Annotated in this window: 91 protein-coding genes, 1 tRNA gene and 8 pseudogenes (1 of these 100 only partly in view); 34 read left to right on the plus strand and 66 right to left on the minus strand. The window is 69.9% G+C overall.

All coding sequences use genetic code 11. The features are described from left to right. The 3 genes and pseudogenes from OG381_RS02165 to OG381_RS02175 form a co-directional block, all read left to right on the plus strand. On the plus strand, positions 1-446 hold the 3' portion of the coding sequence (locus tag OG381_RS02165) for a hypothetical protein (protein ID WP_327714355.1). Its footprint begins 226 nt before the window's first position; the window shows 446 of its 672 coding nt (coding positions 227-672); its start codon lies beyond the left edge, outside the window; the stop codon is at positions 444-446. After that, the gene (locus tag OG381_RS02170; RefSeq protein WP_327714356.1) at positions 406-1,299 is read left to right on the plus strand and encodes a universal stress protein; all 894 of its coding nucleotides are present in this window, start codon (positions 406-408) and stop codon (positions 1,297-1,299) included. The genes OG381_RS02165 and OG381_RS02170 overlap by 41 nt, the downstream gene beginning before the upstream one ends. 113 nt (positions 1,300-1,412) lie before the next feature. Next, a pseudogene (locus tag OG381_RS02175) lies at positions 1,413-1,475 on the plus strand (2-oxoacid:acceptor oxidoreductase family protein); the annotation flags it as partial. A gap of 947 nt (positions 1,476-2,422) precedes the next feature. Here OG381_RS02175 and gap read toward each other — a convergent pair. From gap to OG381_RS02210, 7 genes are all read right to left on the minus strand, one after another. Further along, positions 2,423-3,451 carry a type I glyceraldehyde-3-phosphate dehydrogenase gene (gene gap / locus OG381_RS02180; protein ID WP_327714357.1) on the minus strand — a complete coding sequence of 343 codons (1,029 nt, stop codon included), beginning with the start codon at positions 3,449-3,451 and terminating at the stop codon, positions 2,423-2,425. 297 nt (positions 3,452-3,748) lie between these two features. Continuing rightward, positions 3,749-4,372, minus strand: coding sequence for a hypothetical protein (locus tag OG381_RS02185; protein ID WP_327714358.1), 624 nt, complete (start codon positions 4,370-4,372; stop codon positions 3,749-3,751). Between the two features lie 140 nt (positions 4,373-4,512). Beyond that, positions 4,513-6,900 (minus strand): phosphoketolase family protein, encoded by a 2,388-nt coding sequence (locus OG381_RS02190; RefSeq protein WP_327714359.1) that lies wholly within the window; start codon positions 6,898-6,900, stop codon positions 4,513-4,515. 128 nt (positions 6,901-7,028) lie between these two features. Then, positions 7,029-7,844 (minus strand): universal stress protein, encoded by an 816-nt coding sequence (locus OG381_RS02195; RefSeq protein WP_327714360.1) that lies wholly within the window; start codon positions 7,842-7,844, stop codon positions 7,029-7,031. Positions 7,845-7,918: 74 nt separating this feature from the next. Further along, entirely contained in the window at positions 7,919-8,356 is a 438-nt protein-coding gene (locus OG381_RS02200; protein ID WP_327714361.1) for a pyridoxamine 5'-phosphate oxidase family protein, read from the minus strand. Positions 8,357-8,518: 162 nt separating this feature from the next. Further along, positions 8,519-9,199 (minus strand): helix-turn-helix domain-containing protein, encoded by a 681-nt coding sequence (locus OG381_RS02205; RefSeq protein WP_327714362.1) that lies wholly within the window; start codon positions 9,197-9,199, stop codon positions 8,519-8,521. Positions 9,200-9,219: 20 nt separating this feature from the next. Continuing rightward, positions 9,220-10,290, minus strand: a complete 1,071-nt coding sequence (locus tag OG381_RS02210) for a zinc-dependent alcohol dehydrogenase family protein (protein WP_327714363.1) — start codon at positions 10,288-10,290, stop codon at positions 9,220-9,222. Positions 10,291-10,551: 261 nt separating this feature from the next. Here OG381_RS02210 and OG381_RS02215 point away from each other — a divergent pair, with 261 nt between their 5' ends. Both OG381_RS02215 and OG381_RS49560 read left to right on the plus strand, forming a co-directional pair. Then, a complete protein-coding gene (locus tag OG381_RS02215; RefSeq protein WP_443062077.1) occupies positions 10,552-10,785 on the plus strand; it encodes a hypothetical protein in 234 nt (77 codons plus the stop codon). After that, positions 10,755-11,036 carry a hypothetical protein gene (locus OG381_RS49560; protein ID WP_443062021.1) on the plus strand — a complete coding sequence of 94 codons (282 nt, stop codon included), beginning with the start codon at positions 10,755-10,757 and terminating at the stop codon, positions 11,034-11,036. Before OG381_RS02215 ends, OG381_RS49560 begins: the two co-directional genes overlap by 31 nt. On the opposite strand, the gene OG381_RS02220 is transcribed toward OG381_RS49560, so the two are convergent. Next, a complete protein-coding gene (locus OG381_RS02220) occupies positions 10,961-11,962 on the minus strand; it encodes an Acg family FMN-binding oxidoreductase (protein ID WP_327714364.1) in 1,002 nt (333 codons plus the stop codon). The two genes, OG381_RS49560 and OG381_RS02220, sit on opposite strands and share 76 nt — an antisense overlap. Before the next feature lie 303 nt (positions 11,963-12,265). On the opposite strand from OG381_RS02220, the gene OG381_RS02225 reads away from it, so the two are divergent. Both OG381_RS02225 and OG381_RS02230 read left to right on the plus strand, forming a co-directional pair. Next, entirely contained in the window at positions 12,266-12,835 is a 570-nt protein-coding gene (locus tag OG381_RS02225; RefSeq protein WP_327714365.1) for an Rv1733c family protein, read from the plus strand. A gap of 857 nt (positions 12,836-13,692) precedes the next feature. Further along, positions 13,693-15,375: a cellulose-binding protein gene (locus OG381_RS02230; protein ID WP_327714366.1), complete on the plus strand. Its 1,683-nt coding sequence runs from the start codon at positions 13,693-13,695 to the stop codon at positions 15,373-15,375. A gap of 228 nt (positions 15,376-15,603) precedes the next feature. Here the strand turns inward: OG381_RS02230 and OG381_RS02235 are convergent, their stop codons facing one another. From OG381_RS02235 to OG381_RS02275, 8 genes and pseudogenes are all read right to left on the minus strand, one after another. Continuing rightward, complete coding sequence (locus OG381_RS02235; RefSeq protein WP_327722361.1) at positions 15,604-16,116, minus strand: RICIN domain-containing protein; 513 nt, start codon at positions 16,114-16,116, stop codon at positions 15,604-15,606. Beyond that, a pseudogene (locus OG381_RS02240) lies at positions 16,093-17,694 on the minus strand (glycoside hydrolase family 43 protein); the annotation flags it as partial. The pseudogene OG381_RS02240 and the gene OG381_RS02235, both read right to left, overlap by 24 nt. Positions 17,695-17,945: 251 nt before the next feature. Further along, complete coding sequence (locus OG381_RS02250) at positions 17,946-19,052, minus strand: ricin-type beta-trefoil lectin domain protein (protein ID WP_327714367.1); 1,107 nt, start codon at positions 19,050-19,052, stop codon at positions 17,946-17,948. A gap of 277 nt (positions 19,053-19,329) precedes the next feature. Further along, positions 19,330-20,769: a non-reducing end alpha-L-arabinofuranosidase family hydrolase gene (locus OG381_RS02255; protein WP_327714368.1), complete on the minus strand. Its 1,440-nt coding sequence runs from the start codon at positions 20,767-20,769 to the stop codon at positions 19,330-19,332. Positions 20,770-21,238: 469 nt separating this feature from the next. Next, entirely contained in the window at positions 21,239-21,931 is a 693-nt protein-coding gene (locus OG381_RS02260) for a hypothetical protein (RefSeq protein ID WP_327714369.1), read from the minus strand. Between the two features lie 161 nt (positions 21,932-22,092). Then, entirely contained in the window at positions 22,093-22,476 is a 384-nt protein-coding gene (locus OG381_RS02265) for a RidA family protein (protein ID WP_327714370.1), read from the minus strand. Positions 22,477-22,506: 30 nt separating this feature from the next. Further along, positions 22,507-23,997: a carboxylesterase/lipase family protein gene (locus OG381_RS02270; protein WP_327714371.1), complete on the minus strand. Its 1,491-nt coding sequence runs from the start codon at positions 23,995-23,997 to the stop codon at positions 22,507-22,509. Between the two features lie 23 nt (positions 23,998-24,020). Then, positions 24,021-24,935 carry an MBL fold metallo-hydrolase gene (locus OG381_RS02275; RefSeq protein WP_327714372.1) on the minus strand — a complete coding sequence of 305 codons (915 nt, stop codon included), beginning with the start codon at positions 24,933-24,935 and terminating at the stop codon, positions 24,021-24,023. 179 nt (positions 24,936-25,114) lie between these two features. Between OG381_RS02275 and OG381_RS02280 the strand changes: the two genes are divergently transcribed. Beyond that, the gene (locus OG381_RS02280) at positions 25,115-27,904 is read left to right on the plus strand and encodes a helix-turn-helix transcriptional regulator (RefSeq protein ID WP_327714373.1); all 2,790 of its coding nucleotides are present in this window, start codon (positions 25,115-25,117) and stop codon (positions 27,902-27,904) included. A gap of 249 nt (positions 27,905-28,153) precedes the next feature. Then, the gene (locus OG381_RS02285) at positions 28,154-29,890 is read left to right on the plus strand and encodes an FUSC family protein (RefSeq protein ID WP_327714374.1); all 1,737 of its coding nucleotides are present in this window, start codon (positions 28,154-28,156) and stop codon (positions 29,888-29,890) included. Here the strand turns inward: OG381_RS02285 and OG381_RS02290 are convergent. The 5 genes from OG381_RS02290 to OG381_RS02310 all read right to left on the minus strand — a co-directional run bounded on the left by OG381_RS02290 (position 29,887) and on the right by OG381_RS02310 (position 34,299). Further along, on the minus strand, positions 29,887-30,936 hold the full coding sequence (locus OG381_RS02290; RefSeq protein ID WP_327714375.1) for a hypothetical protein: 1,050 nt from the start codon (positions 30,934-30,936) through the stop codon (positions 29,887-29,889). The genes OG381_RS02285 and OG381_RS02290 overlap by 4 nt on opposite strands. 37 nt (positions 30,937-30,973) lie before the next feature. Further along, a complete protein-coding gene (locus tag OG381_RS02295; RefSeq protein WP_327714376.1) occupies positions 30,974-31,330 on the minus strand; it encodes a hypothetical protein in 357 nt (118 codons plus the stop codon). Between the two features lie 55 nt (positions 31,331-31,385). Then, a complete protein-coding gene (locus tag OG381_RS02300; protein ID WP_327714377.1) occupies positions 31,386-33,020 on the minus strand; it encodes a hypothetical protein in 1,635 nt (544 codons plus the stop codon). A gap of 201 nt (positions 33,021-33,221) precedes the next feature. Next, entirely contained in the window at positions 33,222-33,596 is a 375-nt protein-coding gene (locus OG381_RS02305) for a hypothetical protein (RefSeq protein WP_327714378.1), read from the minus strand. A gap of 304 nt (positions 33,597-33,900) precedes the next feature. Further along, positions 33,901-34,299 carry a DUF4440 domain-containing protein gene (locus OG381_RS02310; protein ID WP_327714379.1) on the minus strand — a complete coding sequence of 133 codons (399 nt, stop codon included), beginning with the start codon at positions 34,297-34,299 and terminating at the stop codon, positions 33,901-33,903. Positions 34,300-34,987: 688 nt separating this feature from the next. Between OG381_RS02310 and OG381_RS02315 the strand changes: the two genes are divergently transcribed. Both OG381_RS02315 and OG381_RS02320 read left to right on the plus strand, forming a co-directional pair. After that, the gene (locus OG381_RS02315) at positions 34,988-36,196 is read left to right on the plus strand and encodes an RNA-guided endonuclease InsQ/TnpB family protein (protein WP_327714380.1); all 1,209 of its coding nucleotides are present in this window, start codon (positions 34,988-34,990) and stop codon (positions 36,194-36,196) included. 715 nt (positions 36,197-36,911) lie between these two features. Next, the gene (locus tag OG381_RS02320; protein ID WP_327714381.1) at positions 36,912-37,673 is read left to right on the plus strand and encodes an isocitrate lyase/PEP mutase family protein; all 762 of its coding nucleotides are present in this window, start codon (positions 36,912-36,914) and stop codon (positions 37,671-37,673) included. Positions 37,674-38,095: 422 nt separating this feature from the next. Here OG381_RS02320 and OG381_RS02325 read toward each other — a convergent pair whose 3' ends face one another. The 4 genes from OG381_RS02325 to OG381_RS02340 all read right to left on the minus strand — a co-directional run bounded on the left by OG381_RS02325 (position 38,096) and on the right by OG381_RS02340 (position 40,309). Continuing rightward, positions 38,096-38,530, minus strand: a complete 435-nt coding sequence (locus OG381_RS02325; protein WP_327714382.1) for a pentapeptide repeat-containing protein — start codon at positions 38,528-38,530, stop codon at positions 38,096-38,098. 62 nt (positions 38,531-38,592) lie between these two features. Next, positions 38,593-38,802, minus strand: a complete 210-nt coding sequence (locus tag OG381_RS02330) for a hypothetical protein (protein WP_327714383.1) — start codon at positions 38,800-38,802, stop codon at positions 38,593-38,595. Positions 38,803-38,978: 176 nt separating this feature from the next. Next, the gene (locus OG381_RS02335) at positions 38,979-39,521 is read right to left on the minus strand and encodes an MOSC domain-containing protein (RefSeq protein WP_327714384.1); all 543 of its coding nucleotides are present in this window, start codon (positions 39,519-39,521) and stop codon (positions 38,979-38,981) included. Between the two features lie 155 nt (positions 39,522-39,676). Then, the gene (locus OG381_RS02340) at positions 39,677-40,309 is read right to left on the minus strand and encodes a TetR/AcrR family transcriptional regulator (protein WP_327714385.1); all 633 of its coding nucleotides are present in this window, start codon (positions 40,307-40,309) and stop codon (positions 39,677-39,679) included. 50 nt (positions 40,310-40,359) lie between these two features. On the opposite strand from OG381_RS02340, the gene OG381_RS02345 reads away from it, so the two are divergent. Next, positions 40,360-41,124, plus strand: coding sequence for an SDR family oxidoreductase (locus tag OG381_RS02345; RefSeq protein WP_327714386.1), 765 nt, complete (start codon positions 40,360-40,362; stop codon positions 41,122-41,124). Between the two features lie 233 nt (positions 41,125-41,357). Here OG381_RS02345 and OG381_RS02350 read toward each other — a convergent pair whose 3' ends face one another. Further along, positions 41,358-42,527, minus strand: a complete 1,170-nt coding sequence (locus tag OG381_RS02350) for an RNA-guided endonuclease InsQ/TnpB family protein (protein ID WP_327722362.1) — start codon at positions 42,525-42,527, stop codon at positions 41,358-41,360. Between the two features lie 11 nt (positions 42,528-42,538). Between OG381_RS02350 and tnpA the strand changes: the two genes are divergently transcribed. From tnpA to OG381_RS49565, 3 genes and pseudogenes are all read left to right on the plus strand, one after another. Continuing rightward, positions 42,539-42,967, plus strand: a complete 429-nt coding sequence (tnpA, locus tag OG381_RS02355) for an IS200/IS605 family transposase (protein WP_327714387.1) — start codon at positions 42,539-42,541, stop codon at positions 42,965-42,967. A 175-nt stretch (positions 42,968-43,142) separates the two neighbouring features. Next, a complete protein-coding gene (locus OG381_RS02360) occupies positions 43,143-43,814 on the plus strand; it encodes a HalD/BesD family halogenase (protein ID WP_327714388.1) in 672 nt (223 codons plus the stop codon). Between the two features lie 186 nt (positions 43,815-44,000). Continuing rightward, a pseudogene (locus OG381_RS49565) lies at positions 44,001-44,204 on the plus strand (class II fructose-bisphosphate aldolase); the annotation flags it as partial. Between the two features lie 51 nt (positions 44,205-44,255). Here OG381_RS49565 and OG381_RS49570 read toward each other — a convergent pair. Further along, positions 44,256-44,465: pseudogene (locus OG381_RS49570) on the minus strand (IS481 family transposase); the annotation flags it as partial. A 96-nt stretch (positions 44,466-44,561) separates the two neighbouring features. On the opposite strand from OG381_RS49570, the gene OG381_RS49575 reads away from it, so the two are divergent. Together OG381_RS49575 and OG381_RS49580 are read left to right on the plus strand one after the other, a co-directional pair. After that, the gene (locus OG381_RS49575; protein WP_443061858.1) at positions 44,562-45,002 is read left to right on the plus strand and encodes a hydrolase; all 441 of its coding nucleotides are present in this window, start codon (positions 44,562-44,564) and stop codon (positions 45,000-45,002) included. A 94-nt stretch (positions 45,003-45,096) separates the two neighbouring features. Further along, a pseudogene (locus OG381_RS49580) lies at positions 45,097-45,209 on the plus strand (IS5/IS1182 family transposase); the annotation flags it as partial. 153 nt (positions 45,210-45,362) lie between these two features. Here the strand turns inward: OG381_RS49580 and OG381_RS02370 are convergent. Next, entirely contained in the window at positions 45,363-46,265 is a 903-nt protein-coding gene (locus OG381_RS02370; RefSeq protein WP_327714389.1) for a LysR family transcriptional regulator, read from the minus strand. 188 nt (positions 46,266-46,453) lie between these two features. Here OG381_RS02370 and OG381_RS02375 point away from each other — a divergent pair, with 188 nt between their 5' ends. Then, complete coding sequence (locus tag OG381_RS02375) at positions 46,454-46,759, plus strand: DUF1330 domain-containing protein (RefSeq protein ID WP_327714390.1); 306 nt, start codon at positions 46,454-46,456, stop codon at positions 46,757-46,759. Between the two features lie 772 nt (positions 46,760-47,531). Here the strand turns inward: OG381_RS02375 and OG381_RS02380 are convergent. Then, complete coding sequence (locus OG381_RS02380; protein WP_327714391.1) at positions 47,532-47,762, minus strand: hypothetical protein; 231 nt, start codon at positions 47,760-47,762, stop codon at positions 47,532-47,534. A 235-nt stretch (positions 47,763-47,997) separates the two neighbouring features. Between OG381_RS02380 and OG381_RS02385 the strand changes: the two genes are divergently transcribed. The 4 genes from OG381_RS02385 to OG381_RS02400 all read left to right on the plus strand — a co-directional run bounded on the left by OG381_RS02385 (position 47,998) and on the right by OG381_RS02400 (position 51,517). Next, positions 47,998-48,585, plus strand: a complete 588-nt coding sequence (locus tag OG381_RS02385; RefSeq protein WP_327714392.1) for an SMI1/KNR4 family protein — start codon at positions 47,998-48,000, stop codon at positions 48,583-48,585. Between the two features lie 533 nt (positions 48,586-49,118). Continuing rightward, positions 49,119-49,874 (plus strand): ZIP family metal transporter, encoded by a 756-nt coding sequence (locus OG381_RS02390; RefSeq protein WP_327714393.1) that lies wholly within the window; start codon positions 49,119-49,121, stop codon positions 49,872-49,874. 375 nt (positions 49,875-50,249) lie between these two features. After that, entirely contained in the window at positions 50,250-50,693 is a 444-nt protein-coding gene (locus tag OG381_RS02395; RefSeq protein ID WP_327714394.1) for a hypothetical protein, read from the plus strand. Between the two features lie 284 nt (positions 50,694-50,977). After that, a complete protein-coding gene (locus OG381_RS02400; protein ID WP_327714395.1) occupies positions 50,978-51,517 on the plus strand; it encodes a GNAT family N-acetyltransferase in 540 nt (179 codons plus the stop codon). A gap of 80 nt (positions 51,518-51,597) precedes the next feature. Here OG381_RS02400 and OG381_RS02405 read toward each other — a convergent pair. The 4 genes and pseudogenes from OG381_RS02405 to OG381_RS02420 all read right to left on the minus strand — a co-directional run. Next, positions 51,598-52,020, minus strand: a pseudogene (locus tag OG381_RS02405) (class I SAM-dependent methyltransferase); the annotation flags it as partial. 18 nt (positions 52,021-52,038) lie between these two features. Next, entirely contained in the window at positions 52,039-53,247 is a 1,209-nt protein-coding gene (locus OG381_RS02410) for an RNA-guided endonuclease InsQ/TnpB family protein (RefSeq protein ID WP_327714396.1), read from the minus strand. Positions 53,248-53,260: 13 nt separating this feature from the next. Then, the gene (locus OG381_RS02415) at positions 53,261-53,770 is read right to left on the minus strand and encodes a class I SAM-dependent methyltransferase (RefSeq protein WP_443061859.1); all 510 of its coding nucleotides are present in this window, start codon (positions 53,768-53,770) and stop codon (positions 53,261-53,263) included. Between the two features lie 248 nt (positions 53,771-54,018). Next, positions 54,019-54,570, minus strand: coding sequence for a hypothetical protein (locus OG381_RS02420; protein WP_327714397.1), 552 nt, complete (start codon positions 54,568-54,570; stop codon positions 54,019-54,021). A 109-nt stretch (positions 54,571-54,679) separates the two neighbouring features. Between OG381_RS02420 and OG381_RS02425 the strand changes: the two genes are divergently transcribed. Next, positions 54,680-55,864, plus strand: a complete 1,185-nt coding sequence (locus OG381_RS02425; RefSeq protein ID WP_327714398.1) for an IS701 family transposase — start codon at positions 54,680-54,682, stop codon at positions 55,862-55,864. 224 nt (positions 55,865-56,088) lie between these two features. On the opposite strand, the gene OG381_RS02430 is transcribed toward OG381_RS02425, so the two are convergent. Beyond that, positions 56,089-56,409 (minus strand): hypothetical protein, encoded by a 321-nt coding sequence (locus OG381_RS02430; RefSeq protein ID WP_327714399.1) that lies wholly within the window; start codon positions 56,407-56,409, stop codon positions 56,089-56,091. Positions 56,410-56,558: 149 nt separating this feature from the next. On the opposite strand from OG381_RS02430, the gene OG381_RS02435 reads away from it, so the two are divergent. After that, positions 56,559-57,086, plus strand: a complete 528-nt coding sequence (locus OG381_RS02435) for a S1 RNA-binding domain-containing protein (protein WP_327714400.1) — start codon at positions 56,559-56,561, stop codon at positions 57,084-57,086. Positions 57,087-57,154: 68 nt separating this feature from the next. Here the strand turns inward: OG381_RS02435 and OG381_RS49585 are convergent. Then, positions 57,155-57,259, minus strand: a pseudogene (locus OG381_RS49585) (ATP-binding protein); the annotation flags it as partial. Between the two features lie 79 nt (positions 57,260-57,338). Between OG381_RS49585 and OG381_RS02445 the strand changes: the two are divergent. Further along, positions 57,339-57,509 (plus strand): hypothetical protein, encoded by a 171-nt coding sequence (locus tag OG381_RS02445; RefSeq protein WP_327714401.1) that lies wholly within the window; start codon positions 57,339-57,341, stop codon positions 57,507-57,509. A 300-nt stretch (positions 57,510-57,809) separates the two neighbouring features. Continuing rightward, entirely contained in the window at positions 57,810-58,013 is a 204-nt protein-coding gene (locus tag OG381_RS02450; RefSeq protein WP_327714402.1) for a DUF397 domain-containing protein, read from the plus strand. A 76-nt stretch (positions 58,014-58,089) separates the two neighbouring features. Here the strand turns inward: OG381_RS02450 and OG381_RS02455 are convergent, their stop codons facing one another. Together OG381_RS02455 and OG381_RS02460 are read right to left on the minus strand one after the other, a co-directional pair. Continuing rightward, a complete protein-coding gene (locus tag OG381_RS02455; RefSeq protein ID WP_327714403.1) occupies positions 58,090-58,314 on the minus strand; it encodes a hypothetical protein in 225 nt (74 codons plus the stop codon). A 550-nt stretch (positions 58,315-58,864) separates the two neighbouring features. Further along, positions 58,865-59,809: a helix-turn-helix domain-containing protein gene (locus OG381_RS02460; protein ID WP_327714404.1), complete on the minus strand. Its 945-nt coding sequence runs from the start codon at positions 59,807-59,809 to the stop codon at positions 58,865-58,867. Positions 59,810-60,506: 697 nt separating this feature from the next. Between OG381_RS02460 and OG381_RS02465 the strand changes: the two are divergent. Continuing rightward, positions 60,507-60,980 (plus strand): annotated as a pseudogene (locus OG381_RS02465) (transposase); the annotation flags it as partial. Positions 60,981-61,484: 504 nt separating this feature from the next. After that, positions 61,485-62,468 carry a helix-turn-helix transcriptional regulator gene (locus OG381_RS02470; RefSeq protein WP_443062022.1) on the plus strand — a complete coding sequence of 328 codons (984 nt, stop codon included), beginning with the start codon at positions 61,485-61,487 and terminating at the stop codon, positions 62,466-62,468. A 50-nt stretch (positions 62,469-62,518) separates the two neighbouring features. On the opposite strand, the gene OG381_RS02475 is transcribed toward OG381_RS02470, so the two are convergent. Both OG381_RS02475 and OG381_RS02480 read right to left on the minus strand, forming a co-directional pair. Continuing rightward, positions 62,519-62,779, minus strand: a complete 261-nt coding sequence (locus tag OG381_RS02475; RefSeq protein ID WP_327714406.1) for a hypothetical protein — start codon at positions 62,777-62,779, stop codon at positions 62,519-62,521. After that, positions 62,773-64,023, minus strand: coding sequence for an amidohydrolase (locus OG381_RS02480; RefSeq protein ID WP_327714407.1), 1,251 nt, complete (start codon positions 64,021-64,023; stop codon positions 62,773-62,775). Before OG381_RS02480 ends, OG381_RS02475 begins: the two co-directional genes overlap by 7 nt. Before the next feature lie 210 nt (positions 64,024-64,233). Here OG381_RS02480 and OG381_RS02485 point away from each other — a divergent pair, with 210 nt between their 5' ends. After that, positions 64,234-64,410, plus strand: coding sequence for a thiazolylpeptide-type bacteriocin (locus OG381_RS02485; protein ID WP_327714408.1), 177 nt, complete (start codon positions 64,234-64,236; stop codon positions 64,408-64,410). A 182-nt stretch (positions 64,411-64,592) separates the two neighbouring features. Here OG381_RS02485 and OG381_RS02490 read toward each other — a convergent pair whose 3' ends face one another. The 15 genes from OG381_RS02490 to OG381_RS02560 all read right to left on the minus strand — a co-directional run bounded on the left by OG381_RS02490 (position 64,593) and on the right by OG381_RS02560 (position 86,256). Next, entirely contained in the window at positions 64,593-66,728 is a 2,136-nt protein-coding gene (locus OG381_RS02490) for a TOMM precursor leader peptide-binding protein (protein WP_443061860.1), read from the minus strand. Next, the gene (locus tag OG381_RS02495; RefSeq protein ID WP_327714409.1) at positions 66,725-67,480 is read right to left on the minus strand and encodes an ABC transporter permease; all 756 of its coding nucleotides are present in this window, start codon (positions 67,478-67,480) and stop codon (positions 66,725-66,727) included. Before OG381_RS02495 ends, OG381_RS02490 begins: the two co-directional genes overlap by 4 nt. 41 nt (positions 67,481-67,521) lie before the next feature. Then, positions 67,522-68,451, minus strand: coding sequence for an ABC transporter ATP-binding protein (locus OG381_RS02500; protein ID WP_327714410.1), 930 nt, complete (start codon positions 68,449-68,451; stop codon positions 67,522-67,524). 55 nt (positions 68,452-68,506) lie between these two features. Then, positions 68,507-69,643, minus strand: coding sequence for a M50 family metallopeptidase (locus OG381_RS02505; protein ID WP_327714411.1), 1,137 nt, complete (start codon positions 69,641-69,643; stop codon positions 68,507-68,509). Next, a complete protein-coding gene (locus tag OG381_RS02510) occupies positions 69,640-70,689 on the minus strand; it encodes a lantibiotic dehydratase C-terminal domain-containing protein (RefSeq protein WP_327714412.1) in 1,050 nt (349 codons plus the stop codon). The genes OG381_RS02505 and OG381_RS02510 overlap by 4 nt, the downstream gene beginning before the upstream one ends. Continuing rightward, positions 70,686-73,400 carry a lantibiotic dehydratase gene (locus OG381_RS02515; protein WP_327714413.1) on the minus strand — a complete coding sequence of 905 codons (2,715 nt, stop codon included), beginning with the start codon at positions 73,398-73,400 and terminating at the stop codon, positions 70,686-70,688. Before OG381_RS02515 ends, OG381_RS02510 begins: the two co-directional genes overlap by 4 nt. A gap of 42 nt (positions 73,401-73,442) precedes the next feature. Beyond that, a complete protein-coding gene (locus tag OG381_RS02520; RefSeq protein ID WP_327714414.1) occupies positions 73,443-75,023 on the minus strand; it encodes a SagB family peptide dehydrogenase in 1,581 nt (526 codons plus the stop codon). A 78-nt stretch (positions 75,024-75,101) separates the two neighbouring features. Next, complete coding sequence (locus OG381_RS02525) at positions 75,102-77,069, minus strand: TOMM precursor leader peptide-binding protein (RefSeq protein ID WP_327714415.1); 1,968 nt, start codon at positions 77,067-77,069, stop codon at positions 75,102-75,104. Further along, positions 77,059-79,278, minus strand: coding sequence for a TOMM precursor leader peptide-binding protein (locus OG381_RS02530; RefSeq protein WP_327714416.1), 2,220 nt, complete (start codon positions 79,276-79,278; stop codon positions 77,059-77,061). The genes OG381_RS02525 and OG381_RS02530 overlap by 11 nt, the downstream gene beginning before the upstream one ends. Positions 79,279-79,284: 6 nt before the next feature. Then, positions 79,285-81,096 (minus strand): BTAD domain-containing putative transcriptional regulator, encoded by a 1,812-nt coding sequence (locus OG381_RS02535; RefSeq protein WP_327714417.1) that lies wholly within the window; start codon positions 81,094-81,096, stop codon positions 79,285-79,287. A 9-nt stretch (positions 81,097-81,105) separates the two neighbouring features. Next, complete coding sequence (locus tag OG381_RS02540; protein ID WP_327714418.1) at positions 81,106-81,273, minus strand: hypothetical protein; 168 nt, start codon at positions 81,271-81,273, stop codon at positions 81,106-81,108. Between the two features lie 497 nt (positions 81,274-81,770). Continuing rightward, positions 81,771-83,471, minus strand: coding sequence for an alpha-amylase family protein (locus OG381_RS02545; RefSeq protein WP_327714419.1), 1,701 nt, complete (start codon positions 83,469-83,471; stop codon positions 81,771-81,773). Continuing rightward, the gene (locus OG381_RS02550) at positions 83,462-84,466 is read right to left on the minus strand and encodes a TIGR03885 family FMN-dependent LLM class oxidoreductase (RefSeq protein ID WP_327714420.1); all 1,005 of its coding nucleotides are present in this window, start codon (positions 84,464-84,466) and stop codon (positions 83,462-83,464) included. Before OG381_RS02550 ends, OG381_RS02545 begins: the two co-directional genes overlap by 10 nt. A 304-nt stretch (positions 84,467-84,770) precedes the next feature. Further along, the gene (locus OG381_RS02555; RefSeq protein ID WP_327714421.1) at positions 84,771-85,064 is read right to left on the minus strand and encodes a hypothetical protein; all 294 of its coding nucleotides are present in this window, start codon (positions 85,062-85,064) and stop codon (positions 84,771-84,773) included. 223 nt (positions 85,065-85,287) lie between these two features. Continuing rightward, complete coding sequence (locus OG381_RS02560) at positions 85,288-86,256, minus strand: LysR family transcriptional regulator (RefSeq protein WP_327714422.1); 969 nt, start codon at positions 86,254-86,256, stop codon at positions 85,288-85,290. Positions 86,257-86,358: 102 nt separating this feature from the next. Here OG381_RS02560 and OG381_RS02565 point away from each other — a divergent pair, with 102 nt between their 5' ends. The 4 genes from OG381_RS02565 to OG381_RS02580 all read left to right on the plus strand — a co-directional run bounded on the left by OG381_RS02565 (position 86,359) and on the right by OG381_RS02580 (position 90,016). Then, entirely contained in the window at positions 86,359-87,288 is a 930-nt protein-coding gene (locus OG381_RS02565) for a serine hydrolase (protein WP_327714423.1), read from the plus strand. Between the two features lie 119 nt (positions 87,289-87,407). Continuing rightward, the gene (locus OG381_RS02570) at positions 87,408-88,394 is read left to right on the plus strand and encodes an MBL fold metallo-hydrolase (RefSeq protein ID WP_327714424.1); all 987 of its coding nucleotides are present in this window, start codon (positions 87,408-87,410) and stop codon (positions 88,392-88,394) included. A gap of 136 nt (positions 88,395-88,530) precedes the next feature. Then, positions 88,531-89,502 carry an MBL fold metallo-hydrolase gene (locus OG381_RS02575; RefSeq protein WP_327714425.1) on the plus strand — a complete coding sequence of 324 codons (972 nt, stop codon included), beginning with the start codon at positions 88,531-88,533 and terminating at the stop codon, positions 89,500-89,502. Between the two features lie 55 nt (positions 89,503-89,557). Continuing rightward, positions 89,558-90,016, plus strand: coding sequence for a hypothetical protein (locus OG381_RS02580; protein WP_327714426.1), 459 nt, complete (start codon positions 89,558-89,560; stop codon positions 90,014-90,016). A 198-nt stretch (positions 90,017-90,214) separates the two neighbouring features. Here the strand turns inward: OG381_RS02580 and OG381_RS02585 are convergent, their stop codons facing one another. From OG381_RS02585 to OG381_RS02605, 5 genes are all read right to left on the minus strand, one after another. Further along, positions 90,215-90,952: a hypothetical protein gene (locus OG381_RS02585; protein ID WP_327714427.1), complete on the minus strand. Its 738-nt coding sequence runs from the start codon at positions 90,950-90,952 to the stop codon at positions 90,215-90,217. Between the two features lie 22 nt (positions 90,953-90,974). Then, a complete protein-coding gene (locus tag OG381_RS02590) occupies positions 90,975-91,490 on the minus strand; it encodes a DinB family protein (protein WP_327714428.1) in 516 nt (171 codons plus the stop codon). 580 nt (positions 91,491-92,070) lie between these two features. Continuing rightward, on the minus strand, positions 92,071-92,313 hold the full coding sequence (locus tag OG381_RS02595) for a hypothetical protein (protein WP_327714429.1): 243 nt from the start codon (positions 92,311-92,313) through the stop codon (positions 92,071-92,073). Positions 92,314-92,389: 76 nt separating this feature from the next. Beyond that, positions 92,390-92,463: transfer RNA gene (locus tag OG381_RS02600), tRNA-Met, on the minus strand. 188 nt (positions 92,464-92,651) lie between these two features. Beyond that, positions 92,652-93,098 carry a DUF1772 domain-containing protein gene (locus OG381_RS02605; protein ID WP_327714430.1) on the minus strand — a complete coding sequence of 149 codons (447 nt, stop codon included), beginning with the start codon at positions 93,096-93,098 and terminating at the stop codon, positions 92,652-92,654. Between the two features lie 91 nt (positions 93,099-93,189). On the opposite strand from OG381_RS02605, the gene OG381_RS02610 reads away from it, so the two are divergent. Then, entirely contained in the window at positions 93,190-93,768 is a 579-nt protein-coding gene (locus tag OG381_RS02610; RefSeq protein ID WP_327714431.1) for a TetR/AcrR family transcriptional regulator, read from the plus strand. 264 nt (positions 93,769-94,032) lie between these two features. On the opposite strand, the gene OG381_RS02615 is transcribed toward OG381_RS02610, so the two are convergent. From OG381_RS02615 to OG381_RS02645, 7 genes are all read right to left on the minus strand, one after another. Further along, positions 94,033-95,793: a S8 family peptidase gene (locus OG381_RS02615; protein WP_327722365.1), complete on the minus strand. Its 1,761-nt coding sequence runs from the start codon at positions 95,791-95,793 to the stop codon at positions 94,033-94,035. Between the two features lie 209 nt (positions 95,794-96,002). After that, the gene (locus OG381_RS02620; protein WP_327714432.1) at positions 96,003-96,749 is read right to left on the minus strand and encodes a phosphotransferase family protein; all 747 of its coding nucleotides are present in this window, start codon (positions 96,747-96,749) and stop codon (positions 96,003-96,005) included. Positions 96,750-96,950: 201 nt separating this feature from the next. After that, positions 96,951-110,294 (minus strand): WXG100-like domain-containing protein, encoded by a 13,344-nt coding sequence (locus tag OG381_RS02625; RefSeq protein ID WP_327714433.1) that lies wholly within the window; start codon positions 110,292-110,294, stop codon positions 96,951-96,953. Positions 110,295-110,375: 81 nt separating this feature from the next. Further along, entirely contained in the window at positions 110,376-110,750 is a 375-nt protein-coding gene (locus OG381_RS02630) for a hypothetical protein (protein ID WP_327714434.1), read from the minus strand. Continuing rightward, entirely contained in the window at positions 110,750-111,205 is a 456-nt protein-coding gene (locus OG381_RS02635) for a YbaB/EbfC family nucleoid-associated protein (RefSeq protein WP_327714435.1), read from the minus strand. Before OG381_RS02635 ends, OG381_RS02630 begins: the two co-directional genes overlap by 1 nt. 182 nt (positions 111,206-111,387) lie before the next feature. Continuing rightward, positions 111,388-114,696, minus strand: a complete 3,309-nt coding sequence (locus tag OG381_RS02640; protein ID WP_327714436.1) for an AAWKG family protein — start codon at positions 114,694-114,696, stop codon at positions 111,388-111,390. A 24-nt stretch (positions 114,697-114,720) separates the two neighbouring features. Beyond that, positions 114,721-115,188 (minus strand): type VII secretion system-associated protein, encoded by a 468-nt coding sequence (locus tag OG381_RS02645; RefSeq protein WP_327714437.1) that lies wholly within the window; start codon positions 115,186-115,188, stop codon positions 114,721-114,723. Positions 115,189-115,343: the final 155 nt, after the last annotated feature.

The raw sequence follows: 115,343 nt of genomic DNA on the forward strand, positions 1-115,343 counted from the left end.
GGGGTCTGGAAGCCACCGCCGTCATGGGCCGGTTGTGCTCGGCCGCGCACGCGCCGACCAAGACCGGTATGCGGCCCCGTCGGCTGATGCAGCCCTGGGCGGGCTGTGTCACCGATCCGGACGTCCCCGACCAACTCGTCACCTGCTGCTGTCTGTCCATCGTCCCTGACACCGGCAACCTGGCCGACAGCGGAGGCGTACGTCCCGCCGACGACGCCAAGACGACCTGGTTCACGCTGATCCGACGGACCGCGTCGTCTTGTCGCGCACCCACGCAGAAGAGGGTCGTTCGGCCCCGGCCCGAGGCCGCTTCGGCCTCTGCCGGTGACGGTACCCCGAGAGGATTCTGGTACCGAAGGGACCCGTACAGAAGCGTGCGGGCACCGATCCGGGGAGGTGACGGCCGTGCTGCGCCCCGTTGTCGTAGGGCTGGACGGTTCGCGTGAGAGTCTCGCCGCCGCAGACTGGGCGGCGCGAGAGGCGTTGAGGCGCGGCCTGCCGCTGCGTCTGGTGCACGCGTGGGTGGGCGGTACGTCGCCCGACGAGTCGGAGCTGCCCGAACTGGAGGCGCCGCGCTACTGGGCGCGACGGATCCTGCGCGGCGCCATGGACCGGCTCAACGAAAGCTATCCGCAGGTCTATCTGAGCGCGGACCAGATTTCCCGGCCCGCGGCCGACGCCCTGGTCGCAGCGGGGGACGAGTCCGAGCTGCTGGTCCTGGGCAGCCGTGCGTTCAGCGGATTCGGCGGGTTCATGGCCGGCTCGGTCGCCCTGTCGACGGTGGCCCATGCGACACGCCCCGTCGTGCTCGTACGGGCGCACCAGACACTCGAGGACGAGCACGTGCCCGACGCCGAGGGCCACGCCTCGGCGCGCACGCCGTACCGCGGGGTCGTGATCGGGGTGGACCCGGCGTCTCCGTGCGAGGAGTTGCTGGCCTTCGCCTTCGAGAGCGCACGCCTGCGCTCGGCTCCGCTGACGGTGGTCTACGCCTGGCGCCTGCCCTACGTGCCCACGGCGCTGGAGGCCAAGGCGCGCAGGGACGTACGCCGGGCCGCCGAGCGCACGCTCGGCGCGCTGCTCGGGCCGTGGCGGGAGAAATACCCCGCGGTCGAGGTCCGAGAAGTGGTCGAGGAGGGGCGTCCGGCTCAGCAGCTGTTGGAGGCCACGCAGGACGCCGGACTGCTGGTCGTCGGCCGCAAGCTCCGCCCGGCGAGGATCGGCATGCACACCGGACCGATCGCCCACGCGGTGATGCACCACGTCCACTGCCCGGTCGCCATCATCCCGCACGAGTGATCCACGCGGTACCACGGGACAAAGACTCGTTCGGGAGGAGGGTGCCGTGGTTCCAGGTACGCATCCACGGCCGCGGCGGCCAGCGCGCCGTCACGGCCGCCGAACTGTTGTCGGTGGCAGCCTTTCTGGAGGGCCGCCACGCGCAGGCGTTTCCGAGTTGCGGCTCGGAGCGGACCGGGGCGCCGGTCATGGCGTTCTGCCGGATCGACGAGCGGCCGATCCGCGGTCTCCTCGAGCACGAGGCCTGCCATCGCGGCCGCCAAGCCCGTGAAGGTGTTCAGCAAGGCGGCCACCGGCGTGTCGGCGCCGCCGATCGGCAGCACCATCGTCACGCCCAACAGCAGCGCCACGGCTGATCACCGCGGGCAGGCTCCAGCGCGTCGTGCCCGGGGGCCCGTGGTGTTGCTGGGGACGCGGTCACTGGATGTGGTGCTGCCGGGAGCCTTCATCGCCGGCACGATTTGGCTGGTGCTGGCGCCCGACTCCCGTACGGTTCTGTACGGCTCTCCGCGGATGTCCGTGCGGCCCTCGGCGCGCAGAGATGCCGCCCGAGGAAACCGACGAGCAGGACAGCAGTGGGCACCGGCCGGCCGACGTGGCACAGGGCGAGTGCGGTGGCGGGCGACCGTGAGAACCGGCCCGGTGAACGTCTGCAGCCCCAAGTCGTCGGCCCGCATGGGAAGTTGGTCAAAGTCGTCCCGCCGGGTCGAAGCCCCTCGAAGACATTCACCTGGTGCAGCAGCGTCGCGTCCCGGATCATCAAGGCATCGGGCCGTATGACGGGCTCGGGCACGCTTGGGGGCGGCGCGGCTTCGTGTCACAACCGTTCATGCGGGGCGGGCCCGTCCATGGCGCCTCCCATGTGCCTGCCTCCTGTCGGATCGCCCTGGCCCGGCCCGCGCGTCAAGACGCGCAAGGCCGGGCCCTGGGAGTGCGCCGGACGTGGTGAACGTGCCGTGTGAGCCGAGTGGCCGTTCGGCCCCTCCCGCCAGGCCGGCACCCGCCTCGGCAGAGCGGCGCGACCGCCTCCCGGGCTGCTCAACTTCATTGCTCCGCGGAGCAGTTCGGACCGCTGCGTCATGGGCCTTGCCCGGCTGCCGCAGTCGAGGATCGCCGTCGCCCGTCAGAGCTGCGTCAGCCGGGCGGCGACGTACTCGGTGAGGTCGAGCAGGCGGTTGGTGTAGCCCCACTCGTTGTCGTACCAGCCGAAGACCTTGACCAGGTTGCCGTGCACCTGGGTCAGCGGGGCGTCCAGGACGCAGGAGGCGGGGTCGCCGATGATGTCGCGGGAGACGATCGGGGCGTCGGAGACGCGCAGGATGCCCTTCAGCGGACCGTCGGCGGCCTCGCGGAACGCGGCGTTGACCTCGTCCGCGGTCACGGCCCGATTCAGTACCAGGGTGAGGTCGGTCAGCGAGCCGTCCTCGACGGGCACACGGACCGCGATGCCGTCCAGCGTGCCGGCCAGCTCCGGCAGGACCAGACCGACGGCACGGGCCGCGCCGGTGCTGGTGGGGATGATGTTGACGGCGGCGGTGCGGCCGCGGCGCGGGTCCTTGTGCGGCCCGTCCAGGACCACCTGGTCGTTGGTGTAGCCGTGGATGGTGGTCATCAGACCCTTGTCGATACCGAAGGCCTCGTCGAGAACCTTCACCATCGGCGCCACACAGTTGGTCGTGCAGGAGGCGTTGGAGACCACGTGGTGGCTCTGCGGGTCGTACGTCTCCTCGTTGACACCCATCACGACCGTGGCATCGACGTCCTTGCCCGGCACGGACAGCAGCACCTTGCGCGCTCCCGCCTTCAGGTGCGCCCCTGCCTGCTCCCGGGTCCGGAACAGGCCGGTGGACTCGATGACGACGTCCACACCGAGCTCGCCCCAGGCCAGCGCGGCCGGGTCGCGCTCGGCGGTCACCGCGATGCGGTGACCGTCCACCGTGAGGGAGCTCTCGTCGTGCTCGACGGTGCGGCCGATGCGGCCGTACGTCGAGTCGTAGGTCAGCAGATGCGCCAGCGCCGCCGGCGAGGTGATGTCGTTGACCGCCACGACCTCCACCGGTGTCCCGGCGGAGGCCTCTGCGCGCTCCAGCACGAGCCGCAGGTAATTGCGTCCGATGCGGCCGAATCCGTTGATCCCCACGCGCACACTCATGTCCGTCGCCCTCCCGATCGATCCGTGTCCGGTTACGCTCCCAGCCTGCTGGCCGGTCACGGGGTGCGGCATGGGCCGCACGGGGGCCGGTTCAGGGACGTTCGGCCCACCCGGCGAGCCGGGTCGGCACACAGTTGGACCCGGATCGGGTTGCCGGGACCGGGCTCCGACCGCGACCCGACCCGTTCCCGGGAACGGCCCGAAGGCCAAGGCCCTTCGGCGCTGACGCCGTCGCACGCGAAAGCGGGGCACCACCGCGTCACCGCGGTGGTGCCCCGCACCCGGAGGGTGTACCGGTCAGATCAGCCAGCGGTTGCGGCTCACTACGGGCAGCCGCGCCCAGGCCTTGCCCAGTCCCCAGGTGGCGCCGGCGCCCGCGGCCGCGAGGGCGATCAGGACGACGGCGTAGACGAGGTGGTAGTCGGCGAACGGGTTGGTCGACATGCTCAGCGACCCGTCGGACAGGTGCTTGGCCGGCGGCCACTCGGCGATCCACATCAGCGCCATCATGAGCGTGCCCGCCACGGCGGCCAGCCGCAGGCCGATGCCCAGCATCAGCGCCACACCGACACCGAGGAGGCCGAGCATGAACAGCCAGTCCGCCCAGGCTGCCCCGGCCCAGTCGTGGAACGTCGACTCCATCGGACCGGCCGCGACCCCGCTGAGGAAGCCCTTGGTCGGCGATCCGCCGTCGATCCAGCCCTTGCCGGAACCGGTCGCGTAACCGAACCCGAACGTCTTGTCCAGGAAGGCCCACAGGAAGACGAACCCGGTCAGCAGCCGCAGCCCGGCGAAGACGTACGCACGGGTGGCGGTCGTCGCGGCGGTCGTGGTGTCGGCCGTCGCCGCAGCGGTCCCGGTCCTGTGCCGGGACGGGAGGTGGAATCCCAGGTGCCGGTGCGAGTGGTCTTGAACTGCCATGGTGCTCATCCCTTCCAGAGGATCACGCGCGGGTTCACGATGTCTGTCGTCGCGTCATCAATGTCCCGCTTCCACGCCCCGGACCGGAGGGGCTGCGAGCCCCTGACCGTGGGGCCGACCGGCCCTGCTTGACGGCCCGTTCAGCCGTTCCAGGTCCAGTCCGCCACCTCTGGCAGATCCGTACCGTGCTCGCGGATCCAGGCGTGGTGGCGCAGCCGGGCATCCTCCATCGACTGGCGTACGGCAGCGGCGCGCACGGCGAGTCCGGGAACGCGGTCGATGACGTCCATGACCAGGCGATAGCGGTCGAGGTCGTTGCGGACGACCATGTCGAACGGGGTGGTCGTGGTGCCGATCTCCTTGTAGCCGCGCACGTGCAGGTTCTTGTGGCCGGTGCGGCGGTAGGCCAGGCGGTGGATCAGCCACGGGTAGCCGTGGTAGGCGAAGATCACCGGCTTGTCAGGCGTGAACAGGCCGTCGTACTCGAAGTCGCTCATCCCGTGCGGGTGTTCCTCGCTCGGGAAGAGCCGGGCGATGTCGACCACGTTGACGACGCGTACCGCCAGCTGCGGCAGGTGGAGGCGGAGCAACTGGGCGGCCGCCAGTACCTCCTGGGTCGGAACGTCACCCGCACAGGCCAGTACGACATCCGGATCCCGGGTGCCGTCCTCGGTGCCGGCCCAGTCCCAGATCCCGGCGCCGCGGGCGCAGTGGACCTTGGCCTGTTCCATCGACAGCCAGTCGTAGCTGGGCTGTTTGCCGGCGACGATCACGTTGACGTAGTCGCGGCTGCGCAGCGCGTGATCCGCCACCGACAGCAGAGTGTTGGCGTCCGGCGGGAAGTAGACGCGCACCACTTCGGGACTCTTGTTGAGGATGTGGTCGACGAAGCCAGGGTCCTGATGGGAGAAGCCGTTGTGGTCCTGGCGCCAGACGTGCGAGGTCAGCAGGTAGTTGAGGGAGGCGATAGGGGCGCGCCAGGGCAGCTTGCGTGTCACGCGCAGCCACTTGATGTGCTGGTTGACCATCGAGTCGACGATGTGGACGAACGCCTCGTAGCAGGAGAACAGTCCGTGCCGGCCCGTGAGGAGGTAGCCCTCCAGCCAGCCCTGGCAGGTGTGTTCGGAGAGGATCTCCATCACCCGGCCGTGGCGTTCCAGGTGCTCGTCGACCGGGAGCAGTTGGGCCTGCCAGGCCTTGCCGCTGGCGTCGAAAACGGCCTGGAGGCGATTGGAGGCGGTCTCGTCGGGGCCGACGATCCGGAAGTCCCGCCGGTGGCTGGTGTGGCGCATGACGTGTTCCAGCAGATCGCCGAGGACGCGGGTCGGTTCATGCAGGGTCGCGCCGGGCTTGTCGACGGGGACGGCGAACCGCTCCAGCGGCGGCAGCGGCAGCTCACGCAGCAGCAGCCCGCCGTTGGCGTGCGGGGTGGCGCCCAGGCGTCGGGCTCCTTCGGGGATGCAGGCCAGCACCTGCTCGCGGGGGCGGCCGTGCTCGTCGAAGAGTTCCTCCGGTTTGTACGAGTGCAGCCACTGCTCCAGCTGGCGCAGGTGCTCCGGGTTGTCGCGGACCGCGGACAGCGGGACCTGGTGGGAGCGCCAGGTGCCCTCCACGGGCAGGCCGTCGACCTCGGCCGGGCCGGTCCAGCCCTTCGGCGTGCGCAACACGATCACCGGCCAGTGAGGGCGTTCGCTGACGCCGCCCTCACGGGCGGAGCTCTGGATGGCCGCGATCCGTTCCAGGGCATCGTCCATCGCGGCGGCCATCGCCCGGTGCACGGTCATCGGGTCGTCGCCGGTGACATGGATCGGGGAATGGCCGTATCCCCGCAGCAGCGCGTCGAGTTCGGACTCGGGGAGCCGGGCCAGCACCGCCGGATTGGCGATCTTGTATCCGTTCAGGTGGAGGATCGGCAGGACGGCACCGTCGTGCACCGGATCGAGGAACTTGTTCGAGTGCCAGGAAGCGGCCAGCGGACCGGTCTCCGCCTCGCCGTCGCCGATCACACAGGCGACGAGCAGGTCCGGGTTGTCGAGCGCGGCGCCATAGGCGTGGGACAGCGAGTAGCCGAGCTCACCGCCCTCGTGGATCGAGCCCGGCGTCTCCGGGGCGACATGGCTCGGCACACCACCGGGGAACGAGAACTGCTTGAACAGACGGGCCATGCCCTGCGCGTCCCGCGAGACGTCCGGGTAGGTCTCGCTGTACGAGCCCTCCAGCCAGGAGTTGGCGAGCACGGCGGGGCCCCCGTGGCCCGGGCCCCAGATGCACAAGGCATCCTGGCCACGGGCCTTGACGACTCGGTTGAGGTGGGTGTGCACGAGATTCAGACCGGGTGAGGTGCCCCAGTGGCCCAGTAGCCGCGGCTTGATGTGCTCCGGGCGCAGCGGCTCGGTCAGCAGCGGATTCGCCATCAGGTAGATCTGGCCGACCGCCAGGTAGTTCGCGGCACGCCAGTGGGCGTCCAGCGCCTTGAGTTCCTCGTCCGTGAGCTCGGCGGTGGACGCCTGCGGTGTGTCGACAGACATGTCGGGTCCTTTCCGGGGCGGGATTCGGGGTCGAGGGCGCATGCCGGGATGCGTCTGTTCACCCTGCGCCCGCCCGCCGGGTACCCGACAGGGCCGACCGGGCCATCCCCTGGGTCCCGGTCGGACGGTCAGCCGTTCGGCACCAGCAGGACCGGGCAGTGGGAACGGTGCAACAGGGCGTGGGGAACCGGGCCCAGGCTCGGGCGCGACCGGCCGGCGTGGTCGTGGACACCGATCACGACGGGGCCGGCCTCACGGGTGGCCTCCGGCAGCGCGTACGCCGCGCCGCTGCGGACCGTGCGGGCCTCGACCTCGACCTCCGGGTACCGCTCGTGCAGCAGAGCCATGCTGAAGCGCGGTATGGCCCTCTCTGCGGTGTCGACCTGGGCCAGTTCGCGCCGGCCGAGGCTGGTCGCGGGCACCAGCGAGGGCAGTTCGGGTGTGACGCGCCGGTGGATCCAGGTGTGCAGGACGCGCAGTCGGGCACCGCGCCGCTCGGCCTCCTGGAAGGCGTGGGCCGCGGCGACCTCGTCGGCGTCGCCCGACAACCCCAGCAGCACGTCCCGGCCGCCGTCACACGGGTGATCGCCGCGGACGACCAGCAGCGGGCTGCGGGTGTGCGCCGCGAGGTGCAGGCTCACCGAGCCCAGGAGCAGCCCGGTGAACCCGCCGAGCCCGCGGTTGCCGACCACGGTGAGTATCGCGCCCTCGCTCTCCCGCACCAGCGCCTCCACCGCACCGGCCTCCGACACCGCGGTCACGACCGGCAGCCCCGGATGGCGGGCACGGATCCGGGCGGCGGCCGCGGCCAGGACCGGTCCGGCCTCGTCACGGTCGGGCACGGCGAAGACGATGCGCAGCGTGGCCCCGCGGGACAGGGCCTCGTCCGCAGCGCGGTCCAGCGCGCGCACGGCGATCAGTGAGCCGTCCACTCCGACGACCACGTGCTGGGTGTCATGTCGCTGCTCCGCTCTGATCTTCGAAAAGTGCTGTTCATATGTGATGCCGCCGTCGCCGATCAGGCCGGCAGATCCGCGCCGTACAGCGTGCGTCCGCCAACCAGTTCGCGCCCGGTGACCAGTTCGGGTTCGATGCGTACGAAGACCTCCCTGGGCGAGGGCGCCCAGGAGCGCGGCCCCACCCGGCGCAGCCGTTCGTGCTCCGCCGGATCGGTCACCACGGTGGCCCGGCCGGTGACGACCACGCTCCAGCCGGACTGCGCGTCGGCGTCGACCTCGTCCGCCTCGAAGGCGACGACCACGCCGTCGATCGCGCGGACCAGCTCTGATGCCGCCGACGTCCGCAGCACCACAGCGCCGTCGTCGAGGCCGAAGTTGACCGGAAGGACAGCGGGCAGGGCCTCGCGGGTGTGCACGATGCGGCCGATCCGCGGCCTCGCCAACAGGCTCAGGCACTCGTGCCGGTCGAGTTCGCGGAACCCGTCGTTGGGGTACATGGCCACCGCCTTTCACCAAGTGCACCTATACGCGTCCCATCCTCGACGGGGCAGCTGCCCCCACAGAGGGGCCATCGGGCCCTGCCCTCCCGGAGAGCAGCCCCGGAAGCGCGTACCGCCATGGCCCGACCGGGCCTCCGTGCGGCCGTTCGGTCCGCGGTGCTACGTGATCGCGCGGCCCGAGATACCGACGACGTCGACCCACACCCACACATCGCGGCGGCCACCCGCCCAGGGCTCGCTGTGCGCCTGGTTCGCGAGGCGGCGCAGGGTCTCCGGACGGGTCACGCCCCGGGCGCGACCGCGCACCAGGACGCTCCAGCCGCGGCCGAACGTCTCGTCGATGTGGTCGACCTCGAAGGCGACCTGCTCGCCCACGACGTGTGCGGGTGCGGAGTCGGCGGCGGTCCGGAACGTGATCGCTCCGTCGACGACGGTGTAGTTGACGGGCAGGATCATCGGCCCCTCCGCGGTGGCCGACGCCACCCGGCCCACACCGTGCGTGCCCAGCCGGCTCCAGCACTGCTCGGTGTCGAGCTCGGTCAGCTCGGGATTGCCGGCAGCCCGCCCACGGCCGGGCGGGCTGATCGTGTCGCCGCCGGTGAGCGCCGTGACAGTAGTCTCCAGAGCGCCGGCGAGCTGGAGCAGAACGTTCCGGCCCGGGGCGGCGGCGGGAGATTTCTCCACGTACTTCAGGTAGTTGACGGACATACCCGCCCGGTCGGCCGTCTCCCGCAGGGTCAGGCCGAGTTCCGTACGGCGCTGTACGAGGCGGCGCCCGAAATCAGTGCGCGCGGGTCCCGTCGGCGGGTGCGCCGTGGGCACTGATGGGTGCTCGTCCACGGTCCCTCGCCTCCTCGCTGTCAGGCCGCCGGGACGGCCAGGGCGTCGTGCCGCTGCCCGCCGAGCACCACCTTCAGGGCGCCGGTGTCCGCGGCGCGGGCGAAGACGTCGTAGGCCTCCGCCATGTGTTCCAGCGGGAAGGTGTGGGTGACCAGCGACGAGGTGGGCAGCCGGCCGGCGGCCAGCATGCGCAGCAGGGTCGGTGTGGAGGAGGTGTCGACCAGTCCGGTGGTGATCGTCACGTTCTTGATCCACAGGTCTTCGAGGTGCAGGGTCGCCGGTTTGCCGTGGACGCCGACGTTGGCGACGTGGCCGCCGGGGCGCACCATGCGGGTGCACATCTCGAAGGTCTCCGGCACACCGACGGCCTCGATGACCACGTCGGCGCCGAGCCCGTCGGTGAGATCGGCGATCAGTTGCTCGGGGGCTTCTCCGGCACGGGCCACGGCGTCGGCGCCGAGGCGCCGGGCAGCGTCGAGCCGGGAGTCGGCCAGATCCACCGCGACGATGCGCTCGGGTGAGTACAGCCGGGCCGTGGCGATCGCGGCGAGTCCGACGGGACCCGCCCCGACGATGGCGACCGTGTCGCCGGGCCGGACGCGCCCGTTGAGGACACCCACCTCGTAGGCGGTCGGGAAGATGTCCGCCAGCAGCACGGCGTCCTCGCTGCCGACCGCGGCGGGCAGCGGGTGCACGGAGAGGTCGGCGTACGGCACCCGCACGTACTCGGCCTGCGTGCCGTCGATCAGGTGGCCGAGGATCCAGCCTCCGCCGCCCTGGCACTGGCCGTAGGTGGCCTCCCGGCAGAACCGGCAGCGGCCGCAGGCAGTGATGCAGGAGACCAGCACCCGGTCGCCCGGACGCACGGTGCGCACGTCACTGCCGGTCTCGACGACCTCACCGACCGCTTCATGCCCCAGCACCGTGCCGGGACGCACCTCGGGCACATCGCCCTTGAGGATGTGCAGGTCCGTACCGCAGATGGTGACCGCGTCCACGCGCACGATCGCGTCTGTGGGGTCCTTGTTTCCGGGGTCGGGGACCTCCTCCCAGGCGGACTGTCCCGGGCCGTGGAAGACGAAACCCTTCATGGCCGTTCCTCCCTGTGCTCTGGCGGTTGCGCGGCGTGCCGCCCTGCGGACGGCCCAGCCGCGACGGGGGTGCGGTGTCGTTCTAGCCCCTCGGCTCCAGCGTGACCCACTCAGTCGGGCTCCGCTTGGGCCATCTGTCCCCATCTGCCGCCCCGACGGGACCCTTCGGCCCTGGTGGAGCCCGCCACGGCACCCGACGACCCCGTACTGACGGGCCAACCGGCCCTACCGCGCGGCCCGACGTCCGGCTTCGCTGTATCCATGGCCGAGAACCAGAGCAGGCACACGCCCCGTCCCCCGGAGCGCGCCATCAGCGGTACGACCGTGGTGGAACTGCAGGGCGAGATCGACATCCTCGCGGCACCGCCGCTCTCGGTCCGCCTCGACACCCTCACCGCCGGCCCGTGCCCGATCTGCTGCTGGACCTGCGTCCGGTGTCCTTCATCGACTGCACCGGGCTGCGTGTGCTGTGCCGGGTACGGAACCGGGTACTGACGCGGCACGGCCGTCTCCGGCTGGTCTCCGACAGCCACCGCTTCGCGCGGATCCTCCGGAGCACGTTCCTGACCAACGTCTTCGAGATCCATTCCGACCTGCCCCCGGATCTGGTCGGTCTCCCCGTCGAGCACGTCACCGCCGCCATGTTTCCGTCACCGTCCGAGGGAACGGGTCATTCGTCGGGCTCCGTCATGTCGAGCACCGCGTGCGGAGCGCGCCGCGGCGTGGCCGCGCCCTCCGGGCCGTAGCCGAGGCGGATCAGCATCTGTGCGTACCCGGTGCCATCGGCATCGGGGCTCAGGGCCTGCCGCAGGTCGGGCCACTCCATCGGCTGGTGCACCAGAGAGGTGCGCAGGCCGTGTGCCGTGGCCACCAGCAGGACGTGTTCCAGCGCCTGACCGGCGCGCAGCCAGTCGGCACGGCGGTCGTGCGCAGTGGTCAACAGACCGATAGCGGGGTTGGTCTCGAAGTCCTGGGCGGGCAACCGCTCGGGATGCCGTTGCGCGGTGAAGTCCCGCATGGGCAGCCGTTCACGCGCGTCCTGCGGACCGAGGACATCCTGCGGGAGACCGATGTCAGCGTGAGCGTCCAGGTCCTTGTGCACCCAGCGACGGCTTTCCGTACCGCGGTCGGCGTCGACACGGTTGCGCTGCTCGGCTTCCGTGGCCACGCGGAGCGTGCGGGCTGTCTCCTCCGCCGTGGGAAAGGCGAGGGAAGCTCCCTCCATGTGGGCCGACTCGGCGAGTTCGACGCGCGCGTTCTGCGGCAGCGGCCGTCCGGAGAAGGGGAAGCGGCTGCTGTGCCTGCGCCAGATCATCGGATAGAGGTCCCCACGGTGCCCCGGTGGATGTGAGCTGCGGGATCCCGTGAGCCGGACGATGGCCAGCAGGTTCGTGTCCTCGGGGCGCGGCAGCAGTCGCACGACCGGTGACCAGCCGAAGTGGGACACCGCGACACGGAGATTGAAGACGGACGCGCCTACCGACAGGTGCAGGGCGCGGGCAAACGGATCCGCGTGGCGCAGGCTCCGCTCCGGTGCGGCGCGCACCTCGAAGGCGACGGCCTCGGGGTCCAGTCGGTAGCGCCACGGCTGGGTGTTGAAGAACGAGGGCGCGGCCACGGCTGCCGAAATGCAGGCTTCCAGGGTCGCGGCGTCGAGGGGCGCGGTGCGCATGGTGCCCTCCTCCCGTACGGACTTCGGGCAAGTGCCGATGTCCTTCAAGGGTGGGAGCGGGGGGCGGGCCGAGTCAGGGGCCGATGGTCCTGTGTGGGTGGCCGGACAGGCCACGGTCGGCCAACGCGACCCGTGCGGTGCGTCGTCATGCTCCTACGCCCCCGGCTCCACGGGGGTTGAACGGCCCCTCCCTTAATGGACTTGCCCCCGATCGGCCCCACGAGACACCCTGATCGGCCCATGGCGAGGTGTGCTCCCGCCTGTCATCTTCCTCGCAGTGACCACGACGAGGGAGGCAGACCGATGCGTACCGGAAGGCGTACGAAGAGGTGGTTCTGGAGGTGGCGGAGCAACCCGTTGCGCCGACGCATCGATGTACTCGAGGCATGGCTCGTCCTGGCAGTCTGCGCACTGGTCGCGGTGGGCGGCACGCTGGCGGGTGCGGTGGCTGCGCTGGCGGCCGACCGCGTCTTCGCGCGGCAGCGGGCCGAGCGGACCGCCGTAGACGCTGTCCTCCTCACGAACACCCCTGCGGCCGCATCGAACAGCTACCGCACCAGGGCGGAGGTTCGCTGGACCGGTTACGACGGTTCCGTCCACACCGGCACGACGCTGGTGGGCAGCGGGAAGAACGCCGGGGCCCGCGTCACGATCTGGACCAATGCTCAGGGCTCCCTGGTCACCGCGCCTCCGAGCCGGGAAACCGCCGCCGTCGAAGCGGGCCTCCTGGGTACCGGGGCCGCTCTCGCCGTAACCGGCCTGGTGGTCGGCGCCTGGGGCGTGACACGGTGGTGCCTCGACCGGCGGCGCATCGGCGAGTGGGGCAGCGAGTGGGACCTGGTCGGTCCGCAGTGGGGGCACAAGACGAGCTGACGCATCGGCAGACCGTCCTCGAAGGGGGGTCCGCCAGCTGAGTTGCGGCCTGGATGGACACTTACTCGGCGAACTCCGGCCCGGCTCGACACCGATGACCCGGCCGTCGAGGTTGCCTCGTACGGCGATCGCCAGGGGCGGGCGAGGAAAACCGGCCCGGCCGAACATCTGGCGTTTGAGCATCTTGCTCCGGTTGACGTGTCCTTCGACGACCCAGGAGTTCCAGGGCAGGGTGAGACGGGCAATGACTGCATCGCGGTCACGATCGATGCCCGCGGCAAGCGTATGGAGGCCGGGGAGGTCGTCTCGCCGGACGGCATCGAGCCACTGCGGCAGCCGTTCGCCCTGACCCTCGGTGAGCAATTGGCCGAAGGAGCGGACGTGGCCGGCGAGTGCGTTCAGTTCCGGGCAGTGGACCAGAACGGCCTTGAGTCGGAGGCGCTCCGTCTCGGTGAGAACCTCCGGCCGCCGGAGGATTCTTCCTGTGCGGCTTCAGCCGCTCGGCCACCGCGGGGCGGTGTGCGGCCGGAAGCCTGTGATGGTTCGCGCCGTCGAGGTGGAAAGGGTGCCCGGGCGTGTCACCGGGGCACGGGATCACCGGGTCCGGTGAGACCGTGTGACCGCGTCTCGGCAAAAAAGGCTAATTGAATCGGCAACCTTTCCGCTCTGGGTGGCCACTTAGGCGTGTACCGACGAGGGCGAGCCGTGGTCAGCGGTGCTACGCCCTCTGTGTCACCACCCGATCGGAGCATTACGTGTCATCAGAAGACCCGAGATCCGCCGAGCAGCCGATGCCTCGGGGGCGCACGCCCCGCCGCAGCCGGATGCGCCTCCGCTTTGTCGCGGGAGCGGTGGCGGTGCTCGCCACCTCGGCCGGTGTCGGCGCCCTGGCGCCCAGCGCGGGCGCCGCGGCGACCGTCGGCATCAGCGTGGATGCCGGTACCTCCTTGGGCACGGTGCCCAGCAGTGGTGCCGGCCTCAACGTGGGCGTCGGCGACGACCGCATGGGGGACGCCAAGGTGACATCGCTGATGAAGGGCGCGGGAGTTCGGCAGCTTCGCTATCCCGGCGGCTCCGGCGCGGACGACTTCCACTGGAAGACCCACACCATGGGCAACGGCGGCTGGATCGTACCCAACACCGACTTCGACAGCTTCATGGCCACCGCGAAGAAGGTCGGCGCCCAGCCGATCCTGACCGCGAACTACGGTTCCGGCACCCCCCAGGAGGCCGCCGACTGGGTCAAGTACGCCAACGTCGAAAAGGGTTACGGCGTGAAGTACTGGGAGATCGGCAACGAGGTCTACGGCAACGGGCACTACGGCAACGGCAAGGGCTGGGAAACCGACACGCACGCCGACAAGAGCCCGAAGGAGTACGGGAAGAACCTGGTCGCCTACGCGAAGGCGATGAAGGCCGTGGACCCGAAGGTGAAGATCGGAGCGGTGCTCACCACCCCGGGCTACTGGCCGGATGCGGAGAAGGCTCCCGGTGACACCGCCGACTGGAACAACACGGTTCTCTCCATCGCGGGACGCTCGATCGACTTCGTCATCGTCCACTGGTATCCGGGCGGCAAAACCACGGCCGACCTGCTGAAGACCCCCTCCCGGATCACCGGTGTAAGGTCCTCGCTGCGCTCGCTGATCGCCAAGTACGCGGGCTCGCGCGCTGCTTCGGTGGAGATCGCGGTCACCGAGACCGACGCCACATTCTCACCCGCCCTGACCAGCCAGGCCGCAGCCCTGTTCGCGCCGGACACCTACATGACCTGGTTCGAGCAAGGCGCCACCCACGTGGACTGGTGGAACCTGCACAACGGCACGGACCAGGCACCCACCACCGTCAACGGCCAGACCGACTACCAGGACGGGGGCATTCTCTCCGCCGGAACCTGCGCCGGGGGGAAGTGCCAACCGCCGCGCGACACGCCCTTCCCCACCTACTGGGGCATCCGCTCACTGACCGCACTGGCGAAGCCTGGCGACACCATGGTCAAGTCGTCCTCGCGCAACTCGTCGGTCGCCGTGCACGCGGTGCGGAGCAGCAAGGGCGGTCTGAACGTCATGCTGATCAACAAGAGCCCGAAGAACGCGGCGCAGGTGTCGCTCTCGTACGCCGGATTCACCCCGGCCGCAGGGACGGTCACCACCGTTTCGTATGCCAAGGGAGACACCGCCCTGACGACGGCGAAGCGGGGCACGGCAGGCGCACAGAAGCTGCCGCCGTACTCGATCACGACTCTTCAGCTGAAGCCCGCGTCGGGGACCACCAGCGCTGACAACCCGACGCCCGCCCCCACACCGACCGCCGTCACGCCGGTTGCCTCCGCCCCCGGCACGACCGGCACCCGTGCGCAGGGGGGGATCGGCGCACTCGTCAGCCAGGCGACCCCGAGCAGCACATCCGGCGACCTGGCTTCCACCGGGGCGAGCAACGCTGTTGTCACGTACAGCGCCCTCGGTGGCCTGCTGGTCATTGCCGCCGGCGGCGTGCTGGTACTTCGCGGACGTCGCCGCAGGGGTCTGCACGGGAGGTGAGAACGCGTGAGTGACTGACGGCCCGGCAGCAACGCCACCCACCCGTGGCGTGCGCGCCGGGCCGTCGGCGTCGGCGTCGGCGTCGGCGTCGGCGTCGGCGTCGGCGTCGGCGTCGGCGTCGGCGTCGGCGTCGGCGAACTTCAACCACGAATCTCCAGGTCACAGCCAACATCGGACCTCGCTGTCGGCTGTGCAACCCCGGGCGCGCGCAGAGACCGGATACCGGTGTCAGCAGGAGCTCAAGCCCGTGAAGCCGACGCGGACAAGCTTCCACTGCTGGTTCACGCCGCCCCAGTCCGAGTACTGGACGATGCCGGTCCCGTCTGCGGAGGAGAAGCCCGGTACCTCGACGGCCTTCCCGCTGTTGCGGTTGATCAACCGGAAGTATCCGTCCGGTGAGTCCGCCAACCGGAACTGCTGATTCAAGCCATCGTGGTCGCTCCACTGGTGGATGGCCGCGTTGTCGGCCGTCGACCAGCTGGAGACGTCCAGCACCTTGCCGGAGTGCCTCGCCTTCAACCGGTAGAAGCCGCCACCGGAGTCCACGAACTGGAACTGCTGGTTGGTCCCGTCGATCCGAGCCCATTGATTGACCGCGGCGCCGTCCTCGGAGCTCACGCCCGCCACGTCCAGTGCCTTGCCGCTGTTGCGGTTGACTATGACGTACCAGGCGTTCGTGTCCACAGTGCCCGGTTGCGCCGCCGGCCCGCACGCGCGCACGTCGAAGCGTTCCACCCGCACTTTGCCGCCGAGGGCCCTGGTGGCGTGGTTGAAGACGGCGAAGCGGTAGCCCATGAAGAAGTGAGGTCTGTCGTTCATGGTGAAGGCCGGGCCGAGCCGGGTGAAGGTGGTGCCGTCGGTGCTGTAGGAGAACGTCGCCTGGCGGCCGGGCCCCGGGCTGATGTCGGCGGCGGCACGCAGCCAGACGCGGCTGCCGGACGCGGGGAGGTCGGCGCGGGCCTGCTCGGTGCCGGTGCTGCTGGTGTTCCAGCTGGCGTCCATGGCCAGGCCGTCGAACATCACCAGCCTGCTGACGCCGTTCTGCCGCGTGACGCCGATCCAGGCGGAGGAGTCGCGCAGCATCGCCAGCCCGGCCCGGTCGCCGTCCGCCATGCCGGAGTAGTCGAGTACCACGGTCGCGGTGGAGGCGGGGCCCTGGATGCGGCGGGTGAGGGTGTTGCGGGCGCTGTAGAGGTCGTCGGTGACGGTGGCGGTCCTGAGGGTGAGCCCGTTGTCGACGGTGAACGCCGTGGTGTCGGGGTTGTGGTTCCACTCCCAGTGCGGCGCCAGCGCCGTCCCCTCGAAGGTGTCGGCGCCGGTCATCGGCGGGAGCGGGTGCGGGGTGACCGGGTAGGGGTAGGTCTCGCCCCACGCGCCGTCGACGGTCTGGAGCTCGGGCCAGCCGGCGGCGTTCCAGGTGACCGGGGCCAGGGCGGGGACGCGGCCGCCGGGATAGGCGTCGATGAAGCCCATGTAGTACCAGTCGCCGTTCGGGGTGTCGACCAGCGAGCCCTGGTGCGGTATGCCGCCGCCGGGGATCGGGCCGGGCAGGTCCAGCAGCACCTCCCGCATCTCGTACGGGCCGAAGGGGCCTGAGGTGGACTTCCAGATGTACTGGCCGTTGGGCGGGCGGGTGACGAAGATGTAGTAGTTCCCGTTGATCTTGTAGAAGCGGGAGCCCTCCATCAGGTGTAACGCGTCGGGCTTGGTGAGCACGTGCTCGGACCTGACCTCGGTGCGCATGTCCGGGGAGAGCTGCGCGACATGGATCTCGTTGGCGCCGTACGCCACATACGGGGTGCCGTCGTCGTCGAAGAGCAGCCCCGCGTCGTAGTAAATGCTGCCGATCTCGGCGTGCCGGGTCCAGGGGCCCGCCGCGTTGGTGGCCTTGTATACGTACGACCGCTGCCAGCCGATCTGGCCCACCCAGTAGAAGGTCTTGTCGCTGGGGCGGTAGCGCATCGAGGACGCATAGATGCCCTGGACGTACGCCTGTCCGCCCTTGAGGTCGTACGCGTCGCCGAAGTCGAGGACCGGCACCGAGTGGCCGATGAACTCCCAGTTGACCAGGTCGTAGGAGCGCAGGACGGGCGCGCCCGGCGAGAAGTGCATGGTCGACCCGGTGTAGTAGTACGTATCGCCGACGCGGATGACCTCGAGATCGGCGAAGTCCTGCCAGATCACCGGGTTGGTGAACCGCTCCTGCTGGGCCGTCGTGGCCGCCGCCGCGCGCATCGCCGGCAGCGCGGCGCCCGCGACCAGACCGGCGGTGACAGCCATGACTCTCCGGCGGCTGTGGGGGTGTTGGAGCCAGGACATGAGAGATCAGCTTCCTCACGGGTAAGGGGACCGAGAGACCGAAGTTCGAAATGTCGGACGTCAATCTCGGATGGCGTCGAGGACCTGGTAGAGAGTGAGCCCGCTGTATCGGCCTTTGAGGCCGGGCGCTGCTCAGTCGGGAACGCGTGGGCGGCGGAGGGCAGGGGGCCGTGGTGATGCCGGCCGGTGCAGGAGGGGCCCTCGAATCCCAGGACTGGGACGGGGAGGGGCTCCGGTCCCAAGAGCGGGGGTCATCCGGCGGTGAGAGTGGTCCATTTCTGGTTGGAGCCGCCGTGGCAGTCCCACAGGTGGAGTTGTGTGCCGTCGGTCGTGGAGTAGCCCGGAATGTCGAGGCAGCGGCCGGAGGCGGGGTTGCGGTAGCCGCCGTTGTAGGGCTGCCAGATCTGGTTGGTGCCGCCGTGGCAGGCCCAGAGCTGCACCTTGGTGCCGTTGGCCGTGCCGAAGCCGGCGGCGTCGAGGCATTTGCCCATAGAGCGCAGGGTGCCGTCGGTGTAGGCGGACCAGTACTGGTTGATGCTGTCGCCGCAGCTCCAGATCTGGACGGCGGTCCCGTCGGCGGTGCCGAAGCCGCTGACATCCAGGCACTTGCCGCCCAAGTCGGACTGCACGCGCGCGGGAGCGGGGGCGGGGTTCCTCAGCCACCCGGCGCTGTCGGCGGACTGGATGCCTCTGTGGAAGGCGTCTGCCATCTTCTGGTAGCCCGAGTCGTTGGGATGCAGGGCGTCGGCCAGGTCGGCCGTGGTCAGGCTGCTCATGTCCACGTATGCGACGTGCTTGCCCGCGGCCTGTGCCTCGCTCACGATCTGGGGGATGGCCTGGTTGTACGCGGTGCGGTACTGCTCCTCCGAGCCGCTGGTGGACACGACCAGGGAGGCCACGAGGACGGTGGCGTCGGGGACGTCGGCGGTGATCTGGTTGACCAGCGACTTCAGCCGGTCGGCGGCGGTGGAGACCTGATAGCTGCCGGCCAGGTCGTTGGTGCCGATCATCAGCGTCACGACGTTGGGCCGGTAGCGGGTCAGCGAGGCGTCGGCGAGTTCGGCGATCTGGTGGATCCTGTATCCCTGGTGACCTTGGTTGTCGGGGTCGGACATCGAACCGCCCCGCAACGTGCCGACGAAGTCCAGCGGATGGCCTTCCGCCGCGAGCATGTCCCACAACGGACCCCGATAGCCGTTGCCCGTGCTGCTTCCCACGCCCCAGGTTATGGAGTCGCCGAGCGGCATGACCCGCAAGGGCGTGTTCGAGGCGGCGGAGGCAGGTGCCACACCTGCTGCCGTCATCCCGAGCGCGGCCATGACCAGCGTGATGAGGGGCAGGATCCAAGGCCTTCTCATGCAGTACGTCCTGTTCTGCGAGTGAGTGCTGAATCTGGCGGGGGCTGTTTGCCGTCCGTGTCGGCAACTCGGCTGCTGTGTCGTCCCGTTGGCATCGGCGGATGACGTACTGGTGGAACGGCGTGGTGAGGAACCGTGGGCGTTGTCACGTTGTCGGGTGGGTAGGGCCTGACGGTGTGTCGAGGCATGGTTCAGTCGGGCTCCGGGCCCGGTTCGGCGTGCGTCGTTGCCCGCGAACGTCAGGAACACCGGAGCCGGACCTGTGTCATGCCACCGGCTAGCGCTGCAGTGTCAGCACGCCCGGCCGGTAGGGCAGGAGGCCGTAGTCCCCGCCGTCGGTGCTGGGGTCGCGCCCCTGGTAGAGGAACTGCAGATTGCAGGGGTCGATGGTCTTGGTCTGGTCGGGGTTGGTGCGAACCAGATCGCCGTGGCTGATGTCGTTGGTCCAGGTCGCGCCGCTGTTGGCCTTGCCGGCGAAGGGGCTGGTCACGGTGTCGGCCCCGGCCTGCGGTGTCCACGTGCCGTCGAGGCTGGTGGCCGTGAACGCGCGGAAGTAGCGTCCGTATCCTGTGTAGTTCTGGGCCTCGACGATCATGAGGTACTGGTTCTGACCCTGGACCTTGTAGACCTCCGGCGCCTCGAACAGGTTGAGCGCAGTGTCGCTCATGATCTTCGTGGCCGAACCGAACGCGCCCGGGAAGTTGCCGATGGGCATGCTGGACCGGTAGATGTCACCCTCGTCGTTGGCGAAGAACATGTACATGTTCGCGTCGTCGCCGATAAGGGTCACGTCAAGAGGGCCGCCCTTCGGGAGGGTGCCCGTGAACAGCTCCTGCTGCGCGGACCAGCCGTTAGGGTTGGTGGGGTCGCTCGAGGTGCGGTAGCCGAAGCTGTACGGCCAAGCCCCGTTGTAGGCAAGCACCCAGATGTTCTTCGGGGCGAAGTAGAACAGCGTCGGCGCGATGCCGTCGAAGGGGATCGTGTTCTGGGTGGCGGTGGCCATGTCGGACCAGTTCGTGAAGGGGCTGAAGGTCGCCAGCCCCCAGCGCCCGTCGTTACCGGCGAGGGTGTTGTGCGTCGTGGCATAGACGACGTGCTTGCCGTTGTACTTCACGGTGGTGAAGTCCTTGAGCGAGGCCCACCCCGCCTTCGGCTCCGCCAGCGGGCCCGTCGAAGTCCACCGGTAGGTGGACGGAAGAGCACACGCGTTGCTCGCTCCGGACAGGCCGGTCCATTTCTGGTTGGCGCCGCCGTGGCACGACCAGAGCTGCACCCCTGTTCCGTTGGCCTTGCCCCAGCCCGCGGCCTCCAGGCACAGCCCGGAGCGCACGCCGGTGATGGTGCCGTCGGGGTTCACCCGCCACTGCTGGTTGTCACTGCCGTTGCACGTCCAGATCTGTACCGGGGTCCCGGAGGTGGTGGCGCCGCCCCGGGCATCCAGGCACTTGTTGCCGTACACGGTCAGCTGGGCGCTGTCCGTCAAGGTCCACTGCTGGTTGATGCCGCCGTGGCAGTCCCAGATCTGCACGTTCGCACCGTCGGCCTGGCTGAAGCCCTCCACGTCCAGACACTTGCCGGAATCAACACCGCGCACGTCGCTGGTGGTGGCCGCCTGAGCCGGCCCGGCGACAAGCAGCGCCGCCAGCGCGGCCAGAGCCGCAGCCACGGCGGCGAGCACCACCGACGGACGTCTGCGGCGGGAACTACGTGTGCGCATAAGGACCTCGTCATCCCTGAGCAAGCGACTCCGGGCCGACCTCTCGAAGGCTGCCCGGATGCCGGTGTGGCGGAACTCCGACTGTTCGCAATACCGAACAGTGGTCGATGTGTCGATCGAGAGAATGCTAGACATCCCATCAATGACGTCAATACTTCTCGCAGAATCCGCAACCAGAAACGGTCGCAGGCTCAAACCAGGCGGCTTCAAGTTCCTTGCCTGCACGGGCCTTTGACTGAGAGCCAGGCAGAGGTGCGGGCGCGGGCTTGGAACAGGCACCGTTGCAGTACTGGTTGCCGCCACTCCCGAAAAGGTTGCCGCGGTCCAAGTTATGGAAGAGCTCAACTTGGCGAGCTCACCTGATCACCGCGTTCCTCGCGCACCACACGGACACCGAGGACAGCATCTCCCCCGAGAGCCGCCGGCAAGCGCTGATGGCCGGTATGCAAGTCCACGTGCCGGCTGGTGGTCACAGGCCACATCTCCCGGCGGCAAGTGCCGTGATCGCGCACTCGGCGGCGTGCCGTGCCGCGAGCACGGAGGGGAAGGGCCCACAGCCGTGGGAGGCAACGTCGGTCGGCCCGCTCGCGATCCGCCACTGCCAGACGGTGCGTGCAGCAGGGAGCGCGGGGTGGCACCAGACGGGCTCGGCGGCCGAGGACGCGTTCTGCACCGTCTGGATCAACAGGCCGTATGCCATCCCGTCGATCACCGCGGTGGCGTGCCTCTCGCTGGTGTCGTCGGCGGTCCAGTTCAGGGGTGTCGGGGTCGACTCCGACACTTCCAGAAGGGCATCCGCGAGGTCGGCCAGGCTCCGGTACAGCGCGGCGCGTACCGCATCGGTGTGGTGTCGGCCCCAGTGGTACGAGGGCCGTTCGGCGATCTCCTGCGCGAGAGTGTGCGCGGCGAGTTCGTCCAGAAGGTCTCTGTTCCCGAGGCGTCCCTGCGCCAGGGTGGCGGCAGCGCCCCAGGTGAGATCGTCCCGGGTCAGGGCGGTGCCGCGGGCCAGCTCCCACAGGTCGGATGATCCGAGGTCGTCGACCGTGCGGCGGATGCAGAGTGCGGCCGCATCCGCCTGGGGCGGGACTTGGACGTTCAAGAGGCCCGCGTGCACGTCCGTGGCCGCGCTCAGATCGCCTGGCTGCAGCGCGCCCAGCGGCAAGGCCCCCGCTGTATGGAGCACTTGCCGGTGGACGCGACGTACGGGATGAGGTCCGCGGGAGGACGCGGGTCGTCCGGCGAGTGCGCACAGGGCGTCCAGCAGGTGTGCCGGTGGAACCCTCAGGCTGGTGCACGCCCTCGTCAGGCGACCGGCCATCGTCGTCAGCCGTCCAGCACTGCCAGGGCGTCGACCTCCACGAGCAGTCCCGGCGGAAGCTGCATGTAGACGGTGGTGCGGGCGGGGAAGGGCTCGCCGACGGCTGCCGCGTACGCTCCGTTCATCTCGGCCAGGTGGGCGGGATCAGTGAGGTACACGCGCAGCATCACGACGTCCTCCAGGCGCGCACCGCCTGCCTTGAGTACGGCGGTGACGTTGCGCAGGGTCTGCTCGGTCTGCTCGGCGACCGTGGTGCCCACGATCTCGCCCGTGTCCGGATCGAGCGGGAGCTGCCCGGAGACCTGCAGGACGGGGCCCTTGCGGATGCCTTGGGACAGCGGGGCTGCCAGGGCGGGTGCGTTCTCGGTGGTGATGACGGTTCTGGTCATGGTGTGTCCTTGGGAAGGGTGGCCGGAGGGTCAGCGCCAGGCCTGTCGTTCCTGGCTGCGGGGGTCGTCGACCTGGGTCCACTCGGCGTCGATGCGCATCGTGGCCCGGCGCTCGTCGTCGTACGCGTCCCAGCCGGGGTTGCCGGTCCTGGCGAACCGGACCCACGTGGCGTGCATACGGGCGGCGAGATCCGCGGGGGGCTTGTCGGGGCCGAGCAGGGCGGACGGGCCGTGCAGCTGCGGAAGGTGGGCGACATCGAAGACGAAGGGCAGCTCGACCGCATGGGTGGCGCCGAGCTCTCCGTCCAGAGCGTGGGAGCGCCAGGCGAACTCGTAGGCGTAGGTGGCGGACTCACGGTGGGCGGCATGTGCGTCGCTCAGGGCCCAACTGCCCCCGCCGAACAGTGCGTCGCCCATGATGGCGGAGCGCAGCTCGCCGAAGGACGCATCGGGGCGTGCCTTGCGGTACGTCTCGACGAGTTGGACCGGCTTCGGGTGCGCGCGCGCCGCCGCGTCGTCGACGTCCCCGGCGCTCGAGGTGGCGTACTTGTCCACGGGGACCAGGTAGAGGTTTCCCTCCTCGGTGTTGGTCCCGATGAGCAGGTCGACGTCGGCGCCGAGGCCGGCGGCGACGGATTGGGCGGGCTGCGTGTCGAGGACCAGGCTGAAGGGGCTGAGTCCGATCAGCGGATCGTGGTGCGTGTCGGTCTGCAGGTCGATGCCCGCGAGCCCGGAGGCGGCCTCGACCAGGCGGTCGTCGGAGATGTCCGCGAAGGCGTCGGCGCGGGGCTCGATGCCCAGGGTCTGGGCCGCTGCCTGGGTGACGCGGGCGGCCTGCTCGGTGGTGAACGCCCCCAGGCCGCTGCCGCTTTGGACGATCGCCCGGCGGAAGAGGCCGGCGGCTTGGGGGGTGGCGAGGACGCCGCCGACGATGGTTGCCCCGGCCGACTGACCGAAGAGGGTGACGTTGTGCGGGTCACCGCCGAAGGCGGCGATGTTCTCCCGCACCCAGCCCAGTGCGGCGACGACGTCGAGCAGGCCGCGGTTGGCGGGCGCGCCGGGGATGTCGAGGAACCCGGCGATGCCGAGCCGGTAGTTGAGGGTGACGAGGACGACGCCGTCGCGGGCGAAGGCGGAGCCGTCGTACAGCGCGGACCGCGTCGAACCGGCGACGAATCCGCCGCCGTGGACGAACACCATGACGGGCAGGTCGCCGCCAGAGGCGGCGGGCGCCCAGACGTTGACAGTCAGGTAGTCCTCGCCGCGGCTCCAACCGGTGCCGAAGTAGGGGGACATGTCGACGCTGCCGAGCTTGCGCTCGGACTGCGGCGCGTTAGGCCCCGGCACGGTGGCGTCCCGTACGCCGTCCCACGGCTCGTGCGGCTGCGGCGGCTCGAACCGGCCGGCGCCTCGAGGCGGGGCGGCGTAGGGGATGTTCAGGAAAGCGGTGGTGTCGCCTTGACGCAGGCCGCGGACGGCTCCCTGCGCCGTGGTCACGACGGGGTCGGTGTGGTGGCTCATGTCTCATGTCTTTCTGCAGGACTTCAGGCCTGCTCGGTGTACGGGGCGAAGGGGGCCCAGCCCTTGATGGCGAACTTGTCTCCCTCGCGTGCCACTTCGGCGGCGCCGTGGCCGCCCAGGTGCGCGGGGATCACGAGTGCGTTGTTGTCGGCCGCCCAGCCCAGCACCTTGCGGCGGGTGGCGCGGGCGGCGGCGGGGTCCTCGCAGAAGCAGCTGTTGGAGTCGGGCTCGAGGATCTGCACGGGGCTGTGCAGCATGTCGCCGACGAACACCGCGCGGTCCGTCCCGGAGGTGAGGGTCAGGACGGAGGAGCCGGGGGTGTGTCCGGGAGCCGCGTCGAGGCGGAGGTCGGCGTCGATCTGGTGGCTGTTTTCCCACAGCAGCGTCTGGCCGGCCTGGTGCACAGGGGCCACGCTGTCCTCGAAGACGTTCTGGTTTCCGCGCCCGAGCAGTGGCTTGTGGCCGTTCTCGGGATTCCAGAAGTCGAAGTCGTCCTTCGGCATCAGATAGGTGGCGTTGGGAAAAGTGGGTACCCACTCTCGACCGTTCAGGTATGTATTCCAGCCGACGTGATCGATGTGGAGATGTGTGTTGATCACCATGTCCACGTCCTCGGGCGCGACGCCGGCGCGCGCGAGATTGGCCAGGAAGCCTGTTTCGAGGCGGTTCCAGACCGGCGCGTAGGGGCGGTCCTTGTGGTTGCCCACGCCGGTGTCGACGAGGATGGTCTTGCCTGCGCTGCGCAGCAGCCAGGTCTGGATCGCGGAATTGACGATATTGGTCTCGGAATCGAGGAAATGCGGGGTCAGCCAGGATGCACCGTCGTTCCACACTTCCTTCGGGCTTTCGGGGAAGAAGGTGTCGGGCGTCATTTCGACGGAACCGAAATATTCCCATACCCGTGTGATGGTGACGTTGCCGAGCGTGATCTGTTCCATGAGGCTTCCTTGGGAATGCAGAGGTTTTCCTGGAACCGTACGAGCGGCCTCGGCGCGCGCGGTATCCGTAACGTGACTGCACCTGCGCGCATGGCCCGGGCACGGGGCCCGGCCGCTTGTAGCCTGGACGGGCCAGGGCAAGGCGACTGCGATCGAAAGCCGCAATTCCGGGAGACTCCGTGGACGAGCACACAGGCGACCGCGGTGCGGTCATGGGATCGGAACCGGAGCCACGGGAAATGATCGTCGGCCGGGACGCGGAAGTGGCACGCCTCTTTCGTGCGGTGGACTCGGTGTCGGCCGCCCCGGTGCTGATGCTGGTCGGTGACATGGGCACGGGGAAGAGCGCACTGCTGGAGCACGCGGTGCACCGGGCTGAAGCCGGCGGCGCTCGTGTACTGCGGGCCGAGGGGAGCGAGTCGGAGTCGAGCCTGGCGTTCTCCGCACTGCATCAGTTGCTGCGGCCGGTGCCGGCCGCAGTGGACGCCCTGCCAGGCAGGCAGCGCGCGGCGCTGCAGGACGCCTTCGGCGAGGGGTCGGCCACGCCGGGATCCGATCTCATGCTGGTCGGGGTCGCCGTCCTGAGCCTGTTGTCAGGCCTGGGCGACCACCATCGCGTGCTCGTGGTGCTGGACGATGCGCAGTGGTTCGATCGGGCTTCCCTGGATGTACTGTCCTTCGTTGCCAGACGGCTGGAAGGTGAACCGGTCACCATGCTGATCGGCGCCCGTGGCGGCGATCACCTTCCGGGATTCGACCGTCATCTGCCGATGCTCACCCTCGAACCGCTCGACAACGCTGCGGCCCATCAGCTGCTGGACCTGCAGCCGAAGAGCCCCACCGGGCACACCAGGTCGCGGATCCTCGACCAGGCAGGCGGCAACCCGCTGGCGCTGGTGGAACTGACCAGGACAGCCTCAGCACAGGACACAGCTGCGCCGCTGCCGACTGCAGGTCCGCTTCCGCTCACCGACCACCTGGAGCGGATCTTCGCCGCCCGCCTGAACATTCTCCCCGCCCCCACCCTGCGGGCTCTGCTGCTCCTGGCCGCCATGGACAGCGCCGACTCCGCGATCGCCGTCTCGGCCAGGCTGCCGCGCGCCGAGGACGCGGCCTGGCTGCCGGCAGAGCAGGCCGGGCTGGTCCGGCGAACCGGCCCGGACATCCGGTTCCGCCATCCACTGGCCCGGTCCGCCGTGTATCACGCCGCGTCCTCGGGCGCCCAGCTCGAGGCTCACCTCGCGCTCGCCGAGATGCTCCGGGACGAACCGGACCGGCGTGCCTGGCATCTTGCCGCCGCCTGCCCGCAACCGGACGCGGCCGTGTCGGCGGAACTGGAACGGACCGCCGGCCGGGCCCGCCGCCGCGGCGGCCACGCGGCAGCGGCCCAGGCCCTGCAACGCGCCGCGGAACTCGCACCGCAGCGCCAGGACAGTGCCCGGCTGCTGGTCGAAGCCGCCGCGGCGGCCGTGTTCACCGGAGACATCGCCTGGGTGGAGGAACTGGTCGCCGCGGCACGCGCGCGCACTGATGACGCCACCCTGCTGGCCTCAGCCGCTGTTCAGGCCGCACGGCTGGCGGTCCTGACCGTGCGCCACACCGTGGTCTTCTCCCGACTGGCCGACGCGGCCGAGCAGTTGGCGGCCTCCCAGCCCGCCGCCGGGCTGGACCTCGTGGCCGGCGCCGCCGTGGTCCGCTTCTACTCCGGAGAGGACACCCAGCACCATCGCATCCAGGACCTCCTGCGGCGCCTTCCCGAGAACGCCTCACGCGCAGGTTTGCGCACCTGGGTGAGGGCCGTGTCCAACCCCTTCGACGACCGGGCCCAACTCATCTCCTTGCTACCGCAGTTGGCCGCCGAGGCGAAAGAGCGCCCGGAGCGGCTCACCACCGTCGGGATCATGGCGTGGCTCCTGGACGAGACCCCCCAGGCCGTCCGCGCCTTCGACGAGGCCTTCGACCGCTGGGAACTACAGGGAGCACTGCCCGAGGGTCTGGGCGGCGCGGTCGCCTGGGCCTACCTGGAGCGAGGACGGTGGGAACAGGCCCGTGAGGCCTGCGCCCGCACCACCGCAGTCGGCCGGGCGGCCCGCCTCGACCACGCCGTGGCCTGTGCGGCCACCGTGGACGCCACCGTGCTGGCCTTCCAGGGCGATGCGTCCTCGGCCCGAACCCGGGCCGAGGACGCGCTCACTCTGATCGATCCGCTGGAAAGCCGCTCGGTCTGCGTCTACGCCCGTCGTGCGCTCGCTGCCGCGGCAGCCGCAGAAGGCGCCTACGAGACCGCCTACGACCAACTCCGCATGATCTTCACGGCAGACGGCGCGCCCGTGCACTACCACGCCTCCCACCCGGCCCTCGCGGATCTGGCCGCCGCCGCTGTGCGCTGCGGCCGCCACGAGGAGGCTGCACTGATCGTCGAGCGCTCGGCATCCGCGCTGGCGGACAACGCTTCACCTCGTCTGCGTGCGCTGATCAGCCGAGCCCGTGGCCTGCTGGCGGATCCCGACGACGCCGAACCGCACTTCCGGGCGGCTTTGGCGGATCCGGCACTGGAGTACTGGCCCTTCGAACGCGCACAGACCCTGCTCGACCTCGCCGAGTGGCTGCGGCGCCGCCGGCGCATCGCAGAGGCGCGTGGGCCGCTCACCGAGGCCCTGGAGACCTTCCGGCGCCTGGGCGCACGCCCGTGGATCGAACGCGCCCGAGCCGAGTCGCGCGCCGCCGGCCTCGATGTCACCGAGGCGGCCCCCGACGCGCTCGCCGAACTTTCCCCGCAACAGCAGCAGATCATCCGGCTCGCCGCCCGCGGGCTGACCAACCGAGAGATCGGCGAAAAGCTCTTCCTCTCCCCCCGCACGGTCAGCTCGCACCTCTACCGCAGCTTCCCCAAGCTGGGCATCACCGCCCGATCCCAGCTGCGCGACCTCATCGAGGGCACCTTCGCGACGGCCGGCCACCAGGAATAGGGGCGCCCCTGGCCGTGGAAGCAGTCACCTGACGCATACCGCGCGCCATCCCGACGGACCAGACTGGCCGCAAGGCGAGGCAGCAGTAACCCGCAAGGTGACCCCTTCGCCCTGGTGAACCGATGCCTCCGCTTGTCCCCAAGGCCTTGCGGAAACGCAGGCCCTGGCCAGTGGGCCGGGCTGAACACGGCCTCGCTCGTCGTGGCGGGGCGGGGACGGCCGACCACGACGAAGGAACGGAAATCCACGGTGACTGCGAAAACAGCGTCGCTACGGGACCGCGTTGCCGCAGCCGACCCGGGGCTGCTGCGTCTGACCGCCGGGCTGCGTGCCGTCCTCGGCCTCACTCTCACCCTGGCCGCGCTGGCGGTACGGGGTCAGCCCCCGGTCGTACTTCTGGCCGGCGGCTTCACAGCGGTGGTCACCTCGCTGGCGAGCAGCGACCTGCACCCCCGCAACCAGTTCCTCACTCTGCTCGCCGGGGCCCCCGTGACCCTGGCCGCCTTGACAGCCGGGGGCCTGCTGGCGCCTTTCCCCGTCGCGTCCCACCTGGCCTTCCTCCTGCTGATCTTCACCGCGGTCTATGCGCGCCGCTTCGGACGACGGGGCCTGGACCTCGGGATCTTCGCCTTCATGGCCTTCTTCCTGTCCCAGTTCGCCAGGATTCAGCCCCACCAACTCCCGCAACTCACTGGGGCGTTGGCTGTCGCCTTCACGGCAGCCGCAGTCACTCGCCTCTGCCTGGTGCCCACGACGTCCTACGGAATCCTGAGGCGCCTGAGGACGGCGTTCAACACACGGCTTCGTGAAGCACAGCAGGCCACGTCAGATCTCCTCGCAGACGGCAAAGCCGGTGTCCGCAGAGTCGAACGACGTCTCGCCCGGCTGCACACCTCCGCGCTTCTGCTTCAGCAATTCCTGTACGAGGCTCCCGCCGGGCTGCTCCGCGACACGGCGGCGGAGCTGGAGCGGACGGCACGTGCGGACGCGACCGCGCAACGCCTCGGTGTACTCGCGATCCGCGCAGCGGAGGATTCGACCGGGTCCCGCGTCCGTAGGATGAGGGAGGCAGAGACGGCGGACGTGGCCGACCTGACAGAGCGCGACCGTGTGGCGCTGCATCCCGGAGCAGCACAGCCTTCAGGCGCGTGGCGGCATACGACGCGGCAGGCGTTCCAGGTGACCGCCGCGGCCGCGCTCGCCGTACTCGGCGGACATCTTCTCTCCCCGCACCTGTGGTACTGGGCCGTGGCCACGGCATGGGTCGTCTTCATCAATGCCGAGCACACCGGGGACGTCCTGCTGCAGAGCGGTCGGCGGCTGATCGGCACCGTCGCCGGGGTGCCGTTCGGATACGGCCTCGCCGTCCTGGCCGACGGGCGCACCGCCTTGGCCCTGGCCTTTCTCCTCGCCTGCGTCTTCGGGATGTTCTACACCGCCTCCACCAGCTACTGGGCGGTGACCTTCTTCATCACCGGCTCGCTCAGCATGGTGCTCGCAGCCCTGCACACGCTCTCCCCGCAGCTGCTCGTACTTCGCGTCCAGGAGACCGTTCTGGGGGCCGGATGCGGGATTCTGGCAGCCGCGCTGGTCGTCCCCATGGCTGTCCGCACGGTGGCCGACATGCGTCTGCGGGAGCTCCTTTCGCTTCTCGACCACCTCGTGCGCTGCGCGCCGCAGGCCGGCGTCCCGAAGCCCGCACTCGATGCACGTGATCTTGACCAAGCGCTGGAGGCCTTTCGCACGGCCTGCCGTCCCCTGATGCATCCGCTCAATCCCCGCCGCGCCGAGCGCGCCCGGGTCCGCCACGTTCTCGAGCGCGTGGAAGCCACCTCCTTCCACGCGCGAAGCCTCGCCACCGAGACCGGACACGCACGAGAGGCAGCGGCGTGGCCCACGTCCCAGCACGCGACAAGAGCTCGGCACAACTCAACAAACCAAGCCACCTTGCCCCCGCAGCCATGCACGCCCTGCCCGTGCGCCTAGTCCAGGGAGACGGGCTCGCAGACGTGTGGTGGGCAGAAGCCCTCCAGCGCGGTGTCCAGCAGTTCCAGTTCGTCCGTGCCGCCGTTCGCCTCCGGGCCGTAGACGGCTATCGCGAACCTGTCGCCGCCGTCCACGACGAAGCGCGCGTCGTAGACGTGCCAGATGCCCACGTCGGGGGCGTTCTCGACGGAGTTCGCGAGGTACTCCAGCCGCAGTCCGGTGAACCGGCCGTCGGCCAGGGGCTGGAGTTCGGGTTCCCGGAAGCCGGGTGCCTTCGCGACCCGGTCGGACAGGAACTCGTCGAAGGACGCCTGCGGGGTGGCCTCCTTCACCTGGTACACCTCGATCCGGTGCTCGCGGTCGGGGCTGTCGTAGGTGACGACCGCGATGCCGAACTGCGACGGCGCGGTCTCGCGCGACCACCCGACGGGGAGCCCGACGCGGAAACCCTCCTGGTCGTCGTACAGCTCGTACCCGGCGCCCAGCTCGGGCACCGAGGCGGACGCCCCCACGGTCGGCTCCTCCGACGCCGACGCCGATGCCGACTCCGACGCCGTGTACGGATCGCTCTGCTGCGAGACGGTGGCCACCGGCGACGAACTCGCCGCGGTCGACGGCTTGTCACCGCCCCCGACAACGGTCGTCAGCACCAGCACCAGCGCCACGGCGACCACGACAACGACGGCTCCACCGACGACGGACCACACGAGCCGGCGGTTGCCGCCGCCGGCCGCCGGGGCCGGTCCCGGGACGAAGGCGGGCTGCCCGACGATCGGCTCGTCCGGCGACCAGATGCCGTCGGATCCGTCGTGGGCTCTTGGCCCGTGCCAAGTGCTCCCCTCACCGGTTCCGGGCCAGTCGGCCGAAGGAGGAGGCGGGGACGCTGACGGGGACGGGGACGATGCCTGCCACGGCCCGCTCGGCGAGGGCGGTGCATACCCCGGCCGGCTCGGCGGCGGTGTCGTCGGCGCCGCCGACCCGCCCCCGCCGTCGTCCTCCTCCCAGCGCTGGGTCTCGTCGTTCCAGTACCGCGCTCCCCCGCCCATCCCATCCCCCTTCGCTCCGGGCCGGCAGCAGGCCGGCCTACATCCCCAGCAACCCGGCCACCGCCCCGGCCGACGCGACCAGACCCACCAACGCCTGCGAGTCGTCGAGGAGTTGACGCAGCCGCTCACGCCGCGTCGGCGCCGCCCGGCCGGTCGTGACGATCTCCTCCTCCGTCTCCGCGAGGGCCGTGTCGAGGACGGCCGTGGCGTCGGACGCCCGCAACCTCGTGAGATCCGCGCGGAGTTCTCGTACGGCGATCAGGAGCTCCTCCGCGGCCTGGTCCCGGGGGACGGCCGCGCCCTGGTTCATCTCGGCGCGCGCGTGGTTGCCGACGGCGAACGCGCTGCCGTGCACCCCGCCGCTGATGTGAATGCCCGGTTCGTCCCTGGCCATCGCTACCGGCCCCCTTCCGTGACGCGGCCCCGTGGCACGACTCCCGTGCCGCCGCTCATGAGTTGAAGATCGCGGTGGCCCCGTCGCCCGCCGCGAGACTGCTGTTGTGTACATCGCCCTCGTTGTAGATGCCGTAGTTGTGCACGACCTTCTGGACGAACTCGCCGGTCTCGTAACCGCATTCGGCCAGCGCGGTCGTCACTCCGTTCGCCACCCGGTCCTGGATGCTCCGGAGGTAGCGGGTGCGGTCCATCCCCTGGAAGAGCGACGAGTCCTCCGCCGAGCCCAGTTCCCGCACCGACAGCGCCGGACCGTCGGGCAGCGCGCCCGCGTACCCGCCGGTCAGCAGCCGCCACACGGAGCCGAGCCAGCGGCCCAGGACGACGAGCGAGCGCACCGCGGACCCGGGCACCCGCACCAGGGCCCAGACGGCCTTGCCGAGCACGTTGTTGTGCCGGTGGTTGTGTGCCGCGCGGTCGGCGTCCTTGAAGTCCTCGCGGACCGGCAGCAGTACATGCGGGGCGATCTCCAGCATCAACATCTGGCCCTGGGTATGCACCCGCACGAACACCGTGACGACCAGCTCCTCCTCCCAGCCGCCGACGCGCACACGCAGGAAGTGCCGGCGGCGCTCGCCGCCCTCCTCGACCGCGCGGGCCCGGTGTTCCTCGAAGACCTGCGGGTGGTACGGCGCCTCCTCGCGCCGGCGCAGCCCCTCGACGGGCAGGAACACGCACTCGTCGATCTCCAGCCGAAGCAGCCGGTCCCGGACCGGATACCCCGCGAACTCCGAGGGCAGCCGCAGCTGTTCGAGCAACGGCCGGATCTTCTCCAGGATCGCCCGGTTGTTCAGGGGCAGTTGCTCCTTCTTCTTGTCGGGCTTCAGCTCGACGGCGATCACCCAGGTGTCGAAGGCGAGCCCGGCCCCACAGAAGGGGCGCTGCTCGTGGTACATGACCAGCGGGGCGTGCTGCTCGATCCGGATGCGCTCCTTGAGGCGCTGGAACCGCGGCGACTCGTCCTGCTCGGCGGGGTCGCCGGCGGTGTCCGGGAAGCGCCGCGGGGACAGCTCGGCGTCCAGCGCGCGGGCGAACCGGCCGCGCTGCACGGCGATGCACAGGGCGATCAGCGCGAAGAGGACGAACACGAGCCAGGCCCGCCAGACCTCGATCCCTCCGGCCGCCTCGGCCAGGACGCGCAGCAGCACATCGACCCAGCCGTCCACGTCGCTGCTCGACGAGTCGTACGGATCGTTCTCCTTCCCGGCCCCGAACGCGGCGACGAGGGTGACGAGCAGGAAGAACGCGAAAGTCAACCGGCCCGACCAGCGGAGCCAGAGAGCGGGCAGCCAGCGGTACAGCGGCGGCTGCGCGGCACGGCCCCGGATCCGGGAGGCGAGGGCGAGCATCAGGCTGGGCACGACGAACATGAACAGCAGTGCGCCGATCAGCGGCAGCCCGACCACCCACAGGCCCAGAATCAGCCCGGCCCACAGCAGCTCCTGGCGGCGGGCGCGCAGGGCGTGGGCGAGGACGCGAGCCGCGTCCAGACCCAGCGAAGGCGCCACGATCCGCTGTTCATTGAGGTGCAGTTGCTCGATGACCTGGTCGCGGTACCGCGGATCCAAGTAGGTGCCCGCGCAGAGCAGCCTGGTCGCCTCGCTGGCGTGTGGTGGTGGTGTGGTACTCACACCGCGTCCCCCGATGCGTGCGAAACCTCAGACCAACAGTGTTGTTGACGAACCATCAGCATAGGGCGGCGGGCCGTCCGGGGGGACCGGATCGACAACCATCGATTCCTTTGACTAAGTCAAAGGAATATGGAGCTGGTGAGGAACAGGGAGCCGGTGTCGAACGAGCACGTGGCGGAGTTCGCCGCTTCAACCGCTCTGTCAGGCCTCTGAGCGCGCTTTCAGGGCCTGGCGGAAGTCAAGGTACGAGAGCGCTATGACCAGCAGCGGAACAATGATCCATAGCAGGACGTGGCGCAGCCAGCCTTCGGTCAGGGCAACGACGAGAACCACTGCGACGGCGCTTCCGACAAAGCCGAAGAACTGCCGGTAGGAGGGGAAGCCGCCGACCACGGCCGCGTAGCTTGCGGCGGGATCGTCTTCTTCGGCGAACGCGGTACGCATGGGGTGGCTGTCGCCCTCACGCCGGGCTCGCTGCCAGGCGAAGAACCAGCGTCCGAGCACGTAGAGGACGAACGTTCCCAGGAAGATCCACCACTCGGTGGCATTGTCGGGCAGTGAGCGCGCCAGTGTCATGCGCACCGCATTCCCCAGGCTCAAGGGAGTAGACGATTCCGCGTTCGCGCTGGAGTCGACGGCTGCACCACGAACGCCTGAACGTACGCCGCAGACCGGACCGGAGGATGGCCTCTCCTACGGCTGAACAAGCACCGATCATGATCGTGTTGCGAGCTCAAAGCGCCCTGTGTCCACGTTTCCGGGGGCGGAGCGACCTGACTGCCAAGGTGCTCGATATGCCGTGCCGAACGAGGATGATTGCGCCCGGTGCGATGCACCACATCGACCCAAGCTGATAAGCCGCAGCCGGACCGCCCTGCGGTCAGGGCTGGTCGTACCAGGCAAACGCTGCGATCCGCCAGCCCTCGGAGGTTCGGACGAACTGGATGGTCTTGGTCCCGGCTCCCTCGAACGGCTCACCATCCAAGATTCCGGACTTGCGGTACTCGCCGAACCGCGACGCGATATCGCCCGCGATCTCTGTCCGTTCAGAGGTCTCCCACTCGGAGAACTCGACCAGTCGACCGTCGGTCAGCAGCCGCTGGCGAGGCTCGATGAACTCGTCCACGGTGTAGACCGTGAACTCCGGGCCGGTTTTGACGATCACTCCCCCCGGAAGAATCAGCTGGCGGATCCGGGCCACGTTGGCAGCCTTGCCGCCTCGGTTGTCAAAGGCACCGAAGAACTCGGCGGTCACGACGTCTATCTCGATCTTGGACATGGCGCGACGGTAACAGCCGAGGGGCGCCGGACCTCGTTGGTTTCGACAGGCTGCGAAATGTCGTCGAGGCAGGCCGTCGCGCGCCAGTTCAAGCGCCTCGCAGTCCGCCGACAGATGCTCGACCTCCACAACTGCCATAGTCTCCCTGGCCTTCGGACTGATCTGCTGGAGACGACTCAACAGCCCTTCACCATCGTCGTGTTACGAGCTCTACGTGTCCCTCCCCGTTATGTGGCCCGATGCCCTCGGGCGGCCGGTGCTCACTCGCTGGATGCCGCCGCCGGCCAAGTCCGCCAGACGTGACGCGTGTTCGGCACCTCGGGGTGGTCCAGGAGCCAGAGAACGTACCCGGCATGGCGCCGCGCCCATGGGGTGCCCCGAACGGACGGCCGTTTCCAGCCTGCCGCGCAGGTCGTCACTGTCCACAGCCCGGGCCACCCGCACGTACTCGCGGTCCTTGCAGCGGTAAGGCCGCTGGACAACGATCTCGATCAGGTCCACCAGCTTGGTTCTGACCGCCTCATCATCGGGTCTGTCCTTCGTGGATACCCCGGCCTTCAGGCCGGGGAGGAATCGAAGCTCCTGCGGAGCAGGGCAGGGGAAGCCGGTTCGCCGCCAGGGCGGATGGGTGTGCGCCGTCCACCGGCTGACACCCGCTGCCCACACGGAAGTTGATAAAGTGTGAGACGTGACGCGGCAGGTCAAGCGGGCGTTCAAGTACCGCTTTTACCCCACGAACGTGCAGGCGGCTGAGTTGTCGCGCACGTTCGGCTGTGTCCGCCTCGTCTACAACAAGGCCTTGGAGGAGCGCACGCGGGCCTGGCACGGCGAGCAGCGCCGCATCTCCTACGTGCAGTCCTCCGCCGCGCTGACGCAGTGGAAGACGACCGAGGAACTCGCTTTTCTGGCCGAGGTGTCCTCGGTTCCGCTGCAGCAGGCGCTGCGCCATCTGCAGACGGCGTTCGGGAACTTCTTCGCCAAGCGTGCGAAGTACCCGCGCTACAAGTCCCGCAAGAAGTCCCGCGCGTCGGCCGAGTACACGCGTAGTGCCTTCACCTGGCGCGACGGACAGCTGACGTTGGCCAAGATGGCCGGCCCTCTGGACATCCGTTGGTCGCGCCCCCTGCCCGAGGGTGCGCAGCCGAGCACGGTGACGGTGTCCCGTGACGCGGCGGGGCGCTGGTTCGTGTCCCTGCTGTGCCAGGACACCATCGCCCCGGCCCCCGTCACCACGGCGGCCGTCGGCCTGGACGCCGGGATCACCTCCCTGGTGACCCTGTCCACCGGGGAAAAGGTCGCCAACCCGAGACATGAGAGGCGGGATCGGGCACGGCTGGCCCGTGCGCAGCGGGAGTTGTCGCGCAAGGCGAAGGGCTCGGCGAACCGGGAGAAGGCCCGCCGTAAGGTGGCCCGTGTGCATGTGCGGATCGCCGACCGGCGCCGCGATGTTCTGCACAAGCTGTCGGCTCGACTCGTCCGCGAGAATCAAACGGTCGTGATCGAGGACCTGAGCGTGCGCAACCTGCTGAAGAACGGCACGCTCGCACGCGCCATCAGTGATGCGGCCTGGACGGACCTGCGTTCCATGCTGGAGTACAAGTGCGCCTGGTACGGGCGCGAGCTCGTGGTGATCGACCGCTTCTTTCCCAGCAGCAAGCTGTGCGGGAACTGCGGCACGGTCGCGGCGAAGATGCCGCTGAACGTCCGCGAATGGACGTGTGTCTGCGGCGTCGTGCATGACCGCGACATCAACGCGGCACGCAACATCCTGGCCGCCGGGCTGGCGGCATCTGCCTGTGGAGACGGTGTAGGACCTCAACGGGAGTCCTCCCAGACGGGGCAGTCGTCGGTGAAGCAGGAACCCCAGCGGGCGACCGCTGGAATCCCCCGCCTTTAGGCGGGGGAGGAAGTCAAGGTGAGCAACAGCCACGTCTCGGATGAGGCGCTGCTTCGCGCCCCATGTCTTGGCATGCCGTGTCCACTCCTGCGGATATCTCGCCTCCCACTCTAGGAAGAGCAGTACGTAGGGAAGACCCGGCCACGCGACGATGTCTGAACCGGCCGGCCGGTCCCACAACCCGCCGGGCAGCGAATACCTCAGGATCTCCCGGTAGTTCCTGTCCGCCGCCCTGCGACCCAGCGAATACCTCCGCCGCCACGTCCTGTCGAGCCGATCCCAGGCGTCCTGAGTGGCCCTCTCAACATCAGCCAGACGGACCAGCGCCGCAGCACGATCAGCCGGATCGCTTGCTATCAGCCCGTACGCCCACCCCAGCCGCTCGTGCCACACATCGCCACCAACGACGCTCACGCCCGTATCCGCTCCCCTGGTCACCCGGTAGATCATGCTCTGCCTCAAGCTAAAACCCGTCCTCATTTATCCCGGTGAAGCACGGCACGCCGTTCGCCTATGGCGGGGGTGACAAGGGCCTTGCCGTTCAGCTGACAACACGTCGATTCTTCCCACGGCGGCGGTTCGAGGGGCCAGTTGGGGATGGCCACGACGTTGGCGCCGGCGGCAGAGGCTGATCGGCCCCGCCCTCCATCACGGCCGCCTGGCGCATGCCCGACGCCGGGCCACTTCGCCCGGTGGTCCGGGTAGTGTTCCCGACATGGACTTCGATACCACCGTAGAGCGAGCTCAACGCCTCAAGCAGCTGCACGCCCAAAGCAAGCCGCTCGTACTGCCGACCGTGTGGGACGCCTGGTCCGCGCGTGCAGCAGTGGCCGCCGGATTCCCCGCACTGACGGTCGGCAGCCATCCCCTCGCAGACTCCCGAGGGGCAGCGGACCACGAGGGGCAGACCTTCGACGAAGTACTCGCCGCCGTCAAGCCGATCATCGCGGCGGTCGACGTCCCCGTGTCTGTGGACCTGGAGTCCGGATACGGGCAAAAGCCCGCTGATCTCGTCGCCGGGCTCATCGAGGTCGGCGGGGTCGGCCTCAACATCGAGGACACCGTCCACTCGGACGGCGGCCGGGTGCGCAGCACCGAGGAGCACGCGAATTACGTCGCGGGTCTGCGTTCGGCGGCGGACGAGTCAGGTGTCGCGGTCTGGGTGAACGGGCGCACCGACCTCTTCCTGCACGCGCAGGACGCTTCCGGCGTCCTCCAGAAGGCGATCGAGCGACTGCGTGCTTTGGAGGAGGCCGGAGCGGACAGCGTCTACCCGGTAGGAATCCAGGACAACGATGAACTGCTCACCGCGGTGATCGGGGCAGTGAACATCCCCGTCAACTCCACGGCTCATCCCGTCAAGCACGACCTCGAGCGTTTCCGTCGCCTCGGCGTAGGCCGGATCACCTACGGCCCGCTCCTGCAAATCGCCCTGACCGACACGGTGAAGGACATGCTCAAGCCCTGGGCGCCTTGAGAAGTTGACCGTGCGGCAGGGTCCGGCCGCGCCGCCAGAACTGTTCACCGCACGGTGGAGGTCGGGCGCGGACTTGCGAGGTTGCGTCGCCATAGACGGCTCTTCCGTATGGCTCCGCATCGCCCGAGTTGAGGCAAGTCTGCCCGGGTGACCGGTGAGTGGCCTGGAGGTCGAATGGCCTCCAGGCGCTTCAACGCCGCCGATTGCAGGACGGCTGCGACGCCGGAATCACACTAGAGCCCGTCGGAATGATGAACTGACGCGTGGTCATGAATTGACTGATCAGGACTGGGATGTACCCGCTCTGCTGATACGGCGGGCCTCGGCGGGCATCTCTGTGTCGGACCGGCGGATCACCAACGAACTGGTCTACAAGGACTGATACTCCGGCTGTAGAGGGTGATCTCACCGCCAGGCAGGCCCTACTCGTTCGCGCCGTGCCCCGGTGGCCACCCGATGACACCGTCCGCTTGAACGTTGCGCAAGGACGCTCCTTCGAATCGGGCACCGGTGACGTAGGTCAACCCGAGCTGGGGCACACCCGTGTTCACGCTTGCGAACCTGGCGCCGGTCAGATCGGTATCGCGCAGGTCAGCACCTCGCAGATCGCATCCGGCCAGGCTGGCCTCGCGCAGTGAAGCCCCGCGCAGGTCTGCGTCGCTGAAGTCACAGAACTTGAACCAACACCCGTCCAGGGTGGCGTGGCGTAGATCGGCCCCGATGAACGAGCAGCGGGTGAACCGCAGCCGCAACATGCGAGCGGAAGCCAGGTTCTGGCCGGTGAAGTCCTCACCGTTCACGGCCGCATAGCTGTGGAGCGCGGCGAGTCGTTGTCTCGGGGTGAGTGGCGTGGTCATGTGCGCCAGCGTGTCAGCTGGATCGGTGGCCGTCGCCCGGATTTCCGGCAGTTCGCCGTCCGTCAGCCTATGCCTGCCATGAGGACGGTCTCGTCCTTGCTGTCGAACCAGCGGATGCCCTTGTCGTAGCGCAAGAACCACCGGTCGATGCAGGTCGCGATCAGAGTGTTCGTGAACAGGTTTTCGGTCAGCACGGACGGGTGGACCGGCCCGATCGTCGGCACGTAGGGCGCCTGCACCACCGGACGTAGCCAGTCCCAGCGCAATCGCATCGCTTCAGCGTACTCATCTCGCGCTTGCAGGCCCGGGCCCCGATGCGATGCACCAGAGCCTGGGCGCGGGTGTACCGAGCAGGTCAGTTCGGGTTGTCGTCGCCCGCCGCGCAGGAGCAGGCGCTGCCCTCCATCAGTGCGCCGACATCCGGCGCGTTGACGAGCCCAAGGAGACGTCAGACCCGCTCCAGGGGCCGGTGCGGCCCGCTGGGAAGCTCCGCCTTGACCGTGTCGCCCGGGCGCACCGTGCCGCCCTGCTGCACGATGCTCATGATTCCGGCCTTGCGTACGATGTTCCCGGCCTCATCGCGGCCGACAACCTGCTTCAGCAGCCCGTCCTGGAAGTTGTCGATCTGCAGGCAGGGGTTGCGCAGGCCGGTCACCTCCAGCACCGCATGGGCGCCGATGCGCAACAGCGTGCCGACCGGCAGACCCAGCAGATCGATGTCGCGGGTGGTGATGTTCTCGCCGAGGTCACCGGGCATCACCGTGAATCCCTCTGCACTGACCTCGGCGAAGAGCTCTTCATGAATGAGGTGGACTTGGCGCAGGTTCGGCTGGGTGGGGTCCTGCGCAACCCGAGAGCGGTGCTTGACCGTCACGCCGGCATGCACATCACCCTCCACGCCGAGCCCGGCGAGCAGCATGATGCTGTCCCGGTTCGGCTTGGTGAACGAGTACGCACCATTGCTGCTGACGGCCGCGACTATCCCGCTCATCCTCGAAATCCCCTCCCGTGACCATGGTCAGCCACGACCCTAACCCTTGGCCTCAAGGCACAGCAGCGACAATCCGTCGCGGGTGAGACCGCTACTGGTCTCGTCGGATTGTTGTCAGCTGGTGGGAGCAGTTCCCACCGCGGGCAGGAGCCGCCTCAGTCCTTCCGGCGGGTGGGGACGGCGTCCTCGCCGAAGGACGCGGCGAGCGCCCGTGCGATCAGGTCGGGAAGGTCGAGGTGTCCGTCGTTCTCGGCCCAACGCGTCAGTGCGGTGTGCATCGCGGCGAGGCAGGCACTGGTCGCCGCCTGGGCGCGGAATGCGGCGTCGGGATCGCTGACGTCGGCCTCGAGGGCGTTGACGATGGCCTGTTGCAGCGCGTACTGGCTGTCCAGGTGCCGGGCCCGCAGCGCAGGCGTGGAGACCATGAGCCGGAGGCAGTCCAGCAAGAACCGTTCGTTCGCCGCCTGTTCGTCCCCGTTGCCGTCGGTCAAGGCCACGGCCGCGTCGATGAGGGCGCTGCCGACGCGCTGCACCAGGGGTTGCGTCGCAGAGGACGCGGCGACGTGCTCGGCGATGAGCTGGGCGGGCTGGTCGATGAGGACGAGGTCTTCCTTGGTCGGGAAGTGCCGGTACACGGTCATGGCCGAGACGCCGGCGGCCTCGGCGACGTCTGCCACCGTCACCGCGTCGTAGCCGTGGTCAGTGAACAGCCGCACCGCGTGCGCTTGAACCAGGCGCCGCGTCTCGGATCGTCGTCGTTCCCGCAGGGTTGGATGCCGCTCACTCATGTGCTAGACACTACCATCATGTTAGTGACTAACACATGGGGGGTGACGGCATGGGCGACCTGATAGGCAGAACAGCTCTGGTGACCGGCGCATCGCGCGGCATCGGGCAGGCAATCGCGGCTCGGCTCGCTGCCGAAGGGGCCACAGCCATCGTGCACTTCGGCACGGATGAGAGCGGGGCGGCGGCGACGGTCGACGCGATACAGCGCGCCGGCGGGACCGGCTTCGCAGTCCGAGCCGAACTGGGCGTGGACGGTGACGTGGAGACACTTTTCGCCGGTGTGGAGGCCGGCCTGGCCGGCCGGCCGCTCGACATCCTCGTCAACAACGCGGCAGCCGCGCCGGCCGGCCCGCTCGGCGTGACGACCCGGGCAGAGTTCGACCACTTGTTCGCGGTGAACGTGGCAGCGCCGTACTTCATCATCGAGCGTGCGCTACCGCTGCTGCGCGAGGGCGCCAGGATCATCTCGATCTCGTCGGTGGCGACCCGAATGGCCAACTCATCCCAGACATCGTTCGCCATGACCAAGGGGGCGATCGAGACGATGAGCAAGACCCTCGCCGTCCAACTGGGCCCGCGGGGGATCACGGTGAACGCGGTCGCTCCGGGGGCCACCCGCACGGCGGCCAACGGAGCCGTCTTCGACGTGCCGGGCCTGGCCGAACAGATATCCGCCATGACGGCGCTCAACCGGCTGGGCGGGCGCGATGACGTAGCCGACGTGGTCGCCTTCCTCGCCTCCGATGCCGCCCGCTGGGTCACCGGTCAGACCATCGACGCCAGCGGCGGACTGTTCCTCGGCCCCCGCCTGTGACCAACAACGGCCGAGCAACGGCGGCGCGCCATGCAGCTCCACGCACGGTCCCGGCTCCATGACATGCGCCGTCGTCGTCGGATCCGGGGCCGCCGTCTCCGTCCCCGCCGTCGGCATGCAGGCATACGGGTCCCGCACAGGAGAGATTGCGTCAACTTGACCCGGCCCTGAAGGACCGGGCTTGGAGGTAGTGCCCGGCTGGCTGCTGGGTTGGCTCCTCCGTCCAGACACCCCTATGGGGTGGCAGGGACGCGTGACTCACGCCCCGCGTTCCACACGCTCTCGCCACGGGTGGCGATGTTGTGGGAAGCATTCCGGTCGGCGTGGGCAACGACCCCGCACCCCCGGCAGATGAAAAGTTGCTGGTCGACACGGTTGCGTTTGTCGACGTGGCCGCACGCGGCGCATGTCTGCGACGTGTACGCGGGATCGACGAAGACCAGGGGCACGCCTGCCCGCTTGGCCTTGTAGACGATGAAGTCTGCGAGCTGGGCGAACGCCCAGGAGTGGAGCGCGACCCGTTGGGGCTTGCGGAGCCGTACCCGGGAGCGGATGCCCTTGAGTTCTTCGAGGGACAGGCCACGCCCGGTGCGTTCAGCCTCGGTCACGATCGTCTTGGAGATGATGTGGTTCTGGTTGGCGACGTGCCGCGCCTCTTTGCGGGCACGGGCCTTGAGTCGCCGCTTGGCGCTCTTGGTGCGCTTCTTCTGGAGCTTGGCACGCAGGACAAGCTGTCGCTTGCGGTACCTGCCCAGCCCCCGCCCGGCGGCGAGGTAACCGGTGGACGTGGTGGCGATGTTGGCGATGCCGAGGTCCACGCCGATGAAGCCGTCCGGCCCGTACTGCTCGGCCTCGGGTACCTCGCAGGTGGCGATCAGGTAGAAGACACCGTCACGCTCGATGAGGTCGGACTCTCCCTGCCGGTGCGCCCGGAGCGTCTTGAGCGCGTCGGCGGAGCAGACAAAGCGGACGCTCTTGAGCCGTCCGGAAGTGGTCCAGATGGACACGGTCTGCTGGTCGTACTGCCAGGAAAGGCACCGGTCGTCGTACGCCTGGGCGGCCTCGGGCCGGAAGGCGATCGGCCTGGACTCCGCCTTCCGGCGGCGCTTGGAGCCTTCTTTCCCGAGATTCCCGGCCCGAACGTTGGCCTTGAGTGTGGTGTAGGCGTCGCGCACCTTCTTGATGGTGTGCTGCGCGGCCTGCGCCCCCAAGCCCCGGGCCTTGAGTTCGGCGTAGGTGTGCCTGCGCAACTCGTACTCACGCGGAACACCGTGCTCGAACGCCACCTCCGACACCCAGTTCGCGGCGTCGTTGACCGTGCGCAGGGTCGACTCAAGTACCGACGCCTGGATGGCATCCGGCACGAGTTTCACCTGCACGACGATCTTCACGGGGACGAATATAACAATGATCTATGTCACCTCGATGGGAACCAAACCCCGATATCCGCAGGGGCCGTAGCGTCGTCTACACCCTTCATGCGCACTTGGTCTTCACACCCAAGTACCGGCGCGGACCGTACACCGACGACATCCTCAAGCGCTGCGAAGAGGTCATGCGGGATGTGTGCGCGGACTTCGGCGCGGACCTGCGCGAGTTCAACGGCGAGCGCGATCACGTACACCTGCTGGTGCATTACCCACCGAAGGTCGCCATCTCCCGACTCGTCGGCAGCCTCAAGGGCGTCTCCGCCCGCCGCTTGCGCCAGGAGTTCCCCGGCCACATCCGCCGGTACCTGTGGGGCGAGCACTTCTGGTCTCCGTCCTACTTCGCCGCATCATGCGGCGGCGCACCGCTCGCCCTGGTGAAGGAGTACATCGCGAACCAGAAGCGTCCTGACTGAGGTCAACAGTGCAGACCCGTGCGCCCGCGCGGGCCAGAGCAGCCGAGAGAAGCGATTCCTCCCGGGCGTGAACGCCCGGGGTTCCTCGCTAGATCATGCTGAACCAGGCTTCCTCCCCGCGGCCCCGGCGGCTACCGTCAACGCGGCCACCGCCGGGAGGGAAGGGATGCCGCCGATGCCTGTCTGGCCCGTCTACAGCGAGGAGTTACCTGGGCGGTTCGCCCGGGACGGCTACCTGAGGCTGCCGGGGTTGCTTACCGGACAGGACCTCGCGGAACTCAAGGCGGAACTGCGCCGACTCGAAGGGCTCGGCAAACGCCGGGACTTCGCGATGGCCTGCATGGACGGATCCCCGCGCCGCATGACCACGCTCGGCGGCCACGTCATCGCCGCCGAGTCCGAGCTCATCCCTCAACTCGCCACGGACACCGCACTTCTGGGCCTACTACGACACATCTCCCGGCTAGAGATCTCACTGGCTCCCGATCCCGTCGAACGGTTCGTCGTCAACGTCCTGCACCAGGAGAGCGACACCCACGGGGCGCACGTGGACGACTACCAGCTCGCCCTGGTCCTGTTCACCGAGGCACCCGCCTCCCCCGACGACGGAGGACTGTTGGAGTACGTGCCCCACGCGAGCGGCCTGGACCAGCTGGTCACCTCCGCCGCCCGCCGGGCCCACCACGCACCCGGCGACGCCTACCTGCTGCGAGCCGACACCACCGCCCACCGCGTCACTCCACTGCGACGCCCCGGCCTCCGACGCACCGTCCTCAACATCGCCTACGCCACCGCCTGCCAGGAGCACACGGCCACGGCCCCCTCCGCTGCCCTGCTCTACGGCTGATCAACCACGGGGAGAGAGGCCACACACCCCGTCCCTCAGGGGCCGCGTCCTCCCCGTCATACCGGTCGCACGATCGAGGGGAATCGCTACTCCGAATGCTGGACGACGTCCAGACCCGGCTGTCGCTGCTCTCCAGGATGCCGACACCGCCGGCCTGCGAACCGCAGCAGAAGCCAGGGCCACGAGCTGGCATCTGGCGCCCGGTCGTGCCCGTCCGTGCTCCATCTTGACCACTGCGCAGACCGGGAGTTCGCGACGGCCTGTCTGCGGGCGGGCTGGGATTCGGTGCTGTTCGACACCTCCGGCCTTCCGTATGAATCGGCGCTGCGGCAGACGGCCGAACTCGTCGAGTCGGCGCGGGAATACGGCGGTGACCTGAAGGGCGAGTTCGAGGCGATTCCCCGCGTCGGTGAGGTCGGCGAGGGGCAGGAGCACGGGCCGCACGACAACGGCGGCTCGGCGTGCAGCGAACTCCTCGGCGTCAATGCGGTGGGAGCATTCGACCTTTCCGTTCAGGCGCGGGACGCAAAACTCGATGTAAGTGTGGGCGATCCCCTTGCCGAGGACGTGCCAGGGGAAGGCGGACTGGAATTCGGCGCCGTTGTCGGTCTGGATGACCTCGACCTGGAACGGCAGACGGTGAATGACGTACGGGCGATGCTCCATGCCAGAGTGCTACAACCCATCACGCCCCGAGAGACAGTGTGGGCGCCCCTGTCCCGGTACGACCTCAGGGAGGATGGAGTCATGGACCCAGTGCTGCACCAACTACCCGCCGCCTACTGGACCGTTCCGTACGTGAGCTCCCGGTTTCCGGGGTCGTCGCAGGTGGCTGACCTGCCCCGTCTGGAAGAGGGTGCCAACTGCCAGCTGTTCGCCTACGAGGTGCTTCGGCACTTCGGCCTGAATCCGCCTGATCTGCGTTCGAGTGAACTATGGGCCGACACTCAGGCCACCGTCCATGTATCGGCTGCCCAGCCGCTTGACCTGGTGCTGTTCAACGCCACGGACGATGCGTACGGCGCCCACGTGGGCGTGTGGGTGAACGAGGGACACGTGCTGCATCTGTGTGCCGAGGTAGGGCGGCCGGTGGTCTGGGAGATGACAGAGTTCATGAAGCGGCAGCGCTACCGGGTATTGATCGGCACCAAGCGTGTGGTCGACAGACCCCAGGACACTGCTGGCTGAACTCGAGACCTGTACGACGTTCTGGGGCTCCGGCGGGCGGGGAAGCCGGAGAGCGGCCTCGCAAGAGCTGACCCCCGACTGAGATGATCTTGCTATGCCTGGTGTGAGCACGGCGTCGGAGCCGTCCCGACAGCCCTGTTCACGTGGGTGAGTCCGCGTCAGTTCGGCAAGCTGATCAGCGCGTTGCGGCGTGAGGGGCGCGCCCCTCGGGCCTTCATCGGAGGCTGATCCACCGACGTGGCGAGGTCGTGTCGGACATGCAGCAAGACCACCATTGTCGTCATCACCGCGAAGTCCGCCGGGCGCAGGGTCTTCGAACCGCGCCACCGCAGGCGTCCGTCTCGCGTGACCTCGTGCGCGTCAGCGCGGCAGCCAGTGCAGTTCCTGCGCCAGGGTTTTGGCGACGGCACGGACGCGGCGGTGCAGCGGCGAGAGCTCGCGTGGCAGGACCAGGTGGATCGTCAGGCTGGGCGCGCCTTTCAGCGGTCGCCAGGTGAGACCGGCCGGTTGTGCCGTGGCCGCGGCTTCTCCGGCCGGGGCGAGGGTGATCCCGTCGCGCAGGTCGCGCTGAGACATGTCGAAAGCGACTGCGGGTGTGTGGAATCGAGGGTGTGGCCGGGTGTCTCGGAACAGTGCGGACAGCTGATCGTGGATCACGGGGTTGGCCGCACGGTCCGGCAGGCGCAGCGGATACGCGGCCGCGTCGGCGATCTCGATCTCCGCGAGTTCGGCCAGCGGATGGTGCTGCGCCAGCTGGACCCCGACACGCGCACGCCGCAGCAGGAACCGGCGCACGTCACGGCCCGGCTGTTCACCGCGGGTGATCCCGGCGTCGATACGGCCCTCGGCGACCGCCGGGGTGATCTCCGGTGTCGCCATCGGGACCGCGCCGACCTCGAGTCCGCTGGTGCCGCGAAGCAGCCTGTCCACCAGGGCCGGTACCGTCTCGGCCCCGGCGCTGAGGCTGTATCCGATGCGCAGCGTGCCCAGTTCACCGGCCGCCGCGCTCCGGGCGGTGTCCCACGTCCGGTCCAGCGCCGCCAGCGCGGGCGGCGCGGACTCCGCCAACGCCGCACCGGCCGTCGTCAAGACGACGCTGCGCGTGCTGCGGACCAGCAGGGCCGTACCGAGTTCCGCCTCCAACCGGCGCATCCGGGCGCTGAGTGCCGGCTGTGCGATACCGATCCGTGCGGCCGCGCGGGTGAAGTTCAACTCCTGGGCCAGCACCAGGAAGTACCGCAGGCTCACCGTGTCCGGCGCCACGTGCCCTCCCTGCCGATTGATAACGATCCGTTCTGAGCCTATCCCGTACCGGTCTTTCCCTCGCCTGCATATCAAGCTCTAACCTGCGCATATGGCGATGCAACCGACCGCGGTACCCGTCGCCGGGAGCAATCGATCTGCGTGTCTATTCGACGTCGCATGTGTCCGGCCCACCACTGGAGGTTTCCATGGCTAAGGGGTACTGGGTCAGTGTCTACCCCGCCATTTCTGACCCTGACAGGCTGACTGCCTACGACAAGCTGGCCGGTCCGGCCGTCCAGTCCGGGGGCGGGCGCCTCCTGTCCCGGATCCCGTCCCGGGGCGGTCGAGTCGTCGCCCACGAGGCCGGCATCACACAACGCGTCGTTCTGATCGAGTTCGACAGCTTTGAACAGGCCGTCGCGGCATACGAGAGCGAGGCATACCAGAAGGCGCTGGTGGCCCTCCCAGACGGCGTCCAGCGCGACTTCCGCATCATCGACGGCATTGCCTGACCAGCGCGCCCAGCCGTCACTGACCACCCGTCACGCACCCGGTGCTGCGCGACGACTCCTGAGACGAGTTCGACGCCATACCCTGCGTCCCAGTTCGTCGTCGACGTCCTCGACGGCCTGATCCCTGTCCGGCGCGTCGAAGAAGGGACGCAACGTCCGGGCCAGCCGGACTGCCTCGCTGAACCTCGTCGAGGACACAGTCTTTTCCGCCACGGCGTCGCTTCAGCCGTCCATCCGTGATCATCACAGTCGCGGACGCTCCGCGCACCATGCGGGTATCGCCGACGCGGGACTCGTCGGCGCCACCCTCTGTCCATGCGTGCACAGGCGCTCCTGGTTCCAACCCAGTGAAGGCGAAGCAGCGCTGGTTGAATGAGCACTACAACTACACCGGCGCGATCGGAGACGCCGGTTCACTGACTGGGGCGCGTTCGAACGCTTCGTCAACTCGCCCGTCTAGCCTTGAGCTTTCGCGATGGGCCGTCAGCTCTTGCTGGCGGCCTCTCTGCGTTCGGCGGAGCATGTTCCGGTGTGACGGCCACGCTGTCGCGGCGGGTGGGCGCCGGGTTCCACGCGGCTGTGGGTGCCGTCGGCCAACTCAGGGTGTACGGCCGCCACGCGGATACGGCCCCCCGGCCCGCTCGGCGGAGGCACTCAACGACGACCAGTGCTGACAACCCCAACGACAGCTAAGCCGCAGTTCGCAGCGTCGATCGATGACATGGCCGCAGGTCAAAAACCCGGCCCCGCACTACTTCGGCTACTGACCCTCTTACGGTCCCTCGAACACAACCAAAGAGCCATCGCGCTCGAACCGCAGCACGCGAGGCCGGCCAGCTTCCTGGGCTGAGTCCGGCTCAGGATGAAGCTCTCGGTAGCGCTCATGGTAAAGATCAACCGCTTCGTGGAGCTGGCATCCTCGTGCATCACGAATCGCCTTCACTGCGAGGATGGAGCGCCCCTCCAGAATGTCGCGATCTACACTCTCGGGCAGTTCTGCCACACGTCCTCCCCCGTCCGGCTTCGCAGTAGAGCAACTGCGGCTCCTGCGGTCAACCGAGTTGAGCAGCCGACCAGGGAAACTCCTCGGCCATGCCAGCCGCATTGCCGTATGACGGTGCGCCGCGCGGTCTCACGGGGAACACCGTGGAACCGAGCCGACGACCGGGCGCCTGGTCCACGCTGAAACTCTCGATGGCATCGGCACCCACCAAGTGCTGGTGCCATCATGGGAACCCATGACACCGACGCCCATCAACAGCTCATGGGACCGCATCGAGGGGTGGCTCGCCCCACACGCACCGCGAACCTTTGCCTCGCTGCCTCCTCCTGCGGATCAAGGAGCGATCGACGCAGCGCAAGTCCTTCTGGGGCAGCGTTTTCCCGCTGAACTGGCCGAATCCCTCCTCCGTCACGACGGCAGCGGGCACTTCGACGTCCTGGGAGCTTTCCAGCTCATGAGTACGCGAGAGATCGTGTCAACACGCCAGTTCGCAACCCGTCTCGAAGAAGAGACACAACGCGAAGGCCGGGCCGCCCACTTCATTGTCCGTGACGGATACGCCCTCTGGCATCCCAACGATCTCCCCTTCGCCAGTAACGCCGGCGGTAGCCATTGGGTACTCGACACCAAACCCCGCGACGCAACTCGCAGAATCGCACGGCACGATGAGCTCGGCACCACGACCTACCTCCCGCACCACATGTGGGAATCTCTGAGCAGCCTGCTCGACTCCGTTGCCACCGCGCTGGAGACCAGCACGCCATTGGAACGACGCCTGCCGACCACGGATGACGGACGCTTGACGTGGCGGATCACCCGCTGATCCTCCCATCACATCCGTGACGCTTGAGACGGCAAGGGCATCGCGACGCCCTACGAGACGGCAACCGACGCAGCACCCGTATCGGCGCACCTCGCCGATCACCCGCATCGCTGCGCCGACAGCCGAACCCGGCCGCCGCAAGTGACCGCCGCCCGTCCCGATGCCGAAAGACGAGGCGTCGACGCCACGCGCCGAGTTGGTGCATACGACGCGTCAAGGCCGCGCAGTCCACGGCGGTGTGCGCGGTGTGCGCGGTGTGCCGACAACCGCTACCCGGGCCACGTATTCGGTACTCGTGGCGCCAGTTCACCGCATCTTCTAGGAAGTGGGCCAGATCGCGGATTGGCGAGTCTCCTTGCCCGCGGGTGGCTCAGGATCAGTGCCGACGACTGCCTGGCACGTGGGTCGGCAGGACTGGCAGGCGCTCCGCCAAGCCTCGCTTTCCCTTCTCCGCGGGTGGACGGCTCCTTCCTGTCTGCACGGCCGCGCAGGTTGCCCGTTGATCCACATCCATTACGGGTAGACGGGTCGGCATGGCTGAAGTCGTACAGGCTGGACTGTGGGGGTTGGCGGCGGGCTCGGCGCTGCTGCTCGGTGCTGCGCTGGGGTATGGGCTGCGGGTACCGCAGAAGGTGATCGCGACGGTGATGGCCTTCGGTGCCGGTGTGCTGATCTCGGCGGTGCCCTTCGAGCTGGTCGGGGAGGCGTACGAGCAGGCGGGGCTTGCCCCCGCGGCCATCGGCGCCCTCATCGGCGCGCTCGCCTACACCGGGGGCAACGTGTGGCTGGCACGCCAGGGTGCGCGCCACCGCAAGCGCTCCGGCAACGCGCAGGCGCAGCCTTCGGAGGCCGAGCAGGGCGGGTCCGGGGCGGCGCTCGCGCTCGGCGCCCTGCTCGATGGAGTGCCGGAGTCCGCGGTCATCGGCGTCAGCCTGCTGGATGGCGGAGCGGTGAGTCTGGTGACGGTGGCCGCGGTGTTCATCAGCAACGTTCCCGAGGGGCTGTCCAGTTCGGCCGGCATGAAGAAGGCCGGCCGCACCAAGGGGTACGTCTTCGGTGTCTGGACCGCCATCGCCGCAGCCAGCACGGTGTCGTCCGTCCTCGGTTACACCGTCATCGGTTCCTTCTCCCCCGCCGTGATCGCCGCGGTGACCGCGGTCGCGGCCGGGGCGATCCTCGCAATGATCGCCGACACCATGATCCCCGAAGCGTTCGAAGACGCCCACCTTGCCATCGGACTGATCACCGTGAGCGGCTTCCTCGTCTCCTTCGCCCTCTCCCACACCTGACCGCTGAGGCTGGGAGAGGACAGACCATGCCGTGGTCCCGTGTGTGCCGGGTAGCGCCCAAGTCCCGTCCGAGGCCCCGGCCGCCCGCAGGTACCCCAGGGGAACCCGTGGCGAGCCCCGGCTGCCGGTCACCGGAACCGGCAGCCGGTCGCCCTCTGCACCGTCACACAGCGCTGTCCACCAGCGGGCCCGGAGCCGAACCAGGCAGCGATCAACTCACCCTGCGCCAGTCCCGTCAGGGACTCCACCGACCAGGCCACCTCGGCCCGCGCGGTAGTGAGCCTTTCCCACCTCACGCTGACGCGTAGTGAAGAACGAGGAAACTCGAGGCAGCGCAAGCTGCCGTTCTCGCCGGCCACCTGTTTTACTTCGCGCATGAGCACAGCCTTCTCCACCTGCTTGGGCATGGTGATCGGATCAATATTCGTGGCATGGCGCGTGCGGCGGACCGCTGCCCGGGCCGCCGCAGGGATCACCGTCTCCTTCCCCGTCGGGGCCAATCTGCCCGCCGAGGGACGCCGCCGATACAGCCTGGGCCGGGTACAGACCGGACGCGAGTTCCGATGGGAGCCCCGCTGGTCGCGGACGCGGCTGCGCGAACTCCCCACAGACCTGCGCTACGTCCGCGCACGCGAAACAACCCTGCGTGAAATGTTGTGGCTCCCGTCCAGCGCGCTGGTGATCGAGTGCGAATCGTCCGCGGGGCCGGTACGGCTGTGGGCCTACACCCGACAGGCGCCACAGGTGGTGGAAATGATCCGCAGTAGCAGTACAGGTGCCCCGGACGTGGACAAGCCAGAGCGTCCATTCGCCGTCTGAACACCTTCAGCCCCCTGCGCCCGTGACGTCTCGCGCCATGCCGGTCCCGGTCGAGCAGGACCAACGCGAAACCAACTCGGGCCTTGCCCAGCCTGCCATTGCGCTCCGCACTTCGTCCTCGCCCTCCCTGGCGATCAGGACAGCCTCCGCAGGCGTACCGCAGGGCACCATTGCGCTCGGCCCCGACTTCCCGTTTCGTCTTCCATACCTTGAGCCCTACGCCGGAGTGCCTTGATCGTCCGGCGCACCTTGATCGCTGCAGGGCCGGTTGATTGGCTGGCGACATGACTGACCTTGGACCTGTCGCCCGGCCGCCTGCCCCGATCAGGGCCGCAAGGCTCGTGCTCCGTGAGCCCAAGCCCCGAGACCGTGCGTCGTTCATCGAGCTGCTGGCGTCGCCAGTGGTGCACACCTACCTCGGCGGTCCCCGCCCCCGCGCAGAGCTCGAGCGCGAGCTGCCCAGGGTGCCGGAGCGGTGGCCCGGGAGCTTCGTCGTCGACCTCGACGGTGCGATGATCGGCCACATCCTGCTCCGGAGAGCACCGGAGCACAGCCGCCCGGCTGCCGTGGGGAAGGTCGATCTCGGCTACCTGTTCCTGCCGCGCGCCTGGGGATTCGGCTACGCCGCCGAAGCGTGCGCGGCAGCACTGGACTGGTTCGACGGCGTCCTTCCCGGCGAGCCGGTCGTGCTCCACACCCAGACCGCCAACATCGGCTCGATGCGCCTCGCGGCAAAGCTGGGGTTCACCGAGGTAGAGCGCTTCCGTGCCTGGGACGCCGAGCAGTGGCTCGGCATGCGACCCCCGCTCGCCCCCTCCAGGTGAACTCATACTCGATGCCGCAGAACCTCAGCTCGACCGCCACAGCACTCCATCTGGGAAACCACCACGTCACGGCCCGGCGCCTACGCGCCCTCCTGGGCAGGGCCAACGTCGCCTGCCGCAGCCGCACCCCGGCGGAACAACACGGTCCACAGGAACCTGACGCCGAACAGTGCTGACTCAGAGGGTTGTTCGCGCATACGGCGCAGTTCGACCTCTGCCAGGTCAGAGAAGATCCAGCGCAGTGATTCGGGCGTGTAGGCGAGGCCGCCTCCCAGCTCGCGCTCACGGTAGAGGTCCGCGTCGGTGAGTTCCGACCCCATGCCCGCCTCGCCGGCGGCGAAGCAGGTAAGGGCGAGGTGTCCACCAGGAGCGAGGACGCGGTCGAGGAGGCTCAGATAGCTGATCCTGCGATGAGGCGGTAGGTGGTGGAAGCATCCTGAGTCGACGACCAGGTCGTACGGACCGCTCAACTCGTCAGCGGGGAGGGCGAAAGCGTCACCGCACTTGACTTCCTCCCCCGCCTAAAGGCGGGGGATTCCAGCGGTCGCCCGCTGGGATTCCTGCTTCACCGACGACCGCCCCGTCCGGGAGGACTCCCGTTGAGGTCTTACACCGTCTCCACAGGCAGACGCCGCCAGCCCGGCGGCCAGGATGTTGCGGGCCGCATTCACATCGCGGTCATGCACCGCACCGCAAGTGCACGTCCATGTGCGGACGTTCAGCGGCAGTTTCCCGCGGACTGTCCCGCAGTTCCCGCACAGCTTGCTGCTGGGGAACCATCGGTCGATCACGACGAGCTCGCGCCCGTACCAGGCGCACTTGTACTCCAGCATGGAGCGCAGTTGCGTCCAGGCCGCATCGCTGATGGCGCGTGCGAGCGTGCCGTTCTTCAGCAGGTTGCGGACGCTCAGGTCCTCGATCACGACCGTTTGATTCTCGCGGACGAGTCGAGCCGACAGCTTGTGCAGGACGTCGCGGCGCCGGTCGGCGATCCGCGCATGCACACGGGCGACCTTGCGGCGGGCCTTCTCCCGGTTCGCCGAGCCCTTCGCCTTGCGCGACAGCTCCCGCTGCGCACGGGCCAGCCGTGTTCGATCCCGCTGCTCATGCCTCGGGTTGGCGACCTTTTCCCCGGTGGACAGGGTCACCAGAGAGGTGATCCCGGCGTCCAGGCCCACCGCGTTCGTGGTGGCCGGGGCCGGGGCGATGCGGTCCTCGCACAGCAGGGACACGAACCAGCGGCCCGCCGCGTCACGGGACACCGTCACCGTCGTGGGCTCGGCACCTTCCGGCAGCGGACGCGACCAGCGGATGTCCAGAGGGCCGGCCATCTTCGCCAACGTCAGCTGTCCGTCGCGCCAGGTGAAGGCGCTACGCGTGTACTCCGCCGACGCCCGCGACTTCTTACGGGACTTGTAGCGCGGGTACTTCGCACGCTGGGCGAAGAAGTTCCCGAACGCCGTCTGCAGATGGCGCAGCGCCTGCTGCAACGGAACCGAGGACACCTCCGCCAGAAAAGCGAGTTCCTCGGTCTTCTTCCACTGCGTCAACGCGGCCGAGGACTGCACGTAGGAGATGCGGCGCTGCTCGCCGTACCAGGCCCGGGTGCGCTCCTCCAAGGCCTTGTTGTAGACGAGGCGGACACAGCCGAACGTGCGCGACAACTCAGCCGCCTGCACGCCGGTGGGGTAAAAGCGGTCCTTGAACGCCCGCTTGACCTGCTCCGCCATACCTCACAGCGTATCAATTTCCGTGTGGGCAAAGAGAGTCGGCCGGTAGACGGCGCACGCCGGTCCGCCTGGGCGGCGAACCGGCTTCCCCTGCCCTGCTCCGCAGGAGCTTCGATTCCTCCCCGACCTGACGGCCGGGGTATCCACGAAGGACAGACCCGATGAAGCGGACCTCGACTTCAGCCGCGTGGGCCCGCTCCTCGCCCCAGGCAACGGCCATGGGAGAGAGGTCGACAGCGTCCACCGCAAAGCCGCGCGCGGCGAGGAACAGAGCATTGCGGCCCGGCCCGCACCCCAGGTCCAGAACCCGGCCGGGAGCAATCAGGCCCTGGTCGAGGTAGGCGGCCAGGTTCTCGTCCGGCTTCGCCGCGAAGAACGGGACGGCCCTTGACCGGTCGGCGTAGAAGCGGTCCCAGAAGTCCTTGCCGTCGCCGGTCGCCGAACAGCCGGCCTCGGATGGGGAGGTGAAGAGTCCGTCCAGGAGAGACAGAACGTCCTCGACGGTGCGTACGGTCCGGTCCATCCGGCCCCCTTCGACCGGGATCGGATAGGAACGGCGAGGATTCCGTGCCAGGTCAGACCGCGTAGGGCGAGGGGTGCAATGGGCTCCTGCAGCCCTCACGGCAGGAAGACAGGAAACCCCACTCACACCCCCGCCCGGCACGAGCCCAAGCACCCGTCAGCGAGCAGGAAGGGACCCTCCTCTGCCGTGCCAGGGAAACTATTTCGACGAGTTTTCCAGCGGTGCTGATGAGACGTCGTTGCAATTGGTCAGCTGTCCTGCCGTTGCCCGAGCAGGCGGGCCTGTTCCTTCTTCAGCAGGGAGAATCCCTGACGTGCGTAGGCGGCCAGCTCCTCGCTGGGGAACGACACCACCGAGAGGTGCTGGTCGTGGTTTCCCTGCTCCCACCGGGCAGCCGTGATCTCGTAGCCCGAGACATGCGCGCATAGCTGGAGCAGGAGCTGTGGCATCTCTGGTTCGCGCAACAGGTCCGCGTGTTTGATGACCAGGTCGCGCATGGCCTGGATGTTCGGCAGAAAGACGGTAGTCACCCACAGCCGCCACTCGGTGAGCTCTTCTGGAGTGGGCGGGGTCTCATGAACGAACGGTGACGTTCCGCCAGGGCGAGCGTGACGTTCCAAGAACGCACCGAAGGTGCGGCTGTTGGCTTCCGTAAGGGCGAAAAGGGGCCCGTAGAAGTCGCTGAGCTGGCGATTCACGCGGGCCAGGTGTTCTTGCCGCTGCGACAGGCGCAGGCCGTTGAGGTAGGTGACAACATAGCCCACGAACGCCAGCCCAATGGTGGCGACCACTGCGATCATGAGGGGCGATGCTAGCGAGCAAGGCGTCCCCTGGTTAGACGGCCGTAGCAGCTTAGTACTGCAACGGTGCTTGCCGTGACTGCTGGCCAGTTGGCTCGTTGGTGTGGTTATGGGTGGGGACCTTGCTGGTGTCAGGTTGTGGGCGGGTGAACTGGACGCTCTGCATGGGCGGTTCGTGCACCGGTTCAACCGGGAGGAGCCGCGTCAGTCGGCGCTGGCGTACATGCGCGGGCTGGTCGCGCCGCTGGAGCGGAAGAACGGATGGACGCTGGCGGAGGAAGCCGGGCACGCGGGTCCCGATCGCATCCACCGGCTGCTGAACCGGATCGAGTGGGATGCCGACGAGGTCCTGGACGACGTGCGCGACTACGTCGTCGAACACCTCGGAGACCGCGAGGCTGTCCTGATCGTCGATGACACCGGCTTCTTGAAGAAGGGCGTCCGCTCGGCCGGGGTGCAAAGGCAGTACTCCGGCACCGCAGGCCGCACCGAGAACAGCCAGATCGGGGTGTTCCTCGCCTACGCCACAGATCGCGGACGCACCCTCATCGACCGGCGGTTGTATCTGCCCACCTCCTGGACGGACGACCGGGAACGGTGCCGGCGGGCAGGCATCGACGACACGCTCGCCTTCGAGACGAAGGTGGCCATGGCCAGGGCGATGGTCCGCCGAGCCCTCGCCGACCGGATCCCGTTCGGATGGGTGACAGCCGACGCCGCCTACGGCTTCAGCAAGGGCTGGCGGTTCGAACTGGAACAGGCGGACGTCTTCCACGTCATGGCCACCACCCGGCACGACACCGTCGTCACCCGCTGGTCCATCGACCACCCCGTCCACGACCTGTTCCCCGGCCTGCCCCGGCAGAAGTGGAAACGCCGCTCCTGCGGCACGGGAGCCCACGGCCGCCGGATCTACGACTGGGCCCGCGTCGAAGTGAGGCCCTGGCACCTCGAGGACCGCCGGCACTGGGTCCTCGCCCGCCGCAGCGTCAGCCACCCCGAGAAGATCTCCTACTACATCGCCTACTGCCCCGCCGACACCACGCTGGACGAGTTGATCCGTATCGCGGGCAGCCGCTGGGCGGTCGAGGAATGCTTCCAGACCGCGAAGCAGGAATGCGGCCTGGACGACTACCAGGTCCGCCGCTACCCCGGCTGGCACCGCCACATGACCCTGGCCATGGCCGCCCACGCCTGCCTCACCGTCCTGCGGGCCCGGGAGCTGGACACGGAGAAAGCAGAAACGGATCCTCCCAGCTCATCCACCTCAGCCTCGCCGAGATCCGACGACTGATCACCCGCCTCACCAACCGCCGTCCGACCCCGGTCGACCACATCCTGCACTGGTCAACCTGGCGCCGGAGGCGACAACGACAGGCCCGCGTCAGTCACTACAAACGACGCGGACACAGTCCCTGAAACTGCCCAGCAATCAGAGCAAGCACCGTTGCAGTATTAGAGTCTGACGCGACCGCATGCGGCACACGGATCGGCGTCTGCGTAAGCAAGCTCGGCTCGCTAGCCCTCGTCTGCGCGGACAATCCGGGAGCCTTCCTCGGAACGGAGGAGGCTCAGGCCGAGGGCGAGCTGGACGGCGCTGACCTTGCCAAAGTCAACCGGGCATTGGTCGAGTTCGGCTATGCAGTGGTTGCCGAGGAACTGTTGGAGAGCGACTACGACGGGCCGAGCCGACTGCTCTCGCATGTTCAGCGGCCCACCTGGCGGAATCGCTCCACCGGCTTCCTCTGACGATCGCGCCGACAGGGTCAGACCCGTGCCCGCCAGGCAGCCGTCGATGATCTCCGTCCGGTACTGAAGCATCTTGTGCTTGCGCGTCACGGCGCGGTGACCTGCCCGAGGCCGGCGGCGGCCCGGTTGCCGGGCGTCGGCGTCCTAGCTCAGTGCAGAGTGAAGTACGGGCCCACGTGCGCAGGCAGGCAGGTGTTGAGTGGACATGCGAATCTGGTCCGCGTGGAAGGGGTGGTGGTGTGGAGGGCGTTCGTGCGAGTCAGGCTCGCCAGGCCTTTTTGAGAACGCTTGAGAAGGGACAAGTCCGCAGAGGAACCGTCTCATCGGTCGGTGAGGTCGATGCCCTCATTGATCTTGGCGGGATCGACGGGCTGCTGCGGGCTCCTGAGGTGACCTGGCAACGTCGCGAGGTAACAATGGACCAGGTGCTGCGAGTGGGACAGGACGTGACCGTCACTGTCCTGGACGTGGACGCCGATCGGGACTGGCTCACCGTGTCCTTGAAGTCTCTGCAGGACGATCCGCTCCGTGAGTTCGCCCGCACGCATCTTGGACACGTGGTTCCGGGCCGGGTGACCAAGGTGGCTTCGATCGGAGTCTTCGTTCGCGTCCACGAACACGTCGAAGGGCTGCTGTCGGCCTCGGAACTGCCTGAACGGGAGGCCGACCACCAGCCTCTGGCCATCGGTGACGTGCTGCTGGTCGAAGTCACCGAGATCAACCTGGACAGGCGCCAGGTCAAACTGCTGTTGCGGGACGGGGGCTGACCGCACCGACCCGGCGCCTGCGGCCGAGGCTTCCGGCGGAGGCGGCACCTCCGTCCATGGCGAAGAGCGAGCCGGTCGAGGATCGCGGTCGCGAGGACCTCATCACCGAACACCTGTCCCCGCTCTCCAAAGGTCTTGTTCGAGGTGCCGATTTGACCCCATTTCTCGGGGCGGGTCTCGAACAGGGAATATTTAGTCCCACCAAACCGAGGGATGAGAAGCTGGCTGCTGAGTGACCGTGGGGTGAGCGTGATGGACGCGATCCTCATTGCGCGCGAGCTGCTGCGCGCGGGTCCCACCGCTTTGGGCGAGGCGAAGGGCATCGTGCTGTCCTGCCCGTCACGGGGTGTGGAACGTCAGCGTCGTGCCGAACTGGTGGATTCGCAGCTCGACGCGGTGAACCAGATAGCCGACGACGGGTGACCCACCGCCATCACCGTTGGGCCAAGCCCCGACAGCCCCATGGGGCCACGATCGGCACACAGCCAGCTAATCGCCGACGTTTCCATCAAGGGCCCCCGCAGGCCCTGCACCTCCCGCTACAGTGGCGCGCCTGTGAGGCGTGTTCCAGCCACCTGAGCTACAGGCGCCTCGGCTGCCGTGGCCGCGTGTCAGCGCGGCCTGGCTGCCATGTATAAACTACGCCGCAAAGGGTGACATTTCGCCCTCAATATACGTAAGCGAATGCCCGCCTCGCCGCGGGTTCCAAGGGATGGGCGCGTAATGAACGGCTCGTGGTCGTGGCGGAGGTCGTCGTTCAGCGACGCCGCAGGCAATCAGTGCGTGGAGGTCGCGCGTACTCCGCTCGGCGTCATGGTGCGCGACTCCAAAGACAACGCCGCGGGTCGCCTTGCCTTCGGCGCAGCCGCATGGAGCCGCTTCACTGCCTCAACCGACACCACGGACCGCACCCCCACGAGCGGATGACATCCGTCTGAGACGCCTCCGCAAAACGCCGCGCCCTACCTGCTGGACCAACCGGTACGGGCGCGGCGCACTGCGTTCAGCGACCGGGTGTCCCCAGTCGACCGGCCAGGGCGAGCCCTGCGGTGGCGATGGCTCCGGCGGCCGCCCTGCCGGCGTCGTCGGGAACCAGAATCAGCGTGAAGATGGCCGCAGCCAGTGAGGCAACCGCCACGATCACGGCGGCCACGGCATTAGCGCGCGGCAGAACGGGGATGCTCCCCTTCGGTTCTTCCGCCGCAGCGCGTTCGACGTCTTCCGACATGGTGTACTCCAGATGGCCCGGGGCTTGAAACGGTGCTTGGCGCCGTTCGCTTGCAGACGAACGGCCCCTCCTGAGATGGCGATTCCCTCGGCCTAACGTGATCACTCATTGGCCCCTCACCATCGAAGTCCCCTGTTGCGCCCGGTGGTTGAGATCTCCACACATCAGATCGACGCCACACGGATTGCGATCCGGCCAGACGCTACCTAGCAGATTGATGGTTTATCCGGACGCCCTGGTGAGCACACCTTGGTAAGAGCGATTGGATCCGGGCAGTTCTGCGCCGCTTTACCAGCAGCGATTGCGAACTCGGCCTGGATGCGCAACCGTTCTCCATACGCTGGTGTCCGGTGGCCCGGGCGATCAGCATGGGGCGCATCCCGTTGCAGCGGGCTCGCCCCGCTGTGGCTTCGCCTGTGCGGAGCCACAGCCATGTCTGCGGCAAGTGACTCCGTGCGCCCCACCGTGCCTCTATGCGCCCCCGGCGGCAGCCATGCACAGTGAAGGCAAGGGCGAGTTGATCGCATCTCTGAATCGGCAGCGCCGCCGCTCAGTCCCCGTTCGGCGGATCGATGTGGAAGTCGTGAGGCTGCGTCTCCAGGTGTTCGGCTATCTGCAGCAGGACCCGAGGGATTTGCTCGCCCTTGATCGCCCTCTCCTCGAGGCCCCAGAACAGCTCCAGGTAGGCAACGAAGTTTTCCGTCTCGGTGCTCACGGTGGCCGTGCCCCGAAGGTTCTCCAGATATACGAACGGCGGCATCTCCTCTTCCTCGAACTCGAAGAGGGTGAAGGGACCCTGTGACGCGGAATGTGCACCACGGCTGAACGGAAAGATCATGATGTCGCGGCGAGGATGGGCCGCCAGTTCAGCGAGTCTGCGCAGCTGTCCCTTCATGACCCCCGGACCGCCCACCTGCCGGCGGATCACCGACTCGTCCAGGATGAAGTACGCCTCCGCCTCGTCCCGTTCGAGCGCTTCCTGACGCAGCATGCGCGCCTCAAGCATGCGCTGCCGCTGTGGTTCGGAGAAGCGCGCCGGGGTGTAGGCGCGGATGATCGCCATCGCGTACTCCTCCGTCTGGAGCAGCCCGGGCATCACCAGGGGCTGGAAGCTGCGGGTCACGAAAGCCGCAGACTCCATCGCGAGAAAGCCAAGGAAGTCCTTGTCGTAGATGTCCCGATACTCGGTGAAGGGCATCTTCCGGCTCCCCCGAGCCAGGTTCAGCAGCTCCTCCACAGTGGCATCGTCTCCCACCCCGAAAAGAGCCAGCAGAGGGCGCAGGTCATTGACGGAAATTCCGACCTCGCCCGCTTCTATACGCAGCAGCTTGCTCGGGGACCACTCCATGCGCTCCGCAACCTGCCGCTGCGTCAGATGGGCGGCCGTCCGCAATTGCCGCAACCGCGTCCGAAGCCGCAGTCGCTGTATCGCGGGACTCCCCCTGCTCGGCGTCGCCATACGTCCCCCAATCTGCGATACGGCTGATTGTCGCATCACCACCTGGCATTAAGCGGACCTGAACAGCGCACAAAGCAAGCCGTCTTTATGCACGTCACCAACATGGACCGCAGTGCTTCCGCTGACCCACTTGCACCAGCAGACCTCCTGCGGCTCGCGATTCAGCGGCAGGTGCCGACAGACACCGAGGAGAGCGCCGCCCGGGAACTGCCCTACGACGGCGCTCGGAAACCGATACACGGCTCAATTCGGATATCCCCAGCGGACGGCTTCTGTGCTAATCGAGTCCCCGGATATCGCGCATGCCGATGCGCTGGTGACTGGCTCTGCCGACTGGAACGCTGTCGGGACGGGCGATCATCCATGACCGAACTGCTGCACTGAGGCCACCGTCCGCAATGACCAGCTGGTGCCTCGGGGCGCTGGTCAGCACGATGTGAACTGCCCCGAGTTTCGTAGCGGCCAATCTTGTTTGTTTCAGGCGACGTTCGGATTGGCCAGAGAACGGGAACGGTAGTAGCCCGCTTCGAACTCTTCGGGTGGGAGGTAGTCGAGTGCAGGGTGCAGGCGCTCGGTGTTGTACCAGCCGACGCACTGCACGACTGCGCGTTCGACCTGGTCAGCATCTCTCCAGGGGCCTTGGTCTGCTCCGGCGACCGCCTCGGCCTGTGCGCCGGATGCCAGCGCCAGACCCACAGACGCGGCAGCGGCGGTGCCCCTCTGCGTCGGTGGTGCGCACCGCGCGCTGGAACGCGACGAGCATGCGGTCGAGCTGCGGAAGAAGGATGTGTGGCCGCAGGGGGAATGACCGCGGCGGCGCTCGGGGCGTTCGTCGTCTTCGAGGACGGGGCCGGGTTCTCGATGACGCCGCCACGGGCCCACACCTGGGGCCGGGCGTGGACACACGCCGGTGATGCGGTGCGGGGCCGGTCCTGGCCCGCCGCTGGTCGATCACCGCCCTGCGCTACCGGCCGGGCGAGGCGTCCCGGCTGATCTACCGGCCGCGCCGCCACCGCAAGCACAACGTCACAGGACGCGACAGCTTCTCCTGGCGTGACTACCGCGACCTCGTCGTCCGCGCCCACACTCAGCTCGGCGCCCCCATCGTCCTGATCTGCGACAACCTCAACGTTCACCGGGCCGCCGCATTGCGGAAGTACGCGGCCGAACTATCGTTCAACTGCCCTCCTGTGCACCAGACTTGAATTTCCTTCACATCTCGTCGGCGGCCTCCCAGGCCCGGACTGTCCGGGAACCGGAGGGTCCATGGTCAGGCCTGAATGCTGCAGCGCGGCGCGAGCGTTGAGCTACGCGTCAACCGGCCGAGCGCGGGAAGCGGGCGCGATGCGACAAGCGATGTTGGAGTGGCGGGTGTTACTCGTCGTTGATGGCTTCCTTCCCCACTCGCACTTCGCCACTCGCGTCGCAACCGCGTGGACGGAGAACAGCGTCTTGCCGGCGTGGCTTGTCCATGACGGTGTGTCGTGCGGTGGTGAACACGTGAGCGGCGCCGAGCGCGCCTTCAGTCGCAGGCAGTCGAGGATGTCGATACTTCTGTCCAAGAATTCGAACAGAGAGATGTCCGAACCGTATGGCTTCTGTTTAGGCTGAGAACCAACGCGTCGGCAGCCGTGGACCGATGGCTGGGTGACCTCCAGCAGGCCCGCGGACGGGGTACCACGCGATGGGGGACCACGTGATGGAGAACGAGATGTCGGTGTTCGGCGTGTCCGCGACCGAAGAGGATATCTACCGTCATTTTCTGAGAAATCCGGATACACCTGTGGATGGCATCCATCTCCGTCTGCACATAGATCCGGACACCGCACGGCGCTGTCTGGGCCGACTCTGTGAACTGGGCCTGCTGCAGTCCACCGGCACGGACGAGCTGATCTCTCCGACGGATCCCGAAGTGGCGCTGGCCCGGCTGGTGGACGTACGACTGCACGAGCTCCACCAGGAGCTTCAGCGCGTCACTCGGTCACGGCACGTGGTGGACGGACTGCGTGCGGAGCTCGGTGCGCGCAGTCCCTCACCGCAGGGCATCGAGCAGTTGGAAGGCCTCGCCGAGATCCGTGACCGCATCGACGACCTGGCGTTCTTCGCCCGCGACGAGATCCTTTCCGTGGAGCCGTACACCAGCATGTCACCGGAGAACATCGAACGGTCAAGGCCACTGGACCTGCGCTGTCTGCGCCGCGGCGTACGGATCCGCAGTGTCGTGGTGCGCGAGGTCCTGGAGGATGGTCCGACCGCCGGTTACCTTCGGGAGCTGCTCTCCCACGGCGCCATGGTCCGGGTTGTCGAGGACACCACGGAGCGCATCCTCGTCTACGACCGCGCGGCGGCGCTGGTGCCGTTGGATCCCCAGGACACCTCGCGCGGCGCGCTGTTGGCGAACAACAACGGGATCGTAGCCAACATCATCGCCCTCTTCGAGAAGATCTGGGACGAGGCCGAGGATCTGGCGAAGGTGGACCTGACCGACGGCGAGAACGTGGCTTCCGGCCTGTCCGGGACCGAGCAGCGGGTGCTCGCCCTGATGTGCTCGGTCGGCAAGGACGAGGAAGGCGCACGCGAGTTGGGGGTCTCGGTCCGCACCTACCGGCGCTACGTCGCCGATCTCATGGAGATGCTCGGTGCCGCCAGTAGGGCGCAGGCCGCGCTGCTGGCGCGCGAGCGTGGCTGGATCTGACCAGGCTCCTCCGAATTTTTTGATCCGACCGGGGTCCCCGTCGGGTCCGCTCAGTTTTCCTGGTACCAGCCGTACAGGGCTGTGTCCGCGAGTACCGTCCGCAGGGCGTGGTGCACCGTGCTCCGGTCGGTGCCGTCGGCCAGCTCGATCCGCAGCCGGACCCGGTCGGGGCTGGCCTCGCAGGTGCAGGACCAGGTCGCCGGGAGCAGCCCCAGCAGGCGCACCACCGTGGTCTCGCCGGAGGGAGCCGTTCTGTCGCGGCGGACGGTGACGATCTCCACCGTGTCCACGGCGGGATCAGGTGTCAGCATGTCCGCTCTCCGCCGGACGGTTCGGTGCGCGACGGGTTCAGGACATGCAGGGCGGCGGCGGCCATCGCCGCAATGCCGGTCGGCAGGGCGGTACGGATGTCGGGGGCGAATCCCGGCGAGTGGTTCGACTCCACCGGCGGGCCTCCGGCCAGGGCCGCCCGCCACTGCTTGAGGCCGGTCACGCCGAGCATCCAGTACGCCGTGCGCACGTCGTCGGTCTCGGCGGCGAAGTGCGGGAAGTCCTCGGTGGCGGTCGTGGCCGGCCAGTGGGCCACGCGATGCGTGCCGAGCAGATCCTCGTGCACCCGGCGTACGGCCGCCGTGGTGGCCTCGTCGGGTATCAGTACGGGCGAGCGGGCGGTGACGGTGATCTCGGGGTCCTTCGGGCAGCCGGAGGCCGCGCACTCGGCTCGTACGATCCGTTCGACGGCATCCGTCACCCGGTCCAGCGCGGCCTCGGAGAAGGCCCTGACACACAGGCTCAGTTCGGCGTCGTCCGGGATCACGTTGCCGCGCGATCCCGCGTGGAGCGAGCCGACCGTCAGCACGACCTGTTCCGCCGGCGCGGTCTCCCGGGAAACGATGGTCTGCAGGCGCAGCACGGTGGAAGCGGCGGTCGGCACCGGGTCGACCGTCAGGTGTGGGGTACCGGCGTGACCGCCGCGCCCGTGGATGACGACGTCCATCGCGGTACTGCCGGCCATCAGCGGCCCCCGGCCGTGGGCGACCGTGCCCGCGGGCAGTGGGGCGGTGTGCTGTGCCAGGACCACCTGGGGTGTGCCGAAGCGCTCGAACAGGCCGTCCGCCAGCATCGCGCGGGCTCCGCCGAGCGTTTCCTCGGCGGGCTGGCCGATGACCAGGAGGGTGCCGCTCCAGGTGTCACGGGCGCGGGAGAGCTGCGTCAGCGCCCCCGCGACCGCGGCCATGTGCAGGTCGTGGCCGCAGGCGTGCATGACGCCCGGCACAGTGCTCTCGTACGGCAGGCCGGTACGCTCCGCGATGGGCAGCGCGTCGAGTTCGGTGCGCAGCATCACCGTGGGACCGGGGCCGTTGCGCAGTACGCCCACGACACCGTGGCCGCCGACGTCGCGGCTGACCACGCAGCCGTATTGCTCCAACTTCGCGGCGAAGCGCGCGGCCGTACGGCTCTCGGCGCCCGAGAGCTCCGGGTGGGCGTGCAGATCGAGGTAGAGCTCGATGGCGGACCTCAGCACGTCCCGCGGGACTGCCGATGTTCCGGTCACTGTCCTCACCTCCTCCTTCCCTCACGGGTCCGTTGCTCGCGAGCGTGCGGTCCGGGTGCTCCAGATCTCTGTCGGATCGCTGTCAGGGGGTGTCAGCGACCTGAGAGCGGGAGCCGGGCCGATCTGACAGCGGCTGCCGTTGGAATGGGGTCATCGAAGGGGAACACCGCCGCAACAGCCGGCGGGGCCCGCCGGACAAAGGAGAACCCCATGGCCCACAAGACGGAGCTCGCCACCCTCGCCGACGAGATCCTGGAGCTGGAGTCGGAGACCTTCGAGATCTCGGACTACTCGGACGCGGTCGAGGTCGTCCTCGCCGGTTCGACGTCCTCCTCCTCCACGTCGACCTGCTCCAGCACCACCAGCACCACCTCCTGCAGCGCCTGATCCGGCGCCTGTCTCCGATCGGCAGCCCCTTCCTCGACGGGAACCCGCCCTGGAGGGGGCTGCCGGGCGTCGCGGCACCGACCGCACGCCGGACCCGCGCCACGGTGGGCCGCTCGCACGACGGCGGTGCGGGAACCCCGGCGTCGCCAGGCCCAGGTGAACGCGGGCCGGGGCAACGGACGTCAGGGAAACGGATGAGGTACGACCTTGATGTCCGACTCCGGCAGATCGTCCGTACGCCGGCCCGCCGCCCTCAGGGCAGTCCTCAGCCGGGGCATCAGCAGAGCCCTCTGCCTGGTCCAGCCGAAGTCGAGCGGGAGCAGGCCCGGAACGATCGTGCTGACCGTGTGCAGCCCCATCCGGTGCTGCTCGGGGGTGGTCTGGTCGACGGCGATGACGTCGTGTCCGGTGCGGACCAGCTCGTCCCGCAACAGCGCCAAGTCGTCGAACAGATCGCCGGTGCGCGGCCGCACCCGCTCCCAGTCGCCGTACACCTCGCCGAGCGGCAGTACGGCCTCGGGCTCCAGGTACTCGCGGGCGTGCTCGGCCATCTGCGGCAGGCCATACAGCTGGGCGTGGTCCTTGAGGTGCAGCACCTTGGTGAAGTCCCGTGCCATGGACTTCAGTTCGCCGTGTCGCTCGGCGACCTGGTAGGGCAGGTGGGGAATGTACGTCAGCACCTCGGAGAGCGCGGAATCGACGGTTCCCTCCGGATCGAAGCCCGCCGCCGCGCTGAAGGAGAGCGTGCCGTAACCGCCGTCACGGCGGACGGCGAGGGCGGTGACGACCGGGACGGCGAGATCCATCCGGGTGTCGAAGGCGTGCACGTCGTAGCCATGCAGAGCGGCCCGGTCGAGCATGGAGCGGACCGTGCCCCGACAGGAGCCGAGGTCGATCTCGGTGAGGCGGGCCCGGCCGTACCAGGCGAGCAGGAACGCGTCCCGCTCGACGAGTTCCAGCAGTCCGAAGAAGATCGCCTCCTCCAGACTGCCGCCGGTGGCACAGCCGTTGGAGCACTCGAAGACGAAGTTGTCTGCGTCCACGCCGGCGCTGTAGTGCGCCAGCCGGGACGGAACGAGGATCGGACGGTCGTCGCGCAACGAGTGCCCCCACACCCAGGGGATCGGCCGGTCCGGGTCGAAGGGGCTGACGAGGTGGTCCCTCGCGTAGGTCTCGGGGGCGTAGAAGCCGCACTCCGCCGGGTTCAGCGCGCGGTCCGCGAGGTGGTGATACGAGTCGACGACCGGCTCCGTGCCCCGGCGCCGGTGCGTACCGGCATACCGCTCAAGGCCCTCGAGGTAGGCGAGGGTGCGGCTGGTGCGGTAGCTGTTGGCCTGGCCGCTCCAGGTGACGTCGTTGAGTCCGGCGTATCCGCGCACGAAGTGCGTCCCGGCGACCGGAGCGGTGGTGGTCGAGGCCGGGTTGATCCAGGTGTCCGAGCCCAGGGCACCGCAGACCGGATTGGCCAAAGCGGTGGTCGGCAACGGATAGGAGTCCAGAGCCCGCAGCCGATATCCGACCGGGTCCGGCTTGGGCGCGGACCCCAGTCGCATCCGCGCCGACTCGGCGGTGTCGGGACGCGTCGCCACGCAGGAGGGACACAGGGGCTCCGGCAGTATCGGAAAGCCGGCGGTCGCGAGAGTGACGAGATCAACCCGGGTGACCTGCGGCAGGACACGGTCGGCGACGGGACGTTGGGCCGCGGCAACCGCACTGTGAGGTACGGCGGTCGGCGCGAGCGCACCCACGGGAGCAGCCGCCGACACGGCAGTTGCGGTACTAGTAGTCCCGTTCCCCGCGACGGCCACCGGCCCGGCCGGAGCAGCAACTCCGCGCCCCGCCCCGCCAAGCACCGCCCGCCAGGCCGCCCAGACCGCGTCGACGGCGTAGTCCGTGAGGACCGGCCACTGCACCGCCCCCTTCGGCTCGTGGCCCAGTTCCAGGGCCTCGCGTTCGGAGCGGCTGCGCAGTCGTTGCCAGCGCATGGCGAGGCACTGGCCGCAGGCCGTGGTGCCCGGTCCGCCTCCCCACGGGCCGATCAGCGCGGCGCGTGAGGTGAGGTGGACGGTGGCCGTCGGCCGGATCGCGGCGTAGGGGTCGCGATGACCGAAGCCCAGGGTGTCGGCGGCGCCGAGCGGCACGACCAGTGGAGCGGGCAGAGCCTGCTCCCCGCCCGCCGCACGGTACTGCGCCCTGTGGCGCGCGCTCAGCGCCCGCTGGAGCACGGCGCGCCCGCCCTCCAGTGGGGTGTTCGCGGCCAACTTCGCCAAGGCTGCCAGGGCCGGGACGGCCCCGGTGGTCATGGTCGTCGGTGTCATGACTGATCGCTCCAGCGGAAGGTCTTCAGCGCGACGGCGCACAGGACGAGCGCGAACGCGGCGAGCACCGCGCAGGCGACGGCGATGTCGCCCGTCCCGTCGGTCCCGGTGAGGGCGGCGGAGACGCCGTCGTTGAAATAGCGCAACGGCAGCACCCGGGACAGGGTCTGCATCCACTGCGGCATGGCGTCGAGCGGGAAGAACGATCCGGACAGGAACGCCATGGGGAGCATCAGGCAGTTCGCGACCGCTGCGACGGCCTCCGGAGTCCTGGCGTACGAGCCGACGACCACGCCGATGGCGAGGAACGCGGTGATGCCGAGCACGAGCACGGGCAGCGCCAGCGGCCAGCGGGGCGACAGGCTCAGCCCGAAGGACGGCAGCATGGCGACGGCGACGAACAGCACCGCCTGGACCACTCCGATGGCGAGGGCCAGTACATAGCGGGAGCCGAGCACGCTCGAGGCCCGGGTCGGCGTCATTCGCACCAGCCGCAGGATGTCGTCGCGGCGCCACTGCATGAGGGTGAAGCCGACGCCGAAGACCGCGGCGTTGGCGACGCCCCAGGAGAGCACGCCGGGGGCGATGTAGTTGATGTAGGGCTTCCCGCTCTCCTCGACCTCCTGGCCCTGGAAGATCAACCCGAAGACGATCAGGAAGAGCAGCGGGAAGGCGAAGGTGAAGAAGAGGGTGGTCTTGTCCCGGGTGTAGGCCCGGTACCCGGCCTGGCTCAGCGCCGCGTATGCGCTCATGGCGTGTCTCCGTATCCGGTGGTGGCTGTTGGGTGCCGGGTCTACGACTGGGGGGTGCCGGTGAGTTCGAGGTAGACGTCCTCGAGGCTTGTCGTGCGGGTCTGTACGCCCTGGAGACCGACGAGTTCGTCGATGGCGGCCAGCACGGGGCCGGACTGCAGGGTCTCCAGCACGATGTCGTCGGCCTCCTGGACGACCCGGTCCACTCCGGGAATCGCTTGCGCGGCCTGCAGGGTCAGCCGCTCGGCGGGAACCAGCAGCCGTGTCGTGGGACTGCCTGCCGCCACCAGTCGCCTGGGGGTGTCCAGGGCGGCGATCCGGCCGTGGATCATGATGGCGACGCGGTCGCAGAGTGCCTCGGCCTCGTCCAGGTGGTGGGTGGTGTAGACGATGGTGCGGCCCGCGCGCTTGAGGTCGCGCAGCACCTCCCACAGGGCGCGGCGCGCCTGCGGGTCGAGGGCGGCGGTGGGCTCGTCGAGGAAGATCAGCTCCGGGCCGTGGACCAGCGCGGAGGCGATGGCGAGCCGCTGGCGCTGGCCGCCGGACAGGTCGTCCACCCGGTGGTCGCCCTGTTCGGTCAGCGCGACGCTCGCCAGGGCGCGTTCGGCCGCCTGTCGGTCGGTCCGGTAGAGCGCGGCCATGGTCTGCAGGTGCTCCCGCGCGGTCAGCCGCACGAAGAACGCCGAGGACTGCGTCTGCACGCCCAACCGGGGCAGCAGGGCGACGTTGCGCGGCCAGGGCTGCTCGCCGAGGACCGACACCGTGCCGGAGTCCGCCTGCCGTTGGCCCTCCATGATCTCGACCACAGTGGTCTTGCCCGCGCCGTTCGGACCGAGCAGTCCGAAGAACTCGCCGCGTGCCACCGTCAGCGAGATGCCGTCGACGGCGTGGATGCTTCCGTAGTGCTTGTGGACTCCGTCGAGGACGACGGCCGGTCCGTCCGCGGCGGACCGGGCGGAGGCGACGGTCATGGAACTCTCCCTGGGGTTGGTACGCGCGTCGGTCGGGGTGCTGTGCTCGCGGTGTTCATGGGGTCGCGAGCAGGAAGTAGGTGAGGGACACCGCGCCCGCGACGAGCGCGCCGAGGACGAGCAGGCAGAGGAGCGGGTAGGCGGTGTAGGCGATCCGGGCGCGGCGCGGGTAGCCGGCGGCGAGGGCGTCGCGGCGTGCGGCCAGGCGCAGATATGCGCCGCTGGACGCGGCCAGCTCGGTCGCGCCCAGCGCCTGGCCGACGATCTTGTATCCGTCGAGCGGTGGAAGGGGAACCAGCATGGCGAAGGCCTGGATGCTGCCGAGGAACAGCAGTCCCGCCAGGGCGTCTTGGGTGGCGTCGTCCACAGGTGCCAGCAGCCAGAGCGCACAGAACGGCAGCAGGAACAGCAGGTTCATCACGGCACCGGCCAGGGCTGTCGCGACGCGCGCCCAACGGGTGGGCAGGTAGAGGTAGTTGTCGACGGTGCAGTACATGATCACCGAGGGCAGTCGCCAGCGCAGGCCTATCTCGCCGACGCGGCCTTGGTAGTGCTTGGCCACCACGCCGTGGGCCAGCTCGTGCAGGGCGGTGCTCAGCCACAGCAGGGCGCCTGTCGCGGTGAGCAGGACGGGGTTGGTGAAGGTCTGGCGGGTGGCCAGGGCCAGTTCGCCCGCTCGCAGTATCAAGGTGGTTTCCATGATGACGACCAGGGTGAGCAGCGGCACCATCCACCAGCGGTTCAGCAGGAACCCGGTCGCGTGGTGCAGTCGGCCCGCGGTCGCGTCCGCGTCGGCGACGAGTGGCAACGTGCCGCGCAGCAGCGTCCGTTGGGCCTTTGGTGCTGTGTCGGTCTGCGGCGCCTGGGCCGCGGGGGGTGCTCCGGCCAGCAGCCCGCGGGTGCCCAGCATTCCCAGCAGCTGTTGCCAGTTGGCGTCGGACAGTCGCCGCCCGTAGCGCGCCGCGTACTCGGCGCCGATCTCGTCCAGGCTCCGTGAGCCGTCCATCCGTGAGATCAGGAAGTGCTCCTTGGTCCCGACCTTGAAGGACTGTCCGCTCTCCGTGTTCTTGATCAGATGCACGGTCCCGTTGCCCAGCAGCAGCTCGTCGCTGACCCGCACCTCCGGTCGCAGCTCGGGGCGGTAGCGCTCCGCGGAAGCGACCGATGCGTCCGGGGGGAGCCGGGTGGTCATGATGCCGCCTCCGTGGACCTCTCGCGCAGGCAGCGGCCCAACACGTGGGAGAGGTAGGCCTCGTCCCGGATGGTGACGTGCAGCCGGTTGTTCGTCATGTGCATGTACGGGGACAGCAGGAGCGGCAGGGCCACCGCCGGATCGGTGACGGTCTCGTCCCGTTCGCCGTCCCAGGACCGGAACACGAGGTCACCGTCGGCCGCCAGCACACGGGCCCGGTCCCGCAGTTCGGCGCAGTGTTCGGCCCAGCCGGCCAGGAAGGCGGGCAGGGCGCCGGGCTCGCCCCGGCCGACGGCCGCGCGGATCCCGGCGAAGCGGGCGGCCAGGTCGGGTGCCATCGCCGCGTAGTTGCTGTCGTACTCGGTAGTGCCGATGAAGCCGGTGCCCGGGAAGGCTTTGTGCCAGAACTCGTAGTAGCTGTCGAGGTAGTCGGTCAGCTCCTGGTCGCCCGGCAGGAAGGAGCCGGACATCACCATCATCAGCTGGGCCGCGGTACCGAGCAGGACCGTTCGCAGATGGAGGTTCTTCGTTCGCAAGGCATCGATGACCAGGTCGCTGGAGTGCCGGAAGTGCCACTCGGCCAGCTCGATGCCGGCCGGGCCGCCGTACTTGCCGTATTCCGGCTCGTACGCCTCGGCGCTGCGGGAGTTGTTGGGGCGCAGCTTCATGCGCCCCTGGTCGTCCATGTAGTGGCCGCGCTCGGTGCCCGGGAACTCGATCTCGAAGAGCGTGTTGTAGAAGTCGTTGAGGAAACCTGAGTCGACCTCGTACAGCGCGGGGCGAGCGGCGAGGAAGGCGTCGATCGCCTGCTCGGTGCGGCGGCGTACCTCCGGTTCCGCCTGGGGTGTGGCGGGCTTGAGGCGGAGGCGGACGTGCGGGCCTTCCAGCCAGTAGTTGATGAAGAAGTAGCTCGCGATCAGTCCCTCTGCCTCCAGTTCGTCCACCAGAGGGCGGACGCACTCGATGAGCAGGGGGCGCGGGTTGGCGGCGTAGAAGACGTGCGTGGCCTGCCACGCGCCGGTTCCCGAGGTGATGGTGCTGGTCATGGTGTGGTCCCCTGTCGGCTGGAGACGGCGGTGGTGCTGTCGGTGGATGCGGTGGAGGTGCCGGTGAAGGCGGCGGTCTCCACCGCCAGTTCGGCGACATGGCGGCCGCGGTGGGAGACGGCGTGCAGGCCGTTTTCGTCGGGGAGCATTTCCCTGAACACCACGCGAGCTTCCGGGCTCTTGAGCAGCGCCTCGAACGCGGTGAGCGACAGCGGGCTGTCGAGGTCGAGGTACTGCGGCTTGGCACCGGTGGCGCCGCGCGCGCCGCTGTCGGAGACGGTCACGAAGACCCGGTCGGGCAGCCGGTGCGCGCGGCGGAAGCGGTGCCAGCCGAGGAACCACTCCTCGTCCGGCACGCCCGGTGCGTGCAGCGGCAGTACGGAGGCGGGCGCGCTCCAGCTGCGCCGGCTCAGTACGACGCTGCCGTGCCGCACGCGCGGACGCCGGGTCACTCCGCCAATGGGCTCGCTCTCCGGGACGCCGCCCCAGACGTTGAGCGGAGCCATCGAGGTCGGGGAGAGCAACAGGAGGGTGCGCGGCAGCTCCGGCAGGGCGAGGGGCACCAGGTAGCCGAGATAGACGGGGATCACCTCACGGCCGAGCCGCAGCGAGCGCAGCACCAGCCGGTCCTCGGCCTCGTCGTGTTCGATGCGGAGGTCGTCCAGACGCAGGCAGAACTCCTCGGGCAGCGTGCCCGTCTCGCCGGGGCAGACGATCTCGTACTCGGTCAGCCGGCCGTGCAGATTCAGGTTGCTGGTGACCGGGCCCCCCGTGACCTCGGCGAACACCGCGCCCGGCGGGCACAAGGCGTCCGCGTTCTGGCGCAGCCGGTCGTCGAGCCCTGCGAAGCAGTGCGTGAACCGGCTGAAGGGGAACGACAGGCCGCCGTAGGAGCGGTTGAGGACGACCAGCGGTTCGCCGGCGCCGTGGGCGAGCTGGAGGTGGTGGCTCATGGGCGCGAACTTCGGTGCCACGTCGGCCAGTTCGCCTGCCACGTCGCCAAGGAAGGCGTCGTCGAGGACGAGCTCGTCGACACCGGCCCTACCCTCCGTCCCTGCCTCCCCCGCCGCCCCGTCCCACAAGGCCCGCATCCGGTCCACGAAGGACTGGCGCGCGGTGTCGAGGGCCTTCAGCCGGGCCAGGCCCAGCCAGTTCTCCTCGGGCACGTACCGCCCCTGCGCGTCGAAGGAGGTGCGCCCGGCGGTGAAGGACATGTACTGATCGAAGAAGTCCTCGTGGAAGTCGTGCACGAGCTTGAGCAGGTCGTCACAGCGCCCGCCCGGGCCGTAGCGGGCGAGGAAGAAGCCCTGGAACGTGATCCGCTGCGGCAGGGTCAGGTCGAAGGCGGGCAGGATCCCCTCCACCGCGCTCAGCGGTTCGGCGGCCAGATCCGTCCAGGCGTCAAGGCCGAGCGTGACGTCCCGGCCCGCGGCGGCGTCCTCGTACAGCACGGTCTGCGGGACCCTGGCGCGTGCGGCGCCCAGCTCCTCCTGGATGCTCCGCAGCCCCTCGCGCAGCCGGCGCATCAGCTCCCCGCGTTCGGCGGGGTCGGCCGCGGCGAAGCTGTCGACGCAGGCGATCGGTTCCTCGAGGCGGTCCGCCAACTGCCCGGCCCAGGGGCGGCCGATGGCCCGCAGTGACTCCTGGAAAGCCCGCAGCGGATCGGTGTCGTGCACCTCCGTGCGCAGGCACGGCACCTGGACCATTCCCAGATCCAAGAGCGCGTCCAGGTACTGCTCCACTTCGTCCGCCGGGGCGCCCCGGTCGGCGGCGAGCCAGGCGGACAACTCGCCGTAGCGCAGGGTTCCGTGCTCCTCGAAGAGGCCGAGCAGCCGCTCCAGGGTGCCGCTGCGGCGCAGGAAGAACAGCCGGTCCTTGACGGCGTCGAAGGTGACGGCGGTGTCGTCGTCGCCCGCGGTCACCCAGCGCCGCACATAGCGCACCCGGTCGTCGTCGCGCCCCCAGCCGGAGGCCGGCGTCACCGGCAGGTCGGCGCGGCGGGCGGGGTCGGCGACCACGGCCTCGGCGAGTCGGGCCACGGCGACCACGCTGAGCCTGGGGTGGCTGGTCCACTCGTCGTCGATGCCTACCTCCAGGCCGCCGTGGCCGAACTCGCCCAGGGCGACGCCGGTGAAGGTGCTGAACGGGCTGGTCTTGCACACCGTCCGGTACAGGTACGCCAGCAGGGAGCGCTCGATCTTGCGCTGCTTCTTGCCGGGACGCTCCGGTGCCGTCGACGCGAAGGCATCGAGCTGGGCGTCCAGCGAGGGCGAGGCCAGCAGCAGACCGCCGCGCAGCCGCTCCTCCCCCACCAGGCGGCGCAGTTCGGCGCGGCTGCGCCCGGTCTCGGCGGCGAGCAGTGCGGCGCCTGCGGCCTTAAGGCCCGCCAGCCGGTGCCGGCCGGCCAGCCAGCCGGCGAGGTGTTCACCGGCCGACTGGTCAAGGGCGCGGACCAGAGCAAGAGCGCTGTCACCGTCCAGCGGCAGCCGGTTGTTGAACACCTCTCGGCGCAGCTTCAGCAGCCTGCGCCGCACCGCATCGTCCTCGTTCGCGCCGACGAGGGCATGCAGCAGATCGCCCACGCGCTCGCCGACGGCACGCAACTCCTCGGTCATGGCCAGCACTTCGTCGGCCCAGCGGCGGCTGTCGGGGCAGCGCAGTCCGTGCACGGTCTCGATGGGCAGTCCGGCGACCCGGATCAGGAACGGCATCGAGGATTCCCCCCTTCCGGTACTCGTCCCGGTACGCATCGGCTAGGCGATCTCGTACCGGAAGTCGGCCGGAGCGGGCCGCTCGTTACCGATCATCATGATCAGCAGCGGCGCCTCGCCCGTGTGCTCCAGGCCGAGTTCCTCGATGTACGAGATGTTGTCGAAACCCAGCGCGACACCGCAGCCGAGCTCAAGAGCGGAGGCCGCCGTGTAGACGGCCTGGGACACGGCGCCGACGGTGGCGTTGACCAGCCGGTAGCCGCGGTCGCCCACGGTGTCCAGGACGGCGGTGGTACGGACCGTGGGCACGAGGACGACGCCGGCCTGTTCCAGGTTGTAGTTGGACAGGAAGTAGTTCTTCTGCAGGAACGTCCCCGGCCTGCCCTCCCTGACCATGCGCAGACCACGGCTGTCGGGGTCGTACTCGTAGGCGCCGGGGGCGAGCCCCTCGACGTGGTTGACGAAGGCGTACAGCTTCGCCAGCCGGGCATCTCCCGTGTCGCCACCGAGCCGCCCCCCGCACGTCGCGGCGGCCAGGCAGGCGGCGAGCTGATCGCCGGTGACCGGGCGCTGTGCGTCGAAACGGCCGAAGCTGCTGCGACGCCGGCGCAGCGCGCTGCGTACGTCGGTGTCCAGCGGCCGGGCGTCGGGCAGCGCGACGTGCGGCCGGGCCGGGTCCGCGGGCAAGGCGGCGGCCGGGGCGAGCGCGCCGGGAGCGGGCCGACGGCTCGCGTGCCGGGCGGTGGCGGCCTGCATCTTGCGCAGGGCGTCGAAGGTGAGGACCGTCCGGGAACGCTCGACGTCCTGGTGCCGCACGGCGGCAGGAACGGGCGATGTGTTGCGTGAACTCGCCTGTGCCCCCTGCCAGTTCAGCGGGACGACCGCGAAGATGCCCTCCTCCTCGGTGCGCACCCCGAGCAGGTGGGCGAGCCGCTCCTCGTCGAACCACAGCGCCGGTTCGATGCCCAGACCCCGCGCTCGCGCCCACATACGCCAGGTCCCCACGACGGTGCCGACGTCCATGCTCACGGCGTGGAAGGAGAAGCTGTTGTACTTGAAGGCGTTCTGCCAGTACTTGATGCCGAGCACCAGGTACTGGTCGGTGTCCGCGCCGGGAGCGTCCTCGCCCAGGGCCGCGCGCACCTCGCCGGAGACGTCGCCGGTGAGCAGCCGCCGCATGGCGTGGTGCCGGGTCGAGTAGTGGTGCACTCCGGGCGGCAGCGGCCCGCCCGGCCCGGAGACCCAGTAGACGCTGACGGGGTACAGGCCGCCTCCGGAGGCCGTGCCGCGCGACCAGTTGGCGAGCGGGTAGGACGGCAGTGCGCTCAGGTCGGTGTTGGCTTGCACACCGAGGCGACGGCCCACGAGCCCGTAGGAGTCGCGCAGCATGCCGGAGAGCGAGTCGAGGTCGAACGGCACCTCACCGTACGGGGCTTCGGACAGTCCACGCTCCAGGGTCGCCTCGGCCTCACAACCGCCGTCGGGCAGCGGCACGATGTCCGTGCCGGGGTAGAACTTGGTCTTGCGCGGGCTGTCGGCCCAGTTCGGTACGAAGTCGGCCGGTGGCATCGGGACCCGGCCGCGCTGCAGGATGGCAGCGGCGTAGTCATGGGCGTACCCCATGGAGAACTCCTTGGTCACGTTCGAGGTCTGAGCTCGGTCGCACGCCCGGCCCCTCACCACGAGGGACGGGCGTCCGGGTCACGGAAAGGGATGGGGCGCCGGGTTGAAGTCGGCCGGCACCAGATCGCGCTCGCGCAGGCCGGCCTCCCGCAGTGCGGTGCGCAGCCGCGGCATTCCGAGCGCGCGCTGGCGCGTCCAGCCGAAGTCGATCGGCAGCAGACCGGGCACGATGACACCGACCGTCGTCAGCCCCAGGTCCCGCTGTTCCGGCATGGTCTGGTCGACCACGACGACGTCGAACCCGGCGCCGGTGACCGCCTCGACGCAGCGCGTCAGGTCGTCGCGGAGGTCGTCGGAGACGGGCAGCACGGAGCCGTTCGCGTACAGCTCGCTCATGGAGCGTTGGGGCCGGCGGGGTGCGCCCGGTGCGCCGATCAGGAAGTGGGCGTGCTCCCCCATCTCCGGTATGCCGTACGCGAGCGGATGGTCGTGCAGCGCCTCGACCTTGGCGAAGTCGGTGGCCATGGCGCGCAGCCGTGCCTCGTCGCGTTCGGTGCGGCCCTGGAGGTTGACGGCGTCGGTGCCGATCTCGCAGAGCGCCCCGGCCAGCGCGGACTCCGGGTCGAGTCCCGCGCCCGCGCCGAAACACATGCGGCCCAGGCCCCCGTCGGGGCGTACGGCGACGCCCGTGACGACGGGGATCGGGAAGGAGATCCGGGTGTCGAAGAAGCGGGCCTCGTAGCCGTACATCTCCAGCCGGTCGACCATCTGCCGGGTGGCGGGCCGGGTACTGGTGCGCGGGTCGATCTCGGGGAGCGCCGCCTGCCCGTACCAGGTGAGCAGGAAGGCATCGCGTTCGACGACCTCCATCAGGCCCCAGTAGACGGCTTCCTCCAGACAGCCGCCGGAGGCACAGCCGTTGGAACTCTCCTGGACGAAGCGGTTCTCCAGGCCGGGCGCGTGGTAGTACGTCAGCACCTCGGGGACCAGGATCGGCCGGCTGTCGCGCAGGGAGTACCCCCACACCCAGGGGATCTCGCGGTCGGGTGTGAAGGGGGCGACACGCGGGTTGGCGCGGTGGAACTCGGGCGAGTACAGCCCGCACTCCCGGGCGTCGAGGGCGTGTTCGCCGCGCGCCCGCAGTCCGGTCAGGGAGTCCCGCACGCCGGCGGCCCTGGCCCGGGCACGCATGCCCGCGTAGCGCTCCAGGCCCTCCAGTACGCCGATCCGCTCGCTCTGCGCGAAGGTGTCGGCGTGTCCGCCCCAGAACGTCTCGCGCAGGTACTCGCCCGACCGCATCGAGAAGCAGCCGATGGTGGCGGAGGTGGACAGCGACGACACGTCGTGGATGACGGACGGGCCAAGGGATCCGCACACGGGGTTGGCGTAGGGCTCGACGGGCAGCTCGTACGCGCTGATGTCCCGTATCCGGAAGGTGCCCGGTTTGTGCTTGGGGGCGGGGCGCAGGGTGAGGACCACGGCCTCGGCGGTGTCCTGCTCACTGCGGCCGCAGCGTGGGCACTCCGGGTCGGGCACCAGCGGGTAGTGACGCACCATCAAGGTCGCCAGGTCCACGAGGTGGATGGCGGGGAACGTTCCGGTGCGCGGTCCGGTGCCCTCCAGCCGGGCGGCGATCAGCCCGGCCAGCGCGGACGCGGTGAACGGGGTGACGTACGGCGACTCGCCGGAGGCCCGGGTACCGGAGCCGAGTTCGAGTGCCTCCCGCAGCGCGATGGACCGCACAGCCTGCCAGCGCCGTGCCAGACAGCGGGCGCACGGCCGGGCGGGTGTTTCGTCCACCTCGCCGGATCCGGCTGTACACCCGCCCGGGTCCGGGAAGGGCCCGACGACGGCGTGCCGACCGTAGAACCGCACGGGTACGGAGCCGGGCACGGTGTCCGGCGCCGCGTCGGCGAAAGCGTCGTGGACACCCAGGGGCGCCACGTCGAGCGGTGCCCCCGTGCCGTGGGCGGCAAGACCACGGCGGAGCCGTTCAGCCAGGTCCCCGCAGGAGCGCTCCAGCGGATCGGTGGTCTCAGCGGGCATCGCTGCCGCCCGTGGCCGCGGTGGTGAGCAGGATCCGGGCCGTGCTGATGCCGCCCTCGGGGAGGTCGGCCGGGGTGGTGGGCACGTGGAGCACGTCCCGCCCCGCGCCGCGCAGCCGCTCGAGCACCGCGTCGAAGGTGGTGGCGGTGCCGTCCGCGGCAACGGAACCGCCGGTCACCGCGATCGTGCCGGCAGCGAGGTCCCGCAGCAGCGGGTCGCCGGTGTCGACCGCCTGCGTGGCGTCCTCCGCGGCGAGCTGGATCTGCCCCAACAGGTCGCGCAGCGCCGCACAGGCCGCCGCCCGGCGAGACAGGCCCGCGCCGACCGCCCAGCGCCCGCCGCTCTCACGGGCCAGGACGACCTGGGCCGAGGAATGCGCGCCCTCGCCCAGATCGACGAGCTCCGCCTCGATGTCCAGGTTGGCCGCCGACTTGAGCAGGAAGACCAGCTCCGGGTCGGCGTCCGCGGTCACGGTGCCGGTCCGGGCGGCGCCGCGGACGGCGCGCAGCAGCGCGTCATGGGCCAGCGCCGACAGCAGTCCGCGTCCCGCCGCCTCCTCCGCCGTGCCGCCGGCACCTGTGCCCGCGGCCGTCGCCTGGTGCAGCCGCTGCCGGTTGTACGCGCCGAAGGGGCGCACGGCGGCCGCGGGCACCGCGACCGGCTCCTTGGTGAGCAGCGAGGTCGCCGTGATCCAGGCGGTGACGTCCTCCCCGGTCCAGCCGGTGCCCGCGCCCGTCGTCAGGGCGTCGGGGCCGACAGCCGCGACCGCACCGGCGCGGTCCTGCGTGGCCACCAGGGGCACCACGTGCTCCACGTACGCCTCGGCCGCCGCGTACAGCGCCCGGGTGCGCGCACCCGCGAGATGGTGCACGTCGAAAGCGGCGATCCTGCGGCTCACGCCGTGGCCCAGTGCCACCTCGACCCGGCTGATCTTCAACGGGGTCTGGGTCAGGCCCTCGTCGTCGTACCGGCTGAAGACCCCGGTGTACGGGCGGACCAGCGCTGTGCTGACCCGGTTCAGCTCGTCGACCAGCGACTGCGCCTCACGGGCCGTGTCCACCGTCGGGGTGACCGGCAGCGAGAGCCCTTCGGGCAGCTCCGCGGCCCGTTCCTCGGCGAGAAGGGCACAGCGGCCGCAGCGCGGGTGGGGCAGGACCGGCTCGGCCATGACGTCCAGCGACTCGAGATCCTGGACGAGGACCTGACGGTCCGTCTCCGCGGGCAGCGCGCCCGTGACGATCCGGAAGACCTCGTAGCCCAGGAGGTTGCCCGACATCGCGGCGACCGGGCCCAGCAGCGGACCGCCGGCGTCCGGCGCCGGGGTGACGGTACCGGCCGCGATCCCGCTCCACAGGTCGGCGGCCGCACCGGAGTCGACGTTGCCGCCGAGCCGCAGCACCGCGCAGCACAGGCAGCCGGTGGAAGCGGCGGTGGACAGCGGACCGGTGACGGCCCGCTCGCCGAAGGTCCAGGCGGGGATCAGCGTTTTCCCCTCGGGCACCTCGTCGGCGAGCAGCCGCTGGGCGCGGGCGGCTGCGTCCACACCGGTGACGACCACCACGTCGTACTCGCCGAGGCGGTCCCAGCCGGTGCGGTCCTCACCACCCGCCTCCGCACCGATCCGGTCGAGCCGCACCGTGCAGCCGTCCGCGCTCGCCTCGTGCGCCTCGGACTCGACATCGGCGAAGACGGTCGTGACGCCGATGCGCGCACAGCCGTTGCGGACCAGGCTCAACGCGCACCAGCGCGCGACCGCGTCGTCGCCGAGCACCGCGACCGAGGTGTTCCTGAACCGCGAGAACCGCTCGACGGCGCCGTCGACGTAGTGGTCGACGTACGCGATCTGCGCGCCGAACCGCCGCGTCACGTCCGCGCCGAGCCCGGCGAAGTCGCCGTCCTCGGCCTCCGGTATGTCGCGGGCGAACCCCCGCTCGTACAGCGTCTTGACCAGTTCGGCCGCCATGGCCCGCTGGGCCGGGCCGAAGCCCTGGCAGACGTCGGCCAGTCGGTGGTGCCCGGCCAGGTGCGGGACCAGAAGGGAAGCGAAGCGGTAGGCGGTACGGCCTGTGAGATGGAAGCCGCCGTCGGCGTTGTGGAAGAGAACCCCGCCCGGGGTCTCGGTGAACAGCACGTCCCGGCGGATGCGGGGCCGGGTGCCGGCGAGCGAGTCGAACGTGTCGGTCATTGCTTCGGCGATGGCTTCAGCCATTAGGGATCACACCTTCTCTGTCCGGTCTGCCGTCCGGAGCTCTGTCCGGTCGAGTTCGTTCGGGGCGTGGCCGCGTGCGTACACGCGGAGCAGGTCGTGCACCCGGTAGGGGCCGGGCGGCCCTTCCTCCAGAAATCCGGCGTCCGCGAGCCGTTCCAGGACGCTCTCGGCTTCGGGGGCCGCCATCTGGAGCACCGGTGCGCAGTCCTGTGCCCGCAGCGCGTTCAGGGGCAGCCGCCCGATCCGTACGAAGGCCTCGGCCAGCCTGGGATCGATCCGGGCGAACGCTTGGCGGAGTACGTGTGCGACGGACATCCGGGGTGAGTCGGCCAACGACAGCCGGGCGAGCGGGTCCTCGGCCAGCCAGTCGACCCCGTCGGCGAGCCGCAGCCCGGGGCGGGTCAGCAGCCGGGCGGCCATGATGCGCAGGGCGAGCGGATAGTGACCACAGGCCGCCGCGAGTCGCCGGGCCGCCTCGGGCTCGGCCTCCACACGCTCGGCACCGAGTACGGCGCGCAGCAACCCGTGGGCGTCCTCGTCGTCGAAGGTGGAGAGCCGGTGCACCCAGCCGCCGTGGGTGGCGATCAGACTCGCGAGCCCCATCCGGCTGGTGACGATGGCGGCACCGCCAAGACGGGCCGACAGCACGGGTCTCACCTGGTCGGCGTCCACCACGTCATCGAGGACGAGGAGCGCCGCATCACCGGGCCGACGGTCGCGCAGGGCCGCGGCCACATCCTCCGCCACCGCGGACGAACTGCGCGGCACCCCGTCCGGGTGGACCATCCGCACCAGCAGCCGACCGGCGGGGAAGCTGTCCCGCACCAGGTGGGCGACGTGGTGGGCGAGGGCCGACTTACCGATGCCCGGCGCTCCGGACACCAGCACGGTCACGGGTTCGCCGTCGCTGTTCCCGGCCGCGGTGAGGCGGGCCACCATGGCGGTGACCTCGGCCGTCCGCCCGGTGAAGGACGGCACCCCCGGCACGGGGACCACCAGCGACGGTCCCGGTTGCGCGGCGCCCGCCCCCTGTTCCGGTGCGGGCGCCCACGACCTCGGCCGTGCCTCGGCCGCGCTCCCCAGGTCCTCGCCGCGCAGGACGGCCAGTTCAAGTCTCTGCAGCGCCGGGGACGGGTCCACGCCCAGCTCATCGTGGAGGTACTCCTTGACCCGCCGGTACTCCGCCAGCGCCTCGGCCTGCCGGCCGCTGCGATAGAGGGCCTCGATCAGTTGCTCGCGGAACCGCTCGTGGCCGGGGTGCTTGCGGGTCAATCCCCACAGTTCGACGAGCGCCTCGCCACAGTGACCAAGACGCAACTGCAGGTGGCAGACGCGTTCCAAGGTCCTCAGCCGTTCCTCCTCGAGCCGGGGCACCTCGTCGCGGTGGAGCACGTCGGAGCGGACGTTGGCCAGCAGCGGCCCCTCCCACAGCGACAGCGCGTCCTTGAGGAGACGGAGTTCGGTCTCCGGGGTGCGGGACGACTCCGCCCGGGCCAACCCTTCCCGAAATCCGATCAGGTCCAGGGCCCGCGGTCCGGCGGTGATCCGGTAGCCGCCGGGCACCGCTTCGACGGACGTCTCGATCACCCCGTGCCGGGTGAAGAGCTGCCGCAGCCGCAGGACGCAGGTCTGGAGCGCGGCCCGGGCTGTGACGGGCTGTTCCTCGCCCCAGATGGCCCGTTGCAGGTATTCGGCGGAGACGACCGTGTTGGCGTGCAGCAGAAGCACGGCCAGCAGGATGGTGGGTTTGGAAGGCTGGAGTACTGCGGTGTCTGAGCCGTCGGTGAGGCTCAGCGGCCCGAGAATGCGAAACCGCATCGCGTCCGCCTAGTCCCAGCCGTTGACCAGTTTGCAGACCGGGACGACGGCCGCAGCGACTTCCTCGTCCGGCGCCGGCGCCGCGGGCCCCTCGACGCCGGACGCCGCCGCGGCACCGCTCGAGGCCGATACCACGACGAGAGCGAACCCCAGCGCGGTGACGACCCGCGCGGGCACGGATGACTTCCTACAGGGCAGTGTCCCGGTCACGATCTCCCCCAGGGTCGGAACTCCTCACCGGATCGCTTCCGGCCATTTCGACGATGCCAGCGCGAAAGCCGCACCAGAGGAGACACCGGTGTCAGCATGCTGACAGGGGCCAGCGGCCGGGCTACAGGATCGTGACACCGCCTGACCGGAACCCGTCACCGAGGAGGGCGGCACCCGCCCTTGACCAGGGGCGCGCCCAACACCAGGGGGCCCTCGGTCCGGTTGCCGGGATGACGCCTGTGATCCGCCGCTGTCGCCGGTGACACGTACGCCTCCGACGCGACTGGACGCGGCCTCTACCGATCTCCGAGGTGAACTGGGGCTTCCCCTGCGCCCAGGCGCCAAGCCGGTCCGGTGTAGCCGCCGTTGGCCCACAGCAGCATGGCCGTGCGGAAAACTGGCGCAGGCGCGGCAACCATGGCGCGTCTTCCGCAGAGCCCGCTGCGACCCCGACCCTGGGCCTGTCAGGCGGACGCGATGCTTTCGGGGTCGTCCGCCGGGGTGCCGACGCGGAGCCACCGGTAGCCGTACGGGGGCAGGTCGACGTGGAACATGCCGTCCTCGCCTGCCTTGAGACCGGTGTGTCCCTCGTCGAGCAGGTCCGTCAACCGTCCGCCGGGTCCGGCTTCGGCCAGTTCCAGCCGTACGGTGTGCGGCCGGTCCGCGAAGTTGTGTACGGCCAGCACGGTGCCGTCGCCGGCGCGGCAGACGTGCGCCAGCACGGCGTCCTCCCCCGTCGTGAGCAAGCGGTAGTCACCCCAGGCCAGTTCGGGGGCCTCCCGGTAGCGTTCGATGAACAGCCGCATGCGGCTCAGCAGGGAAGCAGGATCGCGGCTCTGCTCGTACACGTTGACCTTCTGGGGGCCGAACGCTCCGTCCACCAGCGGGTTGGGGAAGGCGTCCGGCTCGGCGGTGGAGAACCCGGCGCCCTTCTCCGGGGTCCACTGCATCGGGGTGCGTACGGCCTGGCGTCCCTCCGCGGCCAGGTTCTCGCCCATGCCGAGTTCCTCGCCGTAGAAGAGCACAGGGGTGCCCGGCAGGGTGAACAGCAGGCTGTAGGCCAGTTCGACGCGGCGTCGGTCGCCGTCGACCATGGGCGGAAGCCTGCGCCGCAGCCCCCGGTCGTACAGCTGCATGTCCTTCTCCGGGCCGAACGACGCGAACACCTCGGCCCGTTCGGCCTCACTGAGTTTGTCGAGGGTGAGTTCATCGTGGTTGCGCACGAACATGGCCCAGTGGGCGTCGCGCGGCGCCGCGGGACGGTCGCGCAATGCGGCGGCCAGCGGCCTGGCGTCGTGGCGTGCCATCGACAGGTACATCTGCTGCATCGCGACGAAGTCGAAGCACATGGTGAGTTCGTCGCCGCGGTCCGAGGAAGGGTCGCCGAAGAAGCGGGTGGTGCCGTCGTAGGGCAGGTTGACCTCGCCGAGCAGGACCGACTCGCCGTTGCGGCGGCCGAGGAAGGCACGCAGGTCGGCGAGGTACTCGTGCGGGTCGGGCAGGTCCCCCGCGTCGCTCTGCCCGTCGGTCTCCAACAGGAAGGGCACGGCGTCGACCCGGAAACCGGACAGGCCGAGCTGGGTCCAGAAGCCCATGATGCGGGCTATCTCGTCACGGACCTCGGGGTGGGCGACGTTGAGGTCGGGCTGCTGCTTGTAGAAGCGGTGCAGGTAGTACTGGCCGCTGCCCTCGTCGTACTCCCACAGACTGTCCTCCGCATCGGGGAAGACCACCCCCTGCGGGCCGTCCTCGGGGGGCTCGTCCTTCCAGACGTACCAGTCGCGGTGGGCGGAGTCCCGGCCGGAGCGGGCGTCCTGGAACCAGGGGTGCTCCTCGGAGGTGTGGTTGACGACGAGATCGGCGATCACGCGGATACCGCGGTCGCGCGCGGTGCGGACGAACTCGGCGAAGTCGCCGAGGGTGCCCAGGCGCGGGTCCACGCCATAGAAGTCCGTGATGTCGTAGCCGTCGTCGCGCTCCCGCGTCGGATAGAAGGGCATCAGCCACACGCAGGTCACACCGAGGCGCACCAGGTGGTCGATGCGCTGCGTGAGCCCCGCGAAGTCCCCGATGCCGTCGCCGTTGCCGTCCTGGTACGTCTCGACGTCCAGGCAGTACACCACCGCGTTCTTCCACCACAGGTCGGACGTGCGTGTCAGACGCATCGGTACTCCTTCGCCGAGGCGGGAACCGGGCGGGTCACGTCGAGTCGCGGCAGTACCTCGGCGCCGAACGCGTCGATGAACGCGGCCTGTTCGCGGCCCACATGATGCAGCATCACCGCGTCGAACCCCAGGTCGGCGTACTCCTGGAGCCGGGCGGCGTGCCGGCCGAGGTCGCAGGAGACGTCGACCGTGCGCGCCACCTGCTCGGGGGTGACGTGCTCGCTGACGACGTCGAACAGTTCCACGGAGTCGAGGTCCCAACTGGCCGGCGGGGCGTGCACGTTGGTCCGCCACTGCTCGTGTGCGAGGGCGAGCGCCTCCGCCTCGTCGGGCGCCCAGCTCAGGTGCACCTGGAGGTGGAGGGGTCCACGGCCGCCCGCGTCACGGTACGCGCCGATGATCTCTCGCAGGCGTTCGCGCGGGGCGTTGACCGTGATCAGTCCGTCCGCCCACTCGGCGCACCAGGCCGCGGTGGCAGTGCTGCACGCGGCTCCTATCAGCGGCGGTTCCTCGGGCGGCAGCGTCCACAGCCGGGCTCGGTCCACGGTCACCAGCCCGTCGTGGCTGACCTCCTCGCCCCGCAGCAGCGCCCGGATGACGTCGACGCACTCCCGCAGGCGCGCGGAACGGATGTCCTTGCGGGGCCAGCCCGCGCCGGTGATGTGTTCGTTGGAGGCCTCTCCGGTGCCGAGCGCTGTCCAGAACCGGCCCGGGTTCATGGACGCGAGCGTGGCGATCGCCTGGGCGACGACGGCGGGATGGTAGCGCTGACCGGGCGCGTTCACCACACCGAACGGCACCCGCTCGGTGGCCTGGAGAGCGGCTCCGAGCCATGACCAGGCGAAGCCGGACTCCCCCTGACGCACGCTCCACGGCGAGAAGTGGTCCGAGCACATGGCGGCGGTGAAGCCCGCCTGCTCCGCGCGTACCACGGCGTCGAGCAGATCCGCGGGCGGAATCTGCTCGTGCGAGGCGTGTAATCCGTAGACAGTCATGGCAAGCGACTACCCCCCGGACGGTCCCTCAACGGGCGCCGACCCCGCGGCTGTCGGCGCCTTCACAACTCCCGCGCCGCACGATGCGCGTGTTGGGGTGGGGGCGCGGGAGGACGCTTCGGGAGCCGCTCGCTCGGAGGACGTCCTTGCGAGGAGTTCTCAGGAGACGACCTCAAAAGGCCCGCTCCGGCGAGAGCCGTCTGCGCCATGCGTCGGCGACCGCGCCGGCCTCGACGCCGACGGCTTCGTGTCCGGCCGGGCGCCGCCGCGGGTCTTCAGGCCCCGGCCCAGCACGTTCCGCGTGTCAGGTGCTCGCGTGGCGACGGACGGCCGGCCTCCGTGGAGCGGCGTGGTGGGCGGGCCGGTCGGACTTCTCGGACCGGTGCTGCCGCAGCCACAGGGTCGTCGCGGACAGCAGACCGGCGAAGACGACCAGCATGAGCACGGGCACCCACATCTGCCGACCGCCGGGGTTCTGCCACCCTCCCAAGGCTGCCGTCGCCGCCCAGAGAAGAGCGCCCAGCGCGTAGAAGGCTCGGATGCGGCGCATCTGCCGCACCGCCCGCAGGAACTTGGAGTCATCGTTCTTCGGTGCCATGCGCAGCCGTGTACCCCCTATCTCTCCTCTCGATCAACCTGAGGGATTTCTCGCCCGCAGCCAGTCCCGGTAATCCAGCAGGACCACGAACCCGGTCGTGTCTGCCCACGCCTTGACCAACTCGCCCAGGGCGTCGATGAACGGCTGGGCAGGACCTCGCGGAAGCCCTCCACGGGCTGCCCTTCGCGACGCACGGCAGGAGACCGGCTCCAAACGAATGGGCTCAGCCGTAGACCACCGACCACGGGCGCGGGAGCTCGTCCTCTTGATAGGTGATGGCGTCACGTCGCGTATGCGCGGTGTGGTCGCGGGCCAGGACGCGGTGCGCGAGTTCCGCGAAACGGCGGGCGGCCGGGTGGGCTCCCCGGCCGGTGGGCCAGGCGCCGCTGATGCGCAGGGCGAGAGGGCGGTCGGCCAGCGGCCGCCAGGCGACGCGGGCCTCCTTGCGAGCTACCGGCCCCTGGTCGAAGGCGACTCCGTGTCCCGCCGTCACGAGGGCGAGCAGGAACTCGGGGTTGGACGCGTGCCGCAGGCGGCCGGGGACGAAGCCCTCGGAGCGGCACACGTCGAGGATCCGGTCGTACCAGCCGGGTGCGTGCGCCCGGGGGAAGAGCACCAGGTCGTGGCCGGAGAGGTCGCCGAGCTTCACCTCCGGTAGCCGGGCCAGCGGCGACGTGCGCGGCAGGACGATCCCCAGGTCCAGCGAGGCTGCGGGGCCGAGGTGCAGTTCGGTGGCGTCGACGGGGTGGTGCACGAGCCCGACGTCCAGCCCGCCGCAGGACAGCAGGCGCAGTTGTTCCTCGGTGGTGACCTCCTGCAGGTCGACGGAGAGCTCCGGAGCGTGTTCCGCGCAGGCAGAGAGCAGCGCGGAGAGCACGGCGGCCGTGGTGTCGGGCGGGACGCCCGCGCGGAGCGTGCCGAGGCTGCCGTCGGCGGCGCGGCGGGCCAGGGTGCGCAGCCTCTCTTCCCGGGCGAGGAGTTCGTGGGCCTCCTCCAGCAGTGCCGCCCCGGCGGCGCTCAGACGGACGCCGCGCTGCGAGCGGTCGAACAGCTCTGTTCCGAGCTCCTTTTCCAGCCTGCGGATCGCCTGGCTGAGCGGCGGCTGCGCCATGCCCAGCCGCTCGGCGGCCCGGCTGAAGTGCAGCTCGTCGGCTACGGTGACGAAGAGGCGCAGGTGGCGTAAGAGGTCCACGATCAAGATCGTACGTGAGGGCCGCTGCGTGGGGAATGGATCGGCTGGTGGGGCCCGACCGCGATCCGAGGATCAGTGCGTGCCGGTAGCAAGGGGGAAGCAGTGACAGAGGAACGCATCCGACAGGTCTTCGCGGGGGCTGGGGCCGAGGGGCAGCTGCATGCGATTCCCGTTCGGTCACGCACGACGGTCGCCGCGGACGCCGGAGCGGAGCAGGGCGCCCGTGAAGTGGCCGTCGGCGCCGACGATCCCGTCGTGATCGCCTCGATCTTCAAGGTGCTGATGGTGCTGGAGTTCGCCCGGCAGGTCGTCGCCGGCCAACTCGACCCGCGGGAGCGGGTGCGGGTGACCGCGGCAGACCGGCTCGGTGGCTGGGGGACCGCCGGCTGTCTGGACGACGTCGAGCTGTCGCTGCGCGATCTGGCCCACTTCGCGATGTCGGTCAGCGACAACTCGGCGGCCGACCTGTTGCTGGCCCGCGTCGGCCTGGACACGGTACGGCTGCTCGCGGAAGAACTCGGCCTGGACCGGACCCGGATCGTGGGCGGACCGCGAGACCTGCTGGAGTCGATGCTCGCGGAGGTGGGGGCGCGGGACGAGCGAGAGTTCGCCGTGCGCTACCCGGCCCTGCCGGACGACCGCAAGAAGCGACTCGCCGTGCTGGACCCCCGCCACACGACGGCGAGCACACCTCGCGAGATCACCCGGCTGCTCCACCTCATCTGGAGCGACGCCGCCGGGCCGCCGGAAGCCTGCGCGTTCGTACGTGACCTGATGAGCCGTCAGGTCTTCCGCCACCGCCTTGTGTCGGGCTTCCCCGACGACGTCACCGTCGCGGCCAAGACCGGAACCCTGCCAGGGCTGCACATGGAGGCGGGCGTGGCCCGCTACCCCGACGGCGAGTGCTACGCGATCGCCGTCTTCGCCCGCACCCAGGACCTGAACGCCTCCCGCGCGACGGTGGACGCCGCCATAGGCAGGGCAGCCGGCATCGCGGTCGACTTCCTCCGCGGCAACGGCGACGGCCGGTGACCAGGTGCCATATGCGTTCGCGTATCACCAGGGCCTGACTCCGGTCTTGGACACGGCCGTTCACGCCCTGATCTTCTGACGACATGACCCAGGACACACCTGTCACGAACAGCTCAGACATGCCCTCCGGCCGCACACTCAACCGCCGTTCCGTGCTGCGCGGTGCCGCACTCGGCGCCGCCTCCCCGCTGATCCCGGCCACGGCCGCCACCGCCTCGGCCGGGAACCGCGGCCCGCGCAGTGGCCAAGACGCAGGCGCGGCCACGTTCCGCTGGCTCGGCACCGCCGGCTGGCGCATCGACGTCGGCGACCGGACCGTACTCTTCGATCCGTACCTCACTCGCTTCACCACCGGCCTGTACGAGGGTGCCTTCAACCCCCGGACCGCACTGCAGACCCGGCCGGAGGTCGTGGACGCGCACATCGGCCACCCCGACCTCGTCCTGGTCAGCCACTCCCACTGGGACCACCTCGCCGACGTCCCCCACATCGCCAGGACCACCGGGGCGCGCGTCGTCGGCACCGAGACCACGTACCACCTGCTGGTCGCGCTGGGCGTCGACGCGGCGCAGATCTCCGTCGTGAAGGGCGGCGAAGTGCTGGACTTCGACGGGATCATCGTCGAAGTCGTACCGAGCCTGCACAGCCGCAACAACAAGTGCGCCTACTTCGCCCCGGGCACACTGAGCTCCCCGCCCCCGACGGTCCCGAGCACCATCTCAGACCTGCCGGAGGGCGACACCCTCGCCTTCCAGGTGACGGCCGGGGACAGCGGCCCGTCCGCCTTCCTCATGGGGGCCAGCGACTTCTCCGAGCGTGCGGTACAGGGCCTGCGCCCCGACCTCGCAATGATCGCCGTACCCTCCAGCACCGCCACACACCGCTACGTACCCCGGCTGCTGCGCGCGCTGGACCACCCTCGCGTGACCGTGCCCGTCCACTGGGACAACTTCGAAACACCCCTGAGCGGTTCTCCCGAACGAGACCCGGCGATGGATCTGGACACGTTCGTCGCGCAGGTCGAAAAAGTGGCCCCGGCGACGCGGGTCGTCATCCCGGACTACCACACGCTGTACGACGCCACCATGCGACCCAAGAGCGCCTAGAGCTCACGGGCGCAGGTGTCCCCTCCGACACGGCTCGTCATCCCAAGGCACCGGGACGACGCGGTCCGGCCGTGGGGGACATGCTGCCGCGGGCCCGATTCGGTCACCTTCCAGAACACTCATCAGGAGAGGCACGATGACTTCCTTACCCCGCCACCGCGGCACGAGCACTCCTCTGACGAGGCGTCATTTGGGCCAACTCGCGGCTCTCGGGCTTGTGGCCGGTGTCGGCTCGGTGGGTCCCACCTCCTCGGCCGTGGCCGCCGAAACGGACGACGGGCGGGTTCACTACGCCCGGGCCCGCAGGCTGGCCGGGACCGACCCGGTCCTAAACGCCCTCGTAACGGCGCTGACCCCCGGCCACGAATTCCCCCGCCCGCCCGCGCCGGCTCCGATCAAGCTCTTCGACAACCTCGCCATGCTGAGCACGGGATGGGTCTCCGCGATGGCCGTGCTCACCGACGACGGGATCGTGCTCATCGATGCCCTCACCTCCGCCGCGGATGCCGAGAACGTGCTCCTGCCCGGGCTCCGAGAACTGGGGGCCGAGCCGGAGAAGATCAGATACGTCGTCGTCACCCACGGCCACGACGACCATTTCGGCGGAGCACGGTATCTCGCTGACCATTACGGAGCACGAGTGCTGATGTCTGCAGCCGACTGGGACCTCGTCGCCGGCACCCGACCCACCGACGCCCCCGCCCGGGACCTCGAGATCGCAGACGGGCAACGGCTCACGCTCGGCGGCACAACAATCCAACTGCACCACACTCCCGGCCACACACCGGGCACCGTCTCACCGATCATCCCGGTGAGAACAGGCAGCGAGCGTCACACCGCCATGCTGTGGGGCGGCACCAACCCGCCCACCACACCCACCGCACTGCGCACCTATCTGAGGTCCATCCACTCCTTCCGGGCACAGACGCGGCGTACGAACGCGGACGTGGAGTTGTCCAACCACCCCAACGACTACGGCCTCCAGCGTGCCGAGCAACTCCGCAGCCGGCCCGACGGTCCGAACCCCTTCGTGCTCGGCCGCACGCGGACACAGCGGTACATGACGGTGATGGACTCCATGCTGCGCGGGCGCCTCGCCGACGCCTGAGCCCGGTGTGTCAGCGCAGGATCGCCCGCAGCTCAACGAAAGGACCACGTCGTAAGTGAACGCCGTCCCGACGCTGGCGATCAGCGCCCTCCTGGTGATTCTTCTGGGCGTGTTCGTGCTGAGCGTCTGGAAGACCGCGCGGGGCTTGCCGACTCGCCGCTGGAAGCGCCCCGCATGGTGGGCTTTCCCCGCAGTCGTGCTCATCGGTATCGGCTGCGTCACCTGGTTCGTCGGAGCCCTGTCCGGTGGCCTCGACGTCGGGGAGGCGTGCGCGGCTCGTGGCGTGCCGTACGACAAGAAATACCGGGCTGAACACTGGCGTGAGCCATCACGCTGGTTCCCTCTGCACAACAAGTGCAACGCTCAGCACGACTTGGTGCCCGCCTTCGTCAACCCCACGCTCGTCGCCGTCGCCGTGCTGCTCCCCTGCTGTGTCGCCGGGCAGTTGCGGCGTCGGCCCTCGAAAGGAACAAGCGTGAGATACGGCATTGACAGTCGGTCACCGGCGGGCTGACACCTCCGTACCAAGACCCGCCTTGGCGAGCAACCAAAGGGAATCAACGACATCCGACTGAGCTTGATCTTGGTCGGGGCATCGGGACGCAGCCAGTTGGCCACATCCACAGTCGGCACCAGCCGTCCCTCGGCGAGCTTCAGCTGCGGCGGTGCGGCCAGCAGCCGCCCGGGCCGAGCGGTGTCGATGGGGTTGTCTTTAGTCGGTCGCCGGGTCCAGGGAAATGGGGGCGTCCTCGTAAAAGGGCACCTCGTAGACCACCGATACGCAGCAGCAGTGCTCCGGCTCCGTATGGACGTAGCGCACGATGTGTTCCACCGTGGCGTCCCGCGGGCGCGAACACCGTCCCCGAGCCACCCCCTCCCGGGACGCGGCGAGCCGGGCCGGCTTGCGGCCCCGCAGCCATGCCTCGCGTTCCGGTCTGTCGGTCACGGCGAGCCCGAGCCCGACGGGGAAGCGACTGACCGCATACACGACGAGATCTTCTCGCCCGACCGTGGCGAAGTGCAGCTGACGGTCGGCCAGGGAGCACGCACTGCGGCCATGGACCCGACCGCAGTGCGGGCAGGGGCCGTCATCGAGAACGACGGTCCCCGGGTCGGCGTCCAGCAACTGTCCCAGGAGCAGCCGCAGCCCCGCGCGGACCATCAGGAGACGCTCTCCTTCCAGACCCGCCGACTGCGCGGTGAGGCGGGCCCGTTCGTCGGGGGCAAGCCCTTCACGCAGGGCTCGACGCTCTTCCGGCGTCAGCGTGGACAACACGAGGGTGCGCAGTGCGACGTAGCCGATCTCGCTGTCGGACCGCGCGCGGCCGAGATCGAGCGGTGGCGCGGGCAACGGAGTGCGCCGCTTACCCCAGCCGCCATCGGGATTGGTCGCCGGAACGATGGGAAAAGACGCGGGCAGGGGCACGTGATCGGGCACCGCGGGTTCCATCAGGTCCCTCCCTCCCCCGGTGTCAGGCGCCGGTCCGCCCGTCGACGAGCTCACGTACGACGTCGAGGTGGCCGTTATGACGGGACGTCTCCTCGATGAGGTGGAGGATCACCCACCGGAGGTCGACGTGGCGGCCGTCGCTGATGGGACGCTTGGCCGTCGAGTCCAGGTCGTGTTCGGCCACCAGGCGACGGCAGCGGGCGCTCTGCTCCTCGTACTCGGCGAGAAGCTGGGGCAACGGTATATCGACCGCTGTCCGCATCTCCGGGTCGGGATCATCGTCGGTCGCCTCGGCGAGCGGCCCCGCGAGCTCCTCGCCCAAAAACATCACGTGGAACCAGTAGTACTCGACCCACCGCAGATGGCTGATCAACCCGCACAACGTCATCAGCGGCGAACCCGGGAGCGGGGCCTTGCAGGCGTCTTCGGCGGACACTCCCGCGCACTTGGCGCGCGCGGTGTCGCGGGCGTAATCCAGGAAGGTGACCAGTTGCGTGCGCTCGTCCCACGCAGGAGGCGTGTCGGTTCGTTGAGTCATCGCCAGGAGTTTCCCGCAGCTTGGAAGGAGTGTCGACCCAATTGATCGGACGGAGGACGGATCCCAGCAGGCGCTGCTGCGCGGGCGGTTCGAGGAGGTCCTTCAGCACCCCTCACGCTGCATCGTGCTGTTCCCGGCCAGCGTGCCCGCGATCCTGCGGGGCTCCTGGAGTTCACTGGGACCGACCAGATCCTGCGGATCTACGGCACCGTCCCCGACGCACAAGCCGCCTGGCCACGCACAACCTGAGAACACACAAGCGTCCCGCTGCGACTGCCCGTTCGGGTGGCCGGAGTCCGCTGCCCCGCAGGGGGGTGCCGCTTGCGGCCCCGGCCATCGTCCTTGCGTCGCTGCGGAGTTGGTGCGCGCTCCCGCTCGCCCCACGGCCACAGGGACGATCCCGCGCGAGGGCGTGTCCCGGAGGGGGAGACGCGGATCCTCGTGCCTGCGGCCGCCGGCTATCGCCGACCGAGCGCGGCGGCCGCCACTCCCCACTGTCCCAGCCGCCCGGGGCCCCGCGCCCTGAGCGGTGCTGCCTGGCTGAGTTTCGTTCACCGCGCCCGTCACACCTGACGCGTACTCACAGCGCTGCCACGGCCAGCGCGCAGGCCACCACGACCACCGCCACCGGCAGCATCACCACCCGTACCCGGCTCATCCACTGCGGCCGTTCGACGTCAGCCGCGACCACGTGATCGGTACATCCCGCCAGGCCTGCTTCCGCACCGCCGGCGTTCCCGTCGTCTTGAGGCTCAAGCCAGTAGGCGCCCGTCAGCCGGGCGTAGGCCACCGCTGTCCGGTCTGATCCCATGCCGTCCGTCATGCCACCTTCAACGAACGAGCGGCAGGACAGATGCGACAGGGCCCGGATCCGTGTGGATCCGGGCCCTGCATCGCAGTAGCGGGGACAGGATTTGAACCTGCGACCTCTGGGTTATGAGCCCAGCGAGCTACCGAGCTGCTCCACCCCGCGCCGGTGATCGCCACCTTACGCCATCACCACCCCGGTGAAGACCACTCCGGTGATTGAGTGGCCTAGCTTGTCGGGATCTCAGGTATGGACTCTCAGCGGCAGCTGCATGCCCGGACGTCGGGATTTCGGTGATCCGCTGCCGCACGAGGAGTGGGACTGTCCCTTCGGCGCCGAGCCCGCCCGCGGGCTCAGGTGAGGGCGGCCGCCAGGCAGGCGAAGGCGGCGACGATGACAGCGATGCGGACGTAGTGCCAGCGGTCCCAGCGCTTCATCTGCTCCTTGTAGTCGGCCGGCCGGCTGCCCTCGGTCCACGTCTTGACTCGGTTGTTGATCGGGACGAGCACCATAATCGACATCAGCACGCTGGCGATCAGCAGCGCGGCGGCGGTCACGACGAGGCCGGTGCCCTCGTCGTCCCATCCGGCGACGGCCCAGACCCCGACGAGGACGAGAGAGCCGATATACCAGAACGGCATCACGGCCCCGCCCACTCGGGCGCCGTGGACGCGGCCTCGTAGGCCGTTGTCGCCTGGGAGTGCGTTGAGGATCGGGTTGATGAAGAAGGGGACGGCGAACTCCACCCCTACCATCACGCCGACGACCACGATGGTGACGACCTCGAGCGCATTGAGCATGATGACCCCTCCTGGGATCTAGCATCGCTAGGTAATGAAGCAACGCTATCACTGCAGTCGCTCGAATATCTAGCGGTGCTAGGATCAAATCATGTCGGTACAAGAACGCAAGCAGCGCGAACGGGCGGAGCGCGAGCGCCTCATCGTGGCCACCGCCCGCGAACTCGCCGAGCAACAGGGCTGGGACGCGGTCACCACCCGCCGGCTCGCCGAACGCATCGAATACAGCCAGCCCGTCCTTTACAGCCACTTCCGCGGCAAGCGCGAGATCATCGGTGCCGTCGCTCTGCAGGGCGCTACCGAGATGGCCGCGGCGATGCGGGCCGCGACCGCTGCCGCCGACGGGCCCCGCGCCCGGGTCACCGCGCTGGCCCGCGCCTACCTCGCCTTCGCCGAACGCCATCCGGCGGTCTACGACGCCCTGTTCCAGCTCGACGGCGGCCTGCCGTACGCGCAGGAGGACACCCCCGAACCGCTGAAGGACGCCTTCGCCGCGCTGCTGGAGTGCCTCAGCGAGGTCGCCGGGGACGGTGTGCGCCCTGAGCTGTTCACCGAGACGTTCTGGGCGTCCCTGCACGGACTGGCCACCCTGACCCGTGCGGGACGGCTGCCGCCGCAGGACACCGAGCGCAGGACGGAGCTGCTGGTGGAGCGGCTCGCCATGCTCTGACGCACTGTTCCGGGGCGCATATAGCCGACATCCTCGGGCCCCGCCGCCTGCCTGCGGTCGGGGCTTCCCGTCGCTCGCGCCCACACGGAGCAGCCACAGATCGCCGGCCCCGTGCCCTCGCCATATGGGCTCCGACCGCGGCGTACACCGCTGCCGAAGCCCAAATGCCCTCTGTCGCCCACCGGTTCGCAGCCCTGGCCGAACAGACCGCAGCCCTCCGTCCGCGGCCGCGGACGGAGGGCTTGGGCGTTGCCGGGCCCTGCGCTAGAAGGTCAGGTTCCAGGCGTCGATCTTGCCTGTGTCGGAGGCGGCGTTGTCGTTGACGCGCAGCTTCCAGGTGCCGTTCGCGACCTCCGAGGAGGCGTTCACGGTGTAGGTCTGGGCGATGTTGTCGGCGCTGCCGCCGGTGCGGTTGTGCAGCGCGTAGACGGTGCCGTCCGGCGCCACCAGGTCGACCTTCAGGTCGCCGATGTAGGTGTGCTTGATGTCCACACCCATCTTGAGGGTGGCCGGGGCGTTGCCGGTCACGCCGGTGACGGCGATCGGGCTCTCCACGGTCGCGTTGTCGTTGATGGCGAAGTCCGCGAGGTTCTCGAAGTACTTGCCGGGCGGCGGGGTGGTCCCGACGGCCTTGAGGGCGTCGGTCTGTCCCTCGCCGAAGAACGAGTTATTGGCCGTGGTGCCCGTGCAGCGGCTGTCCGAGGGGCAGGCGACGTCGTTCGCCTGGGCGGCGAGCTTGGCGCGGATCTGCGCGGGGGTGATGCCCGGGTTGGCGCTGGCGATGAGTGCCGCCACGCCGACCACGTGCGGGGTGGCCATCGAGGTGCCGCTCTTGCTGCCGTAGCCGCCGCCGGGGACGGTGGAGTACACGCTGCTGCCCGGCGCCGCGATGTCGATGACGCCTTGCCCGTAGTTGGAGAACGAGGCCTTGGTGACGCCCGTGCCGTTGGCCGCGACGGTGACCACGCCCGGCAGTTCGGTCGGGATGTCGAGGCAGGCGTTGGTGATGGTGCGGGTGACCGGCGTCGAGTCGTTCGGGCTCGCGGAGTCGGTCGTCTTGTGGGCGAGGTCGTAGTTCTCGTTGCCCGCGGCGGCGATCTGGAGGGAGCCCTTGTTCTCGGCGTACTCCTGGGCGCGCTTGACGCCCTCGATGATGGCGGCCTGGTCGATGTTGTCCGGGCAGTTGAACTGCCACGGGTCCGTGTAATAGCTGTTGTTGGTGACCTTGAAGCCGTGGTCACCGGCCCAGACGAAGCCGCAGATGGTGTTCTCGGCGAAGAAGAAGGAGTTGCCCGGCTCGGCGACGCGGACCGCGGAGATCGTCACCCCGGGGGCCACGCCGACGACGCCCTTGCCGTTCTTGGCCGCGGCGATGGTGCCCGCTACGTGGGTGCCGTGCGTGTCGACGTCCCGCCAGGCGCCGGCACGGGTGTCCGGCTTGCCGTAGGCGCAGGAGACCGAGTCGGCCGCGTTGAAGTTGGGCGCCAGGTCCTGGTGCTGGTCGTCCACACCGGTGTCCAGGATGCCGACCTTGACCGAGGCGGAGCCCGGGTTCACGGCCCAGGCCTGGTCGGCCTTGATCTGGCTCATGTCGGCCCGGACCGGTTCTCCGGCCGGTGTCGAGGCCTGAGCCGGATTGGCTGGGAGCGCCGGGTTGTAGGCGTCGGCCGGGACGTCCGAGGTGCGCGTGGCGCCGACCTGCTGCACGCCGGCGACGCCGCGCATGGTGGCGGCGAATCCGCTGGACGCCGAGTGGGCGACGATCACGCCGATGGCGTCGAAGTTCGAGAAGACGGTGCCGCCGTTGGCCTCGATCGCGGAGCGGACCGCCGAACTGTCGCCGGGGGCGGTGATCACGAGGTAGGCACGCGTGCCGGCCACCCAGGCCGCGTTCTGGGAAGCGGCCGCGGCCACCGGAGCGTGAGCCTTGGCGGTCGGCAGGGTGGAGGGTGCGACGGGGAGCGTGCCTGCGAGGGCGCCCGGGGCGCCGAACGCGAAGGCGGCACCGAGCGTGGCAGCCAGCACCAGCGTGCGTCTGGAGCGGCTGGATATGTGGGGTATCAAGGCATCCTCCGGAAACGGCCCGGCCGTGCTGAGGGCACTGGCCGGGCCGTACGAAACGAGTGGTGGATGCAAGATGTCAGACGGGTCGTCCGGTACGGAAGTACCTTTCCGTACCGGGACGTTGTAGGCGTGTGGCTGAAAGTCGACGACGTGTCGTTTCACCCCGTGCCCTACATCCGGGATCGCAGGACGTCGACCTCACAGCCCGGCGCGAACGGGTCGAAGCCGTGCTCGATCAGCCAGCGAACCGCCAGCAGGCTTCGCAGCGACCACCATGCGTGGATCACGTCGAGGTCGATGTCGGTGCAGTAGCCGGCGACGACGTCGTCGAGGTGCTCCTCGTGTCCGAGCGTGAAGGTGGCGAGGTCGTACAGGGCATCACCCTGGCCCGCCTCGGACCAGTCGATGATGCCCGTGACCTCGTCGCCGTCGAGGAAGACGTGCGCGATCTGCAGGTCGCCGTGTGTGAACGCCGCAGTCCACGGCCGGAGCGCGGCCTCGGCGACCTGGCGGTTGCGGGTGACCACGTCGGCGGGCAGGAGGCCGTTGGTCACGAGCACCTCGCACTCGGCGTCGAGTTCCGCCGTCAGTGGGACGATGCTCCGGCCGGCCCTGCCGGGCCGGGGCGGCAGGGGCGCGTCGTGCAGCTTGCGGATGGCGGTGCCCGCCGCGGCCCACGCTGTCGGCGACCTGGTCGACGGCTCGCCGAGGCGCCCAAGCGTCGTCCCCGGGAGTGCGGCGATCGCGAGCACGTGCGGCTTGCGCCACAGGACCTTCGGGGTCGGGACCGGCGCGAGGGACATCGCCTCGACCTCGACGTCGATCCGCGCCTGATCGGCGTCCACTTTCAAGAACACGTCGCCGATGCGCAGAGTCGCGCGCTCGGAGTGGGCGACGACGACTTTGACCTCATCCATGGGCGACCAGTATCCCGGGGAGGATCGCCGACGTCGCGAGGTTTGTCGCCTGCGACTACGCGGCTGACCGCGTCCCGCTGCCCGGCGGGCTCGTGTACGACACCGGCCTTTCACCAGGTCGGGCCCCCACGTCTGAGGAGTTCCGACTGACCGGATCGCCGGGCAGACGGCCGCGTGGGACGCGCTGACGCCGTCGCGGCGCTATCGAGCCGCCGGACCGAGGTCGCCCGCGGCGCCGGCAGCCCGGATGGTGCTGCCGGTCGGTGATGTGGGCGACGGGGGCAGTGGGATGGCGGCCGGGTCCTGGTGCGGCGGCGGCGCGGCCGGCTGGGGTGCCGGGGTGTGCTGGATCAGGGGGACGAAGTCGCCGCCGCGGCGCCGGAGTCGAAGGTGCGGGCCGGCTTCGCCGGAGGGTCCGGGGTAGGTGTGGGCGGTGCCGTTCTCCTCGATGAGGGTGATCGTGGTGCCCGTCGCGGCGGCGGCCCACTCGGCCACCGTCCGGTCGGCCCCGGGGCCCCAGGGGGCTTCGGCGAGGTGGCGGCGCAGGTGGCCGTCGCGGGCGTCCTGGCTCGGTGCGGGCGCGCCTGGGCGGATGGTCAGGGGTGGCGGTGTGAAGAGCGAGTCGCGCTCGGCCCTGGCGCCGGGCAGCCCGTTGAGACGCATCAGCTGGGCGGGCGGTGTGTCGGCGCGCAGGCGCAGTCGTGCGGCCTCGTGGCGGTCCAGGCCGGGCTGTCGGGCCGCTTGGTGCAGGGAGGTGGAGAGCGCGGCGAAGAAGCCGTTGCCGCGGCCGCTCGGGGTGCCCTGGGTGTAGGTGGCGCCGTTTGGTGCGGTGAGGACGCCGTCACGCGCGAGTCGGTAGCGCGGGCCGGTGCCCTCGGCGGGCGGGTGCCAGGGCGGGGTGGCGTGGCTGCGGTGCGGCGCGGGGATGCTGCGCGTGCGGTCGGTGTCCGAGGTTGCGTCGGCGTTCGTGCCGGTGCCGGACGTGTTCGCCGGCGTCGGCAGCGCGGTGGCCACGGGGGGCGGGGTGCCGGGCGGAAGGGCCGCGTGGAAGTAGCCGTCGGCGGCGAACAGGACGGGATCGCGGGCCGGGTTGACGGTGGCGGGGTCCGTTCCGTGCGGGAGGAAGCGCTGTTCGCGGCCCTCGCCGGTCACGACGGTGAGCGGGGTGCCGAGGAGCCGGGCGGCGAGGGCGGGCAGCAGGTCGGCGCCGCCGTGGTCACCGGCGCGGCGCTCGGGCGGTGCCGGCTCGCCGTCCGGGCGCCCGGTGCCGTCCTGCTGGGGCTCGCTGGTGAACGGGCGGAGCATGGCCGCCGTGGCCAGCGCCACCCGCTGCTCGGGGGTCGGCCAGAGTGTCTGCGGGAGCCGGCCGAATGCGTCGAACTCGGCCTGCTGGGCCGGGGACAACCGCACTTGCGCGAAGTCGAGTTCGTCCTGCGTGAAGGTGTCCGCGGCGTCGAGGGCGAGGGTGTCGAGCAGGTCCGCGTTGTGGGTCTCACCCAGTTCCCAGGCGAGGCGGTTGCGGGCGGCGCGCACCGCCCGCTCGGTGACGGCCGGGTCGCCGGGGGCGGCCGTGAACCGGGCCGCGAGATCGGTGCCGAGGAGGTGGGGCAGCCGGCCGCGGTCCTGGGCGACGGCGATGAGCGCGTGGAAGAACGAGGCGCCGTCGTGCGGCATGTCATGCACGTCGCGCACCGTGGTGCCGTCCGGCGAGGTGAGGGTGCGCGGCGCGGAGTCGGTACCGGCGGTGATCCGGTACGGCTCGGGTGCCTCGGAGCGCCAGGCCGGCGCGATGTACTCCTGCGCCCGGTCCGGCACCGGGACCGTCGCCCGGCCCTGGTGGTGGGCGGTCAGGCGGGAGGCCGCGAGGTGCAGCCGGTGGTGGTCCGCGGCGGCGGTGTCGGTGTGTGCCTCCCAGCGGCGGACCTCTTCTCGGGCGGCCTGCCAGGCGGCGACGGCCGGGGACTGGGCCATCGCCCGGGGCAGGACGGTCGGCCGGTCTGGGTGGTCGTCGCCGAGTGCGGCCTGTCCCAGCGGGGTCAGGTCCAGCCAGGTCTCACGGGCCCGCGCCCGGGCGTCGTAGTAGTTCTTCTCGGCCGCGGCGAGATCACCTGCCGCCTTGGCCATGGCGTCCCAGGCGGCGCCTACCTCGTCGGGAAACGTGGTGTCGTCCAGGAGGCCGTAGTCGCGGGCGATGTCCTCGCGCAGCCAGACCAGGGCGGTGGTCTCGGCCTCGGCGGCGCGCGGGCCGCGCTCGGCCTTGCCGAGCGCGTGCAGGGGGCGGCTGTCGGTGAAGTGGTGGTCCACTTGGGCCACGGACAGCCAACTCACCGGAATCGCGAAGAGCATGCTGCGGTCGGTGACGACCTTGAGGTGGGTGCCGAGCGTGGTGTCCGCGGTGCCCTTGAGGGCGGTGCCGTCGTTGGCGCCGCCGATCGGGACCGTGGCGCCCGGATTGGTAACGCCCGCGTTGCTGTTGCCCGCCAGGGGCGAGGTGCCGATCGCGCCCTCGACGTTGTCGGTGATGCCGGCTTCCAGCGCGTCGGAGGTCTTGGAGCGCTGCATGGCCTCCATGCGCGGCTTGCTCTCGACGGCGAGGAGCCGGGTGCCGCTGCGGTGCATCCTCGCGTAGAGGCGGGAGTCGGCGGTGTGGGACTGGCCGAAGAGGCGGGCGGAGGCCTGGGCGGGCAGCGGTGAGCCGTCCGGGCCGAGCGCTTCACGGAAACCGGCGGTCAGTCCGACTTGTGCGGTGGCCTCCTGCTGGGCCTGCGCGGGGGCGGTGCCGAGGCCGGTGAGCGGGGTGAGGCGTGCCATGCGCACGCGTTCGGCGAGGCCGTTGCCGGTGTGGCGGCGGCCGAGGTCGCTGTCGCCGAGGCCGTCGGCGCGTGCGGTGGCGAGGGTCAGGGCGTCCTGCACGTTGGCCGCGCCGCGGATGTCCACGGCGAGGACGCCGGAGCCGATGCGGTCGTCGAAGGGCAGCACGTCCGGGTCGGCGGTGCCGCTGCCGTCGGCGCCGCTGCGCCAGGAGGCGATGCCCTGCGGGCGGGCCTGATCAGCCGTCAGCATCCGTACGGCACGTTCCGGTTCGGGCACGTCCTCCTCGGTGAGCGCGCCGTCGGTGCCGTCGCCGACGGGGGTGAGCAGGCCGGCCGGGACGATCTCGTTGAGGGTGCCGACCGATGCGACGGCGCGCGGTGACAACAGCTCGCCGGTCGCGTCCGTCATCGTGACGGTCAGGACGTAGCTGGTGACGATCTCGGCGTGTGCCTGGGTGGTGGCGATGTTCGGCATCGAGGTGGTGCCGGTGGTCTCGGTGCGGGTGCTGCCGCGCTGCTTGGCGGCGGTGCCCTGGAGCGAGGGGTTGGCGAGCAGGACGCCGCTCTCCGCCGCACGCTGGCCGGCGCTCAGCGTCACGTCGGCGCCGCGGTCCTGAGAGGAACTGCCGGAGTCGTCGCGGGCGGTGGTCCGGTAGTCCTCCAGCTCGAAACCGGTGCGCAGCCGTTCCACGGTGGTGGTGACCGGGGTCAGCTTGAACCGGACCTGGCCGGGGCTGCCGCCGACCGGCAGATGGCTCGGGCTGGTCCAGGTGCGGTAGCGGACCGGCAGGGTCATCCCGTCGGTCGTCAACTCGTGCAGATGGGCGCGCAGGAAGTCCGGCGAGAGCCGCTGGAGGACCTGTTCCCGGTCGTGCGAGGACACGCCGATCTTCGTCAGCCGCCCCATGAGGTGGTGGGCGGCGTGGCTCGCGTCGAGCTGGCCGCTGGGGTGGCTGGGGAAACGGCGGCCGCGCAGGAAGGGCGGCACCCGGTAGCCGCGACCCAGATTGCGCGGGGTGGTGGTGCCGAGGCCGTCGGGGGCGAGCCCGGCCTCGATGACGTCCTGCATGGGCAGGTGGAACATCACCGCGTCGCGCACGCGCTGGAGCGTGGCGGCGGCCCGGCGCGGGGCGAGTGCGCGGCCGAGACGCTGGGACAGTCCTCCGGCCGCGGAACTGATCCTGGTCCCGGCGCGCGTGCCCACCATGCCCATGGCGGCCGTCCAGCGGTCCCGTACGGCGACGGTCTCGGCGGCGTCGGCGACCACCAGGTACATACGGCCGGCGTAGGTGAGGGTGGTGTTGCGTCCCCGGGTGAGGGTCTGCGCGACACTGCGGCCCCTGCCCCAGGCGTACTGGAGGGCGGTCGAGTAGGAGCCGACCACTGCCGGCTGACCGGGGGCCTGCTGGAGCGGCATATCGGCGCCCTGGACGCCGAGGGTGGCGCGCGAGACGGAGCTCGCGCTGCCGGCGACACGGTGCTCGTTGCCGATGGTCGCTTCGAGGCTGGCCGGCTTCGGATCGCTCCTGACCCGCAGGTTGTCCAGCTCGCCGTGGATCGCGGCCTTCAGGTAGTGGGTCTGGAGGGGTCCGGCGCCGCCCAGTCCGGTGACGCGTGAGCCGAACGGGCCCAGGTACTGCCCGAGTTGGCCGGCGACGTGGAGGTTCGCCATCGCCCGGCGCAGCGCACCGCGCGCCGGGGCGCCGGGCGCGCTGACGTGCCACGAGGTGCCCGAGGCGCGGTCGGCGGTGTCCTGCATCAGCTGCTGCCGCTGTGCGCCGCCCTCCGTGCTGAGCACCACGTGCGGGGCGCGCAGCAGCCTGCGGACCAGCCGTTGGCCGGCCGAGTCCGTCCTCGGCAACGGGCGGGTGCCGTCCAGGAGTTGGTCGGCCTCGAGGGCGGAGAGCCGAACAGGTGCGGGCATCGGTGCCGGTCCGGTGGGCGGCGGGTCGGCGGGGGCGTGGCGGTCGGAGCCGTGCGCCGCGGGCACGGCCAGCTCCACCCGCCCCACGGTCTCGCTGCCGCGGCTGAACAGCGGGCGCTCCTCGACCTTGCTGACGAAGACACCGGCGCCGAGGAGGCCGAGCGAGGCCAGCCGCGCCCAGCCGCGCGGACGGCGGTGGCCCTCGAAGGAGGCTCCCAGCTCCACCTGGTAGCTGTAGAGGTCGGCCCCGTTCTGGAACATGAGGTGGTCGTGGGTGACCGCGGCCGTGCTGCGGGTCGCCTTCTGGTCGGTCTTGGCGTAGCGGGCCCCCAGGGACACGTTGCCGGCCTGGCGCGGCAGCCCGACCTCCGGCACCTTGTCGTGGTCACGTGGGGAGATGCCCAGCTCGACACCGCCGGACAGCGTGGTGGACGCCTGCTGCCCCTGGCCGGAGACCTCGGTGCCGATCACCGCGTTGCGCAGCGAGCGTTCGCTCATGGTGGTCTCGAACCGCCGGTCGGTGAGCCGTGCCCGCAGGATGAGCGTGTGGTGTCCGCGGCGCACCTTTCCGTCCTCGGTGAGGGTGACCGGCACGCCGGTGGTGCTCAGGTCGTCCAGACTCTGCGCCAGGCTGGGCCGGTTGAGCGCCTCGCGGACCTGACGGTCGTTGTGCAGCGCGGTCCGCATCCGCCCGTCGCCGTACCAGAACCGGGCCAGCCGCGGATGCCGCAGCACCAGCGGCGGTACGAACAGGGACGGGTACGAGAGGTGCAGCGTGTCGAGGACGGCGTCCGCGAAGGTACGCAGGGGGTCCTGGGGGGCGGGTTGACCGCCCTGGTTCTGCGTCTGGGCCGGTACCGGGTTCGCCACGGCGTTGTGCGGGCGGCCCGGACGGAACCCCTCGGCGCGGACCTGGCCACTGAGATGGACCGGGTCCTCCCGCGAGAGGTACCAGGGCACCGGCGGCTCGGCGTCCGGGTTCGGGCCCGTCTGTCCGGGCGTACGGCTGTCCCAGCCCGCGAGTCGACGCGCGTCCTGGGTGGAGATCCAGTCCAGGCTGACCACCCGCACCGGACGCGCCGCGGACGCAGGCTCGCCGGCCTTGCGCACCATCAGGGTGCGCTCCACCCGGTAGAGCGCGACGGGGTGGTTGCGGACGCGGCCGGTGGTCTTGCGGGCAGCGTCGGTGCCGAGGTAATGGCCGCGCCCGGAGCTGAGGTCCGCGCGGACGAGCGGCCCGCCCTGGAGACGTACGTCGGTCTCCGGGCCGACGAGGGTGTGGTTGGGGCCGGCGGTGACCTGGACACCGAAGCGCGTGTCGCGGACATGGCCGCGCTCGTTCTGGTACGTCGTCTGGGTCAGGTCGCGCAGCTCCGCCTTGACCGACTCGGCGACCAGGGTGGCCCGGTGCGGGATCGACCGCTCGACGACGAGGTGCCCCAGCGGGTGCTGACCGCTCCCCCGCGTGAGCTCAGGTCCGCTGACCGGTCCGGAGAACCGGCCGAACAGGGCGAGCAGCCGCCCCGGACGGACGTACGAGATCAGGGTGCGGTGCGCCGAACTGCCGGGACGGGCGCCGGAGATGGCGAGCGCGATGTCCTCCGGCGGGTCCACCAGGTGCAGTCCGGTGGTGTCGGTCATCCGCGCCTCGGTCCCGCCGGGGAAGGTGAGCGTCCGCGGCGCCCGCCGGGGTCCGTTGAACGGCACGGTGAGGTCGTCCGGCAGCCGCCAGCTCAGTCCGTCCCGCAGGGCGAACCGGGCGGTGTGCACCTGGCTGCGCTGCCAGCGCGGGACCGTCGCGGGCGAGGTGTCCGCGCCCCTGGTCCTCGGCGCCTCGGTGACGCGCTCCACTCGCACCCGGTAGTGGACGTCGTCCAGGTGCAGGTGCGAGCCCTCGTGGGCGCGGTGCTCGCTCTGGTGGTAGGCCTGGGTGCCCAAGGAGTAGTCGGTTCGGCGGGTCCAGCCCAGCGAAACGCCGATCTTCAGCAGCCAGTTGAGCGGCGGGCCCATGCTCAGCGCGGCGGCGATCCGGCGTCCGTGGCCGACGCTGCGCCCGCCGCCCGTACCGGCCTGGCCGCGCCGCATGGTGTCCAGCCGTGTCGTGCCGCCGTTCACGTCGGAGAAGCGTTCCCAGCGGTGGTACGGGATGGCCTCGACGGTCATCTCGTGGCCGACGCCGGACGCTTCCCGGCCCACGAAACGTGCGCCGCGCGGGGCGGTGAAGGCGCCGGGTTGTTCGGTCAGCAGGCGCAGCAGTTCCGCCTCGTCGAACTGGTCGCGCAACTTCTTCGGCAGCTGCGAGAGGATCTCCTGGGCCACCTGCTCGGGCGAGCGCAGGGTGAGTACGCCGGGACCGGCGAAGAGGCCGGTCGGCCGGCTTGGACCGGTGGCGTCCGTGCGGGACTCGGGGCTGCCGTCGTCCGGATCCGGCTCGGCGCCCGGGTCGATGAGGACGGTGGGCAGCCGGCTGCCGTCCTCGAAGGTGACGGTGCGCGGTGCCGGGCCCGGCGGCCGGGCATCCGGCCCGGTCAGCAGGCGGGCCGGGCGATGCCGTTCGAGCTGCGTCTCCAGCGGCACCGGCTCGCCCCGGTCGGGGGTCTCGGCGTCCGGGCGGTCGAGGTCGGTGATCCCGCCCATGCCGCGCAGCCACTCGCCGAAGGGGTCGGAGCCCTCCGGTTCGTCGGTGGCACGGTCGGCGGGGGTCGTGGCGGGGTCCGGTGAGGGGGTGAGCGGGGCGGTGGCCGGGATCAGGGCGTCGTAGTGGTCAGCGCCGTTGTAGGCCAGGTGCAGGGTGCCGCCCCCGCCCGGGTGGAGGATGGTGACGAGGGTGCTGCCCGGTGCGTGCGGGTCGGACTGGATGAGGCGCAGATCGAGGTCGAGGGTGTGCGCGAGCGCCTGCGGGAGCACGTCGGCGAACGGAGAGGCCCACAGTCCGGCGTGTTCTGCGGCCGCGGCGATGAGCCCCTCGGTACCGAGCCGTCGTGCGTGGTCCGGGGTGGGCGCGATGTCGGCGAGCTGCGGATAGCCGCTGTCCCTCAGGATGCGCCGCCACCGGCGGGGGTCGCCGTCGTCGACGACCGCCTGCGCGATGCCGTTCCAGCGCTGGGTGATCCTGCTCTGCGCGTCGGGGTCGCGTACTCCGGCGAGCGCGGTCATCCGCAGGTCGTCCACCACGGCGAGCACCGGGTCCGGGGTGGCCTCCGCCGCCGCGGCGGCCAGTTCGGACCCGGTGATCCGCTCACGCAGAAGTCCGCGCAGCCCGGCGACGTTCCGCGCCGCCCAGGCCGGCGGTACGTCCTGGCTACGCGCGCTGTCGAGCAGCGCCCGGAACAGGCAGTTCCCGTCGCCCGGGGTGTCCAGCCGTCTGAAGTTCCGGCCGTCCGCCCGAACGGCGTCCGTCGAGCCGGCTGTCGTGCCGCCGTCGCTGAACAGGGTCAGGTCTTCGGCGAAGCTCTCCGGGCGGCTCGGCGTGGGTGCCAGGTCGGGCCTGCGGCGGGCGAGTTCGATGGTGTCCTCGGCGTTCAGGCCCAGCTCGGACAGGGGCAGCGAGGTGCTGGAGAGCGACCAGGTGATCTGCGCCGAGGGCGCGTAGGTGAGCCCGCGCACGTCCTCCGGCGAGATGAGGGTGCTCGGCGCGAGCGCGGGCGGCGGCGGGGGCAGCAGGGCGTCGAGTGTGGTGTCGGGTCCGGCGGCGGAGCGCAACTCGGCTGCGGCGCGCAGGAATTCGGCGTACTGCTCCGTCGTCGGCCCGCTCGCCGGGTCGACGGCGACGCCGGGCCGGTCGGTGACCATCCGGCGCAGCAGGTCCGGCGTCATCCGGCCGTCGCCGTAGCGGGCCGCGGTGTCCGGGCTGAGCCAGCGCAGACCGTCCACATACGTCAACCCGGCGAGCAACTCCTGGTTCTCCGGCTGCTGTTCGGCGTTCGCGCCGAGGGCGTCGCGCAGGGTGCGGATCTGCTGGAGGGTACGGGTCCGGGCGAAGGCGTCGGCCGGTCCCGGACCGGTGTGCAGACCGGCCTCGCGTGCCAGGCGGTCCAGCTCGGCGCCACCGGGCTCCGGGGTGAAAAGACGCCAGCGTCCCGGCCCGTCGCTGCCCTCGGTGAGTACCGCGCGAACCTCGCCGTCATGATCCCGGGCTGTCCCGACCTCGGTGGTCGGGGCGTACACCGGCCGTCCGGTCCGGTTCGCCACGTGCTGGGCCACCGGCAGCCCCGCCACCTGCGGCTGCTGCCCGGTCTCGCAGGAGAACAGCACCAGCGGCCGCTCCTGATCGCCGTCCTGGGCCCAGGACTTGAGGACCTCGCCGAGCTGCACGCCACTGACCTTCACGGCGGGGCGGGCCGCGTCGTCGGTGCCGAGCGTGACGGTGCGGGGGGTGCCGTGGCTCACGAAGTAGTCGGCGCCCCGCTCGGTACCGGAACCGGGGAGCGCGGTCGGCGGGCCGGTGAAGACCGTACGGGGGGTGGGCTGGGCCGTGCCGGTGCTCGGGTCCTGGTGAGCGGAGGTGGTGCGCACCCCGCGGAAGGTGTCCTGGCCGAGCAGCGCGCGACGGCCCGCGCTGTGCGCCGTACCGTCCTCGGCCGGGCTCTGCGAGATGGTCAGCGACTGTACGGCGCGCCCCGGTAGGGGCTTCACGGCCGCCTCCGGCACCCAGCGCCGCAACTGCCCGACGGGCACCTGGTGGCCGTCCAGCGTCGTGACGACCGGCTCGCCCGCGGGGCGTGCGCGGCGGTTGGCGCCGCCGGTGTCGGTGTCTCCCCGTCCCGACTCCACGTGCAGATCCTGCGGACCGGTGTCCAGGGCACCGTTGGCGATCAGGGACCCGACCATCTCCTCCACCGAACGACCGCCCTGGAACAGGCCGTACATGTCGTTGGGCACGATCGGCCGGTAGCCCTGTTCCAGCAGCAGCTTGGGCAGCAGGATCTGGACGTTGGAGCGGAGGTTGCCGTCCTCGAAGGGGTGGATCACGTGGAGGGCACGGATCGTACGGGCGATCGAGGCGAGCTTCGCGGTGTCGTCGGCGTCGGGGGCGGCCACCCTCGCGTAGTGCTCCTGAAAGACAGAGTCGACGAGGCCGGGAGCCTCGTTCTTTCTGTAGTTGGTCGCCAGCGCCGGATTGCTGTGCAGGAAGCGCGTGAGGATGGTGGCCGGCTGCGGCCGGGGCAGGCCACCCTTCCAGTCGTGCGTGGTCATGTCGTAGACCAGGGCTCGCCCCCCGACCCGCTCATCGAAGATGTCGGGGGCCAGCGCGTCGCCGCGCAGCGGGAAGTGTGTCGGGCGGCCACCGGACCAGTCGAGAGAGCGTCCGAGACCGCTCGTCGCCAGACCGTGCATCGTCCGGTACGCCGACGAGTCCATCGGCGTCCCGACCGTCTCCGGATCAGCCAGGAACTGCGTGTAGGCCGCGACCATGCCTTGCTCGAAACCGGGTGAACGGTCGTGGTCGTAGTAGGAGCCCGGAGCATCCGGGAAGGCGGCCTGCGCGGCCTCGTGGTTCTTGGGATCGATGTACATCCGCCACCACTGGCTCCTGGGCAGGTAGTCGTGCAGCGTGGCCCGCCGGGCGTTCCCGGGCGCGACCCGCCCGCCCTCGCCATCCGCGGGCCGCACGACGATGCGCCCGGTCGACGGTGGTGGCACCAAGCCTGTCGCGGCGCCGTCCTGCCGGGCAGGCCCAGGCGGAGGCGTGCCGCCGTTCCCGGGACCGGGCCCTCCCCCGGGGCCGGAGATCTCCCCCCCGGTCCCGGTGGTCTCGCCGCGGCCGGACTCCAGATGCACGTCGACGGCCGTCTCGGCCTCCTGGCGGGGGAAGCTTCCGCGTTCGGCAGTGGCCGTGGGGTCCGGGCTGACTTCGCTGCCGTGCGCCGGAGGCGTCGCACCCGGGTCCACCTCCGAGGACGTGGTGAGGGGCCGAGTCGCAGCGGAGACGACCGGGGAGCTCTCGTTGTTCACGGCGCTCTCGGTGGCGGGACGCACCTGCGGGGCCGGACCCGTGCCCAGGGCAGCGGCGAGCGGCAGCAGCACGTCCGCGTCGGGGAACGCCGTGTCCGCGGTATCCGTGTTGCCGGTGGCGTCCGCGGTGCCGTCCGATGTCGTGACGGGCGGCGCGCCGGTGAGCGGACGGACGCGGACCGGGGCGCCCGGCCCCTCGCGGGTCAGCTCGACCGCGGCGCGTACGGGCCGTCCCGCCCCGTCCGGAGCGACGGGCGGCCCGAGCACCACGGCGCCATCGGTCCCGGCCGCGTCCAGCAGTCCGGCCGCGTCCCGTGTTCCCTCGCCCGGCGGCGGCACGTCCGAGACCACGATGGTCAGCGGCGGTACGGGGGCGGCTGTGGGGCTCCCGGAGAGGGCGGGCCCTGCCGTCACGTCGCTCGGACCGGTCGGGCCGCTGATGTCGCGCGCGCCGCTGCCCTCAGGTTGGTCGTCGGTGGCGGCGTACGAGCCGTTGGTGATCACCTTCGGCGGGGCCGTGGTGATCTCGGCGGCCGGGGCAGGCACGCTCTCGTCGGAACCCGTGGAGCCGTTGGCGTAGGGCGGGTTGGTGGTCGTGGGCGGATCAGTGCTCGCCGAAGAGCCGTCGCCGGACAAGGTCTGCGAAGCGTCGCCGGCCGAGGTCGGCGTCCCGTCCGCCGGGGCTGTGCCGTCCGGGGTCCGGGTGCCCTGGGGCCCACTGGTGGAGGGGGTCGAAGTGCCTCCGGCGGCGGGAGCGCCACCCGGGCGGGTGCCGGTGCCCGTGCCGGGCGCGGCTGAGGGGGTGGGGGCGTTGGAGGCGGTGGGGCCGCCGATCCCTTGCCCGGGAACCGCGGAGGGGCGGTCACTCTGCCCGGCTGTCTCGTCCGGAGAACTCCGGACGTCATTGTCCGGGGAGCCCGTGACCGGTGACTCGGAAGAGTTCTGGTGGTGGCTCTGCGAGGCGTCCCCGACCGGGTTCGGCGCAGACGTCCCCGGTGCGGCGCCCTCCCGGGCGATGTGCTCGGTCCGGCCGTCCTCACCGGGGTCCCCCGCGGAGTCGGCGGCGGAGGGCGCGGAGCCGGCCGTGGGGCCGTTGTCGAAGGCGGCCGGCGTGGCGGTGCGGGGGGCCTCCACTGTGATCGGCGTGCCGAAGCCGTCCAAGACGCGACGGACCTCGTCGGCGTCGCCCTGAACCGCCGGACCGTCCCCGGCGGGCACCACCCGCACCTCGGGCACCTGCGAGAGGCTGCCGTGCAGGTTGTCGCGGACGTCGATCTCCGCGTCTCCGGGCGGCTGGGCGCCGCGCAGGGCGGCGATGTCGTGCAGCGCCTGCTCGCGGACGTCGGCGGAGCCGTTGTGGACCTGCTGCCACAGGGTGTTCTCGGCGGCCGTCGCCGGCAGCGGGCCCGGGGAGTTCTGCGGAGGGTTCTGGAGGGTGTACGACGGCGGGCTGTCCGCTCCAGCGGACGGCGGGGACGTACGTGTGGAGTCGGCGCCGCCCGTGAGGTGGGTGTTCGAGGGACCGCCGACGCGGTCCGGGCCGTCGCCGCCCCGACTGCGAGAGGAGTCGGCGCTGTCCCGCGTGCCGGAGTCACCGCTGTCGCCCGTGTCACCGATGCCGGCGGAGACGGTGGGCGGCTGATTGCGCAACGTGTCGATGACGTGCCGCAGTTCGGCGCCACTGTTCAGGGCGGTGTCGGTGAGCGTGGCCTCGACCTGGCTGCTGATCCCCGCGCCGACGAAGGTGGACCAGCTGGTGGACCAGTCACCGTCGAAGGCGCCCTTGATCAGGATCTCCGCGAGTGCCTCGCCGGCGCCGGCGGCGAGGAAGTCGGACGTCCCCTTGAGCCCGTAGTGCCCGGCCAGCGCGCCCGGCCGGTCGGCGTTGTTGCGCAGGATCTGGTTGTTGCGCCACAGGTTCGGGTTGTTCCGGAAGGAGAGCGGGTTGTCCCGGAAGGTGAGCGGCGGGTTGTTCGTGACGCCCGGGCCGTTCGCGTTGTGGCCGGGGTCCGGCCGGTCCTTCGGAGTGGGGCCGGGGTCGGGCTCCGGCCTGGGGCCGGGGCCGTTGTTCTTGAACTCGGGGTTCGGGGTGTTCTTCAGGTGGGGATCGGGCTTGAAGTCGAGGTCGGGCCCGTTCTTGAGAAAGTTGGTGTCGTAGCTCCTGACGATCTTCTTCGCGATGTCGTCGAAGACGCTGGTGAGGAAGCCCGCGGCGGCGCCGAAAGCGGCGGACTTCAGGATGTCGTTCCAGTCAAAGCCGTCGGGACGGCGGCCGTCCGGGGCGAAGTTCATCATCGCCAGCCGCACCGCGAAGGTGGTGAAGGCCTCGGCGAAGGCCTCGGTCAGCGAGGGCGCCAGGTGCAGCCGCTGGAGCAGGTGGGTGAGCATGGTGAGGATGAGGAACCGGCTGCGCAGCTTGGCCATCATGATCTGGCTGGCCGAGGCACCGCCGGTGAAGAAGGACATCGCCAGGTAGATGGCGATCTCGATGAGCAGCCGGATGACCTCGGCGATGACCTGCCACTTGGACTCCATGATGTCCATGGACGTCTTGCGCCGGCCCTCGGCGATCTTGTCGAGCTGTTCGGCGAACTCGCGCAGGGAGTTCTTTCCGCCGTCGTCGATGAGCATGCCCATCGCCTTGGCGTACGACTTGGACAGGTCGTCCGGCATGACCTCGGCGATGTCATGCACCGACTTGTCGATCAGCGAGGACAGCCGGTCCACCTTGCGGCCCAGGCCGGAGTAGGGCCGACGGCTCTCGTAGGCGAGGTCCTCATCGGCGTCGATGAGCTTTTCCCCGGTGAGGATGAAGATCATCGCATTGACCTCGGGCGATGCCTTGATGCTCATCGGGGGCCGTCCTGGGGGCCGCGCGGGCGTGCGGGAGCGGCCGCTCCTGATGTGGTGCGGGAGCGGCCGGCGGTGCGGAGGTCAGCGACGGCCATGCCCACCCGGACCGTCGCCGTTCAACCCATCGGTCTCGATACGGCTGTTGACCCGCTCGACGTCCTCGATGTTGCGGTCGCGGGTGTCCTTCATCATGCGCACCTGGCTGACCGTGGCGTCGGTGATGCCCACGACCGCGTCGCGGATCGACATCATCGTCTCCTTGGTGGTCTGGCGCTCCTTCTGCTCCTGCGGCTTGGCCTTCTCGGCGAACTCGCCCTCCGTACCGGGCCAGGTGACCGTGGGAGCCAGGTCGTCGAGGAACTCCTCGGTGATGCTTCCGGCCAGGGTGCCGATCTCCTCCAACTGCCTGGCCAGGGCCTCGATACGGTGGGGGTCGACGTAGTACCGCTGTCCCATCAGTCCTCCCCGTCCTCGCCGAGCGCGTCCCGCCAGGCGGGCGTGGCCCGGCTGTCGCGTGCCGTGTCCTCGGCGTCGTCGCGCAGCACCTCGGGGCCGAAGATCCGCTCCCAGTCCAGCTCGAAGCCCTTGAGCTCCGGCACGTTGCTGCTGGGTTCCGTGAAGGGCGCCATCGCCTTCATCACATGCCGGTTCATCTTCAGGCGTGCCGCATTGGCCGCTTCCAGGACACTGGCGGCCAGCTCCTGGGGGGACATGTCGCGGTACTTGTTCTCCAGGAACTCGATCCCGGACAACTCGCCCTGCGGTCCCACGGTGGCGCGGACCGCGCGATCGGAGGAGAGCACCGCGAACGACGCCTGCCGCAGCTCGCGTTCGGTGCGCGCGACCGCCTCCTGGGCAGCCTGGAGTTCGGCCATCGCCTTCTCGAGGCGTTTCTCCAGCGGTTCCGTCACGCCCACTCCTGCCTTCCCCGTCGGTCGCTGCGTGCGTCCGGACGTGTGGTCCGTGCGCCCGTCCGTGCTTGCCGTCCGTCAACTGCCCTGCTGATCTTGCCCGGTGAGGTCCCCGCCGCGGAAGCCGGGACCGAGTGTGATGCGTCTCCGCGCGAGGGTGGGCGGCCGCGGCCGTACGGTGCTCACCGTCCGATCACGGCCGGTGTGCCGCCCTCTTCCGTGCCCCACACGTCGGCGTCCTCCTCCAGGTAGTCGGAGCTGGTGGCCCTGTTCCGGCCCGTCTCCGTCTCCTCCTCGGGGGAGTCACCGCCGGTGGTCGCCACCCGGGAGGCCGGGGCGAGGAAGGTGTCGTCGTCCTCCTGGCGGTTCCACGGGCTGCGCCGTCGGCGGTTGCGGCGCTCGCTCTCCTCCGCCGCGTCGACCAGTACGGCGCGCACTCGCTCGCCGTTGCCCTTGTCTCCGCCGGCCCCCATGCCGCCGGCGCCCATGCCGCCCATCGGCATGCCGGGGCTGCCGGGCATGCCGGGGGCGCCGGGGGTTCCGGCCGTCGCGGCGGGGGCGAGCGGGCTGCCCGCGCTTTCGGCGGCGCCGTCCGAGAGGGGGTCTGCTCCGGTTCCGCCGTTGCTGTCAGCGGTGAGGTAGCTCTCCCCGACCCCGCCGCCTGATGTCCCGTCGCCCGCGCCGCCGCTGAGGCCGAGGTCGGAGAGCGACAGGTCCTGGGTGGAGGTACCGCCGCCGGTGTCGTTGAGGCCGCCGATGCTCTCCAGATCGCCGAGGCCGTCGAGGATGTCCGAAGCGTCCCCGCTCCCCTGCGAGTTGAGATCGTGCAGGTCGACGCGTTCGGTGTTGCCCTGCGGGTCAGTGACGGTGGCGATGCCCGTGTCGGGGTCGATGACCTGCTTGCTGCCGTCGGGGAACTCCGTGGTCAGCATGCCGTTGTCGAGGCTGGTCTTCGAGCCGTCCGGGTTGGTCACCGTCGCACCGTGGGTGAGGTCGGTGGTCGTGGTGGTGCCGTCCGCGTTCGTGCTGGTGAGCAGACCGCTGTCCGGGTCGAAGCTGATCCGGCTGCCGTCCGGGAAGTCGGTGGCGATGTCGCCGTCGCTGAGCTGGGTGCTGCCGCCGGTCGGGGTCTCGAGGCCGTTTTGGTCGGTGTTGAGGTTCCCCAGGTCGTCGAGGTCGCCCTCCGACTGGGTGGGCAGGTTGGAGTTGATGTCGCCGAGGTCGCCCAGATTCGCGTTGTTGCTCTGGCCGTTGAGGCCGCCCAGGTTGCCGAGATCCTGGGTGGTCGTGGTGCCGTCGGGGTCGGTGGTGCTGACCTGACCCGTCGTGGGGTCGACGGTCTGGACGCTGCCGTCGGGGAAGGTGGTGGTCAGCTTGCCGTCGTCGCCGAGGGAGGTGACCGAGCCGTCCGGGTTGGTCACCCTGGTGCCGTCATCCAGGTTCTGCGTGGTGACGCTGCCGTCCGGGTGGGTGGTGGTGAGCACCCCGCTGTCCGGGTCGAAGCTGGTGCTGCTGCCGTCCGGGAAGTCGGTGGTGAGTTTGCCGCCGTCGAGCTGGGTGTTGCCACCGGTCGGGGTCTTGACCGAGCCACCGCCCGTGTTCAGGCCGCCCAGGTTCCCCAGGTTCTGGGTGACCGCGTCGTTGGCGGCGTTGTTGGTGCCGCCCGGGCCTGTGTTCACCGAGCCGAGGTTGCCGAGATTCGTGATGCCCGGGGGCGGGGTGGAGGTGAAGGCCTGCTGGTCGCCGCCCTGACTGTTCACGTCGCCGAGATCGCCCAGGCTCTCGGTGACCGGGTTGTTCTGGTTCAGCAGGTCGTCCAGGCCGTCGAGGTTCTGCTGGGTGACGCCGTTGGGGTTGTTGATGCCTCCGAGGCTCTCCTCCATGGCCTTGGCCTGCTCCTCGGCCTGCCGCTTGGCCTCTTCCTGCTCCCGCCGCTGCTCCTCGCGCAGCTCGTCCTGGTACTTCTTGTCCTCGTCGCGCTGCTGGTTCTGCTCGTTGCGCAGTTCGTCCTGGAGGCGCTTGTCCTCCTCGCGCTGCCGGTTCTGCTCCGCGCGCAGCTCGTCCTGGTACTTCTTGTCCTCTTCCCGCTGCCGGTTCTGCTCCGCACGCAGCTCGTCCTGGTACTTCTTGTCCTCCTCGCGCTGCCGCTCCTGCTCCGCGCGCAGCTCGTCCTGGTACCTGCGGTTCTCCTCGTTCTGCCGGTTGATCTCCTCCTGCTCCTCCTCGGCCTTCTTCTCCTCGTACTCCTCCGAGGCGGTGCTGGTCGACTTCGGCTTGGGCACGTTGTCGGAGAAGTCGTCGCCCAGGTCGAGGAAGTGGTTGTTCAGGTTCGACTGCACCTCGGCTGCGGGCTTGCCGAGGTACTCGTCGACGCCCTGACTCCAGATCTTGACCGCCTTGTCGCCGACCTTCGCCCAGTTCGCGATGTCGGTGAGGTCGCCGTACTCCGGGTGCACCTGGGTGAAGCCGGCCTGCGGGCTGTGGCTGACGGTCGTGGTGTAGCGGGAGGTGTACGACTTGATGTCGGTCTTGGCGACGTTGTTCGCGTCCACCCACTGGGCGAGGTCGTCCAGGACGTAGCGCAGCACCTGATGCGGGTCGTAGTACGGGGACTTGGCCCAGGCGAGCCACGCCTCCAGCAGCTTGTTCGCGGCGTCCTCGAGGTACTTGCGGCCCAGCGACAGGGCGCGGGAGTACACGGTGGCGCCGGTGCCGGTCCCGTCGCCCGCGCCCGGGCTGGAGTTGAAGGTCTCGACGTAACTGTCGTAGTTCTCGCGGATCTTCTTCAGCAGGCTGCGGAAGACCTCCGCGGCCTCGCCCTTCCAGCTCGCGTCGTCGCGGCTGAAGCGGTCCTCCCAGTCCTTCAGCACCACCGCGTGGTCCTTGAAGAACTTGGCGGCGAAGTCGAAGGACTCCCCGGTGGTGTTGAAGGAGTTCAGGTCCACCACATCCGCGCCGGGCACGCCGAGGTTGCTGAACCGGGCGTCCGTGGTGCTGCCGCCCAGGAGGGCGAGGAGTGCTGCCCGCGGCCCGTTCATGTACCGGGCGAGCGGGATGGTGCTCATCTTGTCCTTGTTGTAGTCCGTGAACTCGTTGCCCTCACGGACCTGCGCGTCATGGACGTTGTCCGAGCCCGGACCGGCGAAGATGATCTCCTCTCCGGCCTTGACCCGGCCCTCGAAGACGATCCGGGCCTGCATGATGGAGCGCTTCTTGCCGCTGTCGAAGAACCAGATGTCGTAGTCCTCGCCCTTGTTCGTCAGGAACCCGGAGTCCTTGACGAGCACGCTGAGGCTGCGCTCCTTGATGTCCATCCGGAACAGCTTGCCGCCGTGTTCGGAGCGCAGGGTGTCGAAGACGGTGTTGCGGTCGGGCACCGGATAGCCGGTGATGTGGGTGACCAGGGTGGCCCAGGTGTCACTCGACGGATCGCCGGCGTTGTCGAACTTGTCGAGATTGGCGACGGAGCTGGCGTCGTACCGATCGGCCACCGGGCGCCCTTTCTGTTCGGTCGGTCAGGAGTCGTCCGGATCGCCGGAGCCGCCGGCGGTGAGGGTGTCGACCTCGTCAAAGGTCTGGAGGAGCGTCTGGGCGTCGATCGCGTCGAGGTTCTTGTCCTTGGTCTTGTTGGCCTCTTCGATCGTCTCGGTGAGGGCCTCCTTCAACTCCTTGAAGAGGTCCACCTGGTCGCCGAGCAGCTTGTCGATGGCCTCGGCCGCGGTGCGGATGTCCTCGATCAGCTTCGGTCCCGACACCAGCGGCTCGGTCACCATCCTGCCGATGCGCAGGAGTTGCTTGTCCTGGGCGAGGTTGTCCGGTGTGGTGTGTCCGTCGATGAGGTGGCCGAGCGGGCGGATGTGGGATCCGTCGCCCTCCTCCCGGTACTTCTTCGCGGCGGTGTGGACCGGCTGTACCTCGTTGTCCCGGAAGTTCTCCATCTGCTTGAGGTCGAAATGCTTGACGTCGGCCTTCTCACCGGCCATGGGACGCACTCCTGACGCTTGGTGCCGGACGGGGGCACGAGGGCACGGCGGACGCCGGGTGGTGGGCGGACGGCGGCCGGGCCGGCGTCCTCGAGTGCGACATGGACGCAACGGGCCGGTCCGCGGATTCCCGCCCCGCTCCACGCTGCGTCCGG

The sequence above is a fragment of the Streptomyces sp. NBC_00490 genome (assembly GCF_036013645.1).
Lineage (GTDB): Bacteria > Actinomycetota > Actinomycetes > Streptomycetales > Streptomycetaceae > Streptomyces > Streptomyces canus_F.

Bases quoted from the DNA above. Each gene is read 5' to 3' on its own strand.
- gap (WP_327714357.1), bottom strand. From the start codon at position 3,451: ATGAGTGTGCGCGTGGGGATCAACGGATTCGGCCGCATCGGACGCAAT.
- OG381_RS02185 (WP_327714358.1), bottom strand. From the start codon at position 4,372: ATGGCAGTTCAAGACCACTCGCACCGGCACCTGGGATTCCACCTCCCG.
- OG381_RS02190 (WP_327714359.1), bottom strand. From the start codon at position 6,900: ATGTCTGTCGACACACCGCAGGCGTCCACCGCCGAGCTCACGGACGAG.
- OG381_RS02200 (WP_327714361.1), bottom strand. From the start codon at position 8,356: ATGTACCCCAACGACGGGTTCCGCGAACTCGACCGGCACGAGTGCCTG.
- OG381_RS02210 (WP_327714363.1), bottom strand. From the start codon at position 10,290: ATGAAGGGTTTCGTCTTCCACGGCCCGGGACAGTCCGCCTGGGAGGAG.
- OG381_RS02215 (WP_443062077.1), top strand. From the start codon at position 10,552: ATGGCCGAGAACCAGAGCAGGCACACGCCCCGTCCCCCGGAGCGCGCC.
- OG381_RS02220 (WP_327714364.1), bottom strand. From the start codon at position 11,962: ATGCGCACCGCGCCCCTCGACGCCGCGACCCTGGAAGCCTGCATTTCG.
- OG381_RS02225 (WP_327714365.1), top strand. From the start codon at position 12,266: ATGCGTACCGGAAGGCGTACGAAGAGGTGGTTCTGGAGGTGGCGGAGC.
- OG381_RS02250 (WP_327714367.1), bottom strand. From the start codon at position 19,052: ATGAGAAGGCCTTGGATCCTGCCCCTCATCACGCTGGTCATGGCCGCG.
- OG381_RS02255 (WP_327714368.1), bottom strand. From the start codon at position 20,769: ATGCGCACACGTAGTTCCCGCCGCAGACGTCCGTCGGTGGTGCTCGCC.
- OG381_RS02265 (WP_327714370.1), bottom strand. From the start codon at position 22,476: ATGACCAGAACCGTCATCACCACCGAGAACGCACCCGCCCTGGCAGCC.
- OG381_RS02270 (WP_327714371.1), bottom strand. From the start codon at position 23,997: ATGAGCCACCACACCGACCCCGTCGTGACCACGGCGCAGGGAGCCGTC.
- OG381_RS02275 (WP_327714372.1), bottom strand. From the start codon at position 24,935: ATGGAACAGATCACGCTCGGCAACGTCACCATCACACGGGTATGGGAA.
- OG381_RS02290 (WP_327714375.1), bottom strand. From the start codon at position 30,936: ATGGGCGGGGGAGCGCGGTACTGGAACGACGAGACCCAGCGCTGGGAG.
- OG381_RS02295 (WP_327714376.1), bottom strand. From the start codon at position 31,330: ATGGCCAGGGACGAACCGGGCATTCACATCAGCGGCGGGGTGCACGGC.
- OG381_RS02305 (WP_327714378.1), bottom strand. From the start codon at position 33,596: ATGACACTGGCGCGCTCACTGCCCGACAATGCCACCGAGTGGTGGATC.
- OG381_RS02310 (WP_327714379.1), bottom strand. From the start codon at position 34,299: ATGTCCAAGATCGAGATAGACGTCGTGACCGCCGAGTTCTTCGGTGCC.
- OG381_RS02320 (WP_327714381.1), top strand. From the start codon at position 36,912: ATGGACTTCGATACCACCGTAGAGCGAGCTCAACGCCTCAAGCAGCTG.
- OG381_RS02325 (WP_327714382.1), bottom strand. From the start codon at position 38,530: ATGACCACGCCACTCACCCCGAGACAACGACTCGCCGCGCTCCACAGC.
- OG381_RS02330 (WP_327714383.1), bottom strand. From the start codon at position 38,802: ATGCGATTGCGCTGGGACTGGCTACGTCCGGTGGTGCAGGCGCCCTAC.
- OG381_RS02335 (WP_327714384.1), bottom strand. From the start codon at position 39,521: ATGAGCGGGATAGTCGCGGCCGTCAGCAGCAATGGTGCGTACTCGTTC.
- OG381_RS02340 (WP_327714385.1), bottom strand. From the start codon at position 40,309: ATGAGTGAGCGGCATCCAACCCTGCGGGAACGACGACGATCCGAGACG.
- OG381_RS02345 (WP_327714386.1), top strand. From the start codon at position 40,360: ATGGGCGACCTGATAGGCAGAACAGCTCTGGTGACCGGCGCATCGCGC.
- tnpA (WP_327714387.1), top strand. From the start codon at position 42,539: ATGTCACCTCGATGGGAACCAAACCCCGATATCCGCAGGGGCCGTAGC.
- OG381_RS02360 (WP_327714388.1), top strand. From the start codon at position 43,143: ATGCCTGTCTGGCCCGTCTACAGCGAGGAGTTACCTGGGCGGTTCGCC.
- OG381_RS49575 (WP_443061858.1), top strand. From the start codon at position 44,562: ATGGACCCAGTGCTGCACCAACTACCCGCCGCCTACTGGACCGTTCCG.
- OG381_RS02375 (WP_327714390.1), top strand. From the start codon at position 46,454: ATGGCTAAGGGGTACTGGGTCAGTGTCTACCCCGCCATTTCTGACCCT.
- OG381_RS02385 (WP_327714392.1), top strand. From the start codon at position 47,998: ATGACACCGACGCCCATCAACAGCTCATGGGACCGCATCGAGGGGTGG.
- OG381_RS02390 (WP_327714393.1), top strand. From the start codon at position 49,119: ATGGCTGAAGTCGTACAGGCTGGACTGTGGGGGTTGGCGGCGGGCTCG.
- OG381_RS02395 (WP_327714394.1), top strand. From the start codon at position 50,250: ATGAGCACAGCCTTCTCCACCTGCTTGGGCATGGTGATCGGATCAATA.
- OG381_RS02400 (WP_327714395.1), top strand. From the start codon at position 50,978: ATGACTGACCTTGGACCTGTCGCCCGGCCGCCTGCCCCGATCAGGGCC.
- OG381_RS02410 (WP_327714396.1), bottom strand. From the start codon at position 53,247: ATGGCGGAGCAGGTCAAGCGGGCGTTCAAGGACCGCTTTTACCCCACC.
- OG381_RS02415 (WP_443061859.1), bottom strand. From the start codon at position 53,770: ATGGACCGGACCGTACGCACCGTCGAGGACGTTCTGTCTCTCCTGGAC.
- OG381_RS02420 (WP_327714397.1), bottom strand. From the start codon at position 54,570: ATGATCGCAGTGGTCGCCACCATTGGGCTGGCGTTCGTGGGCTATGTT.
- OG381_RS02425 (WP_327714398.1), top strand. From the start codon at position 54,680: ATGGGTGGGGACCTTGCTGGTGTCAGGTTGTGGGCGGGTGAACTGGAC.
- OG381_RS02445 (WP_327714401.1), top strand. From the start codon at position 57,339: ATGGACGCGATCCTCATTGCGCGCGAGCTGCTGCGCGCGGGTCCCACC.
- OG381_RS02450 (WP_327714402.1), top strand. From the start codon at position 57,810: ATGAACGGCTCGTGGTCGTGGCGGAGGTCGTCGTTCAGCGACGCCGCA.
- OG381_RS02455 (WP_327714403.1), bottom strand. From the start codon at position 58,314: ATGTCGGAAGACGTCGAACGCGCTGCGGCGGAAGAACCGAAGGGGAGC.
- OG381_RS02460 (WP_327714404.1), bottom strand. From the start codon at position 59,809: ATGCGACAATCAGCCGTATCGCAGATTGGGGGACGTATGGCGACGCCG.
- OG381_RS02470 (WP_443062022.1), top strand. From the start codon at position 61,485: ATGTCGGTGTTCGGCGTGTCCGCGACCGAAGAGGATATCTACCGTCAT.
- OG381_RS02475 (WP_327714406.1), bottom strand. From the start codon at position 62,779: ATGCTGACACCTGATCCCGCCGTGGACACGGTGGAGATCGTCACCGTC.
- OG381_RS02485 (WP_327714408.1), top strand. From the start codon at position 64,234: ATGGCCCACAAGACGGAGCTCGCCACCCTCGCCGACGAGATCCTGGAG.
- OG381_RS02490 (WP_443061860.1), bottom strand. From the start codon at position 66,728: ATGACACCGACGACCATGACCACCGGGGCCGTCCCGGCCCTGGCAGCC.
- OG381_RS02495 (WP_327714409.1), bottom strand. From the start codon at position 67,480: ATGAGCGCATACGCGGCGCTGAGCCAGGCCGGGTACCGGGCCTACACC.
- OG381_RS02500 (WP_327714410.1), bottom strand. From the start codon at position 68,451: ATGACCGTCGCCTCCGCCCGGTCCGCCGCGGACGGACCGGCCGTCGTC.
- OG381_RS02505 (WP_327714411.1), bottom strand. From the start codon at position 69,643: ATGACCACCCGGCTCCCCCCGGACGCATCGGTCGCTTCCGCGGAGCGC.
- OG381_RS02510 (WP_327714412.1), bottom strand. From the start codon at position 70,689: ATGACCAGCACCATCACCTCGGGAACCGGCGCGTGGCAGGCCACGCAC.
- OG381_RS02515 (WP_327714413.1), bottom strand. From the start codon at position 73,400: ATGCCGTTCCTGATCCGGGTCGCCGGACTGCCCATCGAGACCGTGCAC.
- OG381_RS02520 (WP_327714414.1), bottom strand. From the start codon at position 75,023: ATGGGGTACGCCCATGACTACGCCGCTGCCATCCTGCAGCGCGGCCGG.
- OG381_RS02525 (WP_327714415.1), bottom strand. From the start codon at position 77,069: ATGCCCGCTGAGACCACCGATCCGCTGGAGCGCTCCTGCGGGGACCTG.
- OG381_RS02530 (WP_327714416.1), bottom strand. From the start codon at position 79,278: ATGGCTGAAGCCATCGCCGAAGCAATGACCGACACGTTCGACTCGCTC.
- OG381_RS02535 (WP_327714417.1), bottom strand. From the start codon at position 81,096: ATGCGGTTTCGCATTCTCGGGCCGCTGAGCCTCACCGACGGCTCAGAC.
- OG381_RS02545 (WP_327714419.1), bottom strand. From the start codon at position 83,471: ATGCGTCTGACACGCACGTCCGACCTGTGGTGGAAGAACGCGGTGGTG.
- OG381_RS02550 (WP_327714420.1), bottom strand. From the start codon at position 84,466: ATGACTGTCTACGGATTACACGCCTCGCACGAGCAGATTCCGCCCGCG.
- OG381_RS02555 (WP_327714421.1), bottom strand. From the start codon at position 85,064: ATGGCACCGAAGAACGATGACTCCAAGTTCCTGCGGGCGGTGCGGCAG.
- OG381_RS02570 (WP_327714424.1), top strand. From the start codon at position 87,408: ATGCCCTCCGGCCGCACACTCAACCGCCGTTCCGTGCTGCGCGGTGCC.
- OG381_RS02575 (WP_327714425.1), top strand. From the start codon at position 88,531: ATGACTTCCTTACCCCGCCACCGCGGCACGAGCACTCCTCTGACGAGG.
- OG381_RS02585 (WP_327714427.1), bottom strand. From the start codon at position 90,952: ATGGAACCCGCGGTGCCCGATCACGTGCCCCTGCCCGCGTCTTTTCCC.
- OG381_RS02590 (WP_327714428.1), bottom strand. From the start codon at position 91,490: ATGACTCAACGAACCGACACGCCTCCTGCGTGGGACGAGCGCACGCAA.
- OG381_RS02595 (WP_327714429.1), bottom strand. From the start codon at position 92,313: ATGACGGACGGCATGGGATCAGACCGGACAGCGGTGGCCTACGCCCGG.
- OG381_RS02605 (WP_327714430.1), bottom strand. From the start codon at position 93,098: ATGCTCAATGCGCTCGAGGTCGTCACCATCGTGGTCGTCGGCGTGATG.
- OG381_RS02610 (WP_327714431.1), top strand. From the start codon at position 93,190: ATGTCGGTACAAGAACGCAAGCAGCGCGAACGGGCGGAGCGCGAGCGC.
- OG381_RS02620 (WP_327714432.1), bottom strand. From the start codon at position 96,749: ATGGATGAGGTCAAAGTCGTCGTCGCCCACTCCGAGCGCGCGACTCTG.
- OG381_RS02625 (WP_327714433.1), bottom strand. From the start codon at position 110,294: ATGAGCATCAAGGCATCGCCCGAGGTCAATGCGATGATCTTCATCCTC.
- OG381_RS02630 (WP_327714434.1), bottom strand. From the start codon at position 110,750: ATGGGACAGCGGTACTACGTCGACCCCCACCGTATCGAGGCCCTGGCC.
- OG381_RS02645 (WP_327714437.1), bottom strand. From the start codon at position 115,188: ATGGCCGGTGAGAAGGCCGACGTCAAGCATTTCGACCTCAAGCAGATG.